This is a genomic window from Allocoprococcus similis (genome assembly GCF_054660775.1).
Genome location: NZ_BAAHSG010000031.1, coordinates 1 through 92,866, shown reverse-complemented (window position 1 = coordinate 92,866; position 92,866 = coordinate 1). Strand labels below are relative to the sequence as shown.

Annotated in this window: 88 protein-coding genes, 1 pseudogene and 1 riboswitch; of the genes and pseudogenes, 48 read left to right on the top strand and 41 right to left on the bottom strand. The window is 42.0% G+C overall.

Annotation, left to right across the window (positions count from 1 at the left end; genetic code table 11):
• Nucleotides 1–599: 599 nt before the first annotated feature.
• Nucleotides 600–1,589 carry a tyrosine-type recombinase/integrase gene (locus ACYQ5K_RS12200; protein ID WP_459777656.1) on the top strand — a complete coding sequence of 330 codons (990 nt, stop codon included), beginning with the start codon at nucleotides 600–602 and terminating at the stop codon, nucleotides 1,587–1,589.
• A gap of 454 nt (nucleotides 1,590–2,043) precedes the next feature.
• Here the strand turns inward: ACYQ5K_RS12200 and ACYQ5K_RS12195 are convergent, their stop codons facing one another.
• The gene (locus tag ACYQ5K_RS12195) at nucleotides 2,044–2,304 is read right to left on the bottom strand and encodes a hypothetical protein (RefSeq protein ID WP_459777655.1); all 261 of its coding nucleotides are present in this window, start codon (nucleotides 2,302–2,304) and stop codon (nucleotides 2,044–2,046) included.
• Between the two features lie 160 nt (nucleotides 2,305–2,464).
• On the opposite strand from ACYQ5K_RS12195, the gene ACYQ5K_RS12190 reads away from it, so the two are divergent.
• From ACYQ5K_RS12190 to ACYQ5K_RS12060, 27 genes are all read left to right on the top strand, one after another.
• A complete protein-coding gene (locus ACYQ5K_RS12190) occupies nucleotides 2,465–3,181 on the top strand; it encodes a hypothetical protein (protein WP_459777654.1) in 717 nt (238 codons plus the stop codon).
• Complete coding sequence (locus ACYQ5K_RS12185) at nucleotides 3,178–3,588, top strand: putative ABC transporter permease (protein WP_459777653.1); 411 nt, start codon at nucleotides 3,178–3,180, stop codon at nucleotides 3,586–3,588. Before ACYQ5K_RS12190 ends, ACYQ5K_RS12185 begins: the two co-directional genes overlap by 4 nt.
• Nucleotides 3,589–3,672: 84 nt before the next feature.
• Nucleotides 3,673–3,924: a hypothetical protein gene (locus ACYQ5K_RS12180; RefSeq protein ID WP_044999279.1), complete on the top strand. Its 252-nt coding sequence runs from the start codon at nucleotides 3,673–3,675 to the stop codon at nucleotides 3,922–3,924.
• Between the two features lie 184 nt (nucleotides 3,925–4,108).
• Nucleotides 4,109–4,417: a hypothetical protein gene (locus tag ACYQ5K_RS12175; RefSeq protein WP_195479571.1), complete on the top strand. Its 309-nt coding sequence runs from the start codon at nucleotides 4,109–4,111 to the stop codon at nucleotides 4,415–4,417.
• 15 nt (nucleotides 4,418–4,432) lie between these two features.
• Nucleotides 4,433–4,726, top strand: a complete 294-nt coding sequence (locus ACYQ5K_RS12170; protein WP_459777652.1) for a phage holin family protein — start codon at nucleotides 4,433–4,435, stop codon at nucleotides 4,724–4,726.
• Between the two features lie 59 nt (nucleotides 4,727–4,785).
• Complete coding sequence (locus ACYQ5K_RS12165; RefSeq protein WP_459777651.1) at nucleotides 4,786–5,976, top strand: GH25 family lysozyme; 1,191 nt, start codon at nucleotides 4,786–4,788, stop codon at nucleotides 5,974–5,976.
• A gap of 120 nt (nucleotides 5,977–6,096) precedes the next feature.
• The gene (gene miaB / locus ACYQ5K_RS12160) at nucleotides 6,097–7,569 is read left to right on the top strand and encodes a tRNA (N6-isopentenyl adenosine(37)-C2)-methylthiotransferase MiaB (protein WP_459777650.1); all 1,473 of its coding nucleotides are present in this window, start codon (nucleotides 6,097–6,099) and stop codon (nucleotides 7,567–7,569) included.
• Between the two features lie 75 nt (nucleotides 7,570–7,644).
• The gene (locus ACYQ5K_RS12155) at nucleotides 7,645–8,076 is read left to right on the top strand and encodes a putative ABC transporter permease (RefSeq protein ID WP_173687558.1); all 432 of its coding nucleotides are present in this window, start codon (nucleotides 7,645–7,647) and stop codon (nucleotides 8,074–8,076) included.
• A 285-nt stretch (nucleotides 8,077–8,361) separates the two neighbouring features.
• Nucleotides 8,362–9,867, top strand: coding sequence for a peptide MFS transporter (locus tag ACYQ5K_RS12150; protein WP_330613986.1), 1,506 nt, complete (start codon nucleotides 8,362–8,364; stop codon nucleotides 9,865–9,867).
• A 926-nt stretch (nucleotides 9,868–10,793) separates the two neighbouring features.
• On the top strand, nucleotides 10,794–13,451 hold the full coding sequence (gene mutS, locus ACYQ5K_RS12145; protein WP_330585917.1) for a DNA mismatch repair protein MutS: 2,658 nt from the start codon (nucleotides 10,794–10,796) through the stop codon (nucleotides 13,449–13,451).
• 22 nt (nucleotides 13,452–13,473) lie between these two features.
• Nucleotides 13,474–15,594 (top strand): DNA mismatch repair endonuclease MutL, encoded by a 2,121-nt coding sequence (mutL, locus tag ACYQ5K_RS12140; RefSeq protein ID WP_173687556.1) that lies wholly within the window; start codon nucleotides 13,474–13,476, stop codon nucleotides 15,592–15,594.
• 9 nt (nucleotides 15,595–15,603) lie between these two features.
• A complete protein-coding gene (gene miaA, locus ACYQ5K_RS12135; RefSeq protein ID WP_459777649.1) occupies nucleotides 15,604–16,569 on the top strand; it encodes a tRNA (adenosine(37)-N6)-dimethylallyltransferase MiaA in 966 nt (321 codons plus the stop codon).
• Nucleotides 16,569–17,864, top strand: a complete 1,296-nt coding sequence (locus tag ACYQ5K_RS12130) for a methionine gamma-lyase family protein (protein ID WP_178025452.1) — start codon at nucleotides 16,569–16,571, stop codon at nucleotides 17,862–17,864. The genes miaA and ACYQ5K_RS12130 overlap by 1 nt, the downstream gene beginning before the upstream one ends.
• A gap of 1 nt (nucleotide 17,865) precedes the next feature.
• On the top strand, nucleotides 17,866–19,101 hold the full coding sequence (locus ACYQ5K_RS12125; RefSeq protein WP_178025450.1) for an aminoacetone oxidase family FAD-binding enzyme: 1,236 nt from the start codon (nucleotides 17,866–17,868) through the stop codon (nucleotides 19,099–19,101).
• Nucleotides 19,094–20,746, top strand: a complete 1,653-nt coding sequence (locus tag ACYQ5K_RS12120; protein WP_459777648.1) for an NAD(P)/FAD-dependent oxidoreductase — start codon at nucleotides 19,094–19,096, stop codon at nucleotides 20,744–20,746. The genes ACYQ5K_RS12125 and ACYQ5K_RS12120 overlap by 8 nt, the downstream gene beginning before the upstream one ends.
• 105 nt (nucleotides 20,747–20,851) lie before the next feature.
• On the top strand, nucleotides 20,852–21,112 hold the full coding sequence (locus ACYQ5K_RS12115; RefSeq protein ID WP_008370229.1) for a DUF4321 domain-containing protein: 261 nt from the start codon (nucleotides 20,852–20,854) through the stop codon (nucleotides 21,110–21,112).
• Nucleotides 21,113–21,178: 66 nt separating this feature from the next.
• Complete coding sequence (gene radC / locus ACYQ5K_RS12110) at nucleotides 21,179–21,889, top strand: RadC family protein (protein ID WP_178025446.1); 711 nt, start codon at nucleotides 21,179–21,181, stop codon at nucleotides 21,887–21,889.
• Between the two features lie 21 nt (nucleotides 21,890–21,910).
• A complete protein-coding gene (locus ACYQ5K_RS12105) occupies nucleotides 21,911–22,933 on the top strand; it encodes a rod shape-determining protein (RefSeq protein WP_173687550.1) in 1,023 nt (340 codons plus the stop codon).
• Nucleotides 22,934–23,821 (top strand): rod shape-determining protein MreC, encoded by an 888-nt coding sequence (gene mreC, locus ACYQ5K_RS12100; protein ID WP_173687549.1) that lies wholly within the window; start codon nucleotides 22,934–22,936, stop codon nucleotides 23,819–23,821. It abuts the gene before it with no gap.
• A gap of 2 nt (nucleotides 23,822–23,823) precedes the next feature.
• Entirely contained in the window at nucleotides 23,824–24,351 is a 528-nt protein-coding gene (gene mreD / locus ACYQ5K_RS12095) for a rod shape-determining protein MreD (RefSeq protein WP_173687548.1), read from the top strand.
• Entirely contained in the window at nucleotides 24,332–27,253 is a 2,922-nt protein-coding gene (locus ACYQ5K_RS12090) for a penicillin-binding transpeptidase domain-containing protein (protein WP_459777647.1), read from the top strand. The genes mreD and ACYQ5K_RS12090 overlap by 20 nt, the downstream gene beginning before the upstream one ends.
• A gap of 18 nt (nucleotides 27,254–27,271) precedes the next feature.
• Entirely contained in the window at nucleotides 27,272–27,916 is a 645-nt protein-coding gene (locus tag ACYQ5K_RS12085) for a septum site-determining protein MinC (RefSeq protein WP_173687546.1), read from the top strand.
• 13 nt (nucleotides 27,917–27,929) lie between these two features.
• On the top strand, nucleotides 27,930–28,721 hold the full coding sequence (gene minD / locus ACYQ5K_RS12080) for a septum site-determining protein MinD (protein ID WP_173687545.1): 792 nt from the start codon (nucleotides 27,930–27,932) through the stop codon (nucleotides 28,719–28,721).
• Between the two features lie 11 nt (nucleotides 28,722–28,732).
• Entirely contained in the window at nucleotides 28,733–28,963 is a 231-nt protein-coding gene (locus tag ACYQ5K_RS12075) for a cell division topological specificity factor MinE (protein ID WP_243259116.1), read from the top strand.
• Nucleotides 28,960–30,084: an FtsW/RodA/SpoVE family cell cycle protein gene (locus tag ACYQ5K_RS12070; protein WP_173687544.1), complete on the top strand. Its 1,125-nt coding sequence runs from the start codon at nucleotides 28,960–28,962 to the stop codon at nucleotides 30,082–30,084. The genes ACYQ5K_RS12075 and ACYQ5K_RS12070 overlap by 4 nt, the downstream gene beginning before the upstream one ends.
• 14 nt (nucleotides 30,085–30,098) lie before the next feature.
• Nucleotides 30,099–30,494 carry a methylglyoxal synthase gene (locus tag ACYQ5K_RS12065; RefSeq protein ID WP_008370250.1) on the top strand — a complete coding sequence of 132 codons (396 nt, stop codon included), beginning with the start codon at nucleotides 30,099–30,101 and terminating at the stop codon, nucleotides 30,492–30,494.
• On the top strand, nucleotides 30,478–31,464 hold the full coding sequence (locus ACYQ5K_RS12060) for a D-alanyl-D-alanine carboxypeptidase family protein (RefSeq protein WP_330585914.1): 987 nt from the start codon (nucleotides 30,478–30,480) through the stop codon (nucleotides 31,462–31,464). Before ACYQ5K_RS12065 ends, ACYQ5K_RS12060 begins: the two co-directional genes overlap by 17 nt.
• A gap of 122 nt (nucleotides 31,465–31,586) precedes the next feature.
• Here ACYQ5K_RS12060 and ACYQ5K_RS12055 read toward each other — a convergent pair whose 3' ends face one another.
• Nucleotides 31,587–31,793, bottom strand: a complete 207-nt coding sequence (locus tag ACYQ5K_RS12055) for a DUF378 domain-containing protein (RefSeq protein ID WP_022221010.1) — start codon at nucleotides 31,791–31,793, stop codon at nucleotides 31,587–31,589.
• Between the two features lie 80 nt (nucleotides 31,794–31,873).
• Between ACYQ5K_RS12055 and ACYQ5K_RS12050 the strand changes: the two genes are divergently transcribed.
• The 10 genes from ACYQ5K_RS12050 to pepV all read left to right on the top strand — a co-directional run bounded on the left by ACYQ5K_RS12050 (nucleotide 31,874) and on the right by pepV (nucleotide 40,549).
• Nucleotides 31,874–32,818 (top strand): tRNA modification radical SAM protein MnmL/YtqA, encoded by a 945-nt coding sequence (locus tag ACYQ5K_RS12050; protein WP_173687543.1) that lies wholly within the window; start codon nucleotides 31,874–31,876, stop codon nucleotides 32,816–32,818.
• Between the two features lie 17 nt (nucleotides 32,819–32,835).
• Entirely contained in the window at nucleotides 32,836–34,251 is a 1,416-nt protein-coding gene (locus ACYQ5K_RS12045) for an HlyD family efflux transporter periplasmic adaptor subunit (RefSeq protein ID WP_173687542.1), read from the top strand.
• 17 nt (nucleotides 34,252–34,268) lie between these two features.
• Nucleotides 34,269–34,967, top strand: coding sequence for a YggS family pyridoxal phosphate-dependent enzyme (locus tag ACYQ5K_RS12040; RefSeq protein WP_459777646.1), 699 nt, complete (start codon nucleotides 34,269–34,271; stop codon nucleotides 34,965–34,967).
• Between the two features lie 28 nt (nucleotides 34,968–34,995).
• Nucleotides 34,996–35,541, top strand: a complete 546-nt coding sequence (locus ACYQ5K_RS12035; protein ID WP_173687540.1) for a cell division protein SepF — start codon at nucleotides 34,996–34,998, stop codon at nucleotides 35,539–35,541.
• 17 nt (nucleotides 35,542–35,558) lie between these two features.
• The gene (locus ACYQ5K_RS12030; RefSeq protein WP_173687539.1) at nucleotides 35,559–36,335 is read left to right on the top strand and encodes a YlmH/Sll1252 family protein; all 777 of its coding nucleotides are present in this window, start codon (nucleotides 35,559–35,561) and stop codon (nucleotides 36,333–36,335) included.
• Nucleotides 36,336–36,360: 25 nt separating this feature from the next.
• Entirely contained in the window at nucleotides 36,361–36,888 is a 528-nt protein-coding gene (lspA, locus tag ACYQ5K_RS12025; RefSeq protein ID WP_195230426.1) for a signal peptidase II, read from the top strand.
• Nucleotides 36,878–37,795 (top strand): RluA family pseudouridine synthase, encoded by a 918-nt coding sequence (locus ACYQ5K_RS12020; RefSeq protein ID WP_459777645.1) that lies wholly within the window; start codon nucleotides 36,878–36,880, stop codon nucleotides 37,793–37,795. Before lspA ends, ACYQ5K_RS12020 begins: the two co-directional genes overlap by 11 nt.
• Before the next feature lie 83 nt (nucleotides 37,796–37,878).
• Nucleotides 37,879–38,514 (top strand): cytidylate kinase-like family protein, encoded by a 636-nt coding sequence (locus ACYQ5K_RS12015; protein ID WP_173687536.1) that lies wholly within the window; start codon nucleotides 37,879–37,881, stop codon nucleotides 38,512–38,514.
• Nucleotides 38,515–38,653: 139 nt separating this feature from the next.
• Nucleotides 38,654–39,103, top strand: coding sequence for a D-aminoacyl-tRNA deacylase (gene dtd, locus ACYQ5K_RS12010; RefSeq protein ID WP_173687535.1), 450 nt, complete (start codon nucleotides 38,654–38,656; stop codon nucleotides 39,101–39,103).
• A gap of 78 nt (nucleotides 39,104–39,181) precedes the next feature.
• Nucleotides 39,182–40,549: a dipeptidase PepV gene (gene pepV, locus ACYQ5K_RS12005; protein ID WP_459777644.1), complete on the top strand. Its 1,368-nt coding sequence runs from the start codon at nucleotides 39,182–39,184 to the stop codon at nucleotides 40,547–40,549.
• A 178-nt stretch (nucleotides 40,550–40,727) separates the two neighbouring features.
• Here the strand turns inward: pepV and lexA are convergent, their stop codons facing one another.
• Nucleotides 40,728–41,348, bottom strand: coding sequence for a transcriptional repressor LexA (gene lexA / locus ACYQ5K_RS12000; RefSeq protein WP_117834762.1), 621 nt, complete (start codon nucleotides 41,346–41,348; stop codon nucleotides 40,728–40,730).
• 236 nt (nucleotides 41,349–41,584) lie between these two features.
• On the opposite strand from lexA, the gene ACYQ5K_RS11995 reads away from it, so the two are divergent.
• The 5 genes from ACYQ5K_RS11995 (at nucleotide 41,585) to ACYQ5K_RS11975 (ending at nucleotide 47,092) form a co-directional block, all read left to right on the top strand.
• Complete coding sequence (locus tag ACYQ5K_RS11995) at nucleotides 41,585–42,010, top strand: LysM peptidoglycan-binding domain-containing protein (RefSeq protein ID WP_173687533.1); 426 nt, start codon at nucleotides 41,585–41,587, stop codon at nucleotides 42,008–42,010.
• 260 nt (nucleotides 42,011–42,270) lie between these two features.
• Nucleotides 42,271–43,230, top strand: coding sequence for an aldo/keto reductase (locus ACYQ5K_RS11990; RefSeq protein WP_459777643.1), 960 nt, complete (start codon nucleotides 42,271–42,273; stop codon nucleotides 43,228–43,230).
• A gap of 119 nt (nucleotides 43,231–43,349) precedes the next feature.
• The gene (locus ACYQ5K_RS11985; protein ID WP_173687531.1) at nucleotides 43,350–44,720 is read left to right on the top strand and encodes a sodium-dependent transporter; all 1,371 of its coding nucleotides are present in this window, start codon (nucleotides 43,350–43,352) and stop codon (nucleotides 44,718–44,720) included.
• Between the two features lie 103 nt (nucleotides 44,721–44,823).
• Nucleotides 44,824–45,810, top strand: coding sequence for a Gfo/Idh/MocA family protein (locus ACYQ5K_RS11980; RefSeq protein WP_173687610.1), 987 nt, complete (start codon nucleotides 44,824–44,826; stop codon nucleotides 45,808–45,810).
• Between the two features lie 205 nt (nucleotides 45,811–46,015).
• Nucleotides 46,016–47,092: a tyrosine-type recombinase/integrase gene (locus ACYQ5K_RS11975; RefSeq protein ID WP_195230417.1), complete on the top strand. Its 1,077-nt coding sequence runs from the start codon at nucleotides 46,016–46,018 to the stop codon at nucleotides 47,090–47,092.
• Between the two features lie 123 nt (nucleotides 47,093–47,215).
• On the opposite strand, the gene ACYQ5K_RS11970 is transcribed toward ACYQ5K_RS11975, so the two are convergent.
• Nucleotides 47,216–47,917 carry a DNA alkylation repair protein gene (locus ACYQ5K_RS11970; protein ID WP_459777642.1) on the bottom strand — a complete coding sequence of 234 codons (702 nt, stop codon included), beginning with the start codon at nucleotides 47,915–47,917 and terminating at the stop codon, nucleotides 47,216–47,218.
• Between the two features lie 91 nt (nucleotides 47,918–48,008).
• Nucleotides 48,009–49,403, bottom strand: a complete 1,395-nt coding sequence (locus ACYQ5K_RS11965; RefSeq protein ID WP_195230415.1) for an MATE family efflux transporter — start codon at nucleotides 49,401–49,403, stop codon at nucleotides 48,009–48,011.
• 156 nt (nucleotides 49,404–49,559) lie between these two features.
• Here ACYQ5K_RS11965 and ACYQ5K_RS11960 point away from each other — a divergent pair, with 156 nt between their 5' ends.
• Nucleotides 49,560–50,414 carry a LysR family transcriptional regulator gene (locus ACYQ5K_RS11960; RefSeq protein WP_195230413.1) on the top strand — a complete coding sequence of 285 codons (855 nt, stop codon included), beginning with the start codon at nucleotides 49,560–49,562 and terminating at the stop codon, nucleotides 50,412–50,414.
• Between the two features lie 68 nt (nucleotides 50,415–50,482).
• On the opposite strand, the gene ACYQ5K_RS11955 is transcribed toward ACYQ5K_RS11960, so the two are convergent.
• Nucleotides 50,483–52,015 carry a hypothetical protein gene (locus tag ACYQ5K_RS11955; RefSeq protein WP_173687526.1) on the bottom strand — a complete coding sequence of 511 codons (1,533 nt, stop codon included), beginning with the start codon at nucleotides 52,013–52,015 and terminating at the stop codon, nucleotides 50,483–50,485.
• Between the two features lie 209 nt (nucleotides 52,016–52,224).
• Entirely contained in the window at nucleotides 52,225–53,112 is an 888-nt protein-coding gene (locus ACYQ5K_RS11950) for a NifB/NifX family molybdenum-iron cluster-binding protein (protein WP_173687525.1), read from the bottom strand.
• 113 nt (nucleotides 53,113–53,225) lie between these two features.
• Between ACYQ5K_RS11950 and ACYQ5K_RS11945 the strand changes: the two genes are divergently transcribed.
• The 4 genes from ACYQ5K_RS11945 to tnpC all read left to right on the top strand — a co-directional run bounded on the left by ACYQ5K_RS11945 (nucleotide 53,226) and on the right by tnpC (nucleotide 57,509).
• The gene (locus ACYQ5K_RS11945; RefSeq protein ID WP_459777641.1) at nucleotides 53,226–54,953 is read left to right on the top strand and encodes a hybrid sensor histidine kinase/response regulator; all 1,728 of its coding nucleotides are present in this window, start codon (nucleotides 53,226–53,228) and stop codon (nucleotides 54,951–54,953) included.
• A 74-nt stretch (nucleotides 54,954–55,027) separates the two neighbouring features.
• Complete coding sequence (gene tnpA, locus ACYQ5K_RS11940) at nucleotides 55,028–55,369, top strand: IS66 family insertion sequence element accessory protein TnpA (protein ID WP_173689707.1); 342 nt, start codon at nucleotides 55,028–55,030, stop codon at nucleotides 55,367–55,369.
• Nucleotides 55,362–55,715, top strand: a complete 354-nt coding sequence (gene tnpB / locus ACYQ5K_RS11935) for an IS66 family insertion sequence element accessory protein TnpB (RefSeq protein WP_195231705.1) — start codon at nucleotides 55,362–55,364, stop codon at nucleotides 55,713–55,715. Before tnpA ends, tnpB begins: the two co-directional genes overlap by 8 nt.
• 141 nt (nucleotides 55,716–55,856) lie before the next feature.
• Nucleotides 55,857–57,509: an IS66 family transposase gene (gene tnpC, locus ACYQ5K_RS11930; RefSeq protein ID WP_459777640.1), complete on the top strand. Its 1,653-nt coding sequence runs from the start codon at nucleotides 55,857–55,859 to the stop codon at nucleotides 57,507–57,509.
• Between the two features lie 58 nt (nucleotides 57,510–57,567).
• Here the strand turns inward: tnpC and ACYQ5K_RS11925 are convergent, their stop codons facing one another.
• The 34 genes and pseudogenes from ACYQ5K_RS11925 to ACYQ5K_RS11760 all read right to left on the bottom strand — a co-directional run.
• A complete protein-coding gene (locus ACYQ5K_RS11925; RefSeq protein ID WP_459777639.1) occupies nucleotides 57,568–58,170 on the bottom strand; it encodes a hypothetical protein in 603 nt (200 codons plus the stop codon).
• Nucleotides 58,171–58,186: 16 nt separating this feature from the next.
• Entirely contained in the window at nucleotides 58,187–58,450 is a 264-nt protein-coding gene (locus ACYQ5K_RS11920; RefSeq protein ID WP_243868737.1) for a PucR family transcriptional regulator ligand-binding domain-containing protein, read from the bottom strand.
• Nucleotides 58,451–58,904: 454 nt separating this feature from the next.
• Nucleotides 58,905–59,477, bottom strand: coding sequence for a hypothetical protein (locus tag ACYQ5K_RS11915; protein WP_173687461.1), 573 nt, complete (start codon nucleotides 59,475–59,477; stop codon nucleotides 58,905–58,907).
• A gap of 23 nt (nucleotides 59,478–59,500) precedes the next feature.
• Nucleotides 59,501–61,645 (bottom strand): ATP-binding protein, encoded by a 2,145-nt coding sequence (locus ACYQ5K_RS11910; RefSeq protein ID WP_243868736.1) that lies wholly within the window; start codon nucleotides 61,643–61,645, stop codon nucleotides 59,501–59,503.
• A gap of 146 nt (nucleotides 61,646–61,791) precedes the next feature.
• Nucleotides 61,792–63,636, bottom strand: coding sequence for an ABC transporter substrate-binding protein (locus ACYQ5K_RS11905; protein ID WP_173687486.1), 1,845 nt, complete (start codon nucleotides 63,634–63,636; stop codon nucleotides 61,792–61,794).
• Between the two features lie 58 nt (nucleotides 63,637–63,694).
• Nucleotides 63,695–66,901 carry a hybrid sensor histidine kinase/response regulator gene (locus ACYQ5K_RS11900; protein WP_459777638.1) on the bottom strand — a complete coding sequence of 1,069 codons (3,207 nt, stop codon included), beginning with the start codon at nucleotides 66,899–66,901 and terminating at the stop codon, nucleotides 63,695–63,697.
• A gap of 227 nt (nucleotides 66,902–67,128) precedes the next feature.
• Nucleotides 67,129–67,219, bottom strand: a riboswitch (cyclic di-GMP riboswitch).
• Nucleotides 67,220–67,583: 364 nt separating this feature from the next.
• Nucleotides 67,584–68,348 carry a TIGR03915 family putative DNA repair protein gene (locus ACYQ5K_RS11895; protein ID WP_173687485.1) on the bottom strand — a complete coding sequence of 255 codons (765 nt, stop codon included), beginning with the start codon at nucleotides 68,346–68,348 and terminating at the stop codon, nucleotides 67,584–67,586.
• Nucleotides 68,349–68,364: 16 nt separating this feature from the next.
• Nucleotides 68,365–69,885, bottom strand: coding sequence for a putative DNA modification/repair radical SAM protein (locus ACYQ5K_RS11890; RefSeq protein ID WP_173687484.1), 1,521 nt, complete (start codon nucleotides 69,883–69,885; stop codon nucleotides 68,365–68,367).
• Nucleotides 69,886–70,046: 161 nt separating this feature from the next.
• Complete coding sequence (locus ACYQ5K_RS11885) at nucleotides 70,047–70,850, bottom strand: HAD-IIA family hydrolase (RefSeq protein ID WP_173687483.1); 804 nt, start codon at nucleotides 70,848–70,850, stop codon at nucleotides 70,047–70,049.
• Between the two features lie 3 nt (nucleotides 70,851–70,853).
• Nucleotides 70,854–71,594 carry a glycerophosphodiester phosphodiesterase gene (locus ACYQ5K_RS11880; RefSeq protein WP_173687482.1) on the bottom strand — a complete coding sequence of 247 codons (741 nt, stop codon included), beginning with the start codon at nucleotides 71,592–71,594 and terminating at the stop codon, nucleotides 70,854–70,856.
• 22 nt (nucleotides 71,595–71,616) lie between these two features.
• The gene (locus ACYQ5K_RS11875) at nucleotides 71,617–73,005 is read right to left on the bottom strand and encodes an ABC transporter substrate-binding protein (RefSeq protein WP_173687481.1); all 1,389 of its coding nucleotides are present in this window, start codon (nucleotides 73,003–73,005) and stop codon (nucleotides 71,617–71,619) included.
• Nucleotides 73,006–73,109: 104 nt separating this feature from the next.
• Nucleotides 73,110–73,997, bottom strand: coding sequence for a carbohydrate ABC transporter permease (locus ACYQ5K_RS11870; RefSeq protein ID WP_420315019.1), 888 nt, complete (start codon nucleotides 73,995–73,997; stop codon nucleotides 73,110–73,112).
• A 29-nt stretch (nucleotides 73,998–74,026) separates the two neighbouring features.
• The gene (locus ACYQ5K_RS11865) at nucleotides 74,027–74,884 is read right to left on the bottom strand and encodes a carbohydrate ABC transporter permease (RefSeq protein WP_173687479.1); all 858 of its coding nucleotides are present in this window, start codon (nucleotides 74,882–74,884) and stop codon (nucleotides 74,027–74,029) included.
• A 2-nt stretch (nucleotides 74,885–74,886) separates the two neighbouring features.
• A complete protein-coding gene (locus ACYQ5K_RS11860; RefSeq protein WP_173687478.1) occupies nucleotides 74,887–76,035 on the bottom strand; it encodes an ABC transporter ATP-binding protein in 1,149 nt (382 codons plus the stop codon).
• A gap of 209 nt (nucleotides 76,036–76,244) precedes the next feature.
• Nucleotides 76,245–77,693 (bottom strand): annotated as a pseudogene (locus tag ACYQ5K_RS11855) (glycoside-pentoside-hexuronide (GPH):cation symporter).
• On the bottom strand, nucleotides 77,677–78,243 hold the full coding sequence (locus tag ACYQ5K_RS11850) for a TetR/AcrR family transcriptional regulator (RefSeq protein ID WP_459777637.1): 567 nt from the start codon (nucleotides 78,241–78,243) through the stop codon (nucleotides 77,677–77,679). The pseudogene ACYQ5K_RS11855 and the gene ACYQ5K_RS11850 overlap by 17 nt, the downstream one beginning before the upstream one ends.
• 436 nt (nucleotides 78,244–78,679) lie before the next feature.
• The gene (locus ACYQ5K_RS11845; protein ID WP_173687476.1) at nucleotides 78,680–79,195 is read right to left on the bottom strand and encodes a hypothetical protein; all 516 of its coding nucleotides are present in this window, start codon (nucleotides 79,193–79,195) and stop codon (nucleotides 78,680–78,682) included.
• A 127-nt stretch (nucleotides 79,196–79,322) separates the two neighbouring features.
• Nucleotides 79,323–79,586 (bottom strand): helix-turn-helix domain-containing protein, encoded by a 264-nt coding sequence (locus ACYQ5K_RS11840; RefSeq protein ID WP_173687475.1) that lies wholly within the window; start codon nucleotides 79,584–79,586, stop codon nucleotides 79,323–79,325.
• Between the two features lie 107 nt (nucleotides 79,587–79,693).
• Nucleotides 79,694–80,044, bottom strand: a complete 351-nt coding sequence (gene rsfS, locus ACYQ5K_RS11835) for a ribosome silencing factor (protein WP_173687608.1) — start codon at nucleotides 80,042–80,044, stop codon at nucleotides 79,694–79,696.
• An 8-nt stretch (nucleotides 80,045–80,052) separates the two neighbouring features.
• Nucleotides 80,053–80,655: a bis(5'-nucleosyl)-tetraphosphatase (symmetrical) YqeK gene (gene yqeK, locus ACYQ5K_RS11830; protein ID WP_173687474.1), complete on the bottom strand. Its 603-nt coding sequence runs from the start codon at nucleotides 80,653–80,655 to the stop codon at nucleotides 80,053–80,055.
• Nucleotides 80,636–81,268: a nicotinate-nucleotide adenylyltransferase gene (gene nadD / locus ACYQ5K_RS11825; protein WP_173687473.1), complete on the bottom strand. Its 633-nt coding sequence runs from the start codon at nucleotides 81,266–81,268 to the stop codon at nucleotides 80,636–80,638. Before nadD ends, yqeK begins: the two co-directional genes overlap by 20 nt.
• Nucleotides 81,269–81,285: 17 nt before the next feature.
• Entirely contained in the window at nucleotides 81,286–81,576 is a 291-nt protein-coding gene (yhbY, locus tag ACYQ5K_RS11820; protein ID WP_008370480.1) for a ribosome assembly RNA-binding protein YhbY, read from the bottom strand.
• Between the two features lie 31 nt (nucleotides 81,577–81,607).
• Entirely contained in the window at nucleotides 81,608–82,891 is a 1,284-nt protein-coding gene (gene obgE, locus ACYQ5K_RS11815; RefSeq protein WP_173687472.1) for a GTPase ObgE, read from the bottom strand.
• A 73-nt stretch (nucleotides 82,892–82,964) separates the two neighbouring features.
• Nucleotides 82,965–83,249 (bottom strand): 50S ribosomal protein L27, encoded by a 285-nt coding sequence (gene rpmA, locus ACYQ5K_RS11810; RefSeq protein WP_008370482.1) that lies wholly within the window; start codon nucleotides 83,247–83,249, stop codon nucleotides 82,965–82,967.
• Between the two features lie 5 nt (nucleotides 83,250–83,254).
• Nucleotides 83,255–83,587: a ribosomal-processing cysteine protease Prp gene (locus ACYQ5K_RS11805; RefSeq protein ID WP_008370483.1), complete on the bottom strand. Its 333-nt coding sequence runs from the start codon at nucleotides 83,585–83,587 to the stop codon at nucleotides 83,255–83,257.
• A 15-nt stretch (nucleotides 83,588–83,602) separates the two neighbouring features.
• Nucleotides 83,603–83,911: a 50S ribosomal protein L21 gene (gene rplU / locus ACYQ5K_RS11800; RefSeq protein ID WP_008370484.1), complete on the bottom strand. Its 309-nt coding sequence runs from the start codon at nucleotides 83,909–83,911 to the stop codon at nucleotides 83,603–83,605.
• A 118-nt stretch (nucleotides 83,912–84,029) separates the two neighbouring features.
• Nucleotides 84,030–84,443: a CBS domain-containing protein gene (locus ACYQ5K_RS11795; RefSeq protein WP_173687471.1), complete on the bottom strand. Its 414-nt coding sequence runs from the start codon at nucleotides 84,441–84,443 to the stop codon at nucleotides 84,030–84,032.
• 89 nt (nucleotides 84,444–84,532) lie between these two features.
• Nucleotides 84,533–85,852 carry an aspartate kinase gene (locus tag ACYQ5K_RS11790; RefSeq protein WP_173687470.1) on the bottom strand — a complete coding sequence of 440 codons (1,320 nt, stop codon included), beginning with the start codon at nucleotides 85,850–85,852 and terminating at the stop codon, nucleotides 84,533–84,535.
• Nucleotides 85,853–86,051: 199 nt separating this feature from the next.
• The gene (ybaK, locus tag ACYQ5K_RS11785) at nucleotides 86,052–86,534 is read right to left on the bottom strand and encodes a Cys-tRNA(Pro) deacylase (RefSeq protein ID WP_173687469.1); all 483 of its coding nucleotides are present in this window, start codon (nucleotides 86,532–86,534) and stop codon (nucleotides 86,052–86,054) included.
• Nucleotides 86,527–87,717: a ribonuclease E/G gene (locus tag ACYQ5K_RS11780; protein ID WP_173687468.1), complete on the bottom strand. Its 1,191-nt coding sequence runs from the start codon at nucleotides 87,715–87,717 to the stop codon at nucleotides 86,527–86,529. Before ACYQ5K_RS11780 ends, ybaK begins: the two co-directional genes overlap by 8 nt.
• Before the next feature lie 3 nt (nucleotides 87,718–87,720).
• Nucleotides 87,721–88,428: a TIGR03936 family radical SAM-associated protein gene (locus tag ACYQ5K_RS11775; RefSeq protein ID WP_173687467.1), complete on the bottom strand. Its 708-nt coding sequence runs from the start codon at nucleotides 88,426–88,428 to the stop codon at nucleotides 87,721–87,723.
• Entirely contained in the window at nucleotides 88,412–90,277 is a 1,866-nt protein-coding gene (locus ACYQ5K_RS11770) for a TIGR03960 family B12-binding radical SAM protein (protein WP_173687466.1), read from the bottom strand. Before ACYQ5K_RS11770 ends, ACYQ5K_RS11775 begins: the two co-directional genes overlap by 17 nt.
• Before the next feature lie 529 nt (nucleotides 90,278–90,806).
• Nucleotides 90,807–92,126, bottom strand: a complete 1,320-nt coding sequence (locus ACYQ5K_RS11765) for a site-specific integrase (protein WP_173687465.1) — start codon at nucleotides 92,124–92,126, stop codon at nucleotides 90,807–90,809.
• Nucleotides 92,123–92,866, bottom strand: a 744-nt coding sequence (locus tag ACYQ5K_RS11760; protein WP_459777636.1) for a site-specific integrase, incomplete at its 5' end; no start/stop codon positions are given. The genes ACYQ5K_RS11760 and ACYQ5K_RS11765, both read right to left, overlap by 4 nt.

Below are 92,866 nucleotides of genomic sequence, written 5' to 3'. Positions count from 1 at the left end.
ATACGTTTTGTATGAATTTTTGTAACGGGATTTACCCAATGTTCTCCAGTACATGTATCGAAAAAGTGCCTGCTGGCACATACGGTATTGCTTTTTGAAGCAGTAAACATAGAAATGTAAAGGATAGTGAACTCCGGGCAATCCGAATAAGATAATGACGATTTGCATATATAGCAGAAGGAGTAATAAAAGATAACCCCTGACGATGCTATTTGCAATCAAACCATAAAATCAACAGAACCGCTTGTACTACCTTCAAGGAAACAGTTGGAATAAGTATTATCTTGTGCTATTGCCACAGTATAAAGTTGTTTATTACAACATGGTACAGGTGCTCCGCTCGCAATGTTTAAAACGGAATATGTATTAACCGCTTTTGTAATCTTGGCACATCCATTGATCATTACCAGATTTCCAATTCTATTACACTCAATCCATGAATCGGGCGTTTTAACATTAGAAGTATTAAGTGTCATGTGATATGTATTTATAGCCATTAAATTACTTTCCATATTGGTTAAAATGTTATTTGCTTTTGTTAAATTGCTATTTAGTTCAGTACGCCAGTTGGTATACTGAAAGCAAAAAAGGAGTAATGTATGGAAGCGAAAATGATGGATGTACTGCGAAGAATGCAACCGGTTTTGGATGAAATGCAACTACGGGAGCTGAAAGAAGTGCTACAGATGACATTTACCGGGTGCAGAGTGATCCAGGAAACGGACCTGCAGGTTGTAGACAGGAGCTGGGAAGTGGAGCTGGAAGAGTTTCTGATGAGTAAAGCACTGGAAGGAAAAGCATCAAAGACAGTGAAGCAATATCGGTATGAACTAGTTCGGTTACTGACCTATATCAATAAGCCGGTGAAGAACATAGATTCAGGAGATATCTCTGGATTCATGCGGACTTATAAAATGATCCGCAAGGTAGCAAACCAGACATTAAAGAATGTCCGGGCAGTGTATAGCAGTTTCTTCGGATGGCTGCGAGATCGTGACCGGATTCGGAGAAATCCGATGGTGCTGGTGGAATCTATAAAAGTAGAAAAGAAGATCCGGAAACCATATACTGATGAAGAACGGGAGCGGATGCTTCGTAAATGCAGCAGTCTTCGGGATAAAGCGTTACTAGAATTCCTATATAGCACAGCAGTCAGAGTATCGGAGCTTTCAGAGATCAACAGAGAAGATATCCGGTATGCGAATAAAGAGCTGATTGTATATGGAAAAGGAGCGAAAGAAAGGACGGTGTACATCAATGAACGAACCAACATGTATTTGAAAGAATATCTGGAAAGCAGAAAAGACAATGATCCGGCGCTATTTGTCGGAAGCAAGAAACCGAATAGCCGGCTGACGAAAACAGGAATTGAGGATATCATCCGGCGGATTGGAGAGAAGGCGGGCGTAGAAAGTGCGCATCCGCATCGATTCCGGAGAACAGCTCTGACAAATGCACTGAACCGCGGAATGCCTCTGCAGGAGGCTATGATATTTGCAGGACACGCAAAGTCAGAGACAACCATGCGATATTGTACAGTGAATCAGGAAGGTGTACGGTATCATCACTTTAAATATTTAAGCGCATAAGTAAATAAACTTATTTATTTACACTCGGCATTGGTCGGGTGTTTTTGTTATGCGCTTTTATATATGTAACTTTATCAACCAGTCAAAGGAGGGATTCTGAACTAAGTAGCAATTTATATGAAACTTATATAGATTCATCCACAAAAAGCATTTGTATACGATTCCCTAAAAATAGGATTCAAATATGTGCCGGAACAATTCACGTATATGCCTCATTGCAAAAAAATGGCACTGGATATACGGGTGTAAGTACCAAAATAGAACAATCAACATTTCCAAAACCGTTTAAATTTTTAAGAGGTTGTACAATAACTCAAAATAGTGACGATTGGGTTATGATTCTTGGAAAAACCACAACCTTGAATGGAATCTCCCAACTTCGATTAGGATATTTTGCAGCATATACAAATAAAGCTTTTTATATGGACTATATTGCAATCGGAACATATTAGAATTATTTCCATTTTCCGATTATAAGCATATCAGCTTGTACATAACACATTCCTTGCTGTGGACTGTATGCTGTAAGCTTGTACCCGGTTGTAGTCACTTCGGTAACTCCAAGACCATACAGTTCGTTAGTCTTTGCCGGAGATACTATAATTAAAGGCGCTTGCTTGAATGCTACTGGAAAACCAACCGCAGCACTAGAAGCAAAATACCAGTTATACCAACTGGTTGCAAGATTGGTATTCCAAGTATATTTACTCCACATAACCATGTCGCCGTTGGAATATTTTGTGTAATTGTAGTTATTTTTGGTTCCACGTTCTACGATTGAAATCAGATTACTGTTTATGATTGCAATATTATTATTTGCTTTTGTTAAATTGCTATTTAGTCCAGAATCCCTCTAAAAAAAGAAAGGAATAACGATGAATATACTTTTTTTAGACCAGAAAGAACCAGTTGAAGGAAAAGTAGTCAAACAAGATGATTCACATATTCTAATTGAAGGTGTAGAGAAAAACACTTCTGGGTTTCGGCTACTTACCGAGAAAGGATGTGTTTTTGGTAAGTATGAAGAGTTTACTACACTTTATAAAGAAGAAGAGAGTGGATTTATTCTGTCTAGTGACGGAAGTGTATATGTAGAACCGGAACCAATGCCAGAACCGGAACCAGAACCGGAGCCAACACCAGAACCGAAACCAGAACCATATGAGCCAACTTTGGAGGACTCGCAAGAGGCTAAAGTAGCTGAAATGAACATGGCACAACAGGGGATTATAGCTACAGGTGTGGATGTCGTTCTTACGGATGGAACTACAGAACATTTCACGTTGGAAGATCATGACCAGACAAGTCTTGTCGGATTACAAAGTCAGGTCGCAGCTGGAGAAGAAAATATTCCGTGGCACACATCGAATGAAGCGGAACACTGCAAATTCTACAGTAATGCGGACATGGGAAGAATCACAACAACCGCCATGGCTTACGTGACATGGCACGTGACATATTTCCGTGACCTGCGCATTTACATCCGTTCGCTGGAAAGCAAGGAAGATGTAGAAAAAGTCACTTACGGAATGGATATTCCAGAAGCATACCAGTCAGAGCCATTGAAAGCAATGATGGCTCAGAAATCATGAAGAAATTAAGACCGCTGATTCTGTTTGTGGTTGGCGGTCTGATTTATGTGTTTATAGAGCTTACCGCAAGAGGACGTAGCCACTGGACAATGTTTGTTGTCGGTGGATTAGCGTTTTCCCTGATTGGATGCATAAACGAGAAATACCGAAAGATGCCACTGGTTAAACAGATGGCTATAGGAGCGATTGTAATTACTGGATTGGAATTTATATGCGGATGCATTGTGAACATATGGCTAGGTTGGAATGTATGGGACTACAGCAATATGCCACTAAATCTATTTGGCCAGATATGTTTGCCGTTTACAGCGCTATGGTTCTTTCTATCTGCTGTAGCCGTGATATTAGACGATTGGATAAGACATATATTGTGGAAAGAAAAAATTCCGCATTATAAATTATTCTAAATTCAATCTCGAAAAACATCGAAAATCTCTACACCATTACATCATCTGATACAATCAAAATAAAAATATCAGAGAGGTAATGAAATGGAGAAATGTGAATTTTGTAGCAGAAAGGTACTCTTTGGCAAAAAGGATATGAGCAATCTGTTGGGCGCACGTCCGGTGGTACTTGCTAAAGGAGATCCGGTAAAACGGTTAGAGTTATGGTTGTTTGGCGGCGAAGTGGACGAACAAAGTGTACTGCATATTGGGGTATCTGATTACGGCGGTGAAGAAAACATGATGGAAATGAATATACCGATTAACTACTGTCCGAGATGTGGCAAGAAATTATAACAGAATAACAGACAAAAGGCAGACTCTTCGGAGCTGTCTTTTTTGTTGCCATTTTTAATGTGAGTACGCCGTAAAAAGCGTGATTCCGTACAATGTAAGAAAGCAGAGGATAATAACATGGAAATTAGAGCAAAGCCGTGAAAGTATTTTTTAAGAGAAAATATGAAAGCTTGGAGAGAAGAACATGGAATATGTGGGAAGAGAAGAACATACCGAATTTGCCAGACGGATACAGGAAGAGGAACATCGGCAAAACAGACGGATTGAGCTGCTGGAAGAATCCGTAAAGCAAAATACGGCGCTTACATTGTCAGTGGAAAAACTCGCTAATAATATGGAAAACATGGCGAATGAGCAAATGAGACAAGGGAAACGCCTTGAAGCCTTAGAGGGAAGAGACGGAGATATGTGGAGAACGGTTGTCAAATATGTGCTGACAACAATCCTTGGACTCGTCATCGGAGTTGTGGCAATGCAAATTGGACTTAAATAAAAGGAGAGTGAAACTATGGAACAGATTTTAAACTATGTAAAACCAGAACTGGTCGTTGTTGCGATTGTACTGTATTTTGTCGGGGTAGGTCTGAAAAACACGGAAACAGTGGCAGACAAGTATATCCCGGCAATCCTCGGAATGCTCGGTATTGTGATTTGCGGTATCTACGTGGTAGCGACTTGCGACCTTAAAGGTACACAAAATATTGCAATGGCTATTTTTACGGCAATTGTACAAGGAATTTTAGTGGCTGGACTTAGTAATTATGTGAACCAGTTGATTAAGCAGATGAATAAGGACGAATAGATACATACAGACGGAGCTATTTGTTGACCGCCAAAAGTTAGCGGTAGAAAGGAAATGTTATGGCATTAAACGGAATTGATATTGCAAGTTATCAGACAGGAATTGACCTCAATGTAGTACCGTGCGATTTTGTGATCGTAAAGGCAACAGAGGGAACAGGCTACGTGAACCCGGATTTCACAAGAGCTTACGCACAGGCTAAGAACGCCGGAAAGTGTCTTGGAATCTACCATTATGCGACTGGTGGAGATTACCAGAAAGAAGCAGATTACTTCCTTGATAGGATTGGAAAACGTGTAGGTGAAGCAATCCTATGCCTTGACTGGGAGGGAACAGGCAACCCGGCGTTCGGTAGCTCTGACTTTGCATGGTGTAAGAGTTGGCTTGACTATGTATACCAGAAAACAGGCGTGCGTCCGCTTCTGTACTGTTCGCAGTCTGTAGCCTATAAATTCAACAATATCGGGAACTACGGACTCTGGATTGCACAGTACGCAGACATGAACGCCACAGGCTATCAGGATAAGCCGTGGAATGAGGGAACTTATACTTGTGCTATCCGGCAGTATAGCTCTTGTGGCAGATTGAATGGATGGGGCGGTAATCTCGACCTGGATAAATTCTATGGCGACAAGGACGCATGGAACAAATACGCCGGAAAAGGAAACACAACCAAACCGGCAGAAACACCGAAACCGACAGTGAATACTCCGAGCGGATCCACGCTTGATCTGGTTGTTGGAGTCATGCAAGGAAAATACGGGGCTGGCGACAACCGCAAGAACGCCCTTGGAACACGGTATAACGAAGTCCAGAGTTTCATCGACCATATCTATTCTGCATCCGTAGATACACTGGTGAACGAAGTGAAAGCTGGCAAATATGGTAACGGTGACACAAGAAAGGTTGTTCTCGGTAGTCGTTACGCAGAAGTCCAGAACAAGATCAACGCTGCGTCTGCTAGAAAATCGAATGAGCAGATCGCACAGGAAGTTCTTGCCGGTAAATGGGGCAACGGAAACGACAGAAAGAATCGTCTTTCAGCTGCCGGATATGACTACAATACAATTCAGAATATCGTGAACGGTAAGTCAGGTGCTTCATCCGCACAGTATTACACCGTGCAAAGTGGTGATACGCTTTCCGGTATTGCAGCTAAGTACGGAACGACATACCAGAAAATTGCACAGCTGAATGGATTGTCTAATCCGAATATGATCTATGCCGGTCAGCGGTTAAGAGTAAAATAATTTTAACTTTCCCCAGTAGAAATACTGGGGATTTTTGTTTATAGAGATGTTTTCATTGAAAAACGTGTTATACTAAAGTATAATATGAGAGCATTACTACCAATGAAAGGAAAAATGAAAATGTCTGGATATAAAAATAAAGAGGAAATAGAAAAAATATTAGAAAGTGTCGATATAACCGGCGAAGCTCCTATTGGGGAACCAGAAAGGCAGTATTATTTTATTAAGAAAGCACGTAAATATGTAAAGGAAATGTCTGAGAAGATAGGACGCACTTTAACCGCGACTACCGTAACCTTTGGGTGTCAGATGAACGCTCGTGACTCGGAAAAGCTGGTCGGTGTTCTGGAACTGATCGGATACAAGGAAGAGCTGGATGAAGAGAAGGCAGATTTTGTTATCTACAACACTTGTACCGTCCGTGAAAATGCAAATCTGCGAGTATACGGACGTCTGGGACAGCTTGGTGCGAAGAAGAAAAAGAATCCGCATATGTTCATCGGACTCTGCGGATGTATGATGCAGGAACCGACTGTTGTAGAGAAGATCAAGAAGAGCTACCGGTTTGTCGATCTGATCTTTGGAACTCACAATATTTATAAATTTGCAGAACTGATCGTGACAAGATTTGAGTCTGAGAGAATGGTGATCGATATCTGGAAGGATACCGATAAGATTGTGGAGGATCTTCCGAGCGAACGTAAATTTTCCTTCAAATCCGGTGTTAATATCATGTTCGGATGTAACAATTTCTGCAGCTACTGTATCGTACCGTATGTGCGTGGACGTGAGAGAAGCCGTAATCCAAAAGATATCGTTCGCGAGATTGAAGGACTTGTGGCAGATGGTGTGGTAGAAGTTATGCTCCTTGGGCAGAACGTAAACTCTTATGGAAAGAATCTGGAAGAGCCGATGACATTTGCACAGCTTCTTCAGGAGATTGAGAAGATTGAAGGACTGGAGAGAATCCGCTTTATGACTTCCCATCCGAAGGATTTATCGGATGAACTGATTGATGTGATGGCACATTCCAAGAAGATATGCAAGCATCTGCATCTTCCGGTTCAGTCAGGAAGCAGCCGGATCCTGCAGAAGATGAACCGCCATTATACCAAGGAGCATTATCTTGAGGTGGTAAGAAAGATTCGCGAAGCAGTGCCGGATATTTCCCTTACAACGGATATTATCGTCGGATTTCCTGGGGAGACAGAGGAAGACTTCCAGGATACTCTGGATATTGTAAGACAGGTGCGTTATGACAGTGCCTTTACTTTTATCTATTCCAAGAGAACAGGAACCCCTGCGGCAGCAATGGAAGATCAGGTTCCTGACGATGTGGTAAAAGACCGTTTTGACCGCCTTTTAAAAGAGGTGCAGCAGATTTCAGCGGAAGTATGCTCTGTACATCAGGGAACCATACAGGATGTGCTGGTAGAAAGTGTCAACGATCATGATTCGTCACTGGTGACAGGACGAATGAGCAACAACCTCCTGGTACATTTCCCGGGAGATGAAAGCATGATCGGTAAGATCGTGACGGTTTACTTAAAAGAGGCAAAAGGCTTCTATTATATGGGCGAGCTTTGTAAATAAATCCAATGATTTGTGATAAAATCCAAAAGAAACGCTCACACTATGTAAGAGATTTGCATAGTGAGGGCGTTTTTTATGGTGAAAAGAGTGAGTAAGAGGGTAAGTGAGATAGTCTTTCTGATAGCAGCAGGGGGAAGCACCTATTATCTGATCGAGATCTGGTTTCGTGGATTTTCTCATTGGACCATGTTTGTGCTTGGGGGAGTTGCATTGACATTTTGCAGTTTTCAGGGCGAGGTAATGCACTGGTCTGAGCCGATGTGGATTCAGATTATCCGGGCAGTGCTTTTCCTGACATCCCTGGAATTTGTGACGGGGATTATCTGCAATAAATGGCTGAAGATCGGAATCTGGGATTACCGGGATCAGCCATTCCAGCTGTATGGTCAGATCTGCCTGCCATTTGTGGTGATGTTTTCGGGACTTTTATGCCTGGCGATCGTGTTTGGAGGAGTGGTGCTCTGGGGCGTATATGGGGAGGAAAAGCCGGAGTTTCATGTGTTGTAAAAGGGACTTAAGCATTTTTTTATATGTGAAAAATGACGAAATTAAGATGAAAAGAGTCGTGGGAAACCAAACTCTTTTCATCTTTTTTTGTGGATGGTTACAAAAATGAGCATAAATGCATTTTGTTAAATGTAAAATGTTGACAATTTTAGAAAAATTCAGTAAGATACAAGAAGATACAAGAAAGGTTCAAGATAAAAAACAAGTGAATATAATCATGGGAAAAGGAGGGCAGCAGGAAAAATCGGGGAAAATATAAACTGTTTTTTATTGAATGAGAAGTATATGTTATTTGGAGGAAAAATAAAAATGAATCAATATGATGAAGCCTTAAAAAAGGAGACCGCGTTTTTAGGTCAGCCTAGGGGGGTGGGGACCCTCAGTTTTGTACAGCTTTGTTCATCTTTCTCAAGTTACGCAATGAGTGCCGTAATGATCTATTACCTGTATGCAAATGCACCTGCAGGTCTTGGATTCGATAAAGCGGATGCAGCACAGTTGATTTCTTTATACGCAACTGTAGTCGGAATGACAACCATCATCGGAAGCTATGTCTGCGACCGTATCCTTGGATGTCGTAGGTCATTGCTTGTAGCCAGAGTTACCGGATTTATCGGTTATACGTTACTTGCATTTCCACTTGGGGTAGTAGGATATGCAGCAGCTATGGGGTGTATGGTATTCGGTTCACTCTTCGCAGGAAGATGTATCGAAACTCTGATCGGTAAATTCTACGATGAGAACGATGGAAGACGTGACAGTGCCTTCACAATTTCTTACGTAATTTCCAATATCGGTGCAGCGGCTCCGGCTCTTGCAGGTGTAATCGCAGCGAAATGCGGATACCACGCAGCATTCGCATTATCAGCAGTTCTCTCATTCTTAGGTACTGTTGCTTATATTGCTACCTACAAAAAATTCTTCGGAAATATCGGTCTGGAACCGGATGATCCGCTTCCGGCAGATAAGAAACGTTCTTTTGTTGTAAAAATGCTTATTGTTGTTGCTATCGTAGGAACAGCTTTAGCAGTTTCATTTGCAACAGGAAAGCTGAAAATATCTTCCTTTGCAAATGTAGTAAGTACTATTTCTATCTTTATCCCGCTTGCTTATCTTGTCTTCATCTACTCAAGCAAGAAGACAGAAAAGCACGAGAAAAAGAAAGTACTTTGCCTGCTTCCGCCATTTATCTGTAACGCCGTTACACTTTTGATCTGGACACAGACAATTTCAATCCTTGCTATCTTCTATGAAGAAAAAGTAAACCGTGTGATCTTCGGAGTAGAAATTCCGGCAGCTTCATTCCAGACAATCCCGGCAATCTTTGCAGTTTGCTTCGGTAGTCTTCTTACCATGCTTTGGACAAAACTTGGCAAGAAACAGCCATTCGGAACAACAAAGATGGGATTTGGAACGATTTTATGGGGACTTGGCGCAATGATCATTGCACTCCTTTATGTCATCTACCCAGGCGATGCAAAAGTAAATGCATGGTGGATCATATTGTTCTATGCAGTACTGATGTTTGCAGAAGGATTTACATGTCCGATCGGTTACTCCATTACAGCAGTAGCAGCACCAAAAGCCTTTGTAACACAGATGATGACTGTATGGTCGATGTCTCAGTCAGTAGGAGCTGCTCTTAACATGATCCTCGTTAACTTCTATAAAGAAGGAAGCGAAGTACCGTTCTTTATCGGAATCGGTGCGGTTGTAGCTATCCTTGGTGCGGCCGTACTCGCTTTCAGCAAGAAGCTTGCAGAAGGAATGGGAATGGAAAGAGAAGCGTAGGAAGTTTCTCGAGAATAAATCAAATAAATGTCCTCTTAAAGAAGAAGTAATAAAAAGTATCGAAAAAAGATCCTTGTCAGGCAGAGATGTTAGGCAAGGATCTTTTAATTCTATAACATTTTGCAATATTTTGTAATAAAGGAGTGTCCTAAGTGCGTATAAATTGATATTGCGTTGATTAAGAGTGATAAGGGAATGACCTGATTTATTTACACAGAAATTGGTATAGATAAGTCAAGTCATTTATTGTGCAGTATATCTGGTTATGGTAATATAAAGATATGAATTTTTCAAAAGAAAAGAGAATAAAAATGAATTTAACAAGTACAAGTAAGTTTGTAAGTTTAATCCTGCGCCATAAACCAGAAACAATTGGAATTCAGTTATGTGTTGCAGGATAAATACGAAATAAGAAATGTTTTTTTGATCGGATGGAATGTGATTTTTGAGCTTGTCTTGAAATGAATTTGAAAATTTGTTAAGATGTAACAAGTGGTCATCTGTCCAATTGAAGAAAGGACAGGTGAGCGTTATGGCTAAGGAGCTGAATGGAAAAGAGTTTGATAAAATACAAAATAAGTAAAGAAATTTATAAAAGAGAAGAGAAAATATTCGTAAAAATTTCATATTTCTGATGTGGGATTAGGGATTAGAATAATTATTTTTATAAATTCAATACTATTGATTTGATTTAGGATTAAAAGTGAAATTACCTGAATGTGCGAGAGAATATTGAAAATTCAATTTTCTCGCATATTATCAGATAAAAATAAAGAAAAGTACGAAATATTGCACGAATTGTCATGCAATATGTGACTAAAAACAGTAAGGGAATAGTATAAGAAAAGCACAAAAAACATGGCTAAAACATGGTTGAAAATATAGAAAAAAGTGCTGAAACCCTTGTAAAATAAGGAGATTTTGATATGACTGGTGAACTTACACCGATGATGAAGCAATATATGCAGACAAAAGAGGAATATAAGGATTGTATACTCTTTTACCGCTTAGGAGATTTTTATGAAATGTTCTTTGACGATGCTCTCACAGCATCAAAAGAGCTGGAAATCACTCTGACCGGAAAGAACTGCGGACTGGAAGAACGGGCACCGATGTGCGGAATCCCGTACCACGCAGTTGACAGTTATCTGAACCGTCTGGTATCAAAAGGCTATAAGGTAGCAATCTGTGAGCAGGTAGAAGATCCGAAAACAGCAAAAGGAATTGTAAAACGGGAAGTTATCCGTGTAGTAACACCTGGAACCAACCTGGATACTCAGGGACTGGATGAAACAAAGAACAATTACATTATGTGTATTGTCTATATGGCAGACCGGTACGGACTTTCGATTGCGGATGTTACAACCGGGGAATATCTGGTGACAGAACTGGATTCCCAGACAAAACTGTTGGATGAGCTTTACAAATTTATGCCGTCTGAGATTGTCTGCAATGAAGCATTTTACATGAGTGGAATGGATCTGGATGATCTGAAAAACCGCCTGCATATGGCAATTTATTCACTGGAAGCATGGTATTTTGATGATGCACTCTGCCGGGAAACTTTGCAGGAGCATTTTAAGGTGGCTTCTCTTGAAGGGATTGGACTTTCGGATTGTGAATGTGGCATGATCGCATCTGGTGCGCTTTTAAAATATCTGGAAGAAACGCAGAAGAATTCTCTGTCCCACATGAGCCGGCTGACACGTTATGCAACCGGAAATTACATGGTTCTGGACAGTGCTACAAGACGCAATCTGGAACTGGTTGAGACTTTACGTGAAAAGCAGAAAAGAGGTTCACTTCTGTGGGTACTTGATAAGACAAAGACAGCAATGGGAGCGAGAACCCTTCGAAAATATGTAGAACAGCCGTTGATCGACAAAGAATCCATTGTCAAAAGGCTGGATGCAGTTGCGGAGCTGAAGGATAACGCTATTTGCAGAGAAGAAATCCGGGAATATTTGAATCCGGTGTACGATCTGGAGCGTCTGGTTGGGAAAATCACCTATCAGTCCGCAAATCCAAGAGACCTGATCGCATTTCAGAGTTCCCTTTCCATGCTGCCGTCAGTAAAATACATATTAAAAGACATGGAAAGTGATCTTTTGAGGGAAATTTATGAAGAACTGGATCCGCTGGAAGAGCTTTGTGATCTGGTCGGACGGGCAATCCAGGAAGAACCGCCGCTTGCTATGAAAGAAGGCGGAATCATCAAAGATGGTTATAATGATGAAGTAGACCGTCTTCGAAAAGCAAAATCGGAAGGAAAGAACTGGCTCGCTGATCTGGAGACCAGGGAACGGGAAAAGACCGGGATTAAAAACCTGCGGATCCGCTATAATAAAGTATTTGGTTATTATCTGGAAGTTACCAATTCGTTCAAGGAGCTGGTTCCGGATTATTATACAAGAAAGCAGACCCTTGCCAATGCAGAGCGTTACATCATTCCGGAACTGAAAGAGCTGGAAGATACGATTTTAGGAGCAGAGGACAAACTGTGTGCACTGGAATATGAGCTTTACTGTGAGGTGAGAAATACGATCGCAGCAGAGCTGACCAGGATACAGAGAACAGCAAAGGCGGTTGCAAAGCTGGATGTGATAGCTTCTCTTGCACTGGTTGCCGAGCGCAACAATTATGTACGCCCGAAAATCAATGAAAAGGGCGTGATCGACATTCGTGATGGGCGCCATCCGGTTGTGGAAAAGATGATTCCAAACGATATGTTTATCGCCAATGATACGTATCTGGACGATAAAAAGCAGCGGATTTCCATCATTACCGGTCCAAACATGGCTGGTAAATCCACCTATATGCGTCAGGCGGCGCTGATCGTACTGATGGCACAGCTGGGATCCTTTGTGCCGGCATCTTCGGCAAATATCGGGCTTGTAGACCGTATTTTCACCCGTGTAGGGGCATCGGATGACCTGGCGAGCGGGCAGAGTACTTTTATGGTAGAGATGAACGAGGTGGCGAATATTTTGCGAAATGCAACAAACAAGAGTCTTCTGATCCTGGATGAGATCGGAAGAGGAACCAGTACCTTTGACGGACTGAGTATCGCATGGGCGGTTGTCGAGTATATCAGCAACAGCAAGCTTCTGGGAGCAAAGACTTTATTTGCCACCCATTATCATGAGCTTACCGAACTGGAAGGCAAGATCAGCAATGTCAACAACTATTGTATTGCAGTCAAAGAAAAGGGCGATGATATCGTATTCCTGCGTAAGATCGTAAAGGGCGGAGCAGACAAGAGTTATGGTATTCAGGTCGCAAAGCTTGCAGGCGTGCCGGATCCGGTCATTAACCGTGCCAAGGAGATTGTGGAAGAGTTGGTAACGGCGGATATCACCGGCAAGGTCAAGGATATTGCAGTACAGGGCAGTGAGACAAAGAAAAAGCCGCAGAAGAAACTGGACGAGGTAGATCTGACACAGTTTTCTCTGTTTGATACCGTAAAAGATGATGATGTGTTAAATGAGTTAAAGGAACTTGATATCAGCCATATGACGCCGATGGACGCGATGAATAAACTGTATCAGCTACAGAACAAGCTGCGTAACAGATGGCAGGCCTGATGAATAGAAAGGAAAAAATCGAATGCCGCATATAGAATTGCTGGATCAGATTACAATTGATAAAATAGCAGCCGGGGAAGTAATCGAACGCCCGGCTTCTGTTGTGAAAGAGCTGGTGGAAAACGCAATTGACGCAGGTTCTACGGCAGTGACCGTGGAAATCGAAGAGGGCGGGATCTCTTTGATGAGGATCACGGATAATGGTTGTGGAATTGCAAAGCAGGACGTGGAAAATGCATTCCTGCGTCATTCAACCAGTAAAATCCGCAGTGCCGAGGATTTGATGCATTTGTCATCACTCGGATTCCGCGGAGAAGCGCTGTCAAGTATTTCAGCAGTTGCAAGGGTAGAACTGATTACCAAGACAAGAGAAGATGTATTTGGAACCAAATATATTATAGAGGGCGGAAAAGGAAGAACGCCGGAGGATACCGGTGCGCCGGATGGAACGACTTTTCTGGTGCGTCAGCTGTTTTTCAATACACCTGCCAGACGCAAATTCCTGAAAACGCCGATGACAGAGGCAAGCCATATCAGTGATCTGCTGACCAGACTTGCCCTTTCCCATCCGGATATTTCCTTCCGGTTTATCAACAATGGACAGGTAAAACTGCATACTTCCGGGAACGGGAAAATGAAAGATGTCATTTACCACATTTACGGACGGGAAATTGCGAACAATCTGATCCCACTGGAATTTGAAAAAGATGGTGTAAGGTTGTCCGGATATCTGGGAAAGCCAGTGATTAACCGTGGAAACCGTAATTTTGAAAATTATTTTGTCAACGGGCGTTATGTAAGGAACAGCATTCTCGCAAAAGCGATTGAAGATGGATACAAAGATTTTACTATGCAGCATCGTTATCCGTTTGTTGCATTCCGGATTGAGATCGATCCGGAAAAAATTGATGTAAATGTGCATCCATCCAAGATGGAACTCAGGTTCAGCAACCAGCAGGGGATTTACAATCTGCTTTATGAGGCAATCAGTAAGGGACTGCATGAGCCGGAGCTGATCCCAGAAGTAGAAATGTCGGAGATCAAAGTACCGGGAATGTCTGAGGAAAGACAGGAAAAGAAAACTGTTATAAGAGATGCAGGGAATCCATATCGGACAGGTGGAACTTCACCTAAGGTGGGAAAGAGTTCCGTCCAGGAGGGCTCAGGGCAGACGGCATCCTGGTCGCGGTCAGAGATGCCGCCTGCGGAACTTCAGACACAGAAGAATGCAGAAAAGACAGTCGCAACCGGTGACAAAAAGCTGGATTATTTTATGCAGAAGATGAGGGAGCGGGTTTATGCCGGTCATCTTGCAGAAGCAAAAGAAGAACAAGAGAAGGATATCGATGCCAAAGAGTCAAAGATGGCTGCGTTAGATGAAAATCCGTCTGCAGATATCCGGAATGAAGGAACAGAAAACAGAGCGTATTCTGATAAAAGTGAAGAAAAAACAGAGCGCGATCCAGAAAAAACAGAGCCAGATCTGTTCCTGGAGGATTTGAAAGCAGAAAAACCAAAACAATTAAACCTGTTTGAAGAACAGATTTTAAAGAAAGAGGCAAGACAGGAATACCGGATCATCGGACAGGTCTTTGAAACCTACTGGCTGATCCAATATCGCGACAGTCTCTATATTATTGATCAGCATGCCGCACATGAAAGAGTCCTTTATGAAAAGACTCTTTCAGGAATGAAGAAGAGAGAGTATACTTCGCAATATTTGAGCCCACCGATCATCCTGAGTCTTTCCATGCAGGAAATCAATGTGCTGGAGACTTTTAAAGATCGTTTTACGGAAATCGGGTTTGAGATTGAACCTTTTGGCGGTGATGAGTATGCGGTGCGTGCAATTCCTGATAACCTGTTTGGAATTGCGAAAAAGGAACTGCTTCTTGAAATGCTGGATTCCCTGTCAGATGGTCTGTCCACCAGTCTGGAGCCGGAATCAATTGACGAAAAGATTGCGTCCATGTCCTGTAAGGCAGCTGTCAAAGGAAATATGAAGCTGTCCTATGCGGAAATGGATGAGCTGATCAATGAACTCCTGTCCCTTGACAACCCATATCATTGTCCGCATGGCAGACCAACGATTATAGCAATGACGAAGCGGGAGTTAGAAAAGAAATTTAAGCGTATTGTTTAGGAGAAGAAAATGACACAGTTAGCAGAAAAGAAAAAGCCGCTGATCATTCTGACAGGGCCGACTGCTGTTGGGAAAACGGCTGCGTCGATCGGTCTTGCAAAAGCAATTGGAGGAGAGATCATCTCGGCAGATTCGATGCAGGTATACCGGCACATGGATATCGGTTCGGCGAAGATCATGCCGGAGGAGATGGATGGTGTGAAACACCATCTGATCGATGTCCTGGAGCCTGAAGCGGAATTTAATGTGGCTGTTTTTCAAAAGATGGCAAAAGAAGCAATGGAAGGGATTTATGAAAGAGGGAACATTCCAATCGTAGTTGGCGGTACGGGATTTTATATTCAGGCTCTTTTATATGATATTGATTTTGAAAAAGGGGAAGAAAATACGGAATACCGAAGAAAACTGGAAATATATGCCAGGGAGCAGGGAGCGCAGGCACTTCATGACCGGCTTCGGGAAGTAGATTCGAAATCAGCCGATGCAATTCATGCCAATAACGTAAAACGGGTGATTCGGGCTCTGGAATATTATCACGAGACAGGAATGCAGATTTCAGAGCATAATGAGACAGAACGGGAGAAAAAATCCCCATATCAGTTTGCATATTTTGTGCTGAATGATGTAAGGAGTCATTTGTATGAAAGGATTGACCGACGTGTGGATCTGATGGTGGAGCAGGGACTGGTAGATGAGGTGGCTGCTTTAAAGGTCAGAGGATGCACAAGGGAAATGGTTTCAATGCAGGGACTTGGATATAAGGAAATTCTGGATTATCTGGATGGAAAGGATTCACTTGAAGAAGCGGTAACGATCCTGAAAAGGGATACCCGTCATTTTGCAAAACGCCAGTTGACCTGGTTCCGCAGAGAGAGGGATGTGAACTGGATCCGGAAAGAGGAATTCGGATACGATGAAGAGAAAATTTTGCAGGCAATGCTTGCGATACTGAAAGAAAAGGAGATTACAGACTAATGGATATCAGTCAGGAAATACAGAAATTATATGGACAGACCGGAATTTCACCGGAAGTTCATGCATTTGGAGAACAAATTGAAAAATCACTGAAAGAACGTTTTGATAAGATCGATAAGATGGCAGAGTTGAACCAGCTGAAGGTCATTCATGCCATGCAGGAAGCAAGAGTAAATGCAGAATGCTTCAACTATGCATCCGGCTATGGATACAATGATTTCGGAAGAGATACGCTGGAAAAGGTGTATGCGAATGTTTTTCATACCGAAGATGCACTGGTAAGACCACAGATTACCTGCGGAACCCATGCACTTGCTTTAACACTTTCTGCAAATTTAAGACCTGGTGATGAACTGCTTTCCATCGCAGGAAAGCCGTATGACACACTGGAAGAGGTCATTGGAATCCGCCCATCCACAGGTTCCCTTGCAGAATATGGAGTAATCTATAATCAGGTGGACCTGCTGCCGGACGGAAGCTTTGACTTTGATTCGATTGAAAAAGCGATTGGTGAGAAAACAAAGCTGATCACGATTCAGCGTTCCAAAGGATATCAGACAAGACCGAGTTTTTCTGTGGATCAGATTGGGGAAGCAATCGCATTTGTCAAGAAGATCAAACCGGAAGTCATCTGTATGGTGGATAACTGCTATGGTGAATTCGTAGAAGAAAAGGAGCCAAGTGATGTGGGCGCGGATCTGGTTGTCGGTTCTCTGATCAAGAATCCGGGTGGCGGACTTGCCCCGATCGGTGGCTATGTGGCTGGAAGAAAGGATCTGATCGAGCAGTGTGCTTACCGCCTGACTTCTCCGGGACTTGGAAAAGAAGTGGGGGCTTCTCTTGGTGTGATGCAGTCATTCTATCAGGGACTTTTTCTTGCACCGACGGTTGTTGCAGGTGCATTAAAAGGAGCTATTTTTGCAGCGAATGTATATGAAAAGCTTGGTTATGCAGTTGTACCGGACGGAAAAGAGGAACGCCACGATATCATTCAGGCAGTAACACTTGGAAGTGCGGAAGGTGTAATCGCATTCTGCCAGGGAATCCAGGCGGCGGCACCAGTTGACAGTTATGTAACACCGGAACCGTGGGCAATGCCGGGATACGACAGTGATGTGATCATGGCGGCAGGGGCATTTGTACAGGGCTCGTCCATCGAACTGAGCGCAGATGGACCGATCAAAGAACCGTATGCAGTATATTTCCAGGGAGGTCTTACCTGGGCGCATGCAAAACTTGGTATTTTAATGTCTCTTCAGAAGTTATATGAAAAAGGAATTGTAAAGGAATTATAGAATGAAAAAAAGAGTCATCATCATCGGCGGCGGAGCAGCTGGCAGTATGGCTGCACTTACGGCGGCACAGAATGGTGCAGATGTACTGCTTCTGGAACAGAATGAAATGATTGGCAGAAAAATACTGTCAACGGGTAATGGCAGATGCAACTTTACCAATCGCTTTCAGGATCCATCCTGCTATCGAAGCGACAATAGCGGATTTGCATGGAAATCAATCGGAAAATTTTCAGAGCCTGAGACAACGTCTTTTTTTGAAAATCTTGGAATTTATCCGAAGGATAAAAATGGCTATCTGTATCCCTGGTCCGAACAGGCCTCGGCAGTGAGGGAAGCGCTGGAGTCTTCGCTGGAACTGGCAAAGGTCCGGATTCATGCCGGAGTACGCGTATTTGGGATCATACCAAAGAAAAACGGTTTTCAGATCAGTTTTTCAAAAGACGGAAAAAAAGGAATGATTTCCGGTGAGGCTGTGATCCTTGCGACCGGATCGAAGGCAGCTGCAAAGCTTGGAAGTGACGGAAGTGGGTATGACCTGGCAAAAATGCTGGGACATAAACTGGTTCCGGTTGTCCCGGCTCTGGTACAGCTCCGTTGCAGGGAAAAGCTGTACAGGCAGGTTGCAGGCGTGCGTACTCATGGAAAAGTAACGGTTTTTATCGACGGGACAGAAAAGGCTTCCGATATTGGCGAGCTACAGCTTACAGATTATGGTATTTCCGGGATCCCGGTCTTTCAGATCAGCCGTTATGCGGCGAGAGGTCTGTATGAAAAGAAAGAAGTTTTTGCAGAGCTGGATTTTATGCCGGATTTTGGAGATTTAGAATTTTTGCAGATGTTAAAGGAACGAAAGATAAGGCTGGATGGTCTTGTGATGGAACAGTATTTTAATGGGTTGTTCCACAAAAAGCTTGCCGGTGCGCTTCTGAAGAGAATTGGAATTTCGGGAACAATGCCGGTGCATGACCTTAGTGAAGCGAATCTGGAAAGACTTTGCCGGATCTGTAAGCATTTCCGGACTTATATTGATAAGACAAATCCGTTTGAACAGGCGCAGATCTGTGCAGGCGGTGTAGATACAAGAGAAATTGATCCGGATACGATGGAGTCGGAGCTTGTAAAAGGACTTTATTTTGCGGGAGAAATTCTGGATGTAGATGGAATCTGCGGAGGTTACAATCTGCAGTGGGCATGGACCAGTGGTTATCTGGCAGGGAAAGGAGCGGCAAATGCTTAGAATCAGTCAGCTGAAGCTTCCGGTTACGCATACGGAAGAGGATTTGAAGAAAAAGATTGAGCACACACTGATGTGCAGGACAGAAGAGGTTCAGAGCTATGAGATTATCAAGCAGTCTCTGGATGCCAGAAAGAAGCCGGAGCTGTTCTATGTCTATACTGTGGATGTAAAAGCGGACAATGAAAAGCAGCTCTTGAAGATGCTTACCCGAAAAAAGCGTGCGGGCAATGTGCAACTCCATGAAGCAATGCCATATATTTTTCCGGCAGGAGGCAACGAAAAATTGAAGTCACGTCCGGTGGTTGTCGGATGCGGCCCTGCCGGACTTTTCTGTGCATATTTTCTTGCAGAATATGGATATCGGCCGGTTCTTCTGGAACAGGGGGCACCGGTGGAAGAACGACAGAAAGATGTTGAGGAGTTCTGGAAGACGGGGGTACTGAAACCGGATTCTAATGTGCAGTTTGGAGAAGGCGGAGCAGGGACGTTTTCAGACGGAAAACTAAATACACTGATCAAGGATCCGGTGGGGCGCAATCGTAAGGTGCTGGAGATTTTCGTGGAAAACGGAGCACCAAAAGACATTCTTTATGTAAATAAACCACACATTGGAACGGATATTCTACGGACTGTAATCAGAAATATGCGTGAGAAAATCCTTGCGTGGGGTGGTGAAATCCATTTCCATACACAGATGACAGAGCTCCTTTTTACAGAAGATACAAAGCGGATCAGAGGGATCATATATGAAGATCTTCTGAAAAAAGAAAAAGAAGAAATACAGACGGAGACGCTGGTTCTGGCACCGGGACACAGTGCGCGGGAGACCTTTGCGATGCTCTTCGGGAAAAAGGTTCCGATGGAGGCAAAATCCTTTGCGGTTGGTGTACGCGCAGAACACCCGCAGGAGCTGATCAATCATTCCCAGTATGGGGATGCAAAGGCATCTCTTCCGGCGGCAGCCTATAAGCTGACTGCGAAACTGCCGGATGGAAGAGGTGTATATTCGTTCTGTATGTGTCCGGGAGGCTATGTGGTTAATGCGTCTTCGGAGGAGGGATATCTTGCGGTCAACGGAATGAGCTATCATGCCCGTGACAGCCGCAATGCCAACAGTGCAATCGTTGTGACGGTTACACCGGAGGATTTTGAAAGCGACCATCCCCTTGCCGGAATTGCATTCCAGAGAGAACTGGAAAAGGAAGCTTACGAAGCAGGAAAAGGAAAAATCCCGGTACAGAGATACGGGGATTTTTACCGGAGTGTGACCGGAAAAGAAAAGGAAAAGACCGATGCAGAGGTCTGGTATCAGGGGCATGAGCCATGTATGAAGGGTGCGTATGAAGAGACAGACCTGGCGGGGATTTTTCCGGCAAAGATCGGTAGCGCGCTGGTGGACGGGATAGAAGATTTTAACAAGAAAATTCGAGGATTTTCGCATCCTCTTTCCATTCTTTCCGGAGTGGAGAGCAGAACCTCTTCGCCGGTACGGATCGTAAGAGATAATCATTCGCTGGAAAGCGTGATTGGAGGACTTTATCCTTGCGGAGAGGGCGCAGGATATGCCGGCGGGATTACATCGGCGGCAGCAGACGGTATTAAAATCGCAGAAAAAATTCGACAAAAACATGCACCGTTTTTATAGAAAACAGCTGTGTTAAGAAAAAAATAATATTTAAAAAGTCTATACACGTTTTTTAAAATATGCTAAAATGATACCAGTTTGTGATTCAAAAGAGGAGGAGTACAGATGAGAGGAGCCGGAAGTAAGAATGCCTGGGCTTTATTTTTGCTGATTCTGGCAGGGATTGTTCTGGGTGGCTTTATCGGTGTGCTTGCAGAAGGGGTTCCAGCACTTAGCTGGCTTTCTTATGGACAGACTTTCGGGGTAGAGACACCGATTGTTTTGAACCTCGGACTTGTCGTTATTACGTTTGGTCTTACGATTAAGATCACGATCGCAAGCATTATTGGAGTGATTATCTCCATATTCATTTATCGTTTCTTATAGGATGTATAAAGCATCCCATATACAAGGGTGGAGAGTCTGGTGTGAATCAACAAATCCTGCAAAAGGATGAATCAAAAAAATACCATTCGAGAAATGTTATCAGAAGAGCGGCCATATGAAAAATGTGAACGTTTTGGGGCGGGCAGTTTAACAGATATTGAATTGCTCGCTGTTCTGTTAAGGACTGGAACAAAGGGAGAGAGTGCACTGGATCTTGCCAGGAAGCTTTTTTATCCTGGAGAAGGTACACAGCCACAAACCAAAGCCCATCTTCAAAGCTGGACAAAAGAAGAACTGCTGAAAATCAGTGGAATCGGAAGAGTAAAGGCTATTCAGATTTTATGCCTTTGTGAGCTTTCCAAGAGAATGTCCCAGCTTTCGGCCAGAGAAGATCTGGATTTTTCAAGACCGGATACAATTGCAGCATATTATATGGAAGATATGCGCTATTACAGGCAGGAGCATTTGAAACTGCTGATGCTGAATACGCGTTCCAGGCTGATCGGAGAAAGTGAAATTTCGAGAGGGACAGTGAATATGTCCGTAATTTCTCCGAGAGAACTCTTTATAGAGGCATTGCAAAAGAACGCAGTCTATATTATACTGTTGCACAATCATCCAAGTGGTGATCCGATGCCGAGCAGGGAAGACATTCTTGTGACGCAGCGCATCCGGGAGGGCGGAAGTCTTCTTGGAATTGAACTTCTGGATCATATCATTATTGGTGATAACTGCTATGTATCACTCGCAGAGCAGAAGCTGCTTAAGGAAAAGTAGTATGGAAAGGAACTTTAGATTATGGCGCGAAATATTTACGGTCTTGATCTCGGGACTTATGAGATCAAGGTGTATGATAAAAAGCAGGACAGTACGTGGAAAGAGAAGAATGTAATTGCTATTGTGGACGGAAAAGAGATCTTGGCTGTCGGCGATGAAGCATATGCGATGTTCGAGAGAACACCGGGAAATATTGAAGTGGTGTTTCCGATGAAAGAAGGTGTAATCAGCAGATTTACGGATATGCAGTATCTTCTTCAGAATCTGCTGAAGAAAGAGCGCCGTTTTGCAAGAGGATCAGAATATCTGATCGCAGTACCTACGGATGTCACAGAAGTTGAAAAAAGGGCGTTTTTTGATCTGGTTGTTCATTCAACGGCGAAAGCAAAAGAAGTGAGTATTGTAGAACGCGGAGTTGCGCAGTGTATCGGAATGGGAGTTGATGTCAGGAAGACGAAAGGGATGCTGATCGCTGATTTTGGTGCGGCTACAACCGAATTATCTGTAGTAGGTTCAGGTGGCATGGTACTTAATAAAATGCTTAAGATCGGCGGTATGACATTTGATGTGGCAGTTCAGAATATGGTCCGCCGGAATTATGATTTTCTGATCGGAAGACAGACAGCCGAGGCTCTCCGGAAACGTTTTGGAGTGCTTGGCGGAAACGGAAAAGCTTCCATGGTGATTGCCGGACGTAATCTGGTTGTTGGTGTACCAAGATACCAGGAAATTCCAAGCAGTGCGGTACGGGCTGCGATGAAAGAATCTCTGGAAGCCTGCACTTCGCAGATTGGGCAGTTGATTGAACGTACCCCACCGGAGGTAGCCCGTTCAATCAGAAAGAATGGAATCTGTCTGACGGGTGGCGTTTCCCGGTTACCGGGGCTTGACCGGTACATAGAAGCTGTGACAGGATATCCGGTGCATGTGGCTGCTAAGCCGGATCTGTGTGCAGTAGAAGGACTGCGACGAATGATCAATTCAAAAGAACTTAAAAAACTTTCGTACTCAATGTTGGATGAAAATTATAGGTGGATAAGATAGATGAAAAGAAAGAATCAATTTTCGACATCAAATAAATACTGGTTGCTGATCCTTGTTATCATATGTATTGTACTGATGGGACTTTCCGGATTTGCAGAGTCCGGGAAAGGACCGCTTTCCTGGGCAGCAGGTTACACGATCGTGCCGATGCAGAAAGGAATCAACCGTGTCGGGATGTGGATCGGCGATGTTTCTGAGAATTTTGCAACACTTCAGGAAGTAAAAAAAGAAAACAAAGAACTGAAATCCCGCCTGGAGGAGATGACGACTGAGAATAACCGGTTGCAGCAGAATTCAGCAACGCTGGAAAGATATAAAGAATTATATAAGATGGATCAGAATACAGCGGATTATCCGAAAGTTGCTGCGAATGTAATCGCCAGTGAGAATAGCAACTGGTTTTCGAAATTTACGATCGATAAGGGAAGCAATGATGGAATCAGGGAAGATATGAATGTCTTATCTGGAACCGGACTGGTCGGAATTGTCACAGAAGTCGGACCGAACTGGGCAACAGTAAGTTCGATTATCGATGATAAAAATGTAAGTGCCATGATCCTGACAACCTTTGACAAATGTATTGTAAGCGGAGATCTGCAGACGGTGCAGGACGGACTTTTAAAATTTGAACAGCTTGCCAATAATGAAAATGAAGTGGCGGTTGGAGAACAGGTTGTAACATCGAATATCAGCAGCAAATATCTGCAGGGACTTCTGGTTGGATATATTTCAGAGGTGAATGTAGATTCCAATAACCTGACAAGATCCGGATATATCATTCCGGCAACGGATTTTAAGGAATTACAGGAAGTTCTTGTTATTACAACAACAAAGCAGGATCTGATCGATGGAAAAGGTGAAAGTGGAAGCGATAACGGAGGCGAATAGACATGAAAAAGATTAAAAGGATCCTGATCTGTGCGGTGTTGATCATTGTCTGTTTTCTTCTGGAGACAACGGTGTTTCAAAAACTGACGTTTGCCTCAATTATTCCGAATCTCCTGATAATCGTGACGTCTTCATTTGGATTTATGAGGGGACAAAAAGAGGGAATGATCATCGGCTTTTTCTGTGGACTTTTAAAAGATATACTAGGTGGAGATCTGCTTGGGTTTTATGCGCTGATCTATATGCTGATCGGATATGGCAACGGATTTTTCCAGAGAGTATTTTATGATGAAGACATCAAGCTCCCGTTGGCGCTTATTGCCGGCAGTGAGTTTTTATATGGTATGGTGATTTATGTACTTTTATTCATGTTGAAAAGTGATTTCCATTTTTTGAATTATCTGAGACATGTGATCATGCCGGAACTGGTTTATACGATTCTGGTTACACTTGTTCTGTATCAGATCATTCTGCATATTAACCGAAGACTTGAAGAAGAAGAAAAAAGGAGTGCTAGCAGATTTGTTTGATTTATTGGATCGTCTGAAAAGATGGTTTATCGACTTGGTAAAATCTAGAGTGTTTGTGCTGATGCTTGTGTTTATTGTGCTTTCTGCAATCTTGATACAGCGTGTGTTTGTTTTACAGATCGTAAATGGACAGGCATATCTGGATGACTATAAGCTTCAGATCCAGAAAACAAAAGAGGTACAGGGAACCAGAGGCCGCATCCTGGACCGGAACGGAGTGGTTCTGGCAGATAACAAGCTCGCATATTCCGTCACGATTGAAGATAACGGTGACTATGATACGGTCAAAGAGAAAAATAAAATCATCAATGCAACAATTGAAAAAGTGATCAGTATTGTTGAATCGAATGGAGATTCTATTGTCAATGATTTCAAAATTATTCTCAATGATAACGGAGAATATGCTTATTCCATGACAAGCGAGGTGCAGCGTCTGCGATTCCTTGCGGATGTGTTTGGAAAAGCAACCATTGATAAGCTCAGTGACAAGCAGAAGGCATACAGTGCGGCAGATCTGATGCATTATCTCTGTACAGATGAGACCTACGGCTATGGGCTGGACGAACAAAAAATGTCCAAAGAAGAAATCCTGAAGCTGGTAACAATCCGGTATTCCATGGGACTGAATCGCTATCAGAAGTATGTGGCTACAACGGTTGCAAGTGATGTCAGTGAAAGTACAACGGCTGCTATCATGGAGAACCTGGATACGCTTCAGGGAGTTAACATTGAAGAGGATTCAATCCGTTATTATCCGGACAGCAAATATTTTGCGTCTATTCTTGGTTATACGGGCGTGATTTCACAGGATGAATATGATGCGCTGGATGAAAAGGAGCAGGACTCGTATTCTCTTACTGATGTGGTTGGAAAAGCAGGGCTGGAGCAGACCCTGGATAAAACACTTCAGGGTGAAAAAGGTGAAATCAAACTTTATGTTAACAGTGTGGGAAAGGTTATTGAGTCCAAGCAGGGGAAAAAGGCAAAGGCAGGAAATGATGTCTATCTTTCTATTGATGCCAATCTGCAAAAGGCAGCTTATGATCTCCTGGAAGAAAAGCTTGCCGGAATCATCCTTTCCAATCTGACTACGTCTCTGACCTATGACCGTACACAGGCAGAAGAGGGAAGTGATGTGAAGATACCGATTGGTGATGTTTACAATGCGTTTATTTCCAATGAGATCCTGAATGTGGGACATTTTGAGGCTGCGGATGCCGGGGAGACTGAGAAAAGTGTGTATGCGTCATTTTCTTCCAAAAAGGAGGCAGTGCTTGCAGATGTGATGGCACAACTGAGTGATTCGGGTGCGCCGGCATACAAAGACTGTGATGAGGATATGCAGGCATATCTCAGTTATATTATCAGTACTGTACTTACCCAGAATGCAGCAATCATCCAGAAGGATTCGATTGATACCAGTGATTCTACCTATATTGCATGGGAAAATGATGAGAGCATCAGCCTCTATACTTACCTGAATTATGCGATCTCCAAGAACTGGATCGATACATCAAAACTGACTGATTATATGAACAGTGACAGTGAGTATTCGGATCAGAACGAAGTGTATCAGGGGATTCTGGCGTATATCAGTGCAAATCTTCCAAAGGATTCTGGATTTGACAAACTGATCTACAAATATATGATACGCAATGAAGAAATCACAGGAAGCCAGATCGGTATGATGCTTTATGAGCAGGGAATTCTGGATTATGATGAAGATGTTTATAATAAGCTTGCGGATGGTACAATGACTGCCTATGATTTCATGTATTCCAAGATTGAAGATCTGGAAATCACACCGGGACAGCTTGGGCTGGAACCATCTACCGGATCAGTTGTAGTAACTGACACGAAGACCGGACAGCTTCTTGCCTGTGTATCCTATCCGGGATATGATAATAACCGACTTGCAAATACCATGGATTCAGGCTATTATACAAAGCTTTTAAATGATCAGTCGGCACCGTTATATAACAATGCGACGCAGGAGAAGACGGCACCGGGATCTACTTACAAACCACTGGTTGCTGTTGCCGGACTGACAGAAGGCGTCATTGATACCAGTACGTATATCAGCTGTGGCGGACTCTATGAGAAAATTTCACCGAGTCCACGATGCTGGATTTATCCTGGGTCACATGGAAGTCTGAATGTGACGAGTGCGATCCAGCATTCCTGCAATATGTTCTTCTATGAAGTTGGATACCGTCTGGGACTTGCAAACCAGATGCTCAGTAATGCAAAGAGCAGCGAGTCGGGATATTCTTCTGACCAGGGATGTGAGACGCTTCTGAAGTATGCGACTATGTTTGGACTGAACCAGACAACGGGAATCGAAATTCCGGAATCGTCACCTCAGGTATCTGATCAGGACTCTGTACGTTCTGCAATCGGTCAGGGTACCAATAACTATACGACAACCCAGCTTGCAAGATATGTTACAGCAATTGCAAACAGAGGAACTGTTTATAATCTTTCCCTTCTGGATCATGTGGAAAATAAGGATGGTAAGGTAACAAAAACTTACGAACCGGATGTGCTGAACCAGATAGAGGGTGTTTCCGGAAATACATGGGATGCTGTTCAGTCGGGAATGCGGGCAGTTGTAACCAGCAACAGTACCTATTCCTCACTGGGAGATATTACCATGTCAGGTAAAACCGGTACGGCACAGCAGAGTACTACACATCCGGATCACGGTCTGTTTGTTGGATATGCGCCAAGTGACGATCCGGAAGTCGCATTTGCGATCCGTATCAAAAATGGTTATGAATCTTTATATCCGTCAGAGATTGGAAGAGACCTGATGCGCTATTATTATGGAGAGACAAGCCGTGATGAGCTGATCACAGGGCATGCATCAGCAGCAGGTTCATCATCGACACATGGAGACTAATTGAGGGGGATCACAGGTATGAAACAGAAAGTCATCATTAAAAGTAATAAATACGGTCTGATTGTTCATATGGATCCTGATGCAGAGTATACAGAGATTCTGAAGGAATTGAGAGAAAAATTTACCGAATCTGCCCGCTTTTTCAAAGATGCGACCATGGCGGTAACGTTTGAAGGGCGGATTCTTACAAAACCACAGGAAGAAGAGGTCATCGGTCTGATCACTGATGTCGCTCATATCCATATTGTCTGTATTTTTGATACTAATGAAAATACAGAAAGATTATACAAAAAAGTAGTAGAAGACTCTCTTAACAGTTTATCCAGAAAAGAAGGTCAGTTCTACAAAGGTACGCTCAGACAAAGGCAGGTACTGGAGACAGAGCAGAGTATTATTATACTTGGCGATGTAGAGTTTGGTGCAACCGTAGTATCCAAGGGCAATATTGTTGTGCTGGGAGCGGTAAGGGGAACGGTACATGCCGGGGCAACAGGAGATCGTGATGCGTTTATTACGGCGTTGTCGATGAGACCGCATGTGATGAAGATTGCAGATATTGTATCAACACATACATATCTTCAGGACGAAACCGTAAGACCAAGTATCGCCCGTCTTGACGGCAAGCGCATTTATATCGATCCACTGGAGAATTTAGAGTGGTAGGAGGATCTGAAAAATGGGTGAAATTATTGTAGTGACATCGGGAAAAGGCGGTGTCGGAAAAACAACAACGACAGCAAATATAGGTGCCGGACTTTCAAAGCTCGGGAAAAAGGTACTGGTGATCGATACGGATCTGGGCCTTCGGAATCTGGATGTTGTCATGGGACTTGAAAACCGGATCGTATATAATCTGGTCGATGTGATCGAAGGTGGCTGCCGTTTGAAGCAGGCGATGATCAGTGATAAGCGTCATGAAAATCTGTATCTGCTGCCATCGGCACAGACAAAAGATAAGTCAGCGATCACACCGGAGCAGATGATCAAGCTTACTAATGAGCTTCGAGATGAATTTGATTACGTTTTACTGGATTGTCCGGCAGGGATTGAGCAGGGATTCCAGAATGCGATTGCCGGAGCTGACAGGGCATTTGTTGTGACGACGCCGGAAGTATCCTCCATTCGTGATGCTGACCGTATCATTGGGCTGCTGGAACAGAATCACATGAAAAAACTGAATCTGATTATTAACCGTATCCGGATGGATATGGTGAAAAGAGGAGAGATGATGTCAGTAGAAGATGTGACAGAGATTCTTCCCATCGACCTGATCGGAGCAATTCCGGATGATGAACAGGTCGTGATCGGAACGAACCAGGGAGAGACGGTTGTAGATATGGATTCGCTGGCAGGAAAAGCATATACCAATATCTGCCGGCGTATAACCGGTGAAGAAGTACCGTTTCTCGATCTTGATAAACAGGAAGGTCTGTTCCACAAGCTTTCCCATATGTTTAAAAGAAATTAGGAGGATGTATCATGCATGTATTTGAAAGAGGTATGCACCATTCATCTGTCCGTATTGCAAAAGAACGTCTGAAAAGCCTTCTTGTTTCGGACCGGGTGCAGTGTCAGCCGGATACTTATGATCTTTTGTGCGGAGAATTATACCACACAATCGGAAAATACATGAAGATAACCGAAGATAATTTTAAAGTGGAAATAACACGTTCACAGATTAGAATCAACTTGACAGGAGAAAAATCGTGAGATTACCAAAAAAGACAAAACCTTATCATTTAAAAGATGTGAAATTCGGTCTGATCATTTCTGTTCTTGCTATATCGATTATCGGAGTTATGGTAATCGGAAGTGCAAAGCAGGCAGTACAGGGAAGACAGATCATAGGACTTGTCGCCGGAGTGATCCTGATGATCATTCTTTCAATGATAGACTATGTATGGCTTCTGAATTTTTACTGGATTTTATACGGGATCAATATCATTGCACTGGTATGTGTAAAGCTGTTTGGAACCAATGTAAACGGTGCACAGCGGTGGATTGATATCGGAGTGACGAATTTTCAGCCATCAGAGCTCAGCAAAATACTGGTTGTCTTATTCTTTGCAAAATTTCTGATGAATCATGAGGATGATCTGAACAGTGCAGCAACCATCCTGAAAGCAGTAGGATTGATCGCACCAACACTGATCCTGATCGTTCTTCAGCCGGACCTTTCAACAACCTTATCCATAGCGCTTGTCTTTTGTGCTATGATGTATCTGGCGGGACTGAGTTATCGATTTATCGGAACCCTGATTGCGATTCTGGTTCCGGTTACGATTATTTTTATCAGTATTGTTGTACAGCCAAATCAGCCATTTCTGCATGATTATCAGCAAAAGCGTATTCTGGCATGGCTGGAACCGCAGAAATATGCAAGTGATGAAGCTTACCAGCAGAATAATGCGATTATGGCGATTGGGTCCGGACAGCTTACCGGTAAAGGACTGAATAATAATACGACCACATCCGTGAAGAACGGAAATTTTATTTCTGAGCCACAGACAGACTTTATTTTTGCAATTGTAGGTGAAGAATTAGGTTTTGTGGGTTGCTGTATCGTGATTGGTCTGTTATTATTGATTGTAGTACAATGTATATTGATAGGACTCAGGGCACAAGATCTGGCGGGGCGGATTATTTGCTGCGGTGTAGCCGCGCAGATAGGATTTCAGTCGTTTATCAATATCGGCGTGGCAACAGGGATCTTACCAAATACAGGAATTCCCCTTCCGTTTGTTAGTTATGGACTGACTTCGCTTATCAGCTTATATATGGGAATTGGCATTGTATTAAATATAGGGCTTCAGCCTAAAAAATATCAGTAAAAGGAGCTGAGAAAATGAATATCGGACTTATTGCGCATGACTCTAAGAAAACACTGATGCAGAATTTCTGTATTGCATATCGTGGGATTTTGAGCAAGCATGAGTTGTATGCGACCGGTACAACCGGCCGGCTGATCGAAGAAGTTACTAATCTTTCTATTCACAAATATCTTGCGGGACCGCTGGGCGGCAAACAACAGCTCGGTGCGCAGATTGCACAGAATGGAATTGATGCTCTGATCTTTCTTCGGGATCCACAGAATCCAAAGCCACATGAACCGGATGTAAATGATGTCATTCGTCTTTGTGACATGCACAACATCCCGATGGCTACCAATCTTGCAACGGCAGAAATCATTATACTTGCATTAGACAGAGGAGACTTGGATTGGCGTGAGATGTATAAGTAGAGCAAAAAGTGCCGCACTGGTATGTGTGGTATCGGTAAGTCTGTTTACAGGTGGTTGCATCGGAGGTAAAGGAGCAACGCCTGTGACAGCATATGAACTTAAAAATTATAATCAGAATTTATATCAGGGAAAGCTTTATGCAGAGGATCTGTGTGTAGCACAGAATGATGTGGCGTTAGAGGGTTATACAGAAGATACAGAATTGCACAGTGCCGCATTATTTGATCTTACAGGAGAACGTGTATTATATTCTTATAAAGCGCATGAACGACTGTATCCTGCCAGTACAACCAAGATCATGACGGCACTTCTCGCTATAGAGAATGCAGATCTGGATGCCCAGGTGACGATTAGTGGAAACGCAGATGCATCCAGCTTTTCGGCGGATGCACAGGTGTGCGGACTTGTGAAAGGAGAAGTCTGGACGCTCAGGGATCTTTTGGGAGCGCTTCTTTTGTATTCTGGAAATGATGCAGCAACTGCGATCGCGGAATATGTAGGTGGATCAGAAGATGCGTTTGTTAATATGATGAACCGCAGAGCCCAGGAATTGATGGCGAACGGGACTCATTTTATGAATCCGCACGGACTGCATGATGACAATCATTATACAACAGCGTATGACCTTTATCTGATATTTAATGAGTGCATAAAGCATGAAGATTTTGTAAATATTATACAGAGTGAAGCATATACCGCACATTATACAGATGTGGACGGTAACAGCCAGGAGGCGATGTTTACACCGACCAATCTCTATGCACAGGGAGAGGTGGATGTTCCGGAGAATGTTACGATTGTAGGAGGGAAGACCGGGACGACGGATGAAGCAGGATATTGTCTGATTCTGATGGAAAAAGATTCCAGTGACAATCCATACATATCGATTGTAATGGGAGCCTCAGAAAAACCGGTTCTGTATGAGGATATGACATCACTGATCGAGGCAATCCCGTCTGGTCAGCAGTAAATGTGGTGTGTGGATCTTATCGTATACACAAAAAGGGGCATCTCTTGTCTGGGGAGCCCCTTTCTTTTTTCAGGCATGTAAAAAATACACCGGGATGATATCGGGTACATTACCTGGGCATATTAAGATTCAGACATGGATCCGATCCTGCCAAAAAGACTGATCAGGTAGAGACCGCACAGTCCGACGATCGTGTAGACGATACGTGAGAGCCATGACATATTTCCAAAAAGCCAGGCAATAAGGTCCAGACGGAATATACCGATCAGAAGCCAGTTCACAGCACCGATGATCACGACTGTGAGTGCTGTATTATCAAACCATTTCATGTAAAACATCCTCCTTATACGATTCTATGCGGTTAGTATGTGTTAAAATTATGTGATTATTCATAAATGAGAGGAAAAATATGTTATATTATAAATATTCGGATTACCTGAAAAACAAATATGGTGAAAAAGTATACAAGCTTCCGGTGAATCTTCCGGTCACATGTCCGAACCGTCTTGACGGAGATGGATGTGCATTCTGTGCCGGTGCAGGAACCGGATTTGAGGCAATGGCGGCTGTGGTTCCTGTCACAGAACAGCTGACACGGACCAGACAGATGATCACGAGAAAATACCATGCCAACAAATATATTGCATATTTTCAGAATTATACCAATACTTTTCTTCCTCCGGACAGATTTCGCAGTTATCTGATGGAGGCTACCAGAATTCCGGGTGTCGTGGAGATATCTGTTTCTACAAGACCGGATTGTGTTTCGGCTGAGTATCTTGATATTATGAGAGATATCCGCGCGATGACCGGAATTCAGATGAATGTAGAACTTGGACTACAGACGGCAAATTATCATACACTGCAGATGATCGACAGGGGACATGGTCTCGCTGAATTTATTGATGCAGTACTGCGGATCAAAAGCTATACCGCTATTTCAATCTGTACCCATGTGATTCTTAATCTTCCGGGAGATACGGCAGCGGATGCAAAAGAGACTGCAAGAATCCTTACTGCGCTCGGCGTGGATATTGTGAAACTGCACTCGCTTTATATTGCCAGAAATACACGGTTGTGTGATTGGTATGAAAATGGTAAAATAACGGTATGTTCAAAGGAAGAATACTTTGAAAGAGTGATTACGTTTCTTGAACAGATTCCGGAAACCGTGGCAGTAGAACGAATGTTTTCAAGAATTCCTGAGAAAGATGCGGTGTTCTGTAACTGGGGATGCAGCTGGTGGAGGCTGAGGGATGAACTGCTGCAGAAGATGGAAGAGGAAGGCAGGTATCAGGGCAGGTGCTGTGATTATCTGAATGGTGCGGCACTGCGCCTGTTAAAATCCGAATAGATTTGGAGGCTTGATTTTTGGCTGGGAAAAAGAAGAATACGGAGGTTGTCAGCCTCCAGAAGTATAAACGAAAAGGACATTTAAATATTGGTACGATTCTGTTTGGAATTATTTTTGTATATCTTGTTTTTACCGTTCTGATCTATTTTACAAAAGACAGAGTGAGTGTATATGAGGTACGGGAAGGAAGCATCTTAAAAGACAGAAATCTTACCGGAATGATTCTCAGAAAAGAAACGGTGGTAAATGCTGAAAAAAGCGGATATGTCAATTATTTTGTAGACGATGCACAAAAGGTTGCACTTGGAACCAATATTTACACAATTACGTCTTCCAAGCTCGAGACACAGACGGATCAGGACAGCAATGAAGAAGTTTCCTTGAATGCAGATGAATGGAACAGTATTCTGCTGAAGGCACAGGGATTTAATGAATCCTATTCGCCGGAGGAGTTTAAGACGGCATCAAATCTGAAAAGTGAAGTAACAGCGATCTTACAGAACAATACAACACAGAGCAGGGTTGCACAGCTGAATTCTATTCTGCAGTCCGGAAATGTAGATGCATTTCAAAGCCAGGATGACGGAATCGTTGAGCTTTCGGTAGATGGCTATGAAAATCTGACGACAGATAATATCACGGATGAGATGTTTGATAAGGCAAATTATAGTGTCACAGAGCTTTCGGGCAACCAAAAGATTGATGCAGGGCAGCCGGTATACCGTCTGGTCACAGATGAAGAGTGGACGGTAACGATACGCCTGACCTCTGATCTGGCAGAAACCTTCCAGAAAAAAATGAACGGGGAAGATTCCCTTTCTGTTGAGGTAAAATTCCTGAAGGATAATAAGAGCCAGTGGGGAACCATGCGGCTTACGGAAAAGAAAAATGATGTTTACGCTAATATTACTTTTAAGGACTCCATGATCCGGTATGCAGATGAACGGTTTGTGAATATTGAACTGATCCTGGAAGACGAGTCCGGGCTTAAGATTCCGAAAACCTCGGTAACGGAGAAAGACTGTTATGCTGTTCCGGTAGATTATATTACGAGTGGCGGAGCTTCTCAGAACGAAGGTGTCTACAGGCAGACGACCAAAAAAGGAAAGACGACAACGGAATTTATTCCGGTGACGATCATTAACGAGGATACGGAATCGGGTATTGCATATCTGGATACAGAGAATCTGAAAAAAGGAGATACTCTTTTGCTGCCGGAATCTTCCGATACGATGGATCTTGTGAAAACCGAAAGCATCAAAGGAGTTTATAATGTCAATAAAGGCTATGCTGTATTCAGGCAGGTTCAGATCCTGAGCGAGGGTGATGAATACTATATTATTGCAGAAGGAAACAGCTACAGTCTTTCCAATTATGATCATATTGCCCTGAACGGAGATTCTGTTCGGGATAATCAGATAGTAAGTCAATAAGAAATGGAGTGAAAGAAATGATCACAGAAAACTTAAAAGATGTGGAAGCACGTGTATGCGCTGCATGCGAGCGCTCCGGCAGGAAGCGGGAGGATGTAACACTGATTGCTGTCAGCAAGACCAAACCGGTAGAAATGCTGGAAGAAGCGTATGCTTACGGCTGCCGTTATTTTGGTGAAAATAAAGTACAGGAACTGGATGAAAAATATGACGTAATGCCGAAGGATATTCACTGGCAGATGATTGGTCATCTGCAGCGCAACAAAGTAAAATATATCATCGATAAGGCAGAGCTGATCCATTCCGTTGATTCTATCCGTCTTGCGGAAACAATTGATAAAGAAGCAGCAAAAAAAGGTATTGTTGCAAATGTGCTTCTCGAAGTAAACATGGCAAAAGAAGATACAAAATTCGGCCTGATGCCAGAGGAAGTTATGGATTTTATTCATGAAATTGTCAGATTTCAGAATATAAAAGCACAAGGATTGATGACAATTGCTCCGTTTGTAGAAAACCCGGAAGAAAATCGTATACATTTTGCAAACTTACGAAAATTATCTGTTGACATTGCAAAGGAAAAAGTTGATAATGTTAACATGAGTATTCTTTCAATGGGGATGACCAATGATTTTGAAGTTGCTATAGAAGAGGGAGCCACCATGGTTCGAATAGGGACAGCAATTTTTGGCGAGCGAAATTATGCTCATCAGATTTAGATACTACAGATAGGAGTGTATAAGAAAAATGGGAGTATTAGATAAGTTTTTAGACGTTATGAAATTAAACGGCGATGATGATGAGTATGATGATGATTTCTACGATGATGATGACGATTTTGAAGATGAGTCATATGAGGATGAGAAGCCAAAAAAGAATATTTTTGGAAAGAAAGACAAACCGGCTGCTTACGAAGAAGAAGAGGAAGACTATCAGCTTAAAAAATCAGGTCGTTCAAATAAAGTTACCCCGATGCGCCAGCCTTCCACACGCAGAAATGCCCCTGCAATGGAAGTTTGCGTAATCAAACCAAACGCAATGGATGATACACGCGAGATCACAGAGACTCTTCTTGCAGGAAGAACTGTTATTTTGAATCTGGAAGGTATGGATCTTGAGATTGCGCAGAGAATTATTGATTTCACATCAGGATCTGCTTTTGCAATTGATGGTAATCTTCAGAAGATTTCAAGTTATATTTTCCTGGTAACACCGGCAAATGTTGATATTTCCGGCGATATGCAGGATCTTCTGAATACTTCGTTCGATGTACCGATCCAGAACCGTTACTAGAAGAAAGAAGACAGGGTATGGAAAAAGAAGAGACTTTACTTCGCAAGCGTCTGATTGAGCTGTCTAACATTGCTTATCAGAGAGGAATCATTATGTATTCCGATTTCCTGAACCTGAATGAACTGAATATATTACATACTACGCCGAAGGATTCGTTCCCTGTTCCATACAGGACCTTTGGCGGGTATGATCCGTCAGAGCGTCAGATGGCAGCATTTCTACCTGATGCTTTTTATATGTATATGGACGAGGATAGTATCCACAGTACATATCCGATCCGCATTCTGAAAATTAGTCCGCTGCAGCCGAAATTTGCTGAGGAATTATCACACAGAGATTATCTGGGTGCACTTCTGAACCTTGGGATCACACGGGCAAAGACGGGAGATATTCTGATTCACGATAAGGAAGCTTATGTTTTTGTACATCAGGAACTGACGGAGTTTCTTGCAAAAGAACTGACCAGGGTGCGTCATACAACTGTCCGTGCCGTAGAAGTAGAAAATGCAGATTTTAAATGGGAGCCAAAGTACGAAGAGATTAAGGGGACTGTTGCGTCAGTACGCCTGGATTCCCTTCTTTCGCTGGCTTTTTCTTCGTCCAGAAGTAAACTAACTGCATTGATTGAGGCTGGGCGTGTATATGTAAACGGAAAGCTGATTACCAGTAATGGATATCATGTAAAGGACAACGATATCATATCCGTAAGGCAGATGGGACGTTTTCAGTACGAAGGAGTTCTTTCTGAGACAAAAAAGGGACGTTATTATGTTACAATCCGAAAGTATACCTAATGGCATTAGCAGTAAAGGAGAGCATATGAAGAACAGACCAGGTTTAAAACAGTATATTTTTGCAGCACTTGGAGTCGTAATCCTGGTGCTTCTGGATCAGTATACAAAGCTTCTGGCAATTGCACATTTGAAGGATCAGTCCGCATTTGTGTTGTGGAATAATGTTTTTGAATTGCATTATCTTGAAAACAGAGGAGCCGCATTTGGGATTTTTCAGAACCAGCGATGGTTTTTTGTCATCATGACCGTTGTGATCCTTGTTGTTGTGAGCTGGTTTTATGGCAGAACTCCGGTAGAAAAAAGATATCTGCCACTCAGAATCTGTATGATCGTTCTGACAGCCGGAGCAATCGGAAATTTTATTGACCGTCTGATCAGAGGATATGTGGTGGACTTTTTTTATTTTTCACTGATTGATTTCCCGATTTTTAATGTGGCGGATATTTATGTGACTGTGACGTTTATCGTTCTGGTTCTGCTGATCTTCTTTTATTATAAGGACGAAGATTTTTCTATTTATTCGCGCAGACAGGAGCAGAAGCATGCAGATTAAAGAATTTCAGAGTGAAGAAAATGCAGGGGAGAGAATCGACAAATTTCTCACAGAGAAAGTGCCGGAGCTTTCCCGTTCTTATATTCAGAAACTGATAAAAGAAAAAAATGTAAAGGTAAATTCCGTAGTAATCAAATCTAACTATAAGGTTGCAAAGGGAGACCAGATTCGGATTACGATACCGGATTTGACGGAACCGGATATCCTGCCGGAAAATATACCACTGGATATTCTTTATGAGGATGAGGATATTCTGGTGGTTAATAAACCGAAAGGGATGGTAGTGCACCCGGCAGCAGGTCATTATACCGGAACTCTGGTCAATGCGATCATGTATCATTGCAAAGACCAGCTTTCAGGAATCAACGGTGTAATGCGTCCGGGAATCGTACACCGGATTGATATGGATACTACCGGTTCTCTTCTGGTATGTAAAAATGATATCGCACACCAGATCCTTGCAGAGCAGTTAAAAGAGCACAGCATTAAGCGGATTTATCATGCGATTGTACACGGTAATATCAAAGAAGATTCCGGCACTGTGAATGCGCCGATCGGACGCCATCCGATTGACCGGAAGAAAATGAGTATCAATGAAAAAAACGGCAGAGATGCGGTGACACACTACCGGGTACTGGAGCGTTTTGGCGATTATACTTATATTGCCTGTGAGCTTGAAACCGGTCGTACACATCAGATCCGTGTGCATATGGCAAGTATCCATCATCCATTGCTTGGAGACTGTGTATATGGTCCTGCAAAATGTCCGTGGACACTACAGGGGCAGACACTTCATGCGAAAATTCTTGGAATTATCCATCCGAGAACCGGAGAATATATGGAATTTGATGCCCCACTTCCAGAATATTTTGAAAATTTATTGAAAAAACTACGCAGAATGTCATAGAAATCTATACATTTACCTGGAATTGTTATATAATATGTATAGAACAATCAAGGAGTAATGACCTGTAAAGGAGCGTGACGTTTATGAGTAAAACACATACAATTATAACGATAGGTCGTCAGTTTGGAAGCGGAGGACACGAAATTGGAAAACGCCTGGCAGATGAACTGGGAATTAAGTTTTATGATAAAGAGTTGTTGTCACGGGCAGCAAAGGACAGTAAGATATGCAAAGAGCTTTTTGAGACACATGATGAAAAACCGACGAACAGTTTTCTATATTCATTGGTAATGGATACATATTCTATGGGATTTGCATCCGGTTCTGTCAATGAAATGCCACTAAATCACAAGATTTTCCTTGCACAGTTTGATGCGATCAAAAAGATTGCGGAGGAAGGACCGTGTGTACTGGTAGGAAGATGTGCGGACTATGCACTGGAAGAGCGGGATGATGTACTAAGTGTATTCATTCATGCAGATCTGGAAGACAGGATCAAAAATGTAGCGAAGCTGAATGAACTGCCAGATAACAAGGCAAAAGATCTGATACATAAGACAGATAAACGCAGGGCAAGCTATTACAATTATTATACCAACAAAAAATGGGGCGATGCCGAAAGTTATGATATTTGTATGAACAGTTCCAAGTTTGGTGTTGACGGATGTGTGAAAGCTATCAAAGACCTTCTTGAATTAAAGGAAAGCATGGAAGAGTAAGAACAGCGATTATAATGTTATAAAACGGGGGAAATAAAAATCCCCCGTTTTTTAGGCCTGTAGCAGAATACTTATGTTCTGATATTTTCGGAACACAGGCATTATAGTGTCAAATAAAAAGAAGAGGAGACAAGGAAACATGAAATTTGTAATTCAGAGAGTAGCACATGCCGAGGTTGCGGTAGAAGGAGAAGTGATCGGAAAGATTGGAAAAGGATTTATGGTGCTGATCGGAGTGGCACAGGATGATACCAGGGAGATTGCAGACAAAATGGTAAAGAAGCTGACAGGACTCCGCATTTTTGAAGATGAGAACGGAAAGACCAATCTTGCCCTGAAGGATGTGGATGGAGAACTTCTTCTTATTTCCCAGTTTACCTTATACGCAAACTGTAAAAAAGGATTCCGCCCAAGTTTTATTGAGGCAGGTGCACCGGATATGGCAAATGAACTGTATGAATATATTATTGAAGAATGTAAGAAAGTGATCCCGGTTGTGGAAAGAGGAAACTTTGGTGCGGATATGAAGGTATCTCTTTTGAATGACGGTCCATTTACGATCGTGCTGGATTCGGAACAGATTTGTTAAAATATTATTTGGTTTCTAAAGATGTATCGTGTATAATAGAATACAGATGGAATACACAAGAAAGTGGGGAATGTAATAATGAGTTATGAAGCATTAAACAGCAGGATTATGGAGATGAAGGATGAAATTCTTGCTGGAATCCAACAGAACATGAGAATTGAAAGCGTGCGTGGTGAGGCACAGCCAGACGCGCCATATGGTCCTGGACCGAAGGCTGCTCTGGAAGATGCCCTTGAACTTGGCCGCAAACTTGGCTTCAAGGTTGGGCAGGCAGACAATCGTATCGGCTGGGTAGAATATGGAGAAGGAAAAGAGATGGTAGGCGTTCTCGGCCATGTAGACGTTGTACCGGCTGGTGATACCGGCTGGACTTATCCTGCCTATGGTGCCGAGATCCACGATGGAATCCTTTGGGGAAGAGGATGTCTGGATGATAAGGGACCGATCATTGGATCGATTTATGCATTGAAGGCGATCCGTGACCTGAATCTTCCAATTGACCGCAGAATCCGTGTTATTTTTGGATCTGATGAGGAATGTGGCTCTTCATGTGCGGCGTATTACGTAGAGAACGGATATGAGATGCCGACGATCGGATTTACTCCGGATGCAGATTTCCCGGTTATTTTCTGTGAAAAAGGAACGACTGGCATCAAGGGCGGTTCAAAGGTTTATGACAAGGGACATATCGAAGTAGAATATTTTGGGGGTGGAATTGCTGATAATGTTGTGATTCCGACATGTAAACTGGTTGTAAAAGGCGATATTAAAGTTACAGAATCAGAAGGTATTACTGTGACACATGAAGATGGGAAAACAATTGTTGAAGCGGTAGGAAGAAGTGCACATGGAAGCACACCTCATCTTGGAGTGAATGCAGCGATCCTGCTCCTGAATGCTGTCAAAGAGAATGAATTTGGTGGAGAATTCCAGCAACTGATGGAATTTCTGCTGAAAGAGATTGGAACAGAGACAAACGGAGAATCACTTGGTGTACATTATGTGGATGAAGAAACCGGTGAGACGACCGTAAACCTTGGTATCGTCCATTATGACGGAGAAAAGACCTATTTTACATTAGATGTCCGTTATCCGAAAAATGCAGATCAGAAAGTTGTCGATGATACACTGGTCAATCATATCAACAGCTATACATTTGACGTTCTTCGGAAAAATAACCACAAAATTCTTTATGTACCAAAGGACTCTGAACTGGTGACAAAGCTTGTTCATGTATATGAGGAGGAGACCGGCGAGCATCTGGAGCCGCTTGCAATCGGTGGTGGAACTTATGCAAAGAAATTCCCGAATATGGTAGCATTTGGACCAGTATTTCCAGGAGAAGCAGACGTGATCCATCAGCCGGATGAACATGTAGAAGTAGAAAAGCTTCTCCGTGCACTGCAGATTACAGCAGCAGCGATGTATGAACTTGCAAAAAAATAAATACTAAGAGAAAGACATATAGAAAATAAAAATGTCAATATAAAAACAGGTGATGAACCGCATATTATCTTTTGGATAAAGAAATCTGCAGTTTATCACCTGTTGTGCTATAGATTACTTTGTAAAAAAAGGGGAACCATAACGTGTGGCAATACCAGCTGTAAAACAGAACTTCGTATTAACGGAAGAAACGCATAACAGCTACAACTTTTCCTAAAATTGTGACATCCTCCAGAATAAAAGGTTCCATTGCATCATTCTCCGGCTGGAGACGGATGACACCTTCTTCTCTGTAAAAGGTCTTGACTGTTGCGCCATCTTCAATCAGGGCAACAACCATATCTCCATTCTCCGCAGTTGGCTGCTTTTCTACAACAACATAATCACCATCCAGAATACCTGCATTTACCATACTTTCACCCTGAACCTTCAGCATAAAAAGTTCCTTGTTCGAAGAAATATACTCGGTAGGTACCGGATAATAGTCTTCAATATTTTCCTCTGCCAGGATTGGTTCTCCGGCGGCAACACGCCCAACGATCGGAATCTGTACCATCTCGCGTCTGGTTAGATTAAAAGAGTCATCGAGAATTTCAATTGCGCGCGGTTTGGTAGGATCGCGGTGTATGTATCCATTCTTCTCAAGAGTTTCGAGATGAGAATGTACAGAAGAAGTTGACTTCAGATTCACAGCATCACAAATCTCACGGACAGCCGGTGGGAAACCGCGTTCCAGAATCTGGGATTTGATATATTCAAGTATCTCTTCCTGTTTCTTGCTAATATTACCTTTACTCATAAAAGAACCTCCTGTGTCTGTAGTTATATTTATATCCATTCATATAAGTATTCACACTATTAAAATTATCATACCATACCAAATAGGAAATAGCAAACAAATGTTTAGAAAATATGTTCGATTGTGTATTGACAAACATATGTTCTTGTTGTATATTAATAGCAGAACAACTGTTCGGGAACATACTTTCGATAAATAGTACGCGAAAGTTGAAGAAGAAAAGGGAGGATTTTATCATGAGATCAGAGAAAAGAACAGACATACCTATGGATCGATATCATGCCGGAGAGAAGAGACGGAAATACTGTCACTATGCAAAGTTCCGCAGAACCGGTTTTTTTAGACGTTTTGTGACTGGAATAGCAGCAGTTGTTTTGATCATGTCTATGAGCTTTGGTTTTGGAAGTTTCTTTTCGAGTGCTCATGACAGTGGGACAGAGACTTCTGTTCCTTCTGAAGAGCGGTATTATAAAAGTGTTCAGATTGAAAAAGGGGATTCACTTTGGAGCATTGCACAGCAGTACATGGGATCGGAAGATTCTGTTTATGAATATATGGATGAACTGGCAGAGGCGAATCATTTAAGCATGAAAGACAGAAATAATCTTCAGGAAGGGGATTATCTGGTTGTTTCCTATTATGGTGAGGAAGCTGTTTATTAAAGACGACCTGTGCTGTCAGGCAGCAGCGAAAATCTGTCTGACAGCACATTATATACACTCTTATTTTTTATAAAAGTCTAAAAGACTAGGACATTTTTAGGTCTCTAACCAAGATCCCATCGCTCACCCCGTCTTAGTCTTTCCGGACTTTTTTATTTTATGGTAAAAATTTTTACGATAAAACAGGAGACAGAGATTTGTTTCACAATCAGAAAATGGTATAATCAAAAAATAGAGTAATAACGGAGGCGAACAAGAAAATGGAGTATACAGAATTGGGAAAGACCCGGCTTCATGTATCCAGGATGTGCCTTGGTACATGGGGAATCGGAGGTGCCGGATGGGATACTTATTCCGACGAAAGCCGAATGGATGCGATTAAAGCAGCAGTGGATTGTGGAATTAATTTTATTGATACAGCGCCTGCTTATAATGGTGGAAGGGCAGAACAGTATATTGGACAGGTTTTGCATAAACTTGGTGTAAGAAAAGAAGTAATCCTGTCTACGAAGTGTGGAAATGAATTTATTGATGGAAAGTATATACGCTGTGGGGCAGCAGATAAGATCATGCGGGAATGCGAAGAATCACTCCATAATCTGAAGACAGATTATATTGATGTATATCTGGTTCATTGGCCGGATCCGAATGTTCCAATGGAAGAAACAATGGATGCACTTAACACACTGAAAAAGCAAGGTAAAATTTTGCATATCGGAGTATCGAATTTTACAAAAGAACAGATTGAAGAAGCAGAAAAATATTGTGACATTGAAGTATATCAGCCACAGTATTCTATGGTGGATCGTAAGGGGGAACAACTGATTCAGTGGGCCTATGCGCAAAGAATAGGAGTTATGACTTATGGAACACTTGGAGGCGGTATTTTAACCGGAAAGTACAGGCAGCTCAAAGAATATGGGGTGAATGACAATCGAAATCGGTTTTACCCATATTTTAAAGATCCATTGTTCTCAAAAATAATGATTCTTTTAAGAACGATGGATCAGATTAGTATGGAGCGAAATGTTCCATTGACACAGATTGCATTGAACTGGGCTTTGCAGAAGCCTTTTATTTCTTCCTGTATTATTGGAGCGCAGAGCCGTGATAAGATTGAAGAAAACTGTAAAGTATTTGAATGGAAACTGAACAGTGATGAGATTCAGTTACTGGAACAGGCTTTAAAAGAATACACGGAATGTATGGATAAATTATAAGACAAAACTTATTTTTATATTTTTAAGGTTATACTTGATTTTACTAGTGACTTTAAAGGATTATCATGATAAAATCAAACGAGTGTATTTAATTTTAGAATAAAAAAGGAGATTTTGTTATGGATAATCATAAAAAAAGGAGTACATTTTCCGGTAAATTAGGATATGTACTGTCAGCAGCAGGGGCTTCTGTAGGTCTTGGAAATATCTGGAGGTTTCCTTATCTTGCGGCGAAATATGGTGGAGGAATTTTCTTACTTATCTATATTCTGCTAGCCCTTACCTTTGGATACACGATGATAGTAGCCGAATCAGCAATTGGCCGTATGACAAGAAAAAGTCCGGTAGGTGCGTTCAAATCTTTCGGAAAGTCAAAATGGATTTCTTTTGGTGGATGGATTAATGCGATTATTCCGGTTCTGATTGTACCATATTATTCTGTAATTGGAGGATGGGTTATCAAGTACCTTTGGGAATATGTAAAAGGAAACAGCAGTAGTCTGGCTCAAGATGGATATTTTTCAGAGTTTATTTCAAATGGATTTTCTACAGAAATCTGTTTTATCATATTCTGTCTGATTACATTGATTATTATTTATGCAGGTGTCCGAAATGGAATTGAGCGTGTTTCAAAGTTTATGATGCCAATTTTGATCGTGCTTTCGCTGATCATTACCATCTATTCAGTAACACGACCAGGTGCAATGGAAGGCGTGAAGTATTTCCTGGTGCCAAATCCAAAGAATTTCTCATGGATGTCTGTGGTAGCTGCTATGGGACAGATGTTTTATTCCTTGTCGATCGCTATGGGAATTCTAATCACATTTGGTTCTTATATGAAGAGCGAGATTTCAATCGAAGACTCAACAAGAAATGTAGAAGTATTCGATACAGCAATTGCAATTATGGCAGGACTTATGATCATTCCAGCTGTGTTTGCATTTTCAGGTGGAAATCCAGATACTTTGCAGGCAGGACCGGCGCTGATGTTTATTACGATTCCAAAAGTCTTTGAAAATATGGGGTTTGGAACGTTAATTGGAATTGTATTCTTTTTGCTTGTCCTTTTTGCAGCGCTGACCAGTTCAATTGCATTGACAGAAAGCGCTGTATCTACATTTGAGGACGAAATCGGCTGGAGCCGGAAAAAATCCACTGTGCTTGTTGGCGTGATTATGATAGCACTTGGAAGTTTGTCTTCACTTGGATATGGACCACTTGCATTTGTAAAAATTATTGGTATGCAGTTTCTGGATTTCTTTGATTTCCTGACTAATTCAGTAATGATGCCGGTTGCAGCACTTATGACATGCCTTTTAGTAGCGAGGGTTGTTGGGATAAAGAGGATAGAAGAAGAGGTTATGCATGGAGAAAGTACATTCCGGAGAAAGAAAATTTTTGTTGTTATGATCAAATATCTGTGTCCGATTTTTGTTCTGATCATTTTGATCAGTTCCGTGGCGAATGCGTTTGGATGGATTTCTATGTAGAATAAAAGTATGGATAGAAATTAAAAATGAAAAAACGGATAAACAAAAGTAAAGAATAAAATTTAAACAATATGCGTTTGGAGGAATGTGAAATATGGAACAGATGAAAGTTGGAATTATTGGCGCTGGTCGAATCGCGGCAAATATGGCGAAAACACTGAACGGTATGGACGATGCAGTGGCATATGCCATTGCTGCAAGAAATCTTGACAGAGCACAGAAATTTGCTAAAGAATGGGGATTTGAAAAGGCATATGGCTCATACGAAGAGCTGGTAAATGATCCGGAAGTAGAGCTGATTTATATTGCAACCCCACATCCATTTCATATAGAGCATGCCAAACTTTGTATCACTCACGGGAAACCGGTACTTTGTGAAAAACCATTTACTGTAAATGCTGCCGGAGCAAAAGAAGTATTTGCTCTTGCAAAGGAAAAAGAAGTCTTTATTACGGAAGCAATTTGGACAAGATACCTTCCATCCCGTAAAATAATCGATGATATTATTGCAAGCGGAGAAATTGGAGAATTAAAGGGAATTTCAGCAAATCTTGGGTACGATATGCGAACAAAAGAACGTCTGATCAATCCGGAACTTGCAGGAGGAGCACTATTAGATGTAGGTATTTATCCGCTGAATTTTGCAAGTATGGTTTTAGGAGATGATGTTGAAGAAACAATTTCTTCCTGCGTAAAATTTGACAGTGGAGTGGATGCACAGAATTCTATCATTCTGAAATATAAAAATGGATCGATGGCTTCTATACAAAGCAGTGCACTAACAGGCACTGAACAATATGGTATGATATATGGCACCAAGGGATATCTGATTGCGGAAAATATCAATGATATTACAGCGGTAAAAGTATATACACCAGATCGGGAATTTGTAAGAGAGATTACAATGCCTGAACAGATCACAGGTTTTGAATATGAAGTACGCGCTTCTATGAAGGCTATCCGTGAAGGAAAACTTGAATGTATAGAAATGCCGCATGAAGAAAGTATTCGTATCATGGAACAGATGGATGGACTTAGAAAAGACTGGGGGATTGAATATCCATTTGAAAAAGGAAACAGACCGTGCTAGTAATTATAATTAGCTGTTTAAATCACTAAATAAGAAATATCAGCTGTCTCTGGCAAAAAGTTGTCTTGGGACAGCAGTATTTTGAATAACCAATCTATACGACAAATACCGATTTTTCAAAAAGATATAGACAAATCTTCTGAAACCATGCTATAATCATACCTATATCGGGGAAATTTATGGAATTTAGGAGGTTCTTACGATCATGCCATCTGATACAAAAACATATCAGGAAGAAACTTATATTGATAATACCATTCGTCTTCGTGGTGTTCTAAATACCATGCCGGACTTTGCACGTGATTATTTTCGTGCCATTGAACCAACCACATCACCAAAGACGCGAATATCTTATGCATATGACATCCGTTTGTTCTTTCAGTTCTTAATTGAAGAAAATCCTGTTTATAAACATCACTCACTTAAAGACTTTCAGGTACAGGATCTGGAAGCTATTCAGCCTGTTGATATAGAGGAATATCTGGAATATCTGAAGGTTTATGATACCACGGACGTTCATACCAAAGAAACAAAACAGGTCACGAATTCTGAACGTGGATTATTTCGTAAAATGTCTGCCTTACGCAGCTTTTATAATTATTTCTTTAAAAGACAGATTATTCAGAGAAATCCGACTTTATTTGTAGATATGCCAAAGTTACATGATAAGGCGATCATACGTTTGGATACGGATGAGGTCGCAAAGCTTTTAGATTATGTGGAATCCTGTGGATCCAAATTAACAGGTCAGGCTCTCTCCTATTATAACAAGACGAAAGAACGCGATATTGCGATCATTACTCTCCTGCTGGGAACAGGTATTCGAGTATCTGAGTTAGTTGGACTGGACCTGTCAGATGTGGATTTTAACAACAATGGGATCACCGTCACACGAAAAGGTGGAAGCCAGATGGTTGTCTATTTCGGAGATGAAGTGGAAAAAGCACTTCGGAATTATCTGGAGACGTACCGTAAGACGGTTACACCACTTGCAGGCTATGAAAATGCCCTGTTTTTATCCACACAAAGACGCCGGATCGGTGTACAGGCGGTTGAAAATATGGTCAAAAAATATGCCGGTCAGATCACAAATAAGAAAATTACGCCACATAAGCTTAGAAGTACCTATGGTACTGCCCTTTATAAGGAAACAGGGGATATTTACCTGGTAGCGGACGTTCTGGGACATAAAGATGTCAATACAACGAAAAAGCACTACGCCGCAATCGACGAAGACAGACGACGTAGTGCTGCAAACGTGGTAAAATTGCGGGAACCGTAAATTGTCAAAGTACGGTTAAATAATATCCTACTATGGTTAAATTTTTACAAATGATAAATTGGTGAATAATAAAAAATTCCATCATCATATCAATCACATAGATGAAATGGTGATGGAATTTTATTATTTCTTTATCCTTAATGTTCTAAGATAACGCTTCTGCTCCGGTGTAATCCGGTAGCTTTCAACCGCTTTCTGAATGGTCTTATTATGTGTCCAGGTGTCCAGCTTTTTCTCATCCAGATAAGACAGAATCTGATCATACTGTTTGGCAAGTGCAGTCGCAAAATACCAGGCGCGCATCATATTGACGTAATACTCGTCTGATTTGATTTCGGCTACTTTTTCCGGATATTCTGGTTTAAACTGTTCGTCCAGATAATACCGCATCAGCATTCCAATTCCAAAACGGACGATATAAGGGTGATCCGATGCCATCCAGCTGTAGACTTCCTGGATAAATACATCCAGATGCTTTTTCATTGTACGAAGTGTGATCATATCGCAGGTTGCCCAGTTGTTCACATAAGGGAGAAAACGTTCTATCGCGGCAATACAGGCTGGATAATCTTTGATCTGTTCAATTAGCAGTCCGTGCAGGTTGTTTTCTTCGTAATACTTGTGTGGAAGCACTTCAAGAAAGGTAACCGCATCAGCCGTTTTTCCAAACTTTTTCGCATAGGTACGTAACATCGGAGTCCGTACACCGATGATTGTTTCTTTATCAATGGTTGGCATCAGCTTTGCATGAAAATCACGGTAAGTAAGATCCTGCATTTCAAAAAGTTCTGCCTGCACTTTTTCTATTACTTCTCTTCTGTTCATTTGTCATTTCTCCTGGATATTGTTAAATATGTCATTCAGTATAGCAAAAATCCGTCCGTTTTAACAGAAATTTCCAAACAAAATTCGTGCATTACAAGAGCACTCCTGTCTCATAGAGCGTATTCTTCCGCTCCATACGCTTTAATTCCGGCAATATGGTAAGTAACATGGTGATGAAGCATAATCCACCACCAATGACGTTAGAAACCGGTTCTGCGAGGAACACGCCGTCTGTACCCATATGCAGGGCATACGGCATCAGGTAGGTCAGAGGGACAACAATAAATACCTTCCGAAGCAGGGAGAAAAAGATTGCGTGTTTCTTCTTATTCAGGGATTTAAAGACCGTCTGACCAATATATTGCATATCCATGCAGATAAAGGCTGCGAAATATTGCTTCAGGGCTGGAACAGCATCTTTCATTAACATAGCATCCGAACTGAAAATACCGATCAGGGTTTTTGGCGCGATGATAATAATACTCCACATCACTGCCGTATAGCCGAGGATCATAAGTGCCATCATGACACCGGCTTTTCTCACACGGGACGGGCGTCTTGCACCGTAATTATAACTCAGGATTGGCGAAGTCCCTTCGTTGATTGCATAAATCGGAGTTTCTACAAGCTGTCTGACACTGGATACGATGGTCATAACAGAAATGTAGATATCTCCGCCTGTGACAGAAAGTACATTGTTGCAGACAATCGTTACCAGACTGTTTGTCAACTGCATGATAAATCCGGCAGTTCCCAGGCTTACAATGTTTTTTGCATAAGCTGTACAGCTGGCAAGTTCCTCTTTTTTGAGGAGCCTCACTTTAAGTTCTGCTTTCTTTGTAAGAAAGAAAAAGACAAATGCCGCAGAAAGTGTCTGAGAAATGACCGTTGCAATTGCGGCACCGCGCACGCCAAGCCCGAACACAAAAATAAACAACGGGTCAAGTAGCAGGTTCGCTACTGCCCCTATGGTAACTGAAAGCATACCGATTGTTGAATATCCTTGTGCGTTGATAAACGGGTTCATACCGGTTGCAATCATCGATGGCAGCGTTCCGATCAGATAAAGCATCAGGTACGGGTATGCATAGACCAGGGCGTCTTTTGATGCGCCAAACAGCACCAGAATCGGGTGGGCAAATAGAAAGCCAATGGCCATCAGGACAACGGCACAGATACAAACCATGGAAAAAGAAGTGTTCATGATCTTCTTAGCTTCCTGTGGTTCATTTTTTCCGCGCTCAATCGAAAATAATGGTGCACCGCCGCTTCCGAACAGATTGCTGAATGCGGTAATAATAACAATTACCGGGAAGCAAAGACCGACCCCACCAAGTGCTGCAGTTCCGACATTTGGGATACGTGCAATATAGATGCGGTCTACAATGTTATAAAGTAAGCTTAAGATCTGGGCAACCAGCATCGGGAGTGCTGCTCCAAGAATGTTGCTGGTTATTGTTCCATTTTCAAAATCAACTCGTTTCATTTGTAAATTCATTCCTTTTTATTTTTTCTTGCTTTTTTAATTCTAACATGATGTAATATATATGTAAATTATTGTTTTTATATGATAATTCAATAAAAATCATATGGATAATATATTTTCATTTTCAAATAATCAGGAAAGGAATTACATTTTTTTATGGAAATCAGACAGTTGGAATATTTTCGTGCGATCGTAGATGCCGGAACGATCAGCGGTGCAGCAAGAGTTCTTCACATGACCCAGCCACCGCTGAGCTATCAGATGAAGATGCTGGAGGAAGAATTACAGGTATCACTCTTTTTGCGCGGTACAAAGAAAATTACTCTTACAGATGCCGGAAAGACGCTTTATGAGCAGGCCGGTAATCTTCTGATGCTTGCAGATCTGACCAAACAGGAGGTTGTCAAATCCGGTCAGGCAGCTACTCTGCACATAGGGATCACACCATCCACTGTATCGATGATGTCCGAATATCTGCTTTACTTTGCAAAAAAATATCCTCAAATTCATTTTGATGTACATGAAGGATCTACATTTACACTGAAAGATCAGCTGGAAAATGGAATGATCGATCTGACTACACTCCGCACACCAATTGTGTTAAATGGCTGTGAAACCAAGTCTCTTTCCCGGGAGAAGCTGCTTGTGATGGCAGTTCCTGATCACCCTCTGTTGCAGGGACATACATCCATCAGTCTGCGGGAACTTTCCGAACAACCCTTAATCCTCTCCCACCGCTACCGCAAATATATGCTTGCTGCATTTGAGGGTGCCGGACTGGTCTGCGATATTTATTTTGCCTGTGAGGATGCCCGCACTGCAATGACGATGGCAGAAAAGGGACTGGGAATTGCAATTCTTCCGGAGTCTATGCTGAAGCTCACTAATAAATTAAAAGCATATGATATTACTGGAGCTGATCTTACAACTGAAATTCTTCTTGCATGGAGGAAAGGCAGGATGCCGGTGGAATTGCAGGATTTTCTAAAGTTATTTGATGAAATAATATAAAGCAAAAGAGCAGAGGTACATCCGAATGATGACTCTGCTCTTTCTAATAAATATTTCAGAAAAAATAATTACCAGCTTGATTTGTGTTCATCCATAACTTCCAGAGTCTCTGGATTTACCAGATAGAAATCAACCAGTTCTGTCTCATATCCACCATCCGGATATACCTTTTCCAGAACCAGCTCCTCGAAGGTAGTATTGTTTTCGTCCGTTTTCGACCCGTTATCATACAGACAGTAATTGACATTTACTGTTGTGCCATCCTTCTCTTCTGTTGTCTCACAGAGGATGGCATAGTTTTCACCTTTTGCATTCGCCGTGTAAGTAAAGTTCATATCTGGAAGCATATTCTTCTGCTGGATATACTGATAAACAGCACGCATTTCGTCCTGGAGCGGTGAAGCCTTCTGTGATTCCTGTGCCGGAGAATTTTCGGTGGAATCAGTGGTACTACTATCTTGTGTTTCGGAACCATTCAGGTCAGAATCAGGTTCAGAAGATTCTGTCAGGGTATCTGTATTTGGTAAAAGCAAACCTGTTTTTTGCATGTAAATAAAATTATCAGTCCGATACTGCGTAACATAACCATAATCAGGCTGTACAGAAAGGTAGGTATACTGCTGATCCTGACCGGTTACGGTTTCTGTTCCTTCTACGCCAAAGCTTACATTTAAAAAGCTGTAACCGATTAACGAAAGTAAGAAAAGAGTCAGCACAGCATAAGAAACCGCAATTATCCGTCTGGCTGCTTTTCCATTCAGAAGACTTTTTTGCTTTTTATACAGACAGATCATGCCCCATATCAGCAGACAAGACAAACTGATGGAAACACAGACACCGGATATTTCCGCAAAATAGTAACGGATCGCATACCCTGCGCTTTTGTTAATTCCATACCATGCACCGTAGAAAAAGGTACTGTATGCCAGAATGATTGTAATCAGACAGGTACGCAGGGGATGTTCTTTTCTTGTGGGAGTGAATTTCTTTAATGCAGAAATCAGCTGATCCATTTCGTTTTGTTCGATCCAGGTGGTCAGTTCTGTTTCCGATGGATAGATTCCATTTGTGTCCGGGATTCCGGTATAACGGGTTAAAAACTGGTTCCATGCATCAGTGTCGTCCGCTTCTGCTGCCAGCAAAATCTGCATATAATATAACTGCTTTAACTGGACTGGTGTACATTTTTCAGTAGAAATCTGTGTGATGGTCTGTGTGGCTTGCTCGTATTTTCCAAGCTGGATTTCAAGACGCGCAATCAGTAACAGCATGCGATTATTTGTAGCAAGATCACGGATTGACTGTGCATGATACATATAAAGAGCATACTCATAATGTTCGTCTAATGGCATCCTGCTTGATATTTTTCTGCTCCAGCCTGCTTCCACAGCCTGCATCCCGAAAGCCAGTTCAATAACAGCAAGAAGCTGGCACAGGAATGCAGGAAGTGTCCAGACATTGGAGATAAGTTTCTGACAGGTCAGAAAAAAGATCGCAAGGATAGCCAGAATGACAATCATCCATCTCAGCATGAACACGCGGCGGGCTTTCTTTTTCACGGTCTGCTTCCATGGATAATTTTTAAATTCTAAATTTAGCACGGGCAAATTTCCTTTCCGTTGTCTAATTATCGATTTCCGAAAAAATATAATCTTAGTATATAACAATCCGAACAAGGATTGTCTTATGAATTACTTAATTTTCAAAAAGACGGTACGCTTTCTTCTTTTGTATCATTCTGGTCTTATAACTTAAGCGCCTCCTTTACGATGAAATAAAGGGGGCGCCTGAAAATGATAGTTTGTATGTGTTATTTTACTTCTACCAGTTCAATCTGGAAATTCAGTTCTTTTCCAGCCATCTCATGGTTGGCATCAAACGTGATGTTGGTCTCTGTCTTTTCGGTTACAGTTACCGGGAATGGCTGACCGTACTGGTTGGTCAGATATGCGCGTGCGCCGACTTCCAGATCTTCAGATCCCGGAAGCTGTGCGATCTCCAGCGTGAAAATGGCGCGTGGATCCGGCATACCATAAGCTTCTTCCGGCATCAGATGGATGTTAATGGTCTGTCCTACTTCCATTGTTGCAACCGCCTTGTCGTATCCGTGGATCATCTGTCCGGCTCCGCATACGAATTCCAGTGGTTCTCCGCGGTCATAGGAAGAATCAAACTGGGTACCGTCATCGAAGGTTCCTCTGTAATGAGTACGGCAGGTCTTTCCCACATTCGGACCTTCAAAATCCGGTACTTGTGCGCCGCCACATCCGCTGCATCCACTGCAGTGTCCGCCACAGGAATGTTCTTCTTCCGGAGCTTTTTCTGCTTCTTCCTCATGATGTCCACAGCAGGAATGTCCTTCTTCGTGATGATGGTCACAATTAGTTCCGGCAGATTCCAGTTCTCCTGCAAGATATGCATTGACTGCTGCATCTACTTCTCCTGCTGCACCGGATATAACTTCAATGCCAGCTTCCTTCAGTGCTGTCTGTGCACCTTCTCCGATCCCGCCACAGATCAGAACATTTGCGCCTTGCTCAGAAAGGAAGCCTGCAAGTGCGCTGTGTCCGGCGCCACCAGCATGAACAATCTGCATGGAAGTGATCTTGCCGTCTTCTACTTCATACATTTTAAAAGCTTCTGTCTTACCGAAGTGCTGGAAAATCGATCCGCCTTCGTATGTTACTGCTATTTTCATTTCTAAAATCCTCCTTGAAATACCTTTATTTAATAGTATAACATATGGATTGCGAAACGCATAGAAAAAGTATACAATAATCCTAGAAAACGAAAGAAAAAAGGGAATAGAAAATGAGTAGTATTTATTTGAACAACGCAGTATTTATGATGGTAATACTGACGATCATCCTGCTAAGGATCCGGTATTATATTACATGGAGTCCGAGTAAAAAATATGCGATGATCTTTATTGGTGTGGTAGAGCTTTACGTGTTACTGGACGCCCTGTTTATGCGGGAATTCTTAAGTAAGACAGGAAGTATCCTGCAGTTTAAGCTGATTGTATTTTTCTTTTATCTGATCTACGTGATCATGCCGTATGTGTGGCATTTGTTTATGCAGAACTATATGGGAATCAGCAGTTCGAAGAAGCGAAGATTCGTAGAAATGATTCCGCTGCTTCTTCTGACTGCGATGGTGCTGCTTTCTGTTCCGACCGGAATTGTATGGGGATTTTCAAGAAACCGGACTTATATACGTGGTACATTTTTTGGCGTATTTACCGTACTCAACCTGTTCTATTATTTTTATGCATTTGCACAGACATTCTGCATTTTATTTATGAACAATACCGGGGGAATCAAATATCTCATAAAATCGGCACTGTTCTCAGCAATTCCGCTGATTGGGATTCTGGTAAATACCTACGTGATCCCATTTTATGGTGTGTGTCCGTTTCAGCCGTACTGTCTGGTCATCGGCGCACTGCTATCCTACCTGTTCATGGTCGAGCACCAGCAGAATCAGCTGGAATCGGAGCACAGGGAAAAACTTTCCAATGCATTAGAACTGGAAAAGGAATCGACCAGGAAAGCGAAAGCGGCCAGTGCGGTCAAGAATACCTTCCTTGCAAATATGTCCCATGATATCCGTACTCCGATGAATGCAATCATAGGATTTGCTGATATCATAGCGAAGCACCCGGATGATGAGGTCGTTGTCAGAAATGCTGTTACGAAAATCCAGGCATCGGGCGATGTCCTTCTGAAGATTATCAATGATGTGCTGGATCTGTCCAAGATTGAGAGTGGCAAGGCAGAAGTTGTGGAGACGATAACGGATCTAGAACAGATGACAGAAAAGCTGGAAATGATGCTGGAATACAGTATCAATAAAGGGAAAATAGATTTCAGGGTTGAAAGCCATATAGAGAATCGTCTGGTATGGTGTGATGCGACAAAGCTGCAACAGATTCTGGTAAATATATTAAACAATGCAGTTAAGTTTACCCCGGAGAGAGGAACAATCGTATTTAGTACTACGGAACGAATGATTGCTCCTGGACTGGGTGAATATCAGTTCACGGTAAAGGATACCGGAATCGGAATGACAGAAGAATTTCAGAAGCATGCATTTGAGGCATTTGAAAGAGAAAGGACTTCGACTGAAAGTAAGACGGAAGGTACGGGACTTGGACTTGCAATTGTCAAGAAGCTGGTGAATCTGATGAATGGTGAGGTAAATATTTACAGCAAATCTGGTCAGGGAACCAGGATCCAGATTACACTTCCACTTCGGATTGCAACGGAAAATCAGTTGCATCCGTCAGATAAAGCAAGGGAACACAAATTCGATCTGACCGGAATACATGTGCTGCTGGTTGAGGATAATGAGTTAAATGCAGAAATTGCGATGGAAGTTCTAAAAAACAAAGAGGTTCTTGTAACCTGGGTTCCGGATGGATGCGCCTGCGTGAAAGAAATCCAGGATAAAGCAGCAGGTACATATCAGTTTATCCTGATGGATGTGCAGATGCCGCGGATGAATGGATACGAAGCCACACGGAAGATCCGTAAGTAGGTAATCATCCGTATCTGTTATTCCCCGATTCCCTTTGGTACAATACCCTCAAAACATTGGAGGTATTGTATTTTATGAACAAAGACGAAAAAGCCGGACTCTGGTCTGAACGGATCCGGGAATTCCGATTCAGCGGACAGACATGCAGGGACTGGTGCACAGAGCATCAGATACCGGTCTCGACAATGACATACTGGATCCGCAAGCTGAAACAGGAAAAAATTTCATCTGAGGTGGATAAGGAGCGTGTCTTTGCAAAGCTTCCTTCCGAATCCGAGATTGTGATGCGCGACACCGCGCAGGAAACCGTAGCGGTCAGCATCCTTATTTCGGGATACATCCGGATCGAGGCGGCTCCGTCCTGTCCTCCGGAATTATTCCAGGTGCTGATAAGGACGTTAAAAGAAAATGCTTGACCTGGCAGGCGGTACAACGGTATATCTTGCCTGTGGGGCAACAGATCTCAGAAAAAGCTACAATGGTCTGGCGGCCGTCATCAAACTCAAATTTCAACTCGACCCATACTCGCGCTGCATGTTTGCATTCTGCAACCGCAGGCGCACCCTTATCAAGATTCTCCAGTGGGACGGATCCGGATTCTGGATCCTTATGAAACGCCTTGACCGTGATGCCTTTCACTGGCCGGACACCCCGGATGAGCTCCGGCAGGTTACCCTGAAAGAAATGCACTGGCTGTGCGATGGCCTTTCCCTGGATCAGAAAGATGCCTTTGAAGAACACCATCCGAAAATTGTGGTATAAGGCAGGTGTCAATTCGCAGAAAGTACGAAAAACCGGCGGTTTCCGGAGACTATTTCTACATGCTCAGGATCCGTTTTTTCTCGAAAAACAGCGGGTTTCATGGTATAATCTTTATATAACATGACAGCCGGGAGAAAAGGGATGGAACCGTTTTTTACAGAAGAACAGCTGAATAACATGAGCCGTGAAAACCTGATTGAAATCATGAAGATCATGAAGGAACAGAGTGCAAAAAAGGATACGGAAATCCAGCTTCTGAAGGATAAGCAGAAAGAACTGGAATTTATGAACGCCATGCTCTCCGACCGCTTGGCACTGGCCCGGAGGAAACAGTTCGGTTCTTCCAGTGAAAAGTATGCCGAAGGTTATGAACAGATGGATCTGTTCAATGAGGCAGAAGCATCGGCAGATCCGGAGGCAGAGGAACCGTGTTTTGAAGAAATCCATCCGTCATCCTATAAACGGAAAAAGCGTACAGGAAAGAAGGAAGAAGATCTCTCCGGCTTTGAAGTCACCGAGACCATTGAGTACAAGCTGGCCGGAGAAGACCGTTACTGTCCGGACTGCGGGAAAAAGTACAAGGTTGTTACCAAAGAGACCGTGAAACATCTGAAATTCGTTCCCGCGAAATTCGAGGTGGTGGAGGAGGTGACCTGTGTTTACAGCTGCCCGGAATGCGGTTCCATGAAGCGGCCGGAGAAAACACCGCCGCTGGTGGGCGGCGGAAGTATCGCGACACCATCCCTGGTGGCCGGGATCATGAATGCCAAGTATGTCAACGGAATGCCGCTGGCGCGGCAGGAACGGGAATTCGCCAGATACAACCTGAACCTTTCCACTAAAACCATGGCAAACTGGATCATCGGCTGTGCGGACCGTTACCTGAAACTGCTGTATGACCGGATGAAAGAGGAATTCCTGAAAAGCCGGTACATCCACTGTGACGAGACCCGGATACAGGTGATCGGCGAGCCGGATCAGAAGGGTTCCACCCAGAACTGGATGTGGGTATATCTTACGGATGAATATAGCGGCTCCCCGCGTATGGCGCTCTTCGATTATGAGAGAACCCGCGCCGGATATCATCCGGTAAAGTTTCTTGACGGACGTTTCCATGGATACCTGACCTGCGATGGCTACCAGGCATACCAAGGGCTGGACGATTCCATTACCGTGACCGGCTGCTTTACCCACGCGAGACGCCGTTTTGATGCCGCACTTACGGCACTGAAAAAGGACTTCACCAAGGAGCAGCTGAAAGAGACTGTTGCATACAACGCAATGACACGGATCGGGATCCTGTATAAAGTCGAGGAACTGATTAGAAACAAAACACCGGAAGAACGCCATGAGGAACGCCAGAAACAGTCCCGCCCGGTGGTAGACGCACTGTTTGAGTGGCTGCATTCGATGGAAGATTCTGTGGACAGATCTTCCCTTATTGGTGATGCCATTCTTTATACACTGAACCAGGAACCATATCTGCGCCGCTATCTGGACGACGGACACCTCAGCATCGATAACAACAGTGCGGAACGTGCCATCAAGAATTTCGCTGTCGGCCGCCGGAACTGGCTCTTTGCCAAAAGTATCCGTGGAGCAGATGCCAGTGCTGTTGTTTACAGTGTCACGGAAACAGCTCTCCTGAACGGGCTGAAACCATATGTGTACCTGACATATGTGCTGGACCAGATACGGCAGATGGGATCATTTCCAAAGCCGGAAGAACTGGACCGGCTACTCCCATGGTCGGATGATCTGCCGGATGAATTCAGGACGAAAAATCAAGGATAAATTAAGCCACCTGATCAACAGGTGGCTCTTTTTGAAAAATCAAGGTACAGATGATTACCTACTTACATCCATTCAGAATATTATGGACAATATCTCTCTGATACTTCTTTTTCACTTCATCCTGTGCAAATTCACTCAAAAATCCATACTGCAAGTTAATAATCGCATTTTCGATTGCCATATAATCAAGTTCTGTCAGTTCTCTATTTTCTTCTGTTATTGTTATATATATTTCCATCTCATTCAATATGGCAAATTTCACTACATATTGAACACAGCTTCCTTTCATCTGCTTCATATATTGAAATTTCGTAATAATATTAGGTTTATATGGCTGAATTTCATCTGACAATATTAACTTGGAGTTGTCCGAGTTTGTTGAAACCATACAATTAAGATTACCATAATACAACACAACAGGATTCTCGATCATGACACTTAAAAAATTGATAATATCACTTGCTGTATTACATGATCCATTATTATTTAAAATAAACGTATTAAAATTATCATGTGTAATTTTAAAATACTTTAATCGTGCAGTAACTTTATCGAATACCTGCATTATAACATAGCGGATAATTCCCCAGTAATATAAATCTTCTGAAATTTCTACCAGAGGAATTTCATATTTTTTGCAGTGTTTTTCTAATAAACTCAATCTGCGTCCTGTAGGATCATATTCTTTTCTTTACAATGAATCCACTTATGTCACTTTTAACTAAATCTTCAAAATGCTGCTCTACTTCTCGATCATTACATGATAAATATACCTGAAAACTGGTTATGAGTATTTCACCACCCGTCAGGTATCGCTCCATATCTTCAATTTCGATTATTCGAATGCCTTTCACTTCCAAATCTAGACCTTTTTCACCGCAAAGCAGCTTCATTTTGGGAAACTGTTCTGATTCAAGTAATTTTCTTACAGTATATGCCATCGTTACTCCTTATTCATTGCCAAATCAATACAACATAATATCTGTTATGTTGTAAACTGATTTTTCACATTTGTTTTGTTTGTTAATAAGTTAAATATGACCTGTTTCATTATAAATTGCACAAAAACGGCAATTGATTAGACAAAAATCACCTTCATGTCAGATGATAAATAGCCTTATTTCACAACGCCTTTTTCTTAAGGTCAAGTATACCTCACAGAATCTTCCTTGTCTACAACATGACTAATATTATGTTGTACTCCTAATATTTTTTTGTTCAATAAACCTATCTATTCGTTTTTGGAAAACAGATTCTGTAGTCGATGTGTATATTCTTGTAACATTAACACTACTATAGACGAATGTAACAATCTATTTAATCAAAAATAACTCTTCTCTCACGTCAAAAAAGGAATGAAAGCTACCAAAACAGTAACTTCCATTCCTTTTTCAATTATCTCACACCAAAATCAGCTCCTCTCTCCGGCTTATCTTTTCCCTGTTTTTCTTGAATAATCTTCTTATTGATTTCAAGCCGTTCATGAATGGATAATTTCTTATCTTTTCCATCTACCGTCTGCTTCTGCTGTGCCATTTTTCTATCTGTCTTTCCTGCATCCTTAACCACTGCATTCGCTTCGGTACTTGTTACTCGCTCATCTGCTCTTCCTTCATTTCTTTCTGCTATCTGCTGTTCTCGTCTCTCCTTCACACCTTTTTCTTCCAAGTTGCAAAAGCTCTGCAGATATGGAAGCACATGATTCTGCATATCCGTCAGATCTTCCATATACTTTTGGAACTCTTCACTTCCTTTGCTTTCTGGTAATTGATCCAACCGAACATCAGCCATCAGATTTCCAAATACGGTATTTCCTTTTACGATTGCAAATTCAGCGTCATCGTAGTAACTGTCTTCCGGATCACGATAGATAATCCCCATACTGCATACTCGATAGGCATTTTCAGGATTCTCCCTATAGACTGCAGCTATTTGATTAACATCGGTACTTTTTTCATAAGCTCCCATGTCTGGTTACTTTCCATTTGTTACTATTCAATGACCTTCGGTTCGGTACCCCCACCGGATTTTATGTTTCTGATCGTCTTTTCCAGTACCTTCATCTCTACAGGTTTTGAAACATGGGCATTCATACCGGCTGCCAGAGAATGCTGGATATCCTCTGAAAATGCATTGGCAGTCATTGCAATAATCGGAATCTTCTTTGCCAGCTCATGAGAACTTCTGCGGATTGCCTTCGTTGCCTCATAACCATTCATAACAGGCATCTGCACATCCATCAGGATTATGTCATAATCCCCTGGTGCAGACTTTTCAAATGTCTTCAAAATCTCTTCACCATTTTCACAGATGGTACATTCTGCACCCTCAATCTTTAACAGTTCCGTCAGGATTTCTGCATTCAGCTCATTATCCTCCGCACACAAGAATCTCATTCCTTGAAAGATATTATCATTCTGTTCATTCTTTTCTTCCTGTACTGTTGAGGAAACAGATCTATCCTCTGCAATTCTCAGATCTATGAGAACCTCAAAACAGCTTCCCTGTCCCAGTTCACTCTCCACATCTATGGTGCCTCCCATTGCTTCAACCAAGTTTCTTGTAATAGCCATTCCAAGACCAGTTCCCTGTATCTTATTCGTCATAGAACTTTCAGCGCGAGTAAAAGCATCAAAAATTATATCTTTGAAATCTGCCGACATTCCCATGCCATTATCGCTGACTAAGAAACGGTACTTTGCGTAGACAGATGACTTTGTCTCACATTCTTCTACCATAAACTGAATTTTTCCACCTTCCTGCGTGTACTTCACTGCATTAGAAACCAAGTTGCTGAAAATCTGCATCAGATGAACCTGATCTCCGTTCACCCACTCGTGCCGGATGTTTTCTTTTATGATTGTAAGAGTCTGATTTTTTTCGTCTATCTGTGAATGGAATATGGTATTGAGTTCTGTAATAAAATCCAAGATGGAAAAATCGGTATACTTAAAAACTGTTTTTCCTGCCTCAATTTTGCTCATATCCAGAACATCATTAATGATTCCTAACAGATGCTGTGATGAAATATCTATTTTATCTGCATACTCTATTACTTTCGCTTTATTAGCGGCATCATGTCTGATCAATGATGTCATGCCGATAATTGCATTCATTGGTGTACGAATATCATGTGACATATTGGACAGGAAATCTGTTTTCGCCTTATTTGCATTTTCAGCTGTCTGCAAGGCTTCCGTTGTAATGTCCTTTGCCTTTTTCAGTTTTTTATTGGACTCCTCCATTTCCTTCATTGCCTGCTTCTGAAGCTCATTATTTCTTTTTTCGTATTCAGCTTTTTGCTCAGCAAGACTGCGTCTGGAAATACTGTAGAATAATCCGGCAAAAAGCAAAAGTATAAAACCTGCCATGAATATTGTTTCAAACACTATTGTTTTCTGATAATCTCTTAGTACGTTATCAACTATGCCTTTGGGCACAATGCAGATCAATGTCGTATTGTTGCTTTCTATCGGGGCATATCCCAGATAGTAGCGAGAAGCCTTTCCTAAAAGCAGTACTCCCGCTTCCTTTTCTTCTATCTTTTTTCGGAGAAAAGCAGCCTCGTTTTCCGTGATGGCCTGTGCTTTCTTTAAATGCTTCAACAAGGAATAATTTCGAAAAAATATATCTTCACTCTGATTAGTATAAGTAATATTCCCTTCATTATCTAACATAAACAGGTATGCATTCCCATTATATCCTTTCAGTTTTAACATAGAATCTAATTTTGCATGATCATATACAGTTCCGATTGCCGTATAAGTTTCTCCATCAATGCGATATTCCGGACATGGAATTGCAGCCAGATAACCGCCGCTTTGTGTTTCTTCATGATTCCAGTCAACCAGTTTTGCAATATTATGTCCGTTTCTTAAATCCAACAGAAGCTTACTCGGAATGTCAATCCGTATTTTTTTTCCATCCACAGTGATTGCTTTACCATTTTCCTGAAGAAACAGGAGTGTGCTTTCAGATTCTTTTTCCCATGCTTCAAAAATTTTCTTGTGCGTATCTGTTTCAAGAGACAATTCCTTCTCTTGAAGCAAATAGTCTTCCACCAAATGCAACTGGCTGTAGTATCCATTTACCTGAAGATCATAGGTTTGCTGAATCTGTTCCACCACCGCTCCCATGCTCCTCTTTCCGTTTTCATCGATATACCTGTTCATCTTGTGCATAAGAAGTTTTATAAAAACTAAACTTAAAAGAATGACAAGCATTATAAGCAGCAATACTCTTGTTTTTTTTCTTTTAATTTCTGTTTGTTTCATCTGCAATTTTACTTTTCAACCTCTATATAGTCTTCCGGTGCTGACGGCTGCTGTCCTTTTGACATAGATGTAGTCCATGCACTTGATAATGTAGTAGCTTTCAGTTGCTCTATCTCACATTCCGGATATATTTCTTTCAAAACAGACATTGTATCATCTGTAAGAAGAATGGAATACTCTTTTTCTTTGTCCAATTCTCTTTCATTTACTGTTATATCCTTTAAAGAGAATCCGTTTTCCTCATGTTTGACAATTATTTTCATACCGGAGGCAATTGGTAATTCATATTTATTGGTTACCGAAAAACCATCTTTAGAATCAGCAAGATAATTTTCCACCAGTTCACAGATCTGTTTACCGTTGATCTTTCCAAGATATAATGATGTATCTGAGTTCTTCGCTGTCATCAGCGCAACTCGACTGCCGGTACATTCTCCTTTATAAATAGAAGAAGTGAAGTAATAGTATGGCGCCAGGGCCAGCTGCGCATTATGTTCTTCTCTGACTGTAGTTAAAATAGACGATGCCGCATCGCGACCATTTTTATCATTCAGGGAAATAGAATACTCCTGCTCAAAATTCACCATCGTTTTTTCTTCTGTATCATTACCATTCATTATACCACGAAAAGCGTCATATGCCTGTGTTTCATCCATTTCTCCTGACAACAGACCTTGAACAGCTTCCAGACTGGCAGCGAAGGATTTTTTGGCAGAATATCGGATATAAACAGAATTATTTTTCGTTTCGTCTTCCAGACCAGACACATCTTCCATCATGGTTGGAACATCGGTATTCAATGAGATCAAACCGGCTCCATCTGCAATCAGCGTTTGTCCTTCTTTTGAAATCATGCAATCCAGGACATCGAATGCCAGATCCAGTTTTTCCTGATCTTTTTCCAGCTCTTTGTTGAATGCAATATTTAGCGAAGGGGTCATATTTATAAAAGATTCATCCGAAATCTGTGAAAAAAACGGTATACGGGTTAATTCTGCATCCATCTGTTCCTGAATTTCCTGCATAAGTGCCGGATATCCATGAAACATTGCTGCTTTCCCCTCAAGGAACATCTGAGTTGCAGTATCAATATCGACGCTGATATCATCTTTCGTAAAATGTGAGTCCTTCAGAAATGTATTGGTTTCTGAAAAAATACGTTTCCATAATGCGTCATCAAACGCGATATCCTCTGATGCACTTTCAGCTGAGCTTCTCCATTCGATTCCATCCAGACTCATGAATTCACCAATTGCACCTGTCTGAATCACCTCATGAGCAGACCAGTCTTCTGCAAGATCCAGGGAATAAGGTTTTATACCATTATCATAAAATTGCTGGCATGCCTGTGCATACTCCTCATAATTTTCCGGTATCTTGATTCCATACTGTTCAAACAATGTCTTATTGGCAATGATTGTCTGCGGCATACCGCAGATAGGAAGCCACTGAATCTCATCTTTTGAATTTTTATAATATTGCAATGCATAGGAGTAATACCTGGAAACAACATCATAAGAAGCAAAATCCATAAGATATGGCTCCAGATCCTGTGCATCTGTTCCTGAGAATCGACGCACGGTTATAATATCCGGCAGTTCACCATGCTCTTCAAAATAGCTATATAAATCGGTATCATTGTTACCAATAATAAATTCAATATCCTGATCTGGAAACTGCTCCTGAATATATGGAGCAATATTTTTTATCAAACTATTTTCCCACAGATACACGGTAAGGTGCTCATCATTTTTAGATATTGCTTTTTGAGATTGTCCACATCCAGACAAAACAGTAGCTGCTACAAGCACCCCTAACAATAACGCTATCAGATAATGTTTTGCCTTTTCCATACTCGTATTTTCCTCATTCTTTCCTGATAAAATCATTAATTCAATAATTGGGCAGCAATTACAGCCAGCTTTCCAAGACATCATTCAGCTTATTCATATCCAGAGGTTTTGCAAGATGTCCATTCATGCCTGTATTTTTGGCCAGCTGTACGTCTTCTGCAAAAGCATTGGCAGTCATGGCAATAATCGGCAGCTTTCCCCGTTCACCAGGAAGACTCCTGATTGCTGCGGTTGCCTCATAGCCATTCATGACAGGCATTTGGATATCCATAAAAATAAGGTCATACAAGCCTTTCGGAGAAGCTTCCACTTTTTCAACTGCAATTTTTCCATTTTCCGCTGTTTCCACTTCTGCCCCTGTCATCTGCAGAATTTCAACACCAATTTCTCTGTTCAGCTCATTATCCTCAACCAGCAGAATCCTTTTTCCTGTGTAATCTGCTTCTGACAGCTCCTCCAGATAATTTCTTGCTGTTTTTTCTTTTCTGCCTGAAGTAAACTGCCGCAATGTAGCCGTCAGCCTGGAACGGAACAGCGGTTTTGCAATAAAAGCATCTACGCCTGCAGCCTTTGCTTCTTCTTCAATCTCACTGAATTCATAAGATGTCAGTACAATAATGGTAATCTCTTTCCCTATCCGTTTTCGGATCTGTCTGGCTGTTTCTATGCCATCCATGTCCGGCATCTTCCAGTCCAGGATGACAGCAAAGTAATCATTTTTTAGCTCATGACGTGCATAGCAGCGCTCAACAGCTTCTCTGCCAGAGAGAACCCATTCACCTGTAATACCGATTTCTTTCAGTGTAGCAACTGTACTTTCACAGCATGTCTTATCATCATCCACAACCAGAACAGGCAGATTCATCAGATTTCTGTCCTGTTCTTTTTCTTTTTCCTGAAGCTCCAAATAAATTGTTACTGTAATTTTAGTTCCCTTATGTAAGGTGCTTTCCACTTTAATATTACCATTCATCAGGTTCACAATATTTCTGCTGATTGCCATTCCAAGACCAGTTCCCTGGACTCTGGTTGTCCGATGGTCATCTGCGCGGCTGAAAGGATCAAACATGATTTTCTGGAATTCCGGTGACATACCGATCCCATTATCCTCAATCGTAAATTCATAGCATCCAAGTTCCGAAAATCCATTTGGCTTTTCCTCTATGGAAAAAGTAATATTCCCACCATCCGGTGTATACTTGATCGCATTACTCATCAGATTCACAAATACCTGCTGGATTCTCAGGCTGTCACCACAGACACTCTCATGTTCAATGTGATTAATGTGTATATCTAAATTGTGTTTATGTTCATCAATCACCGGTTTTGTGAGTGTTATAAGATTATCCACCAGATCTGGCAGATTGAAATCCTCCTGTGCCAGTGTCATTTTTCCACTTTCAATACGTGCCATATCCAATACTTCATTGATCAGCCCCAGCAGATGGCGGCTTGATTCTGTGATCTTGCCGAGGCATTCAATGACTCTGTCCTTGCTCTCAACATTTGCTCCTGCGATTGCCGTCAGACCCACAATCGCATTCATTGGTGTCCGGATATCATGGGAGATATTGGAAAGGAATTCTGTTTTCGCACGATTTGCATTTTCTGCGGACCGGTAAGCTTCTTTCAGTGCCTGACGGGATTCAATCTCTGCTTTCTTTTCCTGTGTCACATCCATGGATGCCAGCAATACCCTTTCCAGCTTTCCATTCTTCCATTCCAGGGGAATATAAGAAGCGATTTTATAAGTCTTTTCATCCAGGCTGCAATACTCAAACTTATAAATATCATTTTCACTTTTCAGTTTTTTCCGAATATTATCCGGGGCTATCAGGATATCTATAGCTTCCAATGGTTCCAGTGTCTTATATTTTTCAAGAACCTGCATCTGAAAATCATGATAAAATCCAAAAGGTTTATATATCATCTGTCCATTCAGATTGTAGAATTCATATCTGTCATTTTCGAGATCACAGACAACAAAGCGGTCAACCAGACGCACAATACTCTGAATCAGCTGCTCCATGGAAGCATTATCCGCTGCCATCTGCAGATGCCGTGCGCTCTCTACCTTTGTCTCTGTGATATCACGCAAGAAAATCATGGCATATTCTGAATCCTCTATTTCGCCACGTATGACCACATTACGGACCCATCGTTCTTCTCCATTCAGAGTGATACGGCACTCTAAAGCTAATTCGGTTTCCAGACCCTTCAGCCTTTCTGCAATATAACCACGGTCGTAAAAAGAGGATACCGCCTTCTTATCTGTCTCCACAACATAGGAATCCACAAAATGCCGAATCAATTCATCCCACGTATGACTCTGTTCAAAGACGGTCATCAGGGACGGTTCAACCTTAAAGGTATCAAAAGTATTCGCTTCCAGATTCACATAATACTCGCACAAATCTGCTTTCGTAAAAGCCCGGTGGAAAGCAGCAGATTTTTGTGCCTGCATGATTTCTTTTTTCTCCGCATCAATGTTAATAAAAATCCCGGCAATCCTGCTGGCAGAACCATCCAGACGGCGTATTACTTCTGCCGATGCCCGAAACCACTGGTATTGATTATCCTTCATTCTCATACGATACTCTACCTGGTATTTTATCTGGTTCGTCTTATCTTTAATTGCCGCCTGAAGCTGCACCATTACTCTTTCTTTATCCTGTGGATGCAGAAGATCTGACCAGGATTCCAGTTTATTCGGAAAGTCCAGAGTGTCATGATAGCCAAGCATTTTTCGGAATTCATGACTCCAGTTTGCATTCACAATCTCACTGTTTTCGTCACAGTCAAAATACCAGAAGCCGGAATAGATAGCCTCATTGAGCAGTGTCAAATTTACATGATCCCAGTTGACCTGTACGGACATAACCCAGATCTGTCTGCCCGCTTCATCTGTCGCATCCTCTTTATAAAGCCGTACATTATTCACTGTACCGTCTGCAGTAAGGATCTGTGCTTCCCCTGCTCCGTGAAGCTGCGAAAAACGATCTCGATTCATTATATCTTTCTCATTATAAAAGAAGTTTTTCAATGATCCTTTTGTCTGTTCCATGAAAGTATCGAATGTATATCCTGTACTATGCAACAGCAGATTATTCACAGACAAAATAGACAGGTTTTGGTCATAAGATCCTGTCATTATACCTACCCCGCCATTATTTTCCAGTGTTTTCTGTACGACCTGTGACATGACCTGTGTCTGCCCCGTTACAGTCTCACCTAATGAATATATTTTTTCTTCATAATTTTCCATTTTATAAAAATCCTCGCTTCGTCTTGTGCCTTCTTCATCCTGCTTTTATCTGTATACAGAGAACCTGTCCCTGCCAGTTTTCGTACCCATTTTGGCATATAAAAAGGATACTTGCCCAAATATGCCCGTATCCATACTATATTTCTTTAGAATCACTCATCGATATAGTATAAAAGGTATCGAGATCTCTTCCACTTTCACATCTTTTCCATATATGATATAGAAACAGTTGCAACCGGCTGACCTGGTCAAACTTTCTGACTTTAGCCTCTTCTGGCTTTGCGTCCCAGACTTTCATCTGGTTTGCCGTTTTCCTTATTATAGCCTTTAAACTTATGCAATAAAACCGGATTTATTATACTATAGTGCTCTGCTGTACACAAGAAAAACATTACCGTTTTTACGTTCAAAAACAAAAAAAGAACAGCCGATAATATACTCGAACTGTTCTCCTACTTCCGAAGTCCACGTAGCATTGACATCACTGTTTCCTGCTCATTTGTACTCAGATTGTTCCATATCCCTAGAACTTCTTTCTGTTTTTCTGTCAGATTCTCTGAATTATTATCCTGCAGACATTCCGGTCTCGGAAACTGTTGAAATTACGGTAACTATCTGTGATGAAAAGAAAACCATCAAAGCCAGTACCAATGACACTTTGCTGTCTTTTTAATTCCTGCGATTATTCTTTAAATTCCACAGCATGCTTCCTCTTCCAGATCGGAAAAAGCTTCCTCTGGCAGACATAGTTCTCCCGTTCTTTGATTCCGATCGTATGGAAAAATGTCTTCCACATCCCGGTATATTCATCTTCATACGCTTCTGTTTTACGAAGTGCATCAAACTCTTCATCCGTCAGATACCGAAGATAATTTTCTCCGTCTTTTGGATGGACACAGGCCATCTTCCTGTTATCGTCAACGATCATCCAATGCTCTGATGGCATACGGTCTGCGAAATGTCTTCCAACCAGCATGATCACATCACTTTTGGGTTCCAGATGGCTGACATACACACGTCCATCCAGACTTTGGAACCGGGCAAACTCACGGAAGTGATGGCTTTCATTTCCAATATTACGGTACAGCTCCATAATCCGCATCACATGTGGATTCGTATAGTTTTCAAGTACATCTGCTCCCATTGCAAATCCAACTCTGAGAAAATTATAGATTGCCTGCAATGCATCCTCTTCTGCAGATAGGGATGCGTAATACACATACAGATAGGCTCTGGAAGAAATATCTCTGCGAATAGACCGGGTGACTTTTTCTGCCTTGGAACAGTCGCCGTCTACATGGATATATTCATCCAGCAGTGTCGGTTGGAAAATCGGTTCTTTTTTCAGCCTTATCTGATCATGACCGATTCGTAAAGCATCTGCCCATGCATCATAGATACAGGTCATGATGTCTTCTAACTTATCCTTACAAGTATATATTTTCATAAATTACCTGCTTTCTCTATCCAATTCCAAAATCCGCAAGTGTCATCTGTGAAAAACCTTCATTTGCATGAGCCATTTCCCATGATTCCTTCCGATCTACGCTGACCAGCTGTCTTGTGATATAAGTCTCTTCAACCGGCGTGTGATACATCTGCTTTCCGCCACAGGTGATGAAATAATGCGCTCTTTTCAGAACAACACCCATTTTCTTCAGATTTGTAAAATCCAGTCTTCCATATCTTCTTGCATTTACAATACGGCTGGCTGATTTCGGCCCGATTCCAGGTACACGGAGAAGTTCTGCATAGCTTGCAGTTTCCGCTTCAACCGGAAATAATTCCAGATGGCGTAATGCCCAGTCGCACTTCGGATCCAGAAGCTCATTAAAATTTGGTTTCTCTAACGTTAAAAGTTCATCTGCCTGAAATCCGTAAAAGCGGAGCAGCCAGTCCGCCTGATACAGTCTGTGTTCCCGCAAAAGCGGTGGCGGAGTCCCGATCGCAGGCAGAACAGAATCTTCATTTAACGGGATATATGCGGAATAAAAAACACGTTTCAGATCAAATCCCTGATAAAGCTGCTGTGTGGTCTGCAATAAAGTATAATCACTTTCACCTGTTGCTCCAATGATCATCTGCGTACTCTGCCCTGCCGGTGCAAAACTTCGTTTTAATCTGGACATGTCATGTGGCGCCAGCTGATATGCCTGATTCCAGGTGAATGAAGAATCCAATACCGCAGGATTTGACCGTGCAGAAGTCTTGGATACATCGGTTCCTTTTTGTAGCGCTGCTCTGCTCTCCAGTTTCTTTTGAAACTGCTGCTTGGAAGTGTCCGAAAAAATCCCGGCTTGCAAGAACTGATTTCCGCGGCTTCTTTCCATATACGCAGATTTTCCGATTGCCATTCGGTGTGCAGCGATAGTATTCTGCACCTTCCCCATCGGATTCAGGATGGTCTGCATAGTTTTGTTCGGTGCCAGCTTACGAAGGCTCTCAGAAGTTGGCAGTTCCAGATTCACGCTGACACGGTCTGCAAGATAACCGGCAGCTGCAAGTAATTCATCCGAAGCTCCCGGAATTGTCTTCACATGAATGTATCCGTTAAAATGGTATTTTGTGCGGAGAAGTAACAGTGTCTCGCACATCTTTTCCATGGTATAGGTTGGATTTTTCAAAACACCGGAACTTAGAAAAAGTCCCTCGATATAATTACGTTTATAAAACTCTACAGTAAGATTGCAGATCTCCTCAGGCGTAAAGGTTGCCCTTTTTACATCATTACTCACCCGGTTGATACAATATTTACAATCGTAGACGCAATGGTTGGTCATCAGAATCTTGAGCAGAGAGATGCATCTGCCGTCTGCAGCAAAGCTGTGACAAATTCCGCACGAAACGGTACTGCCGAGTTCTCCTTTCCGTCCCCGGCGACTGGATCCGCTTGACGTACATGCGACATCATACTTGGCTGCATCGGCAAGAATCTGTAGTTTTTCCTGTGTTGTATAATTATCGTTTGTCAGTTCTGTATTCATATTCCCATTATACAAACATACGTTCGCCGATGCAAGGCTTTTTTTACTTTTGACACTCACACCATCTTTTCATTTATTTTTGCAATTTACCACGGATGCATACGCTTCTGACGCACAAACAGGGTATGTACCGTTTTATTACCATACATACCCTGTTTATGTTAAGAAATACTTTTTATCCATTCTTCATGCAGCTTCGCAACCGATGACATCACGTAATCCGGCTGATGTTCGTATGCTTTTGCTTCTTCTTCAGTTGCCTCACCGGATAATACCAGCACCGTCTCCACCCCGGCATGATACCCACACAAAATATCGGTATACAGGCGGTCTCCGACGATCAATGCTTCCTCTTTCTGATAATGGTTCCGCTGCAATGCAAGTTCCACCATAGCAGGCTCTGGTTTGCCAATAAAATATGGCATCCGCTTTACTGCATGTGCAAGCATTTCACAGATGGATCCGCAGTCCGGTACGAATCCGAATTCAATCGGACATACATAGTCCGGATTGGTTGCAAGATAATCGACTTTCTGTGTACTCAGCAGCTTACACGTATCAGACAGTTTTTCATAGGTCAGCTGATTATCATAAGAAACCACAACACAGGCAATTCCTTCATCTTCACAATCCGTTGTCACACGGATCTGATTCTTTTTCAGCTCCCGGATGAAAGAGCGGGTTCCAAGTACATAGATCAGATCCCCTGCATGATGTTTCTTCAGGTAATCAACAGTTGCATAAGATGCTGTCAGAAAATTCGTATAATCCGTATGAATTCCCAAAATCTGAAAAGATTTGATATAATCATCAATACTCTTGGTCGCATTATTTGTGATAAATACAAACTGTCCGCCATTCGTTTTGATATCTTTCAAAAATGCGGCTGCTCCCTCGATCAGCTGGTTCCCTTTGCAGATGGTACCGTCTATATCCAGCAGAAAAAGTTTTTTATTTTCCAGCATAGCCTACGCTTCCACTTTTCCTTTGATCTGCACGGCTTTGTCCGGATAATTGGTGATAATTGCAGTTACACCTGCGCGGATCAGCCATTCCATATCCTCTTTTTCATTGACCGTCCAGACGCGGACATTTAAACCACTGTCCAGATATTCTTTTAAGAAATCAGCCATTTTCACGTGATATACCGCAGGATGCAGTCCGTCTACACCTGTATTTTCCGCATAGTCTTCCACATTTAAGATTACATCACTGTATAAATATGCGGTTTCTGCGTCTGGAACGATTTTTTTGATCTGCTGGATGCTGTAGTGATTAAAGGAAGAATAAATCACCTTGTCTTCCATTCCAGATGCTTTGACAAGATCTGCAACCTTCTGTTCGATTTCTGGATACCAGTAAATCCCTGTTTTTAGTTCAATATTGACCTGGATACCGGATGTTTTTACTGCATCCAGTACTTCTTCCAGGGTTGGGATTTTTGATGAGGAATACTCCGGAAATTTGTTTTTCAATACCGTAAGTTCTTTTAATTCGTTTAAGGTATAATCTTTGACCCATCCTGTTTTTTCTGTAACTCTGTCGATCGTTTCATCGTGGATCACAACCGGGATTCCATCCTTTGTGAGCTGGACATCCAGCTCGATTCCATCAGCTCCCTGTGTGATTGCCAGCGCAAATGCTTCCAGTGTATTTTCCGGTGCATATCCGCTTGCGCCTCTGTGTGCAAATATCTTTGTTTTGCTCAATGTTTACTGCCTCGATTCTTTTTTAATTATTTACAGTATTATAGTCAGTGATCGCCTTGTTGATCGAATCTGACATTTTCTGTACTGCTGTGTCGACATCTTCTTTTCCATTCAGCATACTTTCGATTTCAGACTCAACGGTTGCTCTTGCTTCCGGGAATACACTTAAGAGTGCACCGCAATATTCCGGGGAAGAATCATGAAGCTGATCGATTGCTGTCTGGAACTGAGGATACTGCGCGATATTATCTTTGAATGTCTGTTCGTCGTGTGCTTTTGTGGTAACCGGGAAATATCCTGTCTGTGCATTCCAGTATGCCTGTGATTCCGGGGAGATCAGGAATTTTACGAATTCCCATGTGGCACGGAGTTTCTTTGGATCTTTATTGTTCAGTGCCCACAGAGAAGCTCCACCGATGGATACTCCGCCTTCATCACTTGAAGATACCTTCGGGAAATATGCAGTTCCCACTTCAAATTTTCCGTTTACATCCTGCAGGATCTGTTTTAAGGAAGCAGTAGATCCCAGTGTGATCGCAGATTTACCAGCTGAGAAATCTGCCAGTCCTGCATCACCGCCTTTACCAACGATCGGTGCATATCCGTCTTTGTTGAGTTTCTGCCATGCAGTCAGAATGTTCTTTGCTGCACCGTTTTTATCAAAGTCAACTGCTGTTGCAGCCTTTTCACGGCCATTTCCATTATTGGCATAATCCAGTCCCTGTTTTCCGATAAGCTGCTCGAAGAACCATCCGTAGATACCAAGTGACATCACTTCACCGGCGCCGCCTTTTGTCATCAACTGATCACCAATCTCATCGATTGCTTCCAGGCTGTCCGGAATTTCGGTAATACCGGCTTTGTCGAACATATCTTTATTATAATACATAATTGGTGTAGATGAGTTAAAAGGCATCGAATATAATTGATTATCAATAGTATAATATGCAGCAAGGTTCGGTTCAATCTCAGATACATCATAATTATCTGCATCGATCATTTCCTGCATCGGAACAGTCCAACCGGACTCAATCATAAAACGGGTACCGATTTCATAGACCTGTACCAGATCTGCACCCATATTTCCAATCTGTGCACTCTTTAATTTGTTCAGGGAATCATCATATTCTCCCTGATACTGTGCTTCTACCGTAATTCCATATTCATTTTCATCATTGAATTTTTTTACAAGTGTGTCGATCGCCTGACCATTTACACCACCCATAGAATGCCAGAATGTAATTGTCGTTCCGTCTACATCTTTTGCATCTGCCATTTCTACTTTTTCACTGCTGTCTGCTGTATCGGATGAACCGTCCTGGCTGATGGAAGATTTTCCACCTCCGCATCCTGCAAGCATTCCGACAGTTATTGCTGCCACAAGTAATAATGAAACTGTTTTCTTCTTCATAATTTTCCTCCTGATGTTATCTCTTCTAATTGGATGAAATTGTGTGTAATATTTACACATATATAGGATCGGGAATGGATATTTTCCCGTTTCCAGCATAATAATTAACCTTTTACAGCACCTGAGAACATTCCTCTGATCAGCTGTTTCTGTCCGATAATGAAAATCGAGATGGATGGGATGATGATCATAACTACCCCTGCGATCATTAAGGTAATGGACTGTGAATCCACGCTGTCAAGCATACTGATACCAATCTGTACGGTTCTCATATTGTTGGAGCCGGTTACAAGAAGCGGCCACATATACATATTCCATGCATTGATAAAGGTATAAACTGCCATAGCTCCGATTGCTGATTTGGTCAGTGGAATCAGAATTTTAACAATAAATTTCAAATTACTGCATCCGTCCAGCTTTGCCGATTCATACAGTGACATTGGGAATGTCATATAGAACTGGCGGAATAAAAAGATTCCCATCGCTGATGTCAGATACGGAATGATCAGTACCGCATAGGTATCAAGGATTCCCCAGCTTCCGACGGTCAGATAGTTGGAAATGATCGTTGCTTCGCCCGGAACCATCATAGTTGCCATAACAACTGCAAAGAGGATTCCTTTTCCCTTAAATTCAAGGAATGAAAATGCAAATGCGGCAAGGGAACAGGAAATGATCTGTCCGATGGTAATGCAGCCTGCCATAATGAAAGAATTCAAAATAAAACGAAGCAGCGGAACGGTTGTAAATGCATCTTTAAAATTCTGCAGTGTCGGATGCTTTGGAAAAAGGTTCAGATCCGTTGTAAATAATTCATTTGACGGCATCAGCGCAATGCTGATCGCGTACAAAAGTGGAAGAAGTACAATGAGGGCAAACACAATATTTGCCGTAAGCCGCAGTGCTGTCTTACTTCTTCTTTTTGCCAGTGCTTTGGCATTCATTTTATTTTTCAATTCCAGAAGTTCTCTTTTTGAATATTTTCCTTCCATTGGAATTGCCATACTGTTTAACTGACTCATTAGTAATTAACTCCCTTCTTCTCAATGCGGAACATCACCAATGTTACAAGCATGATAATAATAAACAGGATCACAGACTGTGCAGATGCGCTTCCGAAACGATAATTGAAGAATGCATCTCTGTAAATCGAATACACGATTACGTTTGTGGATTCATTCGGTCCGCCTTCTGTCAGGATCTTGATCTGTCCAAAGGACTGGAATGCCTGGATGATGTTTACAACAACGGTATAGAACATGATCGGTGACAGTCCCGGAAGTGTCAGACTGAAAAACTGCTGTACACCGTTTGCCCCATCTACGGATGCTCTCTCGTAGATCGTCTCATCAATATTTCCAAGTCCTGCGGAAAAATACAGGAAATTGATTCCGCTGTTCAGCCAGGCGGTAAGGATTGCCACACAGTACAGGGCTGTATGTGGGTCATTCAGCCAGTTGATATCCAGTCCCAAAAGTTTGTTGACAATTCCGACTGCCGGATGAAGCATAATCTGGAAGATCATAGCTGCCGAGCTGGATGCGATCGCCATCGGAAGTGCATATGCGGTGCTGAATACGCGGATTCCCGGGAACGCCTTGTTACAGAGAACTGCTGCGATAAGTCCAAGAAGCATTCCGCCAAATACTACGATGACCACAAAGATCAGTGTCACTTTCAAACTGTTCCGGAAGGATTCTGAGCTGAGCAGATCCATATAATTCTGAAGTCCTACGAAGATTTTTGCCTGTCCCATTTTGTTCGTCATAAAAAGGCTCAGATAGACTGTTTTTACGAATGGATAGAACAAAAATACCGCAAAGATCAGAAAGCTTGGTATCAGATAAAGGTACGGTGTAATTTTTATTTCTTTTTTCATGTTTAATATCCTTTCCCATACAGATGAAGAATATTTTCCTCTGTCTCTATATCAAATACGTGAATTCGACCTGGATCAAAATACAGATCCACTGTTTCTCCTACTTTCGTCTGGTTGGAAGGTTCCAGCCTTACCGCATGTGTCCGGTGCTGTTCATCAAAATACAGGATTACTTCCGCACCAAGCATTTCCCTGGTAACAACAGTTTCTTTGATTCCAAAGCTGTTTTCTGCAAATCCACCGGCTTTTGCTTCCTCATATTCGTAGATATCTTCCGGCCGGATTCCGATGATCACACGCTTTCCAATATAATCTCGCTGAAGAATCTCTGCAGTTTGCCCGGTCAGATACACTTTTTTGATCGGCCCTGTTGTTGCAAAGATCAATGCAGTTTTATTGAATTCTTTCTCAACCTCGCATTCGATAAAATTCATCGATGGCGCGCCCACAAAGCCTGCTACAAATTTATTGACCGGATGATCGTAAATATTCTGCGGGGTGTCTACCTGCTGGATCAGACCGTCTTTCATGACAACGATTTTTGTTCCAAGCGTCATCGCTTCTGTCTGATCGTGTGTGACATAAATGATCGTGGTATTTAACTGTTTATGTAACTTCTGTAATTCAACACGCATCTGCGCACGCAGTTTTGCATCCAGGTTGGAAAGTGGCTCATCCATAAGGAATGCTTTTGGCTGTCTGATGATTGCTGCACCGATTGCAACACGCTGTTTTTGTCCACCGGATAATGCTGCCGGTTTTCTGTCAAGCAGTGATTCAATCTCAAGGATTCTTGCCACTTCTCTGACTCTTTGATCAATTTCTTTTTTCGGAACCTTACGGATTTTCAGTGAGTAAGCAATATTTCCATAAACGGTCATGTTTGGATATAAAGCATAATTCTGAAAAACCATCGACATCTCTCTTTCTTTTGGTTCCAGATAGTTGCAGAGCTCTCCGTCGATCCAGAGTTCTCCATCTGTAATATCTTCCAGTCCTGCAATCAATCTCAGTGTTGTAGATTTTCCGCAGCCGGAAGGACCTACGAAAATCACAAATTCTTTATCATGAATGTCCAGAGTAAAATCTTTCACACCATAATGTTCGGAATCAAATTGCTTACAGACATTTCTTAACGCAATTTCTGCCATTTTTTTCCTCCTTCATAGCCAGCGATATGGCTTTGTTCTGACTCTCATGTCCGTGTAGTATCGTAACATTTCTGTTTCTGAAAGCGCTATCATATTTTGGATAAAGAAATGTTAAATGAACGTATATTTTTTTACTCAAATGTAAAAAAATGAGACAGTCCGCAAACTGTCCCACTAAAATTTCGTTATAAAATTTTTATGTATATGTGTTATACTCTCTTCCGTTCTTCCAGTGTTCTGGATATTTCTTCCGTCTTTTCGTCTGTTAATATGTAATGTTTCCGGAACACAGCCAGTCCGATCAAAAGTACAGCGATTGGAAGGATCGTCATACACATCCGAAGTCCCATCCTGGAAGCCGGTGCAATTGCTGTCAGTACTTCTGCTGTTTCATCCTTTTTAATCTGGAAGATCTGGATGACGATCGAAGCCGCAAGTGCTGCAACGCCAGAAGCCAGCTTTACCACAAAGGTCTGCATGGAAAAGATTACGGATTCGTCACGCCGGTTATTTTTCAGCTCTCCATAATCTACCGTATTTGCAAGGAAAATCGTTACAATCACATTCAGCATACCAATCGCCGACATAATAAGAAATGCCGGAACCAGAAGCAGATAGACATTGGTACTGCCGGAAAATGCGATTACAAGCAGGATCATATATCCTGCAAATGCCATGGAAAAGCTGACGTAAAAGATCTTCATTGTATTCATAAATTTCCGGAGCAGCGGAAACAGGAGCATCATTGCAAGAATCTGGAACGCACCGCCAAAGGTATTGAAAAGTGTATAATTGCTCTGCCATGCTTCCGGACTGAAATCATATTTGAAGAAATAAATTACCAGGTTGGACGTAATGTATAAAGCAGTATTGATCATAACGATCGCAGCCACCATAGTAAGTGCCTGGTCGTTACAAAGCAGTGCCCGGAACATCTCTTTAACGGTTGCTGTTTCCATATTTACAGAGGATTTCTATTTAATAGAAAGACAGGTATTCGTAATAAAAATGAAAAACAGGACTGCAATAACCAGTGCAAAATAGCGGTATCCCAACCGTTCAATTTCCGATGCACTTTTCCCTCCTGCCAGCTTGCCAAGCGTGGATACGGAAAGTACGGTGATGATCGTGATGATGGCAGAACCAACGCCGGCACAGGAACGTGCCAATGCCGAAAGATTTTCTCGTTCTTTTCCACTTTCGGTAAAAGCCGGAATCATGGACCAATATGGAATGTCCATCATCGTATAAGTTACGCCCCAGAGTATGTAGGTAACAGCCGCATAGGCAACCAGTCCACTGCCGGAAAGAGCTGGTGGTGCGGCGAACATCAGGTACAGCACGATTGCATTTGTCAGAGTCCCGATAAAGAGCCACGGACGGAATTTGCCCCATTTGGTTTTCGTCTTTGCTACGATAATTCCCATGATTGGATCGTTAAAAGCATCAAAGATACGGGCGATAAACAGGATCACACCCATTGCCACAGCACTGACGCCCATGATGTCCTGATAATAATAAAGAACATAAGATGCTGACAGCATATAAACCATATCTTTCCCTACAGCGCCGATTCCGTAGGCAAACTTTTCTTTTCCTTTTAGTTTCTGTACTTCTCCCATAATAAAATTTCCCCCCTTGTCAGATTGTAATGCCATCGATCAGAATGGATACGACTTCATCTAATGCCTCATGATAAGAAATTCCATTCTGGACCAGCACGTCTCTCTGAAAAAACTGTTCTAATGTGGCTTCCATCATGGTTTTTAAAATTGGAATCTGGATATTTCGAATTTTTCCTTCTGTGATGCCCTGTTCCAGTAATGAAATCGTACTCTCCCACCCGGTTTCCAGACGGGATTTTACTTTTTCGTAAACTTCGGGATACCTCTCCTTTAGCTGATAAAGCTGTCTGAGATTAAGCTCCCGATACCCTTCCGGCAACACACCAAGAATTGCTCTGATTTTACCGACGGTATCCAGACTCAGATCTTGAAGAACTTTTTGTTCACTTTCTTTGATCGAGTAAAAACAATAATCAACCATCTCCAGAACCAATGAATTTTTGTCAGGAAAAACAGTATAGATTGTTTTTTTGCTGATTCCAAGAAGTGACGTGATATCATCCATTGTAAATTTTAATCCTTTTTTTTGAAATGCCTGGATGGTTGCTTCGAGAATATTGTCTTTTATATTTTTATCTGACACATCATCATCTCCTATGGAAACTATTATTTTTCTTCTGGTTTCCTTGATTGTAGCATTTTTGCGAACCAAAAAACAAGAAACTAAATTCACAAAAATGGTTTCTTGTTTTTGGTAAATTTTAAATATGGAGCGGATTCTTTTTTCGGCGGATATATTTTGATTTAAAACTTTCTTGGTTACGATCCTTTCTTACTATAAAAACAGCTGCGGAAGCAATTCCGCAGCTGTTGTGTGCTTGAAACCGTACCTCTGCACTGTGAACTGACACAGGTTTTTTACAGGGTGATTTAAAAATTTAAATTGTATACTTTTCCAAAAATGTTTCTATGAACAAGAACACATAACCTGATAACAAATAACCAATAAACGATGACATTGAACCATAACCAACCGTCTATAAGCTTTGTTAAAGATATGCCCTGTACGGAAAATCCACTTAGATATCCACCTCAAACAATACTGTCTGATTGTAACGATCCAGTGCAATCTGCATTTCCATAATTGTATTGGAAATACGGTCGTATTCCTGTCGGATTACTTCTAAATCATAGTTGATATATTTATATTCCGGTGCTGAGCCAGATGAACTAAATGAACTACTATATACACGCATTTTCGGAAGTCGCTTGCGCATATCGTCAAGAACAGCTTTTCTTTTGTTGAGCTGTGCCATTCGAATCAGAATACTGTCAATACTCATCTCCTGATCGCCGACCTGCACTTTTGCGGTAGCATTTGTCAGATTCAATGTGTGTTTAATGGTAACAATCTTCCTGTCGATTTCGTCAATCGTATTCGCAATGGTCATGTAATCGTATTCCGGAATGACCGGCTCCTCATTGACCGCTGCCACATAGGTACTGGATGCTGCCTCCTTGTTTACCCAGAATGCTTTATCTTCCTCAAGGCTTCTCAACATCTTGTTTGCATAAGCCGATGTGATTTTCTTCATGATTTTTGCCTCCCATAATGTTCTTTTGTTTGCAACACAAATAAGAATAATATCAATCCTATAACTCTTCCATCATTTGCTTCTGATTCAATTGTAAATCATATTATGGCAGTTTGTCATTCAACTATCAGTTTAAAATTACCCATAAACGAGAAATATCCTCGTCAATGACGAGGATATCTTCAATCGTAGTATGTAATAATCTACTTAAAATAATGAAATTGTCTATACTGGGTAACGATTTGCCGGAAATCCACTTATAAATAGCCTGCGGATTTTCAAATCCAAAAGCGCCCTGGATTTCCCGAATCGTATACCCTTGTTCCAAAAGCAGCTTTTTTATGCGTTCTCCGGTCTTTTCCGGCTGGATTGACAAATACATTGGTTCCATACTTTGTGCCTCCATGATTCAGGACCATGTTTTTCGATAACGTATATATTGTAACACGGAAAGCACAGGCTCACCAGTATCAATCTCCAAAATATCAGAAAATATATTTACAGTTCCTCCGGATCAACCTGCTTGCCATCGCTCCAGATTCTTTCCAGATCGTAGAACAGACGGTTCTCTCTGTCGAATACATGTACGATAATATCACCAAAGTCCAGCAGTACCCAGCTTCCAAGACCGTAGCCTTCACGTTGTTTAACTTCGTACCCTGCTTTTCCAAGTGTCTCTTCTACATTGTCAACCAGTGCTCTTACCTGGCTTTCGTTGGTTCCGTTTGCGATGATAAAATAATCTGCAAGCACAGAGATTCCTGCAATGTCAATTACACGGATATCTTCGCCTTTTTTATCAACGAGTGCTTCGCAGGCAAGTTTTGCCATCTCTCTTGACTGTTCGATTGTCTGCATCAGTTTTTGTCCTCCTTTTCGGAATCACTGTTTTTCAGGTTCTTATAGTATAAAAATGTCTCTTCTGTTGCAGGATCCACCGTTGCACCCTTTTTTTCAAGATACGCAAGGGTATCTTCCAGAATACGGTAGAGACATGCATCCAGATCTACAAATGCAAGTGCACGTACTTCCGGAAGATTTGGTGCAACATCTCTTCCCGGCTCCATGTAATCTGCGATATAAATGATCTTATCAAGCAGAGACATCTTCGGACGGCCGGTTGTGTGAGACTCGATTGACCGAAGAATCTCTTCATCTTCTATTCCATATTTTTTCCGGGCAAAAAAAGCACCCAGCTTTGCATGCAAAAGTCCCGGATTCTGGTACTCTGCTTCAGAGATTTCGATATGATTCCTCTCACAGAGTTTGATCTTTTCTGCACTCGGCACACATTTTGCACAGTCGTGTAAAAGCCCTGCAATCAGAGCCTTCTCCAGATCTGCACCATAACGCATAGCAAGGCAGCCTGCCGTATGCATCACACCGATTGTGTGATCGTAGCGGTCTTTATCCAGGTATCGTTTTACTTTTTTCTGCATCTTAAGTATTGTTTCCGTCATGTTCACTCACCTGATATAATCTGTTCAAATCTATATAATCTGCAACCTTTTTCGGGATTGGGAGATCTTCCATCTTTCCTTCCCGGATCATCTGCCGGATCTCACTGGAAGAAACAGGCATCACAGGGGTACGGAGCAGCCGGATATCACAAGCATATTTTTCTCTTAAATATGTAATCTGACGGCTCATTTTCTTCGGTGCTCCCGCGTCATCCCGGTATGCTGCCAGAATGACCGCTGTTTTCAGAAGTCTCTCCGGACATTTCCAGGTTTCCAGATTGAAAAGAGAATCCGCACCGATGATAAAATAGAATTCATCCTGCGGATAAGTCTCTTTAAAATACTCCATTGTCTCATAGGAATACGAAGTTTCCTTTCGATCCATTTCATAGGTACAAAGCCGGAAATACGGAATGTCTTCAATAGCAAGCTGCGTCATTTCGGCACGATCCTGTAAATCTTTTCGTATTTCCGGATTTGATTTATGGGGCGGATTGCCGTTTGGCATATACCACACCTCATCCAGATGAAACTGCTGATACGCATATTCACCAAGCATCAGATGTCCATTGTGAATGGGGTCAAATGTTCCGCCCATAATACCGATTCTCATAATCTATACTCCACTCATTAAGGGAGAACGATTTTCTTCTTGTCGTCTTTTCCCTCTTTATAAAGAACGATTTTTCTTCCGATCACCTGTACCACCTGGGAACGTGTACGCTCTGCAAGAATCTCTGCCATTCCACGAAGATCATCCCCACAGTTCTGAAGAACGTGAAGCTTGATCAGTTCTCTTGCTTCAAGCGCTTCTGCAACAGCTGCTGTAAGTTCCGGTGTTACGCTGGATTTACCGATCTGAAGGATCGGATCCATTGTCATCGCAAGGCTCTTTAAATAAGCTCTCTGTTTGGAAGTCATAAAACTCTCCTTTCTTAAATTATGTCCTGTTCTAACGGTAATATTCAAACTGAAGACCGTACATACGGATAGTATCGCCTTCCTGAACACCTACATTTTCAAGCTGTTCAAGGATACCGGTTTCTTTCAGGAATTTCTGGAAGAAAGCAAATCCCTTTTCGGAATCCAGATTGGTGTAACCAAGCATCTTTTCGATCTTCGGTCCCTCTACTACAAATATATCGTCTTCTTTTTCTACGGTATATGGAAGATCCATATGGATGATCTCTTCTTCCGGGAAATATTCCTGTTCAAATACAATCGGCTTGTCATCCAACTTCTGAAGTTCATTATTTACATAGTAAAGAAGATCAGAAAGTCCTTCTCCGGTCACACCGGAAATCGGGAATACCTTGATTCCCTTTGGTTCAAACTCATCTCTCAGTCTCTGGATCGGATCTTCATCTTCGGAATAGATAAGGTCAACCTTGTTCGCTGCAATGACCTGCGGACGCATGGAAATTTCTTTGTTATAGGCTTCCAGCTCAGCATTGATCTTGTAAATGTCTTCAACCGGATCGCGTCCTTCGATACCTGCCGCATCCACAACATGGATCATCATCTTGGTACGTTCAATATGACGCAAAAATTCATGTCCAAGTCCGACACCTTCTGATGCTCCTTCGATCAGTCCCGGAATATCTGCAATAACAAATCCCTTTGCACCTTCCAGATCTACAACTCCAAGGTTCGGGCTGAGTGTTGTGAAATGATAATTTGCAATCTTTGGCTGCGCATTGGTTACACGGGAAAGGAATGTGGATTTACCAACATTCGGGAAACCTACAAGCCCAACGTCTGCGATCACCTTAAGCTCCAGATTCACCCAGAGTTCCTGCGCAGGCTTTCCTGGCTGTGCATACTTCGGAACCTGCATGGTAGAGGTTGCAAAATGCATATTTCCAAGACCGCCTTTTCCACCTTTTAAGATGATCTGGCGCTGGTTTTCACCTGACATATCGGCAATGACTTTATTGGTCTCTGCTTCACGGATGACTGTTCCTTCCGGAACCTTCAGGATCAGATCCTTTGCATCCTTACCATGGCAGCGCTTTTTGCCGCCTTCCTCTCCGTCCTGTGCTTTATATTTTGTTTTGTGACGGAAATCTACCAGGGTGTTAAGACCTTTGTCTACTTCAAAGATTACATCACCGCCGCGACCGCCGTCGCCTCCGTCCGGACCGCCATTCGGAACATATAATTCCCTGCGAAAGCTGACGTGACCGTCGCCGCCCTTTCCGGATCGGATATATATTTTTGCTCTGTCTGCAAACATAATATGTCCTCCTTATTTATGACTAAAAACAAGGCTTCAAACCAAAAAAGTTTGAAGCCTCTGTTAAATCTGCTTATTCAGCTACTGGATAGATAGAAACCTGTTTCTTATCTCTTCCTTTTCTTTCAAAACGAACAACACCGTCAACCAGTGCAAATAATGTATCGTCACCACCGCGACCTACATTGATTCCTGGATGAATCTTTGTTCCGCGCTGTCTGTAAAGGATGTTACCAGCTTTTACAAACTGTCCGTCTGCTCTTTTTGCTCCAAGTCTCTTAGATTCAGAGTCACGACCGTTCTTTGTAGAACCAACTCCCTTTTTATGAGCGAAAAACTGAAGGTTTAATTTCATCATGGTTGTTACACCTCCTCGTATGTCAAATCCATATATTCTCTGTAGTTCTCATCTTCTGCAATCTCTTCCAGACCGAGAACCATCGCGTCAAGCAAAAGCTTTGCCTCGCGAGTCGGATTACCTTTAAGTCGATAGTCAATGAGTCCTTTGGATTCATCGGATACAAGGCTTGTACGGTCATCCGCAAATTTCTCAATGGCATTCAAAGTATTGATCGTAAGTACAGAAACAGCTGCGCAGACAATATCCTGTCCTTCTTCACTGAATCCTGCATGACCATGTGCTTTGAAACCTACACATTGATGTTTTTCATTTTTATAAATGGTTACTCGTATCATATAACCACCAGCTTCTTACGCGTTGATCTTTTCGATCTTAACTGCTGTATACTGCTGTCTGTGTCCGTTTTTCTTGTGGTAACCTGTTTTTCTCTTATACTTGTAAACGATAACTTTTTTAGCTTTTCCGTCACCAATTACAGATGCTTCAACTGTTGCACCTTCTACTACTGGTGTTCCAACTTTAAGCTCGTCACCACTTACTGCGAGAACCTGGTCAAAAGTATAAGACTGTCCGGCTTCCACACCAAGCTTTTCTACTTTAATGATATCGCCTTCGGCTACTTTGTACTGTTTACCACCTGTTGCTATAATTGCGTACATATGGCACCTCCTATTATCATTACTCGCCAACTACGGTGTCTGATCAAATCAGGACTTATAACCTCGTTGTGCGGCATACCTCTGTATTATACAGTGGCATACCGCACAAAGTCAACCCCTAATTTGCGATTTTTTTAATTTTTTCGTAACAATATCCGATGATGTCTTTTCTTGTGATGATTCCTATGAAATTCTCCTGGTCATCTATGACCGGAACAAAGTTCTGATCCATCGCTTTTTCCATCAGATCTTCCATATTAGAATCAGCGCTTACCGGCCTGTAATCTGCTCTTCTTGCAATCTTCGTGATTGCAATGTCTTCTGCTTCTTTCAGATTCAGGATGTTCAGCTTCTTAAGTCCCCAGAGCAGATCTCCTTCGGTGATCGTACCGACGTACTTGCCTTCCCGGTTGATCATCGGAATAGAGGAGTATTTATGGTACTCCATGATTTCCATTGCCTGTCTGAGCGTGTGGTAATCATATACAAATGCCACTTCTGCTTTTGGCTTCAGGAAAAATAATATGTTCATTTTCGTATCCTCTCTTGTATGAATGTTCTGTACAGGGGAGTTTTCCCCGACATCTGTACTATACCATATTTGAGGATCGAATTGAAGATTTACAGCTGAGTATTAACAAAAATATCATAAATTGCCTTGATCGCTGCCTCAAAATCGTGTTCTCTCACACCGATGATGATGTTCAGCTCACTGGATCCCTGGTCGATCATTTTTACGTTGACATGCGCATGAGCCAGTGCGGAGAAAATTCTTCCGGCAGTACCGCGTGTCTGGCGCATACCGCGTCCCACGACTGCAATCAGTGCAAGATCAGATTCCAGTTCAATATCATCCGGATTCACGGCACGGTGGATGCCTGCAAGAACCTTCTGCTCATGTTCCTCAAATTCATCCTGATGAACGAAAATGGTCATGGTATCAATTCCTGACGGCATATGTTCGAAAGAAATACCTTCGTCTTCAAATACACCAAGAACCTTACGTCCAAATCCGACTTCGGAGTTCATCATAGCTTTTTCAATCGTGATCGAAGCAAATCCACGCTTTCCTGCAATACCTGTGATCGTGTATTTTGGTTTTCTGCAGGTTCCTTCCACGATCAGGGTACCTTTATCCTCCGGTGCATTGGTATTGCGGATATTGATCGGAATCCCTTCTTTACGGACAGGAAAGATTGCGTCTTCATGCAGTACGCTGGCACCCATATAAGAAAGCTCACGCAGCTCTTTATAAGTAATTGCTTCGATTCCTTTTGGATTTTTGATGATACGTGGATCTGCAATGAGGAATCCGGATACGTCCGTCCAGTTCTCATACATATCAGCATGTACAGCCCTTGCAACGATCGATCCTGTTACATCAGATCCGCCGCGGGAAAATGTCTGGATCGTTCCATCCGGACGTGCTCCGTAAAATCCCGGTATAACAGCACGTTCTATTTTAGCAAGTCTGTCCCCGAGTATCTGGTTGGTTTCTTCAGAAAGGAAGTTTCCATTTTCATCGAACTTGATCACTTCTGCTGCATCGATAAATTCATATCCAAGATAAGCAGCGATCACACGACCGTTTAAATATTCTCCACGGGAAGCAGCATAATCTCTGCCGATCTTCTTTGCAAAATTGTCACGGATTGTAGCAAATTCTTCGTCAAGAGAAAGAGTGATCCCAAGCCCTTCAATGATTTCCTGATATCTTTTCTGAATATCAGCAAGTAATTCTGTAAATTTCTTTTCTTTTACAGCTGCGCCGTAACAACGATACAGCATGTCTGTTACCTTGGTGTCATCAGGAAAGCGCTTTCCTGGTGCAGACGGAACAACATATCTTCTTGTTTCGTCTGACAGAACAATCTTTCCTGCCTTTTTAATCTGTACTGCATCGGCAAGAGAGCTTCCGCCGAATTTCACTACCTTAATCATCTGTTGGTATTCCTCCATCTCTCAATCATGTATTCTTGGCTGCAAGGCAGCTCCTGTATTGTCGAAACATCGGGCAAATGCTCCAACACTTATGTAGTTACTACTTTATTACGCTGACGTGAAAAATGCAAGATTTTCTTTTGTGATCCGCCGAAAATCTTGCATTTTGTCTAATAGAATTGCATTTTTTATAAAATTCCTATGCATGAATTACATCTGCAAATGTAGCATCTGCTGCTTTCCTCAAATCCTCCGGTGTAAGTGTCAGCTGTGCACCGATTCTTCCGGCACTTACATAGACTTTTTCAAACTGCTGTGCGCTTGCATCGATCACAGTCGGAAAATGTTTTTTCATACCGATGGATGTGCAGCCTCCGCGTACATACCCGGTGAGTGGTGTCAGTTCTTTTAAATGAAGCATCTCAATGGACTTCTCTCCAACTGCTTTTGCCGCCTTCTTAAAGTCAATCTCTGCTTCGATCGGAAGGACAAATACATAATGCTCTCCGCTTTTTCCTGTTGTGACAATCGTCTTGTAAACCTGTTCGTGAGGCAGATTCAGCTTGTCTGCGGTTTCGATCCCATCTGTGAATTCATCGCATTCATAGGTCTGATATTCATAAGAAATTTTCATTCTGTCTAAAATACGCATTGCATTTGTTTTTACTTCTTTTTTACCCATGTAAACTTTCCTCCAGTGTTTTTCGGATTTTCTTCCGTGTAATTTCAACCAGCTGCAGTTTCGTCATTCCCATCACATTTCCCGGATTTGGATCCTTCCTTAATTCCCGCTGCAGATACTCAAGAAGTTCTTTCTTCTCTTCTGCTGATTTCATGTTGATAAAATCAATAATGATGATACCGGAAATATTGCGGAGCCGGATCTGGCGGGCTGCTTCTTTTGCTGCTTCCCGGTTGATCTCCGGAAAATGAGAATTCTTTTTCAGACATTTCCCGGAATTGACATCGATCACAGTCAGCGCCTCTGTCGGCTGGATCACCAGATAAGCCCCGGATTTCATCCACACGCGTTCCTGTCTTGCCTCGCGGAGCGCGCCCTCCAGATTATAGCATTTTGTAAGGAGATAAGACGTATCCGTATATGCACGCAGAAGTGGCAGTTCATCCGGCATATTTTCTTCCAGATAGGTCTGAACTTCTTTATATAAAGCTCCCTCTTCTACTGTTTTATCCGCAATAATTTCTGTCAGATCTTTTTTGTAAATATCCCGGAGCGCCTGCACACACGGATCCGGTGCACTTTGCAGACAGCTGAAGCAGGTACGCATTTTCCCATATTCGATGATCCGGTGATAGGTTTCTGCCAGTTTGTCGATCTCCGCACGGATCTGGTCTTCCTCTGCTTCCGCACAGTTCGTCCGGAAAATCAGTCCAAAATCACAATCTGTATATTCCTGTCCCAGCTTCTGCAGTTCTTCTTTTCGCGCACCGTGAATCTTTCCGGATACACCAATCGTCCGGTTGCCGGACGTCAGCACCACATACTGCCCGGTAAAATTTAAGTTCCCGGTCACGACAGGCTGCTTTGTCTTCACCGCTTCTTTTTCCACCTGAACCAGAAGCTCATCACCGATCACAAGCGGTTTCTTTCCAAGTTTATTTGTAAAAACAGGCGTGTATTTTCCTTCCGGAGCAAAATAGCACTGCTCACCATTTGAAATTTCAACGAATGCGCCGCCGATATTCGGAAGAATTTTCCGTACCCTTCCGACATAAATTTCACCCAGGCGGCAGCTCTTTTTTTCTCCGCCGCTGCCAAAGTGAAATTCAACCACTTTTTCATCTTCTAAAAGTGCAAGCACCCGGCGGTTCATACATTCTGTAAGGATTACTTTCCGTTCCATTTATTATACAATCTCCGTTCCAAGTGCATCCAGCGGAACCAGAACCGTTTTGCCATCCGCATCTTCAGATTCCGCAAAGGTTTCCAATCTGTGGTGGGTGAAGGCCACTTCCTCATCATCCATACCCAGATAACGGGCAAAGGCTTCTGTGACCAGTTCCGGCTTTAAGTTCTGGACACTTCCTGCTGCCACACGCATGTAGATTCCTCCGTTCCGACATTCCAGTTTATAGATCATCGGGCGGATGTCCACTTCTTTTTCGCTCTTCTTCGTCTTTTTCACCACACAGATTTCGTTCTGGGCATAGAAAGCTTCCAGTTTTTCCGCAAGATCTTCCGGCAGACTGCCATTTTTTACCGAAGATAAATAGTCGGCACCTGCTACGATTGACATTCCTTTGCTTTTCTTATCATCCGGGATCTGCACAAAGCTGACGATCTCCATACCATCCACCATCTGTTCATTCAGTCTTTTCACTGCTTCTCTGCTGGCAATCGGCTCAGTCAGTTCAATATCAAAATATTCCCCATCACTGGTCAGTCCCACGCCAAGCGGGTTGGCAAAAGACATGATCATATGCGGACTGTAGCCGCTGGTAAATGCAATCGGAATCTCAGCGCGGCGGATTGCTTTCTGAAAATACCGCATGATGTCCAGGTGTCCGATGAATTTCATGACTCCATTTTTGCGAAATTTAATTCTTGCCTTCAAAGCAGACACCTCCTCCGTAAGTTGCTGCCCCGCAGCCAGAACATTTTGCCCGGCAGTTCGGGGTTACATTTCCTTCCATTGCATTTTTCCATTCCCGTATAAGGAACGATTTTGTCACGCCACAGTCAATGAAATCCCACGGGAAGATCTCATCCAGCTCACGCTTTCTGAGATTGTAGAAATCCATATCCACACCCGTATTCTCAAAGGCCTGCAGCCATTTATCATAATCAAAATATTCATCCCACGCATCATAAATACAACCAAGACGGTAAGCCTCTTCCAGAACCTTTCCGACCTTCCGGTCACCACGGGCAAAGACTCCTTCCAGAACGGTTACTTCTGCGGTATGCCAGTTGTAGCGCAAGCTCTTGCGGTTCAGCTGGTTGCGGAATGCTTCCTGTACGATTCCGGCGCGGCGGATATATTCTTCCATCGGCTGCATGGTCGCCCACTGAAGCGGTGAAAATGGCTTCGGTACAAAGAAGGAACTACTTGCCGTGATCTGACATTTTCCATTTCTCTGATCCTTCGGGATCTCATAATACCGGCGTGCCACTTTATCTGCAAGAACAGCAATTCCTTCCATATCTTCCTGGGTTTCGGTCGGAAGTCCAAGCATGAAATAGAGCTTGACCTTCGTCCATCCACCTTCAAAAGCCTGTCCTGCACCATTTAAAATATCGTCTTCCGTCAGACCTTTGTTGATTACATTACGCATTCTCTGGGTTCCGGCTTCCGGGGCGAAGGTCAGACTGCTCTTACGCACATCCTGCACCTTGCTCATAACGTCCAGAGAAAACGCATCAATACGAAGAGACGGCAGGGAAATGTTGACTCCCTGGGTGTGGAACTCATCGATCAGGAAGGTGACGATCTCCTCCAGTTCATTGTAATCACTGGAACTTAACGAACTTAAAGTAATCTCTTCATGTCCTGTATTTTTCAGCATTGCACGTGCCGTCTCTTTGAGCATGTTGATATCACGCGGACGTGTCGGACGGTAAACCATTCCTGCCTGGCAGAAACGGCATCCACGGATACAGCCACGCTGGATTTCCAGAACGGCTCTGTCCTGGGTTACTTTAATAAATGGAACAACCGGCTTTAATGGATAAGTTGTCTGGCTCATATCTGCTGCAACTACTCGTTTAATCTTTTCTTTTGCATGCGGATTATTTGGCAGGAAAGATTCGATCGTGCCGTCTTCTTTGTAAGTGACATTATAAAAAGAAGGAACGTAAATTCCCTCGATCTCTGCTGCCATTTCCAGAAATTCTTTCCGGCTCTTTCCGGCTCTCTTCCACTTTTTGTATGCTTCCAGAAGCTCATCATAAACCACTTCGCCCTCTCCGATATAGAACATATCGAAAAATTCAGCCAGTGGCTCTGTATTGTAAACACATGGTCCCCCGCCAATGACAAATGGATCTTCTAAAGTTCTGTCCTCACTGTGAAGCGGAATACCGGATAAATCCAGCACCTGCAGTACATTGGTGTAACACATCTCAAACTGTAATGTGATGCCAAGAAAGTCAAAATCCTTCACCGGATCCTGAGATTCCAGGGCAAACAGCGGAATGTTCTTCTCACGCATGATCTTGTCCAGATCGATCCACGGAGAGTACACTCTCTCGCACCAGGTATCCTCCCGACGGTTGAACATATCGTACAGAATCTGGATTCCCAGATGGGACATACCAACCTCATAGACCTCCGGAAAACACATTGCAAACCGAATATCTACCGCTTTTTTGTCCTTCATGACCGAATTAACTTCATGACCAATGTAGCGGGCAGGTTTCTCTATATTCAGTAAAATATCATCATCTAATGCTAATTTCCTCATTTTTCCTCCATTTTAAATTCTTCTTCTCTTGATTTTATAACGATTCACACTGTAAATACAAGCAATATTTATAATCTCTTAGCTTTAAGACTATACCATTTATTTCAAAAATTTGCAAAATAAATGATGTGAAAATAGCCTGTTTTTACTATTATGTAACAGAAAGTATGGTTTTGGCACTACAAAAGACTGTATGAGACTATATGTAACACCTTGATCTTTTATAAGATTTTTACTGCCTGTTACGCAATGACACGACATATGTAATGAATAATTATGCATAAAAATGTATTTTATGCATAATTGCGAATCTAGTCAATAAACAACAAAACAATGTTCTGGAAAACACATTGCAAACCGTATATGTTTTACAGTATTTCCTTTCATTGTGGGAAAATCTGTAATAATTTAAAAAACTAAAAATTAAAATAATGCTTGTTTTATGGCATTTTGCAACAAAAACTATAGTTCTGTTACCATGTAAGACCATATGATACAACACACGATTATATAATTATATTGACGGACACTATCTTATTCTTAGAAAGGCATCACTTATTTTTGACATATCAAGTTCTTCGCTTTTATCGCTCATATGGATTTTGTCATATAGTGAATCGGCATATTTTGTCATAATACTGCTTGTATCAATTATGTCTCTTTGATCGTCAATATAAACGTCTTCAGTCATATCTACAGTTGAATGTCCTAATAATTTAGAGATTACTTTTAAATTATTAATATTCTTTTTCAATAATGTAGCATATGTGTGCCGTAAGTCATGCCAGCAATAATCATCAGGATTTATATCACATAATTCAAGGACATGTTTGAATGCGTGACTGATTTTGGAATCTCTTGATAATGGTCTTCCGTTTGAATTCACAACAACAAAATCGGGTGTATAATGAAAATTTACATCATTTTGATTCAAGTAATCATACTTATTTTTTGCCAAAATAATTTCATCTAAAACGAACTGAGGTATTTCAACGTTCCTTACAGAAGAATACGTTTTCGTTTGGATCAATTGACTTGTAGCCATTTGAGATTCCCAGCCATCTCCGTAAATAGTTCGTCCTTTTTGCCAGATAATATGTAATTGACGATTGGGGAAATCTACGTTTTCAAATTGAAGACCAAGTGCTTCGCTTATCCGGACGCCAGTTGTAGCGCAAATCAACATTAACAGATAGTAATTAGGCTCTTCTTTTTTGCAGGTTAGTAAAATATTTTGTAATTGCTGTAATGAAAAAGTTTTGCGTTTGGTCTCCGTTCTTTTTTTCTGTCGCATCTTTGAACGGATTGTTTGAACAGCGTAAGGCGCCGGGTTTTGCGCTATTATGTTAAGCTCCTTTGCTGTTTTAAAAGAAGAACTAATAACGGCATAAGCGTTGCAACGCAAAGGGTTCGAGGCAATAGAATCCATAAATTTGATCAAATCAGAGGATTCAATGTTCGTTATGTATGTGCGTGGTGATATCGATTTTAGCAAGTGGTTATATATCACGTTCCGATAATTTACGAATGTGGAATATGCTATTTTTTTATCTAGCATATAATAATACAACCAATAATCATAAAATTCTTGCAATGTGAACCGATATGGGATATATGTTCCAGTTGACAGCTGATAGAGTATCTCTTCTTTTGCTCTATTTGCTTCCTTTTTCGTTTTAAATCCGCCTACTTGTTTTTGCTTTTTTAATCCATTGGAAAAAGTAAGTTCAAAGCGAACACCGTACTTTCCTCTAACACTTGTTATGCTTGGTCTAAATTCCCAGTTTTCAATAGTGGTATTCAAAATCAAAGGATTGATTTCCGGTTTTACGATCTGCTTATATTTCATAAAGTCTTCACCTCGCTGTTATTGTTATATGCGTTGAATGGATCAAATGATTTGTTTACTGTTGAAGAAACTTTATCCAAATCCTCTAATTGACCGCAATAAATATCCATTGTTGTCTGAATAGATTTATGCCCCATCATTTTTGAAACTAATTCTATGTCGCATCCATTTTCAATTAATATAGTTGCACACAAGTGTCGCAATCCATGAGGTGAGATAAAAGGGACACCGGCATTTACGCAGATTCTTTTTACGGCATTTCCTATGGTGGTGCTGCCTTTTATATTCCCATTTTTTCCTATACACACATAGTTCTTCCATTGTTTGCCGCTATCAGGATTTTTACGGAAAAACGCAGCATTTTGTTTTTTTCGATTTTTTAACTCATCTATAAGAAGCGGAATGACTTTTATTGTTCGGTAACTGCTTTTAGATTTAGGGGGGATTACTTTTCCATCTCTATCAGCGGTAGAAATCTGCTGGCATATAGTAATTGTTCCCTTTTTTAAATTAATATTACTATAGTTAAGTCCTAATATTTCACCTGTTCTCAATCCGGCAAATAATGCAAGTAACACTTCTAAATAGCACGGGTCATTACGAGCGGTCTTTAAGAAAGAAATTAACTGTTCCGTAGAATAGCTAACATATTTTCGCTGATCATAATTATACTGAATCAATTGTGTATAATCAAAATTATTGATTAGACTTTCTTTCTCTGCTACTACAATATATTTATG

Bases quoted from the DNA above. Each gene is read 5' to 3' on its own strand.
- mutS (WP_330585917.1), top strand. From the start codon at position 10,794: ATGACTGGTGAACTTACACCGATGATGAAGCAATATATGCAGACAAAA.
- ACYQ5K_RS11790 (WP_173687470.1), bottom strand. From the start codon at position 85,852: ATGATTAAGGTAGTGAAATTCGGCGGAAGCTCTCTTGCCGATGCAGTA.
- ACYQ5K_RS11960 (WP_195230413.1), top strand. From the start codon at position 49,560: ATGGAAATCAGACAGTTGGAATATTTTCGTGCGATCGTAGATGCCGGA.
- miaB (WP_459777650.1), top strand. From the start codon at position 6,097: ATGTCTGGATATAAAAATAAAGAGGAAATAGAAAAAATATTAGAAAGT.
- ACYQ5K_RS11910 (WP_243868736.1), bottom strand. From the start codon at position 61,645: ATGGGAGCGGTGGTGGAACAGATTCAGCAAACCTATGATCTTCAGGTA.
- yqeK (WP_173687474.1), bottom strand. From the start codon at position 80,655: ATGACGGAAACAATACTTAAGATGCAGAAAAAAGTAAAACGATACCTG.
- ACYQ5K_RS12200 (WP_459777656.1), top strand. From the start codon at position 600: ATGGAAGCGAAAATGATGGATGTACTGCGAAGAATGCAACCGGTTTTG.
- lspA (WP_195230426.1), top strand. From the start codon at position 36,361: ATGAAGAACAGACCAGGTTTAAAACAGTATATTTTTGCAGCACTTGGA.
- radC (WP_178025446.1), top strand. From the start codon at position 21,179: ATGAATCAAAAAAATACCATTCGAGAAATGTTATCAGAAGAGCGGCCA.
- ACYQ5K_RS11795 (WP_173687471.1), bottom strand. From the start codon at position 84,443: ATGAACATATTATTTTTCCTGAAGCCAAAAGCAGAAGTGGCATTTGTA.
- ACYQ5K_RS11980 (WP_173687610.1), top strand. From the start codon at position 44,824: ATGAAAGTTGGAATTATTGGCGCTGGTCGAATCGCGGCAAATATGGCG.
- minD (WP_173687545.1), top strand. From the start codon at position 27,930: ATGGGTGAAATTATTGTAGTGACATCGGGAAAAGGCGGTGTCGGAAAA.
- ACYQ5K_RS12130 (WP_178025452.1), top strand. From the start codon at position 16,569: ATGGATATCAGTCAGGAAATACAGAAATTATATGGACAGACCGGAATT.
- tnpA (WP_173689707.1), top strand. From the start codon at position 55,028: ATGAACAAAGACGAAAAAGCCGGACTCTGGTCTGAACGGATCCGGGAA.
- ACYQ5K_RS12030 (WP_173687539.1), top strand. From the start codon at position 35,559: ATGGAAAAAGAAGAGACTTTACTTCGCAAGCGTCTGATTGAGCTGTCT.
- nadD (WP_173687473.1), bottom strand. From the start codon at position 81,268: ATGAGAATCGGTATTATGGGCGGAACATTTGACCCCATTCACAATGGA.
- tnpB (WP_195231705.1), top strand. From the start codon at position 55,362: ATGCTTGACCTGGCAGGCGGTACAACGGTATATCTTGCCTGTGGGGCA.
- ACYQ5K_RS11990 (WP_459777643.1), top strand. From the start codon at position 42,271: ATGGAGTATACAGAATTGGGAAAGACCCGGCTTCATGTATCCAGGATG.
- mreC (WP_173687549.1), top strand. From the start codon at position 22,934: ATGAAAAGAAAGAATCAATTTTCGACATCAAATAAATACTGGTTGCTG.
- ACYQ5K_RS11840 (WP_173687475.1), bottom strand. From the start codon at position 79,586: ATGGAACCAATGTATTTGTCAATCCAGCCGGAAAAGACCGGAGAACGC.
- ACYQ5K_RS11780 (WP_173687468.1), bottom strand. From the start codon at position 87,717: ATGGAACGGAAAGTAATCCTTACAGAATGTATGAACCGCCGGGTGCTT.
- ACYQ5K_RS12035 (WP_173687540.1), top strand. From the start codon at position 34,996: ATGGGAGTATTAGATAAGTTTTTAGACGTTATGAAATTAAACGGCGAT.
- dtd (WP_173687535.1), top strand. From the start codon at position 38,654: ATGAAATTTGTAATTCAGAGAGTAGCACATGCCGAGGTTGCGGTAGAA.
- ACYQ5K_RS12150 (WP_330613986.1), top strand. From the start codon at position 8,362: ATGTTATTTGGAGGAAAAATAAAAATGAATCAATATGATGAAGCCTTA.
- ACYQ5K_RS12170 (WP_459777652.1), top strand. From the start codon at position 4,433: ATGGAACAGATTTTAAACTATGTAAAACCAGAACTGGTCGTTGTTGCG.
- lexA (WP_117834762.1), bottom strand. From the start codon at position 41,348: ATGAGTAAAGGTAATATTAGCAAGAAACAGGAAGAGATACTTGAATAT.
- ACYQ5K_RS12020 (WP_459777645.1), top strand. From the start codon at position 36,878: ATGCAGATTAAAGAATTTCAGAGTGAAGAAAATGCAGGGGAGAGAATC.
- ACYQ5K_RS12180 (WP_044999279.1), top strand. From the start codon at position 3,673: ATGGAGAAATGTGAATTTTGTAGCAGAAAGGTACTCTTTGGCAAAAAG.
- rpmA (WP_008370482.1), bottom strand. From the start codon at position 83,249: ATGATGAAATTAAACCTTCAGTTTTTCGCTCATAAAAAGGGAGTTGGT.
- ACYQ5K_RS12125 (WP_178025450.1), top strand. From the start codon at position 17,866: ATGAAAAAAAGAGTCATCATCATCGGCGGCGGAGCAGCTGGCAGTATG.
- ACYQ5K_RS12185 (WP_459777653.1), top strand. From the start codon at position 3,178: ATGAAGAAATTAAGACCGCTGATTCTGTTTGTGGTTGGCGGTCTGATT.
- mreD (WP_173687548.1), top strand. From the start codon at position 23,824: ATGAAAAAGATTAAAAGGATCCTGATCTGTGCGGTGTTGATCATTGTC.
- miaA (WP_459777649.1), top strand. From the start codon at position 15,604: ATGACACAGTTAGCAGAAAAGAAAAAGCCGCTGATCATTCTGACAGGG.
- ACYQ5K_RS11865 (WP_173687479.1), bottom strand. From the start codon at position 74,884: ATGAAAAAAGAAATAAAAATTACACCGTACCTTTATCTGATACCAAGC.
- pepV (WP_459777644.1), top strand. From the start codon at position 39,182: ATGAGTTATGAAGCATTAAACAGCAGGATTATGGAGATGAAGGATGAA.
- ACYQ5K_RS11900 (WP_459777638.1), bottom strand. From the start codon at position 66,901: ATGGAAAATTATGAAGAAAAAATATATTCATTAGGTGAGACTGTAACG.
- ACYQ5K_RS11975 (WP_195230417.1), top strand. From the start codon at position 46,016: ATGCCATCTGATACAAAAACATATCAGGAAGAAACTTATATTGATAAT.
- ACYQ5K_RS11965 (WP_195230415.1), bottom strand. From the start codon at position 49,403: ATGAAACGAGTTGATTTTGAAAATGGAACAATAACCAGCAACATTCTT.
- ACYQ5K_RS12085 (WP_173687546.1), top strand. From the start codon at position 27,272: ATGAAACAGAAAGTCATCATTAAAAGTAATAAATACGGTCTGATTGTT.
- ACYQ5K_RS11905 (WP_173687486.1), bottom strand. From the start codon at position 63,636: ATGGAAAAGGCAAAACATTATCTGATAGCGTTATTGTTAGGGGTGCTT.
- ACYQ5K_RS11970 (WP_459777642.1), bottom strand. From the start codon at position 47,917: ATGAACAGAAGAGAAGTAATAGAAAAAGTGCAGGCAGAACTTTTTGAA.
- ACYQ5K_RS11875 (WP_173687481.1), bottom strand. From the start codon at position 73,005: ATGAAGAAGAAAACAGTTTCATTATTACTTGTGGCAGCAATAACTGTC.
- ACYQ5K_RS12155 (WP_173687558.1), top strand. From the start codon at position 7,645: ATGGTGAAAAGAGTGAGTAAGAGGGTAAGTGAGATAGTCTTTCTGATA.
- mutL (WP_173687556.1), top strand. From the start codon at position 13,474: ATGCCGCATATAGAATTGCTGGATCAGATTACAATTGATAAAATAGCA.
- ACYQ5K_RS12040 (WP_459777646.1), top strand. From the start codon at position 34,269: ATGATCACAGAAAACTTAAAAGATGTGGAAGCACGTGTATGCGCTGCA.
- ACYQ5K_RS12105 (WP_173687550.1), top strand. From the start codon at position 21,911: ATGGCGCGAAATATTTACGGTCTTGATCTCGGGACTTATGAGATCAAG.
- ACYQ5K_RS12115 (WP_008370229.1), top strand. From the start codon at position 20,852: ATGAGAGGAGCCGGAAGTAAGAATGCCTGGGCTTTATTTTTGCTGATT.
- ACYQ5K_RS12075 (WP_243259116.1), top strand. From the start codon at position 28,733: ATGCATGTATTTGAAAGAGGTATGCACCATTCATCTGTCCGTATTGCA.
- ACYQ5K_RS11985 (WP_173687531.1), top strand. From the start codon at position 43,350: ATGGATAATCATAAAAAAAGGAGTACATTTTCCGGTAAATTAGGATAT.
- ACYQ5K_RS11845 (WP_173687476.1), bottom strand. From the start codon at position 79,195: ATGAAGAAAATCACATCGGCTTATGCAAACAAGATGTTGAGAAGCCTT.
- ACYQ5K_RS11885 (WP_173687483.1), bottom strand. From the start codon at position 70,850: ATGCTGGAAAATAAAAAACTTTTTCTGCTGGATATAGACGGTACCATC.
- tnpC (WP_459777640.1), top strand. From the start codon at position 55,857: ATGGAACCGTTTTTTACAGAAGAACAGCTGAATAACATGAGCCGTGAA.
- obgE (WP_173687472.1), bottom strand. From the start codon at position 82,891: ATGTTTGCAGACAGAGCAAAAATATATATCCGATCCGGAAAGGGCGGC.
- ACYQ5K_RS12120 (WP_459777648.1), top strand. From the start codon at position 19,094: ATGCTTAGAATCAGTCAGCTGAAGCTTCCGGTTACGCATACGGAAGAG.
- rplU (WP_008370484.1), bottom strand. From the start codon at position 83,911: ATGTACGCAATTATAGCAACAGGTGGTAAACAGTACAAAGTAGCCGAA.
- ACYQ5K_RS11950 (WP_173687525.1), bottom strand. From the start codon at position 53,112: ATGAAAATAGCAGTAACATACGAAGGCGGATCGATTTTCCAGCACTTC.
- ACYQ5K_RS11945 (WP_459777641.1), top strand. From the start codon at position 53,226: ATGAGTAGTATTTATTTGAACAACGCAGTATTTATGATGGTAATACTG.
- ybaK (WP_173687469.1), bottom strand. From the start codon at position 86,534: ATGGGTAAAAAAGAAGTAAAAACAAATGCAATGCGTATTTTAGACAGA.
- ACYQ5K_RS11920 (WP_243868737.1), bottom strand. From the start codon at position 58,450: ATGGCATATACTGTAAGAAAATTACTTGAATCAGAACAGTTTCCCAAA.
- ACYQ5K_RS12165 (WP_459777651.1), top strand. From the start codon at position 4,786: ATGGCATTAAACGGAATTGATATTGCAAGTTATCAGACAGGAATTGAC.
- ACYQ5K_RS11770 (WP_173687466.1), bottom strand. From the start codon at position 90,277: ATGAGGAAATTAGCATTAGATGATGATATTTTACTGAATATAGAGAAA.
- ACYQ5K_RS11860 (WP_173687478.1), bottom strand. From the start codon at position 76,035: ATGGCAGAAATTGCGTTAAGAAATGTCTGTAAGCAATTTGATTCCGAA.
- ACYQ5K_RS11895 (WP_173687485.1), bottom strand. From the start codon at position 68,348: ATGAAAATATATACTTGTAAGGATAAGTTAGAAGACATCATGACCTGT.
- ACYQ5K_RS12175 (WP_195479571.1), top strand. From the start codon at position 4,109: ATGGAATATGTGGGAAGAGAAGAACATACCGAATTTGCCAGACGGATA.
- ACYQ5K_RS11915 (WP_173687461.1), bottom strand. From the start codon at position 59,477: ATGGGAGCTTATGAAAAAAGTACCGATGTTAATCAAATAGCTGCAGTC.
- ACYQ5K_RS11870 (WP_420315019.1), bottom strand. From the start codon at position 73,997: ATGGAAGGAAAATATTCAAAAAGAGAACTTCTGGAATTGAAAAATAAA.
- ACYQ5K_RS11805 (WP_008370483.1), bottom strand. From the start codon at position 83,587: ATGATACGAGTAACCATTTATAAAAATGAAAAACATCAATGTGTAGGT.
- ACYQ5K_RS11765 (WP_173687465.1), bottom strand. From the start codon at position 92,126: ATGAAATATAAGCAGATCGTAAAACCGGAAATCAATCCTTTGATTTTG.
- ACYQ5K_RS11890 (WP_173687484.1), bottom strand. From the start codon at position 69,885: ATGAATACAGAACTGACAAACGATAATTATACAACACAGGAAAAACTA.
- ACYQ5K_RS12190 (WP_459777654.1), top strand. From the start codon at position 2,465: ATGAATATACTTTTTTTAGACCAGAAAGAACCAGTTGAAGGAAAAGTA.
- ACYQ5K_RS12065 (WP_008370250.1), top strand. From the start codon at position 30,099: ATGAATATCGGACTTATTGCGCATGACTCTAAGAAAACACTGATGCAG.
- ACYQ5K_RS12195 (WP_459777655.1), bottom strand. From the start codon at position 2,304: ATGTGGAGTAAATATACTTGGAATACCAATCTTGCAACCAGTTGGTAT.
- ACYQ5K_RS12015 (WP_173687536.1), top strand. From the start codon at position 37,879: ATGAGTAAAACACATACAATTATAACGATAGGTCGTCAGTTTGGAAGC.
- ACYQ5K_RS12055 (WP_022221010.1), bottom strand. From the start codon at position 31,793: ATGAAATGGTTTGATAATACAGCACTCACAGTCGTGATCATCGGTGCT.
- ACYQ5K_RS12050 (WP_173687543.1), top strand. From the start codon at position 31,874: ATGTTATATTATAAATATTCGGATTACCTGAAAAACAAATATGGTGAA.
- yhbY (WP_008370480.1), bottom strand. From the start codon at position 81,576: ATGACTTCCAAACAGAGAGCTTATTTAAAGAGCCTTGCGATGACAATG.
- ACYQ5K_RS11995 (WP_173687533.1), top strand. From the start codon at position 41,585: ATGAGATCAGAGAAAAGAACAGACATACCTATGGATCGATATCATGCC.